General features: G+C 40.0%; 120 protein-coding genes and 1 riboswitch (2 of these 121 running past the window's edge). Of the genes, 85 read left to right on the top strand and 35 right to left on the bottom strand.

Annotation, left to right across the window (positions count from 1 at the left end):
* Positions 1–586 carry the 3' portion of a SapC family protein gene (locus SULBA_RS08105; RefSeq protein ID WP_014769806.1) on the top strand. 104 nt of this gene lie to the left of the window's left edge, so 586 of the gene's 690 nt are visible here — the last part of the coding sequence; its start codon lies beyond the left edge, outside the window; the stop codon is at positions 584–586.
* A 35-nt stretch (positions 587–621) separates the two neighbouring features.
* On the opposite strand, the gene SULBA_RS08100 is transcribed toward SULBA_RS08105, so the two are convergent.
* Positions 622–1605, bottom strand: a complete 984-nt coding sequence (locus SULBA_RS08100; protein ID WP_014769805.1) for a helix-turn-helix transcriptional regulator — start codon at positions 1603–1605, stop codon at positions 622–624.
* 58 nt (positions 1606–1663) lie between these two features.
* Positions 1664–2626 carry a helix-turn-helix domain-containing protein gene (locus tag SULBA_RS08095; RefSeq protein WP_014769804.1) on the bottom strand — a complete coding sequence of 321 codons (963 nt, stop codon included), beginning with the start codon at positions 2624–2626 and terminating at the stop codon, positions 1664–1666.
* Positions 2627–2736: 110 nt separating this feature from the next.
* Between SULBA_RS08095 and SULBA_RS08090 the strand changes: the two genes are divergently transcribed.
* From SULBA_RS08090 to SULBA_RS07975, 25 genes are all read left to right on the top strand, one after another.
* Entirely contained in the window at positions 2737–4779 is a 2043-nt protein-coding gene (locus tag SULBA_RS08090) for a TonB-dependent receptor (protein ID WP_014769803.1), read from the top strand.
* A gap of 125 nt (positions 4780–4904) precedes the next feature.
* The gene (locus SULBA_RS08085; protein WP_014769802.1) at positions 4905–6992 is read left to right on the top strand and encodes a TonB-dependent receptor; all 2088 of its coding nucleotides are present in this window, start codon (positions 4905–4907) and stop codon (positions 6990–6992) included.
* Positions 6993–7003: 11 nt separating this feature from the next.
* Entirely contained in the window at positions 7004–8779 is a 1776-nt protein-coding gene (locus SULBA_RS08080; protein ID WP_014769801.1) for an ABC transporter ATP-binding protein, read from the top strand.
* A complete protein-coding gene (locus tag SULBA_RS08075; protein WP_014769800.1) occupies positions 8776–10551 on the top strand; it encodes an ABC transporter ATP-binding protein in 1776 nt (591 codons plus the stop codon). The genes SULBA_RS08080 and SULBA_RS08075 overlap by 4 nt, the downstream gene beginning before the upstream one ends.
* Positions 10548–11786: an MFS transporter gene (locus SULBA_RS08070; protein WP_014769799.1), complete on the top strand. Its 1239-nt coding sequence runs from the start codon at positions 10548–10550 to the stop codon at positions 11784–11786. The genes SULBA_RS08075 and SULBA_RS08070 overlap by 4 nt, the downstream gene beginning before the upstream one ends.
* A gap of 22 nt (positions 11787–11808) precedes the next feature.
* A complete protein-coding gene (locus SULBA_RS08065; protein WP_014769798.1) occupies positions 11809–12993 on the top strand; it encodes an MFS transporter in 1185 nt (394 codons plus the stop codon).
* 154 nt (positions 12994–13147) lie between these two features.
* On the top strand, positions 13148–13582 hold the full coding sequence (exbB, locus tag SULBA_RS08060; protein WP_014769797.1) for a TonB-system energizer ExbB: 435 nt from the start codon (positions 13148–13150) through the stop codon (positions 13580–13582).
* Complete coding sequence (locus SULBA_RS08055; RefSeq protein WP_014769796.1) at positions 13560–13943, top strand: biopolymer transporter ExbD; 384 nt, start codon at positions 13560–13562, stop codon at positions 13941–13943. Before exbB ends, SULBA_RS08055 begins: the two co-directional genes overlap by 23 nt.
* Positions 13936–14064, top strand: a complete 129-nt coding sequence (hemP, locus tag SULBA_RS08050) for a hemin uptake protein HemP (RefSeq protein WP_014769795.1) — start codon at positions 13936–13938, stop codon at positions 14062–14064. Before SULBA_RS08055 ends, hemP begins: the two co-directional genes overlap by 8 nt.
* A gap of 13 nt (positions 14065–14077) precedes the next feature.
* The gene (locus SULBA_RS08045; RefSeq protein ID WP_014769794.1) at positions 14078–14809 is read left to right on the top strand and encodes an energy transducer TonB; all 732 of its coding nucleotides are present in this window, start codon (positions 14078–14080) and stop codon (positions 14807–14809) included.
* Positions 14810–14924: 115 nt separating this feature from the next.
* Positions 14925–16085: a PepSY-associated TM helix domain-containing protein gene (locus tag SULBA_RS08040; protein WP_014769793.1), complete on the top strand. Its 1161-nt coding sequence runs from the start codon at positions 14925–14927 to the stop codon at positions 16083–16085.
* Between the two features lie 238 nt (positions 16086–16323).
* Entirely contained in the window at positions 16324–18288 is a 1965-nt protein-coding gene (locus tag SULBA_RS08035; protein ID WP_014769792.1) for a TonB-dependent receptor domain-containing protein, read from the top strand.
* 18 nt (positions 18289–18306) lie between these two features.
* Positions 18307–18942 (top strand): hypothetical protein, encoded by a 636-nt coding sequence (locus SULBA_RS08030; RefSeq protein WP_014769791.1) that lies wholly within the window; start codon positions 18307–18309, stop codon positions 18940–18942.
* Positions 18943–19009: 67 nt separating this feature from the next.
* Positions 19010–19318 carry a hypothetical protein gene (locus SULBA_RS08025; protein WP_014769790.1) on the top strand — a complete coding sequence of 103 codons (309 nt, stop codon included), beginning with the start codon at positions 19010–19012 and terminating at the stop codon, positions 19316–19318.
* Between the two features lie 31 nt (positions 19319–19349).
* Positions 19350–21410, top strand: coding sequence for a TonB-dependent receptor plug domain-containing protein (locus SULBA_RS08020; protein ID WP_014769789.1), 2061 nt, complete (start codon positions 19350–19352; stop codon positions 21408–21410).
* A gap of 8 nt (positions 21411–21418) precedes the next feature.
* Positions 21419–21829: a hypothetical protein gene (locus SULBA_RS08015; protein ID WP_014769788.1), complete on the top strand. Its 411-nt coding sequence runs from the start codon at positions 21419–21421 to the stop codon at positions 21827–21829.
* Between the two features lie 121 nt (positions 21830–21950).
* Positions 21951–22175, top strand: coding sequence for a FeoA family protein (locus SULBA_RS08010; protein ID WP_014769787.1), 225 nt, complete (start codon positions 21951–21953; stop codon positions 22173–22175).
* Positions 22172–24631 carry a ferrous iron transport protein B gene (feoB, locus tag SULBA_RS08005; RefSeq protein WP_014769786.1) on the top strand — a complete coding sequence of 820 codons (2460 nt, stop codon included), beginning with the start codon at positions 22172–22174 and terminating at the stop codon, positions 24629–24631. Before SULBA_RS08010 ends, feoB begins: the two co-directional genes overlap by 4 nt.
* 19 nt (positions 24632–24650) lie before the next feature.
* Positions 24651–24953 (top strand): hypothetical protein, encoded by a 303-nt coding sequence (locus SULBA_RS08000; protein ID WP_014769785.1) that lies wholly within the window; start codon positions 24651–24653, stop codon positions 24951–24953.
* Between the two features lie 78 nt (positions 24954–25031).
* Positions 25032–25853: a DUF4198 domain-containing protein gene (locus SULBA_RS07995; protein WP_014769784.1), complete on the top strand. Its 822-nt coding sequence runs from the start codon at positions 25032–25034 to the stop codon at positions 25851–25853.
* 40 nt (positions 25854–25893) lie between these two features.
* Entirely contained in the window at positions 25894–27045 is a 1152-nt protein-coding gene (locus tag SULBA_RS12775; protein ID WP_014769783.1) for a GGDEF domain-containing protein, read from the top strand.
* The gene (locus SULBA_RS12880; protein WP_014769782.1) at positions 27024–27143 is read left to right on the top strand and encodes a FeoB-associated Cys-rich membrane protein; all 120 of its coding nucleotides are present in this window, start codon (positions 27024–27026) and stop codon (positions 27141–27143) included. Before SULBA_RS12775 ends, SULBA_RS12880 begins: the two co-directional genes overlap by 22 nt.
* Positions 27130–27969 (top strand): ABC transporter ATP-binding protein, encoded by an 840-nt coding sequence (locus SULBA_RS07985; protein ID WP_014769781.1) that lies wholly within the window; start codon positions 27130–27132, stop codon positions 27967–27969. The genes SULBA_RS12880 and SULBA_RS07985 overlap by 14 nt, the downstream gene beginning before the upstream one ends.
* A 1-nt stretch (position 27970) precedes the next feature.
* Entirely contained in the window at positions 27971–29581 is a 1611-nt protein-coding gene (locus tag SULBA_RS07980; RefSeq protein ID WP_014769780.1) for a DUF4857 domain-containing protein, read from the top strand.
* A 69-nt stretch (positions 29582–29650) separates the two neighbouring features.
* Positions 29651–30088, top strand: coding sequence for a Dps family protein (locus tag SULBA_RS07975; RefSeq protein ID WP_014769779.1), 438 nt, complete (start codon positions 29651–29653; stop codon positions 30086–30088).
* A gap of 23 nt (positions 30089–30111) precedes the next feature.
* Here SULBA_RS07975 and SULBA_RS12770 read toward each other — a convergent pair whose 3' ends face one another.
* Positions 30112–32043 carry a histidine kinase dimerization/phosphoacceptor domain -containing protein gene (locus tag SULBA_RS12770; RefSeq protein ID WP_014769778.1) on the bottom strand — a complete coding sequence of 644 codons (1932 nt, stop codon included), beginning with the start codon at positions 32041–32043 and terminating at the stop codon, positions 30112–30114.
* Positions 32036–32743 (bottom strand): response regulator, encoded by a 708-nt coding sequence (locus SULBA_RS07965; protein WP_014769777.1) that lies wholly within the window; start codon positions 32741–32743, stop codon positions 32036–32038. Before SULBA_RS07965 ends, SULBA_RS12770 begins: the two co-directional genes overlap by 8 nt.
* A 92-nt stretch (positions 32744–32835) precedes the next feature.
* On the opposite strand from SULBA_RS07965, the gene SULBA_RS07960 reads away from it, so the two are divergent.
* From SULBA_RS07960 to SULBA_RS12875, 15 genes are all read left to right on the top strand, one after another.
* A complete protein-coding gene (locus tag SULBA_RS07960) occupies positions 32836–34839 on the top strand; it encodes a TonB-dependent receptor domain-containing protein (protein WP_014769776.1) in 2004 nt (667 codons plus the stop codon).
* 8 nt (positions 34840–34847) lie between these two features.
* Complete coding sequence (locus SULBA_RS07955) at positions 34848–35138, top strand: hypothetical protein (RefSeq protein ID WP_014769775.1); 291 nt, start codon at positions 34848–34850, stop codon at positions 35136–35138.
* Positions 35139–35146: 8 nt separating this feature from the next.
* Positions 35147–36706 carry a PepSY-associated TM helix domain-containing protein gene (locus SULBA_RS07950; protein ID WP_014769774.1) on the top strand — a complete coding sequence of 520 codons (1560 nt, stop codon included), beginning with the start codon at positions 35147–35149 and terminating at the stop codon, positions 36704–36706.
* Entirely contained in the window at positions 36696–37139 is a 444-nt protein-coding gene (locus tag SULBA_RS07945) for a hypothetical protein (protein ID WP_014769773.1), read from the top strand. Before SULBA_RS07950 ends, SULBA_RS07945 begins: the two co-directional genes overlap by 11 nt.
* Positions 37140–37221: 82 nt before the next feature.
* On the top strand, positions 37222–38388 hold the full coding sequence (locus SULBA_RS07940) for an Opr family porin (RefSeq protein WP_014769772.1): 1167 nt from the start codon (positions 37222–37224) through the stop codon (positions 38386–38388).
* Positions 38389–38397: 9 nt separating this feature from the next.
* Positions 38398–38886 (top strand): Fur family transcriptional regulator, encoded by a 489-nt coding sequence (locus tag SULBA_RS07935; RefSeq protein WP_156790528.1) that lies wholly within the window; start codon positions 38398–38400, stop codon positions 38884–38886.
* A complete protein-coding gene (locus SULBA_RS07930) occupies positions 38879–41053 on the top strand; it encodes a heavy metal translocating P-type ATPase (RefSeq protein ID WP_014769770.1) in 2175 nt (724 codons plus the stop codon). The genes SULBA_RS07935 and SULBA_RS07930 overlap by 8 nt, the downstream gene beginning before the upstream one ends.
* Positions 41054–41116: 63 nt before the next feature.
* Positions 41117–41434 carry an HMA2 domain-containing protein gene (locus SULBA_RS07925; protein ID WP_014769769.1) on the top strand — a complete coding sequence of 106 codons (318 nt, stop codon included), beginning with the start codon at positions 41117–41119 and terminating at the stop codon, positions 41432–41434.
* Between the two features lies 1 nt (position 41435).
* The gene (locus tag SULBA_RS13085) at positions 41436–42155 is read left to right on the top strand and encodes a ferritin-like domain-containing protein (protein WP_014769768.1); all 720 of its coding nucleotides are present in this window, start codon (positions 41436–41438) and stop codon (positions 42153–42155) included.
* A 3-nt stretch (positions 42156–42158) separates the two neighbouring features.
* Positions 42159–42362, top strand: a complete 204-nt coding sequence (locus tag SULBA_RS07915) for a hypothetical protein (protein WP_014769767.1) — start codon at positions 42159–42161, stop codon at positions 42360–42362.
* Entirely contained in the window at positions 42362–42709 is a 348-nt protein-coding gene (locus SULBA_RS07910) for a magnetosome protein MamC family protein (RefSeq protein ID WP_014769766.1), read from the top strand. Before SULBA_RS07915 ends, SULBA_RS07910 begins: the two co-directional genes overlap by 1 nt.
* 5 nt (positions 42710–42714) lie before the next feature.
* Positions 42715–42993, top strand: a complete 279-nt coding sequence (locus tag SULBA_RS07905; RefSeq protein WP_014769765.1) for a hypothetical protein — start codon at positions 42715–42717, stop codon at positions 42991–42993.
* Positions 42994–42998: 5 nt separating this feature from the next.
* Complete coding sequence (locus tag SULBA_RS07900; protein WP_014769764.1) at positions 42999–45089, top strand: heavy metal translocating P-type ATPase; 2091 nt, start codon at positions 42999–43001, stop codon at positions 45087–45089.
* 67 nt (positions 45090–45156) lie between these two features.
* Positions 45157–45285, top strand: a complete 129-nt coding sequence (locus SULBA_RS13255) for a hypothetical protein (protein WP_014769763.1) — start codon at positions 45157–45159, stop codon at positions 45283–45285.
* A gap of 28 nt (positions 45286–45313) precedes the next feature.
* Entirely contained in the window at positions 45314–45859 is a 546-nt protein-coding gene (locus tag SULBA_RS12875) for a SpoIIAA family protein (protein WP_216593421.1), read from the top strand.
* A gap of 48 nt (positions 45860–45907) precedes the next feature.
* Here the strand turns inward: SULBA_RS12875 and SULBA_RS07890 are convergent, their stop codons facing one another.
* Positions 45908–46591, bottom strand: coding sequence for a hypothetical protein (locus SULBA_RS07890; protein WP_014769761.1), 684 nt, complete (start codon positions 46589–46591; stop codon positions 45908–45910).
* Positions 46592–46594: 3 nt separating this feature from the next.
* Positions 46595–48445 carry an RNA polymerase sigma factor RpoD gene (rpoD, locus tag SULBA_RS07885; RefSeq protein WP_014769760.1) on the bottom strand — a complete coding sequence of 617 codons (1851 nt, stop codon included), beginning with the start codon at positions 48443–48445 and terminating at the stop codon, positions 46595–46597.
* Positions 48446–48621: 176 nt separating this feature from the next.
* On the opposite strand from rpoD, the gene SULBA_RS07880 reads away from it, so the two are divergent.
* Genes SULBA_RS07880 through SULBA_RS07865 form a run of 5 tightly spaced genes read left to right on the top strand, consistent with a single transcriptional unit; the run spans position 48622 to position 51423 of the window.
* Complete coding sequence (locus tag SULBA_RS07880; protein ID WP_014769759.1) at positions 48622–49425, top strand: flagellar hook-basal body protein; 804 nt, start codon at positions 48622–48624, stop codon at positions 49423–49425.
* Between the two features lie 19 nt (positions 49426–49444).
* Positions 49445–50233, top strand: a complete 789-nt coding sequence (gene flgG, locus SULBA_RS07875) for a flagellar basal-body rod protein FlgG (RefSeq protein WP_014769758.1) — start codon at positions 49445–49447, stop codon at positions 50231–50233.
* Positions 50234–50240: 7 nt separating this feature from the next.
* A complete protein-coding gene (locus tag SULBA_RS13045; protein ID WP_014769757.1) occupies positions 50241–50411 on the top strand; it encodes a hypothetical protein in 171 nt (56 codons plus the stop codon).
* 21 nt (positions 50412–50432) lie between these two features.
* Positions 50433–51107 carry an AzlC family ABC transporter permease gene (locus SULBA_RS07870; protein WP_014769756.1) on the top strand — a complete coding sequence of 225 codons (675 nt, stop codon included), beginning with the start codon at positions 50433–50435 and terminating at the stop codon, positions 51105–51107.
* Entirely contained in the window at positions 51097–51423 is a 327-nt protein-coding gene (locus SULBA_RS07865; RefSeq protein ID WP_014769755.1) for a branched-chain amino acid transporter permease, read from the top strand. The genes SULBA_RS07870 and SULBA_RS07865 overlap by 11 nt, the downstream gene beginning before the upstream one ends.
* Here SULBA_RS07865 and SULBA_RS07860 read toward each other — a convergent pair.
* On the bottom strand, positions 51420–51761 hold the full coding sequence (locus SULBA_RS07860) for a zinc ribbon domain-containing protein YjdM (protein WP_014769754.1): 342 nt from the start codon (positions 51759–51761) through the stop codon (positions 51420–51422). The genes SULBA_RS07865 and SULBA_RS07860 overlap by 4 nt on opposite strands.
* 63 nt (positions 51762–51824) lie before the next feature.
* Positions 51825–52298, bottom strand: a complete 474-nt coding sequence (locus SULBA_RS07855; RefSeq protein ID WP_014769753.1) for a hypothetical protein — start codon at positions 52296–52298, stop codon at positions 51825–51827.
* 96 nt (positions 52299–52394) lie between these two features.
* Between SULBA_RS07855 and SULBA_RS07850 the strand changes: the two genes are divergently transcribed.
* From SULBA_RS07850 to SULBA_RS07825, 6 genes are read left to right on the top strand one after another with little or no spacing between them, the layout of a single operon-like run.
* Complete coding sequence (locus SULBA_RS07850; RefSeq protein ID WP_014769752.1) at positions 52395–53687, top strand: DEAD/DEAH box helicase; 1293 nt, start codon at positions 52395–52397, stop codon at positions 53685–53687.
* On the top strand, positions 53684–54157 hold the full coding sequence (locus SULBA_RS07845) for a hypothetical protein (RefSeq protein WP_014769751.1): 474 nt from the start codon (positions 53684–53686) through the stop codon (positions 54155–54157). The genes SULBA_RS07850 and SULBA_RS07845 overlap by 4 nt, the downstream gene beginning before the upstream one ends.
* Complete coding sequence (locus SULBA_RS07840; protein ID WP_014769750.1) at positions 54154–54657, top strand: PaaI family thioesterase; 504 nt, start codon at positions 54154–54156, stop codon at positions 54655–54657. The genes SULBA_RS07845 and SULBA_RS07840 overlap by 4 nt, the downstream gene beginning before the upstream one ends.
* Positions 54658–56448, top strand: coding sequence for a DNA helicase RecQ (recQ, locus tag SULBA_RS07835; protein WP_014769749.1), 1791 nt, complete (start codon positions 54658–54660; stop codon positions 56446–56448).
* 56 nt (positions 56449–56504) lie between these two features.
* Positions 56505–56702 (top strand): YwbE family protein, encoded by a 198-nt coding sequence (locus tag SULBA_RS07830; protein ID WP_014769748.1) that lies wholly within the window; start codon positions 56505–56507, stop codon positions 56700–56702.
* Positions 56703–56714: 12 nt separating this feature from the next.
* Positions 56715–57302: a DUF2179 domain-containing protein gene (locus SULBA_RS07825; protein WP_014769747.1), complete on the top strand. Its 588-nt coding sequence runs from the start codon at positions 56715–56717 to the stop codon at positions 57300–57302.
* A gap of 19 nt (positions 57303–57321) precedes the next feature.
* Here the strand turns inward: SULBA_RS07825 and SULBA_RS07820 are convergent, their stop codons facing one another.
* The 12 genes from SULBA_RS07820 to SULBA_RS07765 all read right to left on the bottom strand — a co-directional run bounded on the left by SULBA_RS07820 (position 57322) and on the right by SULBA_RS07765 (position 69061).
* The gene (locus SULBA_RS07820; RefSeq protein WP_014769746.1) at positions 57322–58143 is read right to left on the bottom strand and encodes a phosphate/phosphite/phosphonate ABC transporter substrate-binding protein; all 822 of its coding nucleotides are present in this window, start codon (positions 58141–58143) and stop codon (positions 57322–57324) included.
* A complete protein-coding gene (locus SULBA_RS12765; RefSeq protein WP_014769745.1) occupies positions 58133–59611 on the bottom strand; it encodes a sensor domain-containing diguanylate cyclase in 1479 nt (492 codons plus the stop codon). Before SULBA_RS12765 ends, SULBA_RS07820 begins: the two co-directional genes overlap by 11 nt.
* Positions 59595–60455: a phosphate/phosphite/phosphonate ABC transporter substrate-binding protein gene (locus SULBA_RS07810; protein WP_014769744.1), complete on the bottom strand. Its 861-nt coding sequence runs from the start codon at positions 60453–60455 to the stop codon at positions 59595–59597. Before SULBA_RS07810 ends, SULBA_RS12765 begins: the two co-directional genes overlap by 17 nt.
* Positions 60456–60580: 125 nt before the next feature.
* On the bottom strand, positions 60581–61180 hold the full coding sequence (locus tag SULBA_RS07805; RefSeq protein WP_014769743.1) for a LysE/ArgO family amino acid transporter: 600 nt from the start codon (positions 61178–61180) through the stop codon (positions 60581–60583).
* A complete protein-coding gene (locus SULBA_RS07800) occupies positions 61177–61368 on the bottom strand; it encodes a YwbE family protein (protein WP_014769742.1) in 192 nt (63 codons plus the stop codon). The genes SULBA_RS07805 and SULBA_RS07800 overlap by 4 nt, the downstream gene beginning before the upstream one ends.
* Complete coding sequence (locus SULBA_RS07795) at positions 61365–62762, bottom strand: Sau3AI family type II restriction endonuclease (protein ID WP_014769741.1); 1398 nt, start codon at positions 62760–62762, stop codon at positions 61365–61367. Before SULBA_RS07795 ends, SULBA_RS07800 begins: the two co-directional genes overlap by 4 nt.
* Positions 62746–64071, bottom strand: a complete 1326-nt coding sequence (gene dcm, locus SULBA_RS07790) for a DNA (cytosine-5-)-methyltransferase (protein WP_014769740.1) — start codon at positions 64069–64071, stop codon at positions 62746–62748. The genes SULBA_RS07795 and dcm overlap by 17 nt, the downstream gene beginning before the upstream one ends.
* A gap of 103 nt (positions 64072–64174) precedes the next feature.
* On the bottom strand, positions 64175–64732 hold the full coding sequence (locus SULBA_RS07785) for a ferric reductase-like transmembrane domain-containing protein (protein ID WP_014769739.1): 558 nt from the start codon (positions 64730–64732) through the stop codon (positions 64175–64177).
* Positions 64729–65646: a protein-methionine-sulfoxide reductase catalytic subunit MsrP gene (msrP, locus tag SULBA_RS07780; RefSeq protein ID WP_014769738.1), complete on the bottom strand. Its 918-nt coding sequence runs from the start codon at positions 65644–65646 to the stop codon at positions 64729–64731. Before msrP ends, SULBA_RS07785 begins: the two co-directional genes overlap by 4 nt.
* 118 nt (positions 65647–65764) lie before the next feature.
* The gene (locus SULBA_RS07775) at positions 65765–67378 is read right to left on the bottom strand and encodes a methyl-accepting chemotaxis protein (RefSeq protein ID WP_014769737.1); all 1614 of its coding nucleotides are present in this window, start codon (positions 67376–67378) and stop codon (positions 65765–65767) included.
* Positions 67379–67496: 118 nt separating this feature from the next.
* Positions 67497–68750, bottom strand: a complete 1254-nt coding sequence (locus SULBA_RS07770; protein WP_014769736.1) for an arsenic transporter — start codon at positions 68748–68750, stop codon at positions 67497–67499.
* Positions 68747–69061 carry an ArsR/SmtB family transcription factor gene (locus SULBA_RS07765; RefSeq protein ID WP_014769735.1) on the bottom strand — a complete coding sequence of 105 codons (315 nt, stop codon included), beginning with the start codon at positions 69059–69061 and terminating at the stop codon, positions 68747–68749. The genes SULBA_RS07770 and SULBA_RS07765 overlap by 4 nt, the downstream gene beginning before the upstream one ends.
* A gap of 125 nt (positions 69062–69186) precedes the next feature.
* Here SULBA_RS07765 and SULBA_RS07760 point away from each other — a divergent pair, with 125 nt between their 5' ends.
* The 3 genes from SULBA_RS07760 to SULBA_RS07750 are packed head-to-tail and all read left to right on the top strand — an operon-like array spanning position 69187 to position 70569.
* Positions 69187–69984, top strand: coding sequence for an ABC transporter ATP-binding protein (locus SULBA_RS07760; protein WP_014769734.1), 798 nt, complete (start codon positions 69187–69189; stop codon positions 69982–69984).
* Positions 69985–70039: 55 nt separating this feature from the next.
* On the top strand, positions 70040–70303 hold the full coding sequence (locus SULBA_RS07755; protein ID WP_014769733.1) for a type II toxin-antitoxin system RelB/DinJ family antitoxin: 264 nt from the start codon (positions 70040–70042) through the stop codon (positions 70301–70303).
* The gene (locus tag SULBA_RS07750) at positions 70300–70569 is read left to right on the top strand and encodes a Txe/YoeB family addiction module toxin (RefSeq protein ID WP_014769732.1); all 270 of its coding nucleotides are present in this window, start codon (positions 70300–70302) and stop codon (positions 70567–70569) included. Before SULBA_RS07755 ends, SULBA_RS07750 begins: the two co-directional genes overlap by 4 nt.
* A gap of 37 nt (positions 70570–70606) precedes the next feature.
* On the opposite strand, the gene SULBA_RS07745 is transcribed toward SULBA_RS07750, so the two are convergent.
* Positions 70607–71365, bottom strand: coding sequence for a hypothetical protein (locus tag SULBA_RS07745; protein WP_014769731.1), 759 nt, complete (start codon positions 71363–71365; stop codon positions 70607–70609).
* 228 nt (positions 71366–71593) lie between these two features.
* Here SULBA_RS07745 and SULBA_RS07740 point away from each other — a divergent pair, with 228 nt between their 5' ends.
* From SULBA_RS07740 to SULBA_RS07700, 9 genes are all read left to right on the top strand, one after another.
* Entirely contained in the window at positions 71594–72082 is a 489-nt protein-coding gene (locus SULBA_RS07740; RefSeq protein ID WP_014769730.1) for a 3-isopropylmalate dehydratase small subunit, read from the top strand.
* Positions 72079–73152 (top strand): 3-isopropylmalate dehydrogenase, encoded by a 1074-nt coding sequence (leuB, locus tag SULBA_RS07735; RefSeq protein WP_014769729.1) that lies wholly within the window; start codon positions 72079–72081, stop codon positions 73150–73152. The genes SULBA_RS07740 and leuB overlap by 4 nt, the downstream gene beginning before the upstream one ends.
* Complete coding sequence (locus SULBA_RS07730) at positions 73149–73397, top strand: hypothetical protein (protein WP_014769728.1); 249 nt, start codon at positions 73149–73151, stop codon at positions 73395–73397. The genes leuB and SULBA_RS07730 overlap by 4 nt, the downstream gene beginning before the upstream one ends.
* On the top strand, positions 73388–73771 hold the full coding sequence (locus SULBA_RS07725; RefSeq protein WP_041671830.1) for a CiaD-like domain-containing protein: 384 nt from the start codon (positions 73388–73390) through the stop codon (positions 73769–73771). Before SULBA_RS07730 ends, SULBA_RS07725 begins: the two co-directional genes overlap by 10 nt.
* A complete protein-coding gene (locus SULBA_RS07720) occupies positions 73768–74895 on the top strand; it encodes a tRNA nucleotidyltransferase/poly(A) polymerase family protein (RefSeq protein WP_014769726.1) in 1128 nt (375 codons plus the stop codon). The genes SULBA_RS07725 and SULBA_RS07720 overlap by 4 nt, the downstream gene beginning before the upstream one ends.
* Positions 74896–75738, top strand: coding sequence for a formyltetrahydrofolate deformylase (purU, locus tag SULBA_RS07715; protein ID WP_014769725.1), 843 nt, complete (start codon positions 74896–74898; stop codon positions 75736–75738). It begins immediately after the preceding gene.
* Between the two features lie 120 nt (positions 75739–75858).
* Positions 75859–76329: a tRNA (cytidine(34)-2'-O)-methyltransferase gene (locus tag SULBA_RS07710; RefSeq protein ID WP_014769724.1), complete on the top strand. Its 471-nt coding sequence runs from the start codon at positions 75859–75861 to the stop codon at positions 76327–76329.
* 12 nt (positions 76330–76341) lie between these two features.
* Positions 76342–77040 carry an SIMPL domain-containing protein gene (locus tag SULBA_RS07705; RefSeq protein WP_014769723.1) on the top strand — a complete coding sequence of 233 codons (699 nt, stop codon included), beginning with the start codon at positions 76342–76344 and terminating at the stop codon, positions 77038–77040.
* A gap of 22 nt (positions 77041–77062) precedes the next feature.
* Positions 77063–78202: a BaiN/RdsA family NAD(P)/FAD-dependent oxidoreductase gene (locus tag SULBA_RS07700; protein WP_014769722.1), complete on the top strand. Its 1140-nt coding sequence runs from the start codon at positions 77063–77065 to the stop codon at positions 78200–78202.
* A gap of 3 nt (positions 78203–78205) precedes the next feature.
* Here SULBA_RS07700 and ppnP read toward each other — a convergent pair whose 3' ends face one another.
* Entirely contained in the window at positions 78206–78517 is a 312-nt protein-coding gene (gene ppnP / locus SULBA_RS07695) for a pyrimidine/purine nucleoside phosphorylase (protein ID WP_014769721.1), read from the bottom strand.
* Positions 78518–78627: 110 nt separating this feature from the next.
* Here ppnP and SULBA_RS07690 point away from each other — a divergent pair, with 110 nt between their 5' ends.
* The 11 genes from SULBA_RS07690 (at position 78628) to thiH (ending at position 89856) form a co-directional block, all read left to right on the top strand.
* On the top strand, positions 78628–79278 hold the full coding sequence (locus SULBA_RS07690; protein WP_014769720.1) for a carbonic anhydrase: 651 nt from the start codon (positions 78628–78630) through the stop codon (positions 79276–79278).
* Positions 79278–80210, top strand: a complete 933-nt coding sequence (locus tag SULBA_RS07685) for an endonuclease/exonuclease/phosphatase family protein (protein WP_014769719.1) — start codon at positions 79278–79280, stop codon at positions 80208–80210. Before SULBA_RS07690 ends, SULBA_RS07685 begins: the two co-directional genes overlap by 1 nt.
* A gap of 75 nt (positions 80211–80285) precedes the next feature.
* On the top strand, positions 80286–80489 hold the full coding sequence (locus tag SULBA_RS07680) for a DUF2892 domain-containing protein (RefSeq protein WP_014769718.1): 204 nt from the start codon (positions 80286–80288) through the stop codon (positions 80487–80489).
* 86 nt (positions 80490–80575) lie between these two features.
* Positions 80576–82627 carry a glycine--tRNA ligase subunit beta gene (gene glyS / locus SULBA_RS07675; RefSeq protein ID WP_014769717.1) on the top strand — a complete coding sequence of 684 codons (2052 nt, stop codon included), beginning with the start codon at positions 80576–80578 and terminating at the stop codon, positions 82625–82627.
* A 55-nt stretch (positions 82628–82682) separates the two neighbouring features.
* On the top strand, positions 82683–84428 hold the full coding sequence (locus SULBA_RS07670; RefSeq protein ID WP_014769716.1) for a molybdopterin-dependent oxidoreductase: 1746 nt from the start codon (positions 82683–82685) through the stop codon (positions 84426–84428).
* Complete coding sequence (locus SULBA_RS07665; RefSeq protein ID WP_014769715.1) at positions 84425–85129, top strand: hypothetical protein; 705 nt, start codon at positions 84425–84427, stop codon at positions 85127–85129. The genes SULBA_RS07670 and SULBA_RS07665 overlap by 4 nt, the downstream gene beginning before the upstream one ends.
* Positions 85130–85280: 151 nt before the next feature.
* The gene (locus tag SULBA_RS07660) at positions 85281–86834 is read left to right on the top strand and encodes an LA2681 family HEPN domain-containing protein (RefSeq protein ID WP_014769714.1); all 1554 of its coding nucleotides are present in this window, start codon (positions 85281–85283) and stop codon (positions 86832–86834) included.
* Between the two features lie 171 nt (positions 86835–87005).
* Positions 87006–87106, top strand: a riboswitch (TPP riboswitch).
* A gap of 58 nt (positions 87107–87164) precedes the next feature.
* On the top strand, positions 87165–87362 hold the full coding sequence (gene thiS / locus SULBA_RS07655) for a sulfur carrier protein ThiS (RefSeq protein ID WP_014769712.1): 198 nt from the start codon (positions 87165–87167) through the stop codon (positions 87360–87362).
* A complete protein-coding gene (gene thiF, locus SULBA_RS07650) occupies positions 87362–87976 on the top strand; it encodes a sulfur carrier protein ThiS adenylyltransferase ThiF (protein WP_014769711.1) in 615 nt (204 codons plus the stop codon). The genes thiS and thiF overlap by 1 nt, the downstream gene beginning before the upstream one ends.
* Positions 87973–88734 carry a thiazole synthase gene (locus tag SULBA_RS07645; RefSeq protein WP_014769710.1) on the top strand — a complete coding sequence of 254 codons (762 nt, stop codon included), beginning with the start codon at positions 87973–87975 and terminating at the stop codon, positions 88732–88734. Before thiF ends, SULBA_RS07645 begins: the two co-directional genes overlap by 4 nt.
* A gap of 3 nt (positions 88735–88737) precedes the next feature.
* Positions 88738–89856, top strand: coding sequence for a 2-iminoacetate synthase ThiH (gene thiH, locus SULBA_RS07640; protein WP_014769709.1), 1119 nt, complete (start codon positions 88738–88740; stop codon positions 89854–89856).
* Positions 89857–89906: 50 nt separating this feature from the next.
* On the opposite strand, the gene SULBA_RS07635 is transcribed toward thiH, so the two are convergent.
* A complete protein-coding gene (locus SULBA_RS07635) occupies positions 89907–90245 on the bottom strand; it encodes a P-II family nitrogen regulator (RefSeq protein WP_014769708.1) in 339 nt (112 codons plus the stop codon).
* 9 nt (positions 90246–90254) lie between these two features.
* Positions 90255–91571, bottom strand: coding sequence for an ammonium transporter (locus SULBA_RS07630; RefSeq protein ID WP_014769707.1), 1317 nt, complete (start codon positions 91569–91571; stop codon positions 90255–90257).
* Positions 91572–91741: 170 nt separating this feature from the next.
* Here SULBA_RS07630 and SULBA_RS07625 point away from each other — a divergent pair, with 170 nt between their 5' ends.
* From SULBA_RS07625 to SULBA_RS07610, 4 genes are all read left to right on the top strand, one after another.
* Positions 91742–93676 carry a sulfatase-like hydrolase/transferase gene (locus SULBA_RS07625; RefSeq protein WP_014769706.1) on the top strand — a complete coding sequence of 645 codons (1935 nt, stop codon included), beginning with the start codon at positions 91742–91744 and terminating at the stop codon, positions 93674–93676.
* A gap of 170 nt (positions 93677–93846) precedes the next feature.
* Entirely contained in the window at positions 93847–95028 is a 1182-nt protein-coding gene (locus SULBA_RS07620) for a methyl-accepting chemotaxis protein (RefSeq protein WP_014769705.1), read from the top strand.
* A 111-nt stretch (positions 95029–95139) separates the two neighbouring features.
* Positions 95140–98610 (top strand): methionine synthase, encoded by a 3471-nt coding sequence (gene metH / locus SULBA_RS07615; protein ID WP_014769704.1) that lies wholly within the window; start codon positions 95140–95142, stop codon positions 98608–98610.
* A 12-nt stretch (positions 98611–98622) separates the two neighbouring features.
* Positions 98623–99318, top strand: a complete 696-nt coding sequence (locus SULBA_RS07610; RefSeq protein WP_014769703.1) for an SIR2 family NAD-dependent protein deacylase — start codon at positions 98623–98625, stop codon at positions 99316–99318.
* A gap of 59 nt (positions 99319–99377) precedes the next feature.
* On the opposite strand, the gene SULBA_RS07605 is transcribed toward SULBA_RS07610, so the two are convergent.
* From SULBA_RS07605 to SULBA_RS07595, 3 genes are all read right to left on the bottom strand, one after another.
* Positions 99378–99731: a hypothetical protein gene (locus SULBA_RS07605; RefSeq protein WP_014769702.1), complete on the bottom strand. Its 354-nt coding sequence runs from the start codon at positions 99729–99731 to the stop codon at positions 99378–99380.
* A gap of 122 nt (positions 99732–99853) precedes the next feature.
* A complete protein-coding gene (locus tag SULBA_RS07600) occupies positions 99854–100213 on the bottom strand; it encodes a HepT-like ribonuclease domain-containing protein (RefSeq protein ID WP_014769701.1) in 360 nt (119 codons plus the stop codon).
* Entirely contained in the window at positions 100206–100514 is a 309-nt protein-coding gene (locus SULBA_RS07595; RefSeq protein WP_014769700.1) for a nucleotidyltransferase family protein, read from the bottom strand. The genes SULBA_RS07600 and SULBA_RS07595 overlap by 8 nt, the downstream gene beginning before the upstream one ends.
* Positions 100515–100687: 173 nt before the next feature.
* Here SULBA_RS07595 and SULBA_RS07590 point away from each other — a divergent pair, with 173 nt between their 5' ends.
* The 6 genes from SULBA_RS07590 (at position 100688) to SULBA_RS07565 (ending at position 106709) form a co-directional block, all read left to right on the top strand.
* The gene (locus SULBA_RS07590) at positions 100688–101086 is read left to right on the top strand and encodes a nuclear transport factor 2 family protein (RefSeq protein WP_014769699.1); all 399 of its coding nucleotides are present in this window, start codon (positions 100688–100690) and stop codon (positions 101084–101086) included.
* A 111-nt stretch (positions 101087–101197) separates the two neighbouring features.
* On the top strand, positions 101198–102184 hold the full coding sequence (locus tag SULBA_RS07585) for a helix-turn-helix domain-containing protein (RefSeq protein ID WP_041671828.1): 987 nt from the start codon (positions 101198–101200) through the stop codon (positions 102182–102184).
* A 121-nt stretch (positions 102185–102305) separates the two neighbouring features.
* On the top strand, positions 102306–104318 hold the full coding sequence (locus SULBA_RS07580) for a TonB-dependent receptor (protein WP_014769697.1): 2013 nt from the start codon (positions 102306–102308) through the stop codon (positions 104316–104318).
* A gap of 15 nt (positions 104319–104333) precedes the next feature.
* Positions 104334–104633, top strand: a complete 300-nt coding sequence (locus SULBA_RS07575) for a hypothetical protein (protein ID WP_014769696.1) — start codon at positions 104334–104336, stop codon at positions 104631–104633.
* Entirely contained in the window at positions 104626–106215 is a 1590-nt protein-coding gene (locus SULBA_RS07570; RefSeq protein ID WP_014769695.1) for a PepSY-associated TM helix domain-containing protein, read from the top strand. The genes SULBA_RS07575 and SULBA_RS07570 overlap by 8 nt, the downstream gene beginning before the upstream one ends.
* Complete coding sequence (locus SULBA_RS07565; RefSeq protein WP_014769694.1) at positions 106212–106709, top strand: hypothetical protein; 498 nt, start codon at positions 106212–106214, stop codon at positions 106707–106709. The genes SULBA_RS07570 and SULBA_RS07565 overlap by 4 nt, the downstream gene beginning before the upstream one ends.
* A gap of 101 nt (positions 106710–106810) precedes the next feature.
* Here the strand turns inward: SULBA_RS07565 and SULBA_RS07560 are convergent, their stop codons facing one another.
* The 8 genes from SULBA_RS07560 to SULBA_RS07525 form a co-directional block, all read right to left on the bottom strand.
* Complete coding sequence (locus SULBA_RS07560; RefSeq protein ID WP_014769693.1) at positions 106811–107479, bottom strand: response regulator transcription factor; 669 nt, start codon at positions 107477–107479, stop codon at positions 106811–106813.
* Positions 107476–109365, bottom strand: coding sequence for an FIST N-terminal domain-containing protein (locus SULBA_RS07555; protein ID WP_041671827.1), 1890 nt, complete (start codon positions 109363–109365; stop codon positions 107476–107478). Before SULBA_RS07555 ends, SULBA_RS07560 begins: the two co-directional genes overlap by 4 nt.
* Positions 109366–109535: 170 nt before the next feature.
* Positions 109536–110612, bottom strand: coding sequence for a CNNM domain-containing protein (locus SULBA_RS07550; RefSeq protein WP_014769691.1), 1077 nt, complete (start codon positions 110610–110612; stop codon positions 109536–109538).
* Between the two features lie 111 nt (positions 110613–110723).
* Complete coding sequence (locus tag SULBA_RS07545) at positions 110724–111089, bottom strand: methionine-R-sulfoxide reductase (protein ID WP_014769690.1); 366 nt, start codon at positions 111087–111089, stop codon at positions 110724–110726.
* A gap of 66 nt (positions 111090–111155) precedes the next feature.
* Complete coding sequence (locus tag SULBA_RS07540) at positions 111156–111818, bottom strand: potassium channel family protein (RefSeq protein WP_014769689.1); 663 nt, start codon at positions 111816–111818, stop codon at positions 111156–111158.
* Positions 111815–113146 carry a TrkH family potassium uptake protein gene (locus tag SULBA_RS07535; protein ID WP_014769688.1) on the bottom strand — a complete coding sequence of 444 codons (1332 nt, stop codon included), beginning with the start codon at positions 113144–113146 and terminating at the stop codon, positions 111815–111817. Before SULBA_RS07535 ends, SULBA_RS07540 begins: the two co-directional genes overlap by 4 nt.
* Positions 113143–113844 carry a response regulator gene (locus SULBA_RS07530; protein WP_014769687.1) on the bottom strand — a complete coding sequence of 234 codons (702 nt, stop codon included), beginning with the start codon at positions 113842–113844 and terminating at the stop codon, positions 113143–113145. The genes SULBA_RS07535 and SULBA_RS07530 overlap by 4 nt, the downstream gene beginning before the upstream one ends.
* Positions 113845–114188, bottom strand: the 3' end of a protein-coding gene (locus SULBA_RS07525) for a sensor histidine kinase (RefSeq protein WP_014769686.1). 673 nt of this gene lie beyond the right edge of the window; the window shows 344 of its 1017 coding nt (coding positions 674–1017); its start codon lies beyond the right edge, outside the window — the gene reads right to left on this strand; it ends in the stop codon at positions 113845–113847. It lies immediately after the preceding gene.

Raw genomic sequence — 114188 nt, 5'->3', positions numbered from 1 at the left:
TGGCGAGTTTTACGAGGCGTGCAAGGACTATCCGATTTTATTTACCAAAAATCAAGAGGGGGATTGGCTTGCCATCGCTTTACTGGGATTTAACGATAAAAACGTCTATTTGGATGAAAATCGTCGCTTTAAAAAAGGAAAATACTTGCCTGCTTTTTTAAGACGTTATCCGTTTAGTTTGGTTAAAAATGAAGCTAAAGAGGGCTTTTCTTTAGGCATTGAAGAGGAGGCTTTGGAAGAATTGAGCGCATCCAATCAGGCACGAGCTTTGTTTAAAGAGGATAAAACACCCAGTGAGTTGAGCAAAAACACGTTGGATTTTCTGATACAGGTTCAAAGCGAATTGCACGCATGCAGTGCGTTCATTAAAGATTTATATACATGGGGACTTTTGGTGGAAAAGAGTGCTACTGTTTTGGATGAAGAGGGTAAATCCCATACGATTAACGGCTTTTTCACGCTCAATGAAGAAAAACTGAACCACCTAAGCGAGAAGAAAAAACTTGACATCTGCAAAAAAGGAGCGATGCCTTTTATCACAGCGCATCTCATTTCACTGAGCAATATCAGGCGATTTGGATTATAGGCTTATTAGCGTTTACATGTCAATGTAGACGCTTTTTATAAAGACGTATTGTAAAAATATTTGCGCTCTTTTTTAAGTTGAATCGGGAAAATCCCATAGCACTCTTTAAAGGCTTTGCTAAAGTGACTGAGGCTTTTGTAGCCTACATGTAAAGCTGCTTCTTGTACACTCATGTCATTATGCTCGAGAAGATTCTTTGCTTCTGCTAGGCGGTGGGCATGAAGCATTCCATATACGGTTGTTCCAAAGAGTACTTTAAATCCTTTCTTGAGTTTAAATTCATTGAGTGCGCAAAGGTGAGATAACTCTTTGAGTGAGGGAGGTGTTATAAGATTATTGAGTACTATTTCTTTGGCTTTATGTAATGCTTTATAATCATCCAAAGAGAAGTTTTCTTTTACATGTAAATAGGGTTTTTGAAACGTACAATAGACCAATTCGAGCAGTTTAGACTCTACAAAAAGCTCTTGCAGTTTTCCTTGAAAGATATGTTTGTTTTGTATTTGATTTAAAAGGATTTTTTGTGCGTGCATCATCTGTGCGTAATCATCTATTTGAAACATGTGTTGAGCTGAGGAAAGCGGATGGGCGAGCATTGTTTCTTTTGAAAAGGATTCAACAAGCTCACGGGAAATGACAATGGAGTGGCTTGAATAGTGTTTGTTTTTCTCATAAAATCCTAATGAACGCAGACCCTTTTGAATGAACCCTTGCATCATACTTTTAGGTTGAATATCAAAGGTACGATTATCACTGATGGATTTAAAATGAAGCGTTTCTCCTGCGTTAAAATAGAGGAAGGATTGCTCTTCCATCTCCCACGAATGTAGATGAACCTCGTCGTTAAAATAGCCATCAAATGAGCCATAAGCGATGCCATTGCCTGTATTGAAATAGCTAAAATGAATATTTCCAAACTCCTCTAACACCTTAGCATTGCCTATTTTTCTAGGTGAATGGGTGGAAAAGAGTTCGGGGGCTATTTCTAAAAAATCATGGTTTGTAAGGGTGATAGACATCGTAAATCCTTAGAGTATTGTTGTAGGTAAAAAGGATGAATAGCCACAGGATTTCTTTTTACATGTAAAATGTTTTCTGTTTTAAAACGCTTTTGGGTGTATATCCAAAATACTTTGCAAATGCGCTTGTAAAGTTGCTTTGATGGGCATAACCGATAGTTTTTGCAACATCGTTTATATCCATTTCTCCTTGTTCAAGTAAATTTTTGGCATGCTCTAAACGGTGAGTACTGATGTAGTTAAAAAGGCTTTGATGAAAAAGGTGCTTGAAATTGCGTTGGAGTTTTGTTGCATTGGTTTTAGCGATACGGCACAGTTCTTCAAGGCTTAGAGGCTCTAAGAGGTTTTCGTGAATATAACCAGCAACTTTATGTGTATAAAAGCATTCAATTTCAGGAATCGTATAGGGTGTTTTATCGTGTTTGCAAAGAGGGCTAAGCCATTCATAGAGCAGTTCATAGACGTTAGATTTGAGCAGAAAAAGGTTTAGAGGATCTTTAGCATTAAGATGGCTTAGCATTTTGATGTGTGTAAGCATTTTTTGGCTCATGGGTATTTCACTTAAAATCTCAAAGAACGGTTTTTGTTCTAATTTTTCAAGTAAATGGGACAAAGGATGCCTTTCTTCTTCCAACATGTTAGATAAAAATGAAGGGGAGAGCATAAGGTTAAACGAACAACTTAGACGTTCTTTTTCATAATAACTTTGTCCATTTTCTTTGTTTAAGAGCACAGAGTAGAGACGGTTTGTATCAAAGGTTTGTTGAAGATGAAAATCATGGTGTTGGTAATGAATACCACCTTGCGTAAATGCTGCAAACATCAACAAGGGTTGTTCAAATTCATTGTGTAAGCAGAGTCTCTCTTTTGGCAGAAGATCAAAATGGCAAAGCATTAATCCTTCTTCTAAAACAAGAGGGCGAATTGAACCTGTTGCGTAGGGTTCTAATAAGGAGGCTGAATGAGGCGATGGTGTTTGATGAAAGAGATTGAAAGATGGTAAGTCCAAAGTATTACACATTGTTGCTTCCTCATAAAAAAGCGTTGTTTTAGCATAAAAAATATATTGATATTCTCTATCAAAAAAAATAGAATAACGCAAATTTTATTTAGGAAAGCTTAGGAGAGAAAATGCGTAAAACCATAGCGTTAAGTATGGCCGTTACTTTAGGGCTTAATACAGGTGTGTTGGCAGAAGAGAGACGGTTGGATGAAATTGTCTTAAGTGCTGATAAGATGGGTTCAAGCACGCTTTTGGAATTGCCCTCAAGTGTGAGTGTGGTGAGTTCCGATCAGGTGAATGATTTTTTAATTAAAGATTCGATTGGCTTGCAAAGCATGACGTCCAATTTTTTGATCGTTGAGACAGGTCCTGCTACGGCATCGACATTTGCGTCTATGCGAGGAGTCACTTCTGGAATGATTGGAACGCCTGCGGTGGGATTTTACGTGGATGATGTTTATTACAGTGCTTTGGATATGAACTTTTTAGACATCGATCATATTGAAGTGCTTAAAGGTCCGCAAGGGACACTGTATGGACGCAATTCTGAAGCTGGCATCGTGAATGTCGTGACCAAAGCACCTTCATTTGTGCCAAGTGCTGAAGTAGGGATGGAGTATGGCAGTTTTAATACGATCAGTTCGCATGCGATCGTAAACCAACCGCTAAGCGATACGACGGTGCTACGTGCGGCGTTACGGTACGAACATAGTAATGGTTATTTTAAAGATACGCTCAAAGGTAATGACGTTGGTGAAGAAAAAAACATCGACGCACGCTTGAAACTTTATACTAACGTCAATGACGCATTAAATGTGACCATCGCTTATAACTACCAAAAAAGTGATTCGCCTTACTATGCGCAATTTGCTCCTTGGACAAGCAATACCATACGCAAAAACATTGAGGTGGACTATCTAGGCGATACCAATAAAGAGCTTCATGATTTACATGTAAAGAGTGATTACACCTACAGCGATACGCTCAAAATCATCTCCATTACGTCAGCTAAAAAAGAGCAGTATATTGCCAATAACGATCTTGATTTTACGACGGTGGATTTAACAAGGCTTTATACCGATAAAGAGGTCAAGTCACTCTCTGAGGAGCTTCGTTTTATTGCAAAACCTAATGAGCGTTTGCAATGGATTAACGGCGTTTTTCTTCTTAGAGAACAAGAAAATCATGACTACCGTATACCGATGAATTTTATGAACATGGGTATGGGTATGCCTTTAGAAACGCTAGTGCAAAAAAGCAAAATTGACACACTAGGTACAGCACTTTTTAGTGAAGCAACCTACCGTTTTGAAAACAGTTTGCACGCTACACTAGGGCTTCGTTACGATAGAGAAAAGAAAGAAGATGACTACACACAAAGAGGTGGAACCATGCTCTCTATGTTTGGCTATACGGATAAAAGCGGTTCAGCCAGCGAAACCTTTGACGCATGGCTTCCAAAATTTTCTTTAGCCTATAAAAAATACGAAGCGTTTAGCCCTTATCTTAGTGTATCCAAAGGCTTTCGAAGCGGTGGCTTTAACACCACCGATACCGTGGGTCAAAGTTATGAGCCTGAATTTACATGGAATTATGAACTCGGTATCAAATCCAAACTCAGCGATACACTTTCATTAAGTACCGCACTCTTTTATATTGACTGGAAAGATATGCAAGTCGAACTTGCTCAAAGTAATGGGGTAGCGTATATTGACAATGCCTCTTCCGCAACAAGTAGGGGAGCTGAAATAGAACTTCATATGAATCCGATGGAAGGATTGAATCTGTTCAGTGGTTTTGGATACACCAAGGCGACGTATGAGGAGTACACCAAAGGGGCGAGTGATTACAGTGATAATTATGTCATTAATGTACCACGCTATACCTTTAATGTAGGAGCAAATTACCGTTTTGAGGGAGGCTATTACGTGGGTGGAAATTATGCTTATTTTGGGAAAGTTTATATGGACAATGACAATACCCGCTCCCAAAGTTATGGGGTCACAAACGTTAAAATCGGTTATGAACAAGAGAAATTTGATGTGTATCTCTACGCGAAAAACCTTTTTGATGAGGGATATATTACTCGTGCGTTTGTGGTTAATTCCAATTGGTATGCTAGAGCTGGTGAGCCTCGTAGTGTAGGTGTAGCCTTTGCGTATCGGTTTTAAAAAATGGTAAAAAATCCGTTTCGGGCGCAAAAAAATCCCTTTAGCGTTAAAAACGTATTGATAATGGTTTTTAATATGGAGTACTATTGCCTTTTTAAAATGCGTATTATTTTAAGGAGGAGTGTGTGAATAAAAAGGTTTTGGCCTTTGCCATGGTTTCCATCGTAACAAGCGGTTTTCTGTATGGGGCAAATGAAGCGTACAGCTTAGAGAGTGTTACGGTTAGTGCTAATAAAATAGAAGAAAATATTCAAGACGTTCCCCAAAGCATTACCGTCATTGATGAAGAGACCCTTCAGGAAAAGGGCATTAAAAATGTTGCCGATGCGATGAGAGAAGTGCCTAATATGTATATCAATAATGCTGCCAATGGTTCTACGATTTCCTTTAGAGGACTGAACACCTCGATGTTTACCAATAATAATCCTGTGGTGATTTATGTGGATGGTGTGCCCTATTATGACCGTTATGATTTTGATCCTTCTCTAGCCGATGTAGCGCAAATTGAGGTGTTACGAGGGCCTCAAGGAACCCTTTATGGTAAAGATGCCGTAGGGGCAGTTGTGAATATCATCACTAAAAAACCAAGCAATGAATGGCATGGGAATGTGGGGGCTGAGTATGGCAATTACAACACGGTGCAGAGTAGTTTTAATACAAGCGGTGCATTAATAGCAGACAAACTCTATGCAGGGATAAATGGTACTTTTAAAGTCGATGATGGATGGATTGAGAATGAATATCCTGGCATGGATTCTGATGCCAATCAAAAGCGTGATCGTAAAATGAGTGGTTTTGTGCTTTTGAAACCCACGGAGCGTTTTTCTGGAAAAGTAAGCCTAAGTGATACCTACACCAAACATTATTTTATGAATGGTTTTGCAACCGATTCCACGGGAAACCTCTCTGGAGTCGATAGAGACGATGGTAAACACATTAGCTCTGATGTTCCAACGGTTGAGAGAACAGCAGTTAAAGCGCAAAGCCTTAATCTTGCTTATGATTTTGATGCTTTCAAAGTTGAATCTACTACCACCCATAAAAAACTTGATTTAGAGAGTGATTTTGATGCGGACTTTCAAGCCAACAACACCTCAGATGGTTTAAAGCAGTTTAATTACTCAGAGATTGAAACATGGACAGAAGAGCTTAAATTTTCAGGTCAAACGGATGCTTTTAAATGGGTGAGTGGGCTCTATGTTGACAAAGAAAAACGAGAACAAGGACCGTATGGCGCACAAGCCATGTCAGGAGGCGCAGTGTACGATGCCAATGCGGATTCTACCACCGATAGCCAAACGCAAGCGCTCTTTGGGCAAGTGATGATTCCTTTTTGGGAAAAGTTTGAATTAACCCTAGGCGGACGCTATCAGCGCATTAAAAAAGAGATTGATTTAGTGACCACCCAAACATGGGGTGGTATGGCATTTCCTGATTATGCCTTTGAAGGTGAAAAAACATGGAATGCTTTTATCCCTAAAGTGGCACTCTCTTATAAAATCAATGATGCCTTAACAACATACGCTTCCATTTCTAAAGGGTATATGCCTGGAGGCTTTAACTATTTTGCAACCAGTGGTGGCATGGAAGAAAACAGCTTTGATCCGCAAACTTCCATTAATTACGAAGTGGGGGCAAAATACGTTGGCGATGATTATATGCTCAACGCATCTGTCTTTCGAATGAACATAGAAGATATTCATATTTATAAAATTTCTGGTGGTGGTGCTGTATGGCTTACGGATAATGCCAAAAAAGCGCATTCGCAAGGTGTTGAGCTAGAGGGTAAATATTTTCTAAGCCAACATATTGAGCTCTCAGGTGCGCTAGGTTTGATTGAGGCTAAATACGATGATTACGATGCGGGAACGAGAACTTATGATGGAGAACGCATCGAAAATACACCTCGCTACACGGCAAATATGGGCATTGCGTATGTTGCGACTGCTGGATGGTATGGAAGAGTGGATTTTAATGCGATTGGCTCTACGAGCTATTACGATGGTGCCAATAGCCAGATGATTCGCTCCGATGGCGCCATTATCTCCAATGCAAAGCTGGGGTATAAATTTAAAGCGTGGGATGTTTATAGCTTTATTAATAATATCACCGATGAGTCATACATCAGTAGTTACCAATCCAAAACAGGCTTAGCGATGGTTGGATTTAATGATCCTAGACGTTTTGGTGTTGGCTTTCGTTATAGCTTTTAAAGGATAAATGAATGCAAGAAGAAAAAAGGGGGCTATGGGCGATCATGGCTCCCGTTCAAAAAGAGATACAAACAGCCATTCTCCTCTCTGTTTTAGGAGGAGCGTTGTTGGTGGTGGATATGGCACTTTTGGCGTATGTGATGAATATACCTTTGCATGAAAGCGTGCTGTTTTTAGGTTTACATGTAAGTTTTTGGGGAGCATTTAGTCTTTTAGGCATGATTGCCATAGGTTCGTTTTGGTTTTCTAAATACGCCTTTTTAGTTTCCCATCACGGAGCCTTTAAGCTCGAAGAGATTTTGCGCAAGAGGCTGATTGAGCATTTGGCACAAATTCCTTTGGGGCATATTGTTAGTACGGGCTCAGGAGCACTGAAAAAAGTGCTCTTAGATGATGTTAAAAACCTGCACGCCTTTGTGGCAGATAGCACTCCGATGATTGGTAAAAGTATTGCTACGCCGATTGTTTCCTTGATAGCTCTTGTGTTCATTGATTGGCGTTTGGCATTGGCAAGCATTGCTGTTTTGGTCATTGGCGGTGCGATTATGGGCATTGTGATGCAAGATTCCGTCGAACATCGCAAAAACTATGATGCTTCGCAAGAGCAGATTAATCGCTCTGTGATTGAGTTTGTCCAAGCGATGGGTGTGGTAAGAACGTTTGATGATGGAAGCAGTTCGTTTAAGCGCTATAGCAATGCCCTATTACGTTACAAAGAGTGCCTCAAAGCGTGGATTGATGAGACGGCGATGTCTGCTAAATTTGGGATGATGATTTTAAGTCCGATGCCAACGCTATTGGTCGTTGGGGGTGTGGGAAGTTATTTTATTGCAAACCACTCTCTTAACTTTGCGCCGTTTATTGCTGCTTTGCTCATCAGTACAGGAATGGCAGATGCCATGATGCCCCTCATGTGGATGAGCAATTTCATCAAAAAATCGCAAGCTTCCGCCAACCGCATTCAAGAGATACTTTCCATTGCGCCATTATCTTATCCTGCTCAAACTTTGATTCCAAACGATGCGAGTGTTGTGTTTGAGAATGTCAGTTTTGGCTATGAAAAGAATGGTCATTATGCCTTACAATCCATTAGTTTTGAAGTGCCAGCAGGTGGTGTAACCGCACTTATTGGCCCATCAGGTGCTGGTAAAAGTACGGTTGCAAAGTTGATTCCTCGTTTTTGGGATGTCAATGAGGGGCGCATTTTAGTGGGAGGTGTTGATGTGCGAAGCATGGATGCTGAGGTATTGATGGAGCACGTCTCCTTTGTTTTTCAAGATACTTTTTTGTTTTACAATACCTTAAAAGCAAATATCAAAATGGCAAATCCACAGGCGAGTGATGATGCGGTCATAGAAGCAGCCAAAGCAGCGCAAATCCATGATTTTATTATGAGTTTGCCTCAAGGCTACGATACGTTGGCAGGCGATAGAGGTACAAGGCTCTCAGGCGGTCAAAAGCAACGTCTCACCATTGCACGTGCCATTTTACGTAATGCGCCCATTGTTGTTTTAGATGAGGCGACAGCGTTTGCTGATCCTGAGAATGAAGAAGAAATTGTTAAAGCGCTTGCCAATTTAACAAGAAATAAGACGGTTATTATTATTGCGCATCGACTCTCTACGATTAAAGATGTGGATCATATTATTGTGTTTGATGAGGGGCGTATTAAGGAGAGTGGAAAGCATGAAGCGCTTTTAGCTGAACAAGGGCTTTATGCTTCGCTTTGGGCAAATTACGAAAAAGCGCAACATTGGGATTTACGTGCCGCAAAGGAGATTGCATGAGTCAAAAGGAACAGCATTACGCACCGCTTCAAAAAGTCTTTGCTCTTTCTGTTGAGTTAGCAGGGGATTATGCCAGTGGGTATAAACGCAGTTTAGCTCTTTTTACAGGAGCATTCATTGCACAAGGCATTGCCTTTTGCCTTTTTTATCCTCTGCTGAAAGCACTCTTTGCTCCGACATTTGTGCTGGGTGATGTACTTTTTTGGTTTGCTTGGATGGGACTTTTTAGCCTTCTTTTTTGCGTTTTGAAGTGGATGGGGCATGATTTTGACTACTCAGGTTACATCGCTGAAGTCACGCACGATTTGCGTACAAAGCTAGGAAGTGCGCTTCGAAACATGCCTCAAGAAGAGCTTAGTCGGTATAAAACAGGTGAACTCAACGCTATTTTTTCGAGCAATGTTGATGAATCGGTGATTCATATGGGTGTGGTTGCTTCTTTATTTTTGCAAATTACCGTTGTGCCATTGGTGGTGTTAGTGGTGAGTTTTTTTATCGAATGGCGACTCTCTTTGGTGATGCTTTGTTTTATTCCAATGGTGATTCCACTTTATGTGTGGAAACGCCGTGCGAGCATTGTTGAAAAGAGTGAGTTTAATGAAGCAAATGCAAGTTTAGAAGCAGGATTTATCGAGTATGTGCAAGGACTTCCTGTGCTTCGTGCGCTTAATCAAACAGGCAAAAATGCTCAAAATCTGAGTGAAGCAATTTTACATGTAAAGTGTGTTCAAGGCAGGGGGATTGATGTTTCGACGTTGCCGATGCTTCTTATGGGGATTTTGATTGAAGTGACGCTCTTGGTGCTTTTAGGTGCAGGGAGTTACTTGGTTGATGAGAGTCTTTTAGCGCTTCCGAGTTTAGCAGCAATGTTGGTTATCGTCTCTCGTTTGAGTGAACCCTTGTCCCTCTTTTTGGGTGTAATCCCAATGTTTGACTTGATGGACAGTGCATTTTTGCATATCAAATCTATTTTAAACACCAAACCTTTAGAATGCAAAGAACCGCATGAGGTACCTCGAACCTTTGATATTGACGTTGAAAATGTAGATTTTAGTTATCAAGGCGAGCGTGAAAAAGCGCTGAAGAATGTCAGTTTGTGTTTTAAAGAGCGTACACTAAACGCCATTGTTGGAACCTCAGGCTCTGGTAAAACCACACTGATAAAGCTTTTGATGCGTTATGCTGATCCTCAAGCTGGTGTGATTCGCATTGGGGGAGCGGACATTCGTACGATGGAAAATGATGCGTTAATGAAGTATTTTTCTGTGGTCTTTCAGGATGTGTATCTTTTTGACGACACAATTTTAAACAACATTCGAATGGGTAGAGCTGATGCCACGGATGCGGAGGTGGAAGAGGCGGCAAAAGCGGCGTTTTGCCATGAGTTTATTGCTCGTTTACCGTTGGGGTATCATACGCCTATTGGCGACATTGGGGGAAGTTTAAGTGGGGGAGAGAGGCAACGCATTAGCATCGCACGAGCGATTTTGAAAAATGCGCCGATTGTCATTTTAGATGAACCAACAGCAGCCCTTGATACCCAAAGTGAAGTGGCAGTACAAAAGGCGATTGATGCGTTGATGCATGATAAAACCATTATCGTTATTGCGCATCGTCTCTCTACCATTAGCGGTGCCGATACGATTTTTGTTTTCCACGAAGGGTATTTGGTGGAAGAGGGTACGCATGAAAGTTTGGTTGGACAAAAAGGAAAATACCATGCGATGTGGAGTGCCCAACAACGCATTAAAGCGTGGAATATTGCTTCATGAAAAGCTCACACATCCCACTGCGACACAAATCTTTGTTACTCAATCTCTATGTTTCTCAGTATTTAGGACTGGGTTTTTTTATGGAGGCTTTGGTGGCTATTTTGCGTAAAAGTGGGATTCCCTTAGAGCAGTTGGGTCTTATTTATTTTTTAGGGCTTTTTATGATATTTCGTTTTTTATGGGCACCTTTAATCGATAAAGTACGCTTTAAACGCTTTGGGCATTATCGAACGTGGCTTTTTATTTGGCAGAGTTTGATGGTGCTTAGCCTTTTACATGTAAGCCGTTTTGATGTACTCACACAGCTTCAGCCACTTTTAATTGGATGTGCCTTTTTTGCCTTTTTTGCGGCATCACAAGACATTGCTGTGGATGCGTTGGCCTATAAAATTGTTTTGGCAAAAGATCGAGGCATGGTCAATGCCCTCAAAATTGGGGGCGGACTTATTGGCATGTTTATTGGTGGGGGATTGGTGTTGATTGTCTATGAGCATTTTGGTTGGTTTTACGCCATGCTCATTTTATGTGCAGGTACGGCAACTTCGCTTGTACAACTGCTTTTTTTTAAAGAGCCACATGCCATTTATACTGTTAAATCGCATGAACCTTCATGGCGGGATTTTTATCGTTTTTGGAGAGGTCAGCAGAAACGTCGTTGGTTTATGCTTTTGTTGGCGTATCCTGTGTGTATCAGTGGTGCGTATGGATTAATGACGCCAATTTTAGTGGATGCAGGATGGCGGTTGGATCATATTGGGCTTAATATTAGTATGTTTGGTTCTTTATTGGGCATTGTGGGTGCCTTTGGTGCGGGATGGCTGATTGAGCGGTTTGGTCGAAGGGTGATTTTGATTTGGACACCGTTTGCGCAGAGTATTGGTGTTTTGTTTTTGCTTTTGCCCGCTTTGGGGTATGCGCATTTTGGTTTTAGTATGTTAGCCATTGGTTCGGTGATGTTTCTTTACAGCCCCTCAGCGACGGTACTTTCAACACTGATGATGGATCATGTGGAGCATTCACCTGCTTTAGAGTATGCGATGCAACACTGTGTGTTTAGTTTTTCAGGGATTCTCTCCGCAGGTGTTGCCATGAGTTTAGCGGGAAAATTTGGTTATATCAATGTTATTGTGGCGACTTCACTGATAGCTGTAGCAACAAGCCTTTTCGCATGGTATGTCAGCGGTGAAGTGGTCGTAAAAGATGAACAGACAACGCATGTAGAATGCATAGGATAAGAGGGTAAGGAAGGAGTAAACGATGAAAGAGATGAAAACGTTAATGATTGTAAATGTGTTATGTGTAGCGGCAATGATGGCATTTTTAGCGGTTGTTGGACCGATTATTCGAGCACTTAAAATGGAAGAGTGGCATGCGGGTCTCACGGTGGCTCTTGCAGGGGTTATTTGGGTGGTGATGGCACGGTATTGGGGAAAAAAGAGTGATAGAATAGGGCGAAAGCCTGTTTTATTGTTAGGGGTTTTAGGGGTAGGGTTTTCCTATTTGCTCTTAGCTGTTTTTATTGATTATGCGCTTGTAAATGTGCCAACCCTGCTTCTCTCTTTGGTAATGCTGGTGTGTGTCAGAGGCTTAATCGGTCTTTTTTATGCCGCAATTCCTGCGGTTTCAAGTGCCTTAATTGCCGATAAAGTCGATGCGAAAAACCGTACAGGGTATATGGCAAAATTAGGTGCGTCTAATGGCATTGGTATGATTTTAGGACCAGCTCTTGGAGGATTTTTAGCGGTGTACGGCTTACACGTGCCTCTTTATACCTTTGCTATTTTGCCTATCATTGCGGCATTTTTAGTCTATAAGACGATTCCTAAAACACCTAAACATCATGTTGAGGAGATTCCCCATCCAAAATGGAGTGATGTGAGGCTGCGTTTGCCGATGATTGCGGCATTTTTAACGATGTACAGTGTGATTACCTCTCAGGTCTGCTTAGGATTTTTTATTTTAGATACTCTAGCGTTAGAGGCAAATGAAACGGCAAAGGTGACAGGTATTATTTTATCACTGCTGGGGATTTGCTTTATTGTGGCGCAAGTACTTGTCTCCAAAATCAAAGGATGTAGCCCTCACACGTGGTTGCGTCTGGGTGGAAGTATCGCAGCGCTTGGTTATGTCTTGATTTCATTAAGCCATACGGTGATTCCTTTAGGACTTGGATTTTGTATCGCTACATTTGGAATGGGATTTATTTTCCCTGCCTTTCAAGCACTTGCTGCCAATAATGTTAGTGAGCTAGAACAAGGTGCTGCTGCTGGAACGGTCTCTTCAGCGCAAGGGATGGGAATGATTGTAGGACCGATGGTTAGCACTTTATTATATAAAATTGACCCCATTGTTCCTTTTGTTTTTGCTGCCATTGCCTTTGCGCTTTTAGTTTTGTTTGCGTCGAGAAAAGTGCAGGTTGAATCAGAGCCCTCTTTGGTCTAGAGAAGGGTTTACTTAATGTGAACAATACATTTAGTAGAGTTTGTTTGACTTAATTAAAATTTCTTTATTTTTGATAAAAGCTATTGATTTCATAGTGGCTTAAGGACAAAAACTCTAAAATACTGATAATGGTTATTACAACAATAGAGGGCAAATGGAAAATATTAAATTAGCGGTAGATTATGGGGCGTTAGGAATTTTATTTCTAATGAGCATTTTGGTTGTGGGGTATAGTATTGAGCGATACTTCTTTTTTAAGTCTTTACATGTAAACACATACAGAACAAAAAGTAGCCTTGAGCGGGATGTTTCAAAAAACCTTACCATCATTTCATTGATGGGCTCAAACGCCCCTTATGTTGGGCTTTTAGGAACGGTTGGTGGCATTATGGTTGTTTTTTATGACATTGGAATGAGTGGTGGAGCGCTTGACACCTCTAAAGTTATTGTAGGACTTGCTCTTGCTTTGAAGGTCACTGCGGCGGGTTTGATTGTGGCGATTCCTGCAACCATGATTTACGGCGGATTTATGCGTAAAGTCGATGTGGCGATAAGTGAGTGGGAAGATGAAATCATTAAAGCGGGTTGAGGGAATTAATGTCGTTCCATTAATTGACATTATGCTGGTTTTATTGACCATTGTTTTAACGGTTTCTTCGTTTATTGCTTTAGGTAAAATAGAAATTTCTCTCCCACAAGCAAGCAATTTTAGCAAGGTAGAGCCAAAATTTTATGAAATTGGCATTACCGCAGATCATCAGTTTTTTATTAATGGCGAAGCCGTTGTGCGTGAAGATTTACATGTAAAGTTTGAAACGCTTAGCAAAGAAGATTCTGTAGCGATTAGTGCCGATAAAATGGCAGCGTATGAAGATTTTATTTATATTATTGATTTACTCAAAGCCAAAGAAATTGAAAAAATTGGCATGGTGGTAAATAAAAATGAGTAAGCAAAAAGTTGTGGATTCTAAGTATTTGTTTGGGGAAGATAAGATTATTAAAATTGTCCATAATGGCGTAGAGTATGTGCTTCGTATCACCAAAGATGACAAGCTTATTTTGACAAAATAGAAAAGGAGAGGGTATGTCGCCGTTCATGTATAAGATAGCACAGGGAAATGCTGAGGGAAGAGCACTGTTTCTCTCTTTTGTTTTACATGTAAGTGTGATAGGATTCTACCTTCTTTTTATGGAGCAGACGACAACGCACCTTATGTCAAGTAAGGCGATTGTGATTGAGATTTCAAATATTGAACGTATAGCACCAAAGCCAGAAATACCAACACCTCCGCAACCTGAGCCGATGGTGGAACAGGTCAAACCCATTGAGCCTCCTAAGCCCATTGAACCTGTGGTAAAACCAATAGAAAAACCAAAACCAAAGCCAAAACCTCTAGAAGAGCCCAAAGCGTTTCAAGAAAAGGTGATGGAACAACCCGTGGAGTACTCTATACCCCAAACGACCCCTGTCGCACACCCTGTAAGCAATGCTTCTGCTACAACTCCTATGACACCAAGTTCTACCAGTGCGGAGGCGTATGAGCGTACTGATTTTGAAATTATCCGTGATAAAGTGCTCTCTCGTTTAATTTATCCAAGTGTCGCACGCCGTATGGGATGGAATGGGGTGGTTCATATTGCTTTGCTTATTGATACGGATGGAAGGCTTGTTAGTGCTACGATTCATAAAAGTTCTAATAGAACGAGTTTAGATGAAGCGGCACTTGAAGCTGCTCTAAAACTTCAAGGCGTGCAATTGCCAAAACCAAAAAGCTTGAGTACGGTTATTCTTCCCATCGCCTTTAAACTGCGTTAAAGTGATAAGGGCGCAATCCCTTATCACTCTTTTTTAGAAATTATTATCAAATCGTTAAGGTTCCATTGTTAAAATTAAACTCAGAGAGTTTTTAAGGTATGAGGAGTTGCAAGAGATGCAAAAGAAGGTATGGTTTTATGTGCATTGGTTTTTAGGGCTTTTTGCAGGAACTGTTTTGGTTATTGTGGGGCTTAGTGGGGCAGTGCTCTCTTATGAAAAAGAGATTTTTGAGATGATAAATAAAGAGAGTTTAGTGGTTACGGTACGTGAACAAGAACGCCTTACGCCAGAAGCCCTTTTAGAAGCATTTGCAATGGCTAAACCCAATGCTACGCCCAGCGCAATCACTCTTTTCTCAGACCCAAAAGCGTCTGCTTCCATTAGTGTGCAAGGTCAGGGTGGGGGAAGAAATACGATGGTGTATTACATGAACCCTTACACAGGTGAATTACTCCCTGAGCTCAAAGGGCGTCAATTTTTCAGAGCTACATTGGATTTACACCGTCGCTTAATGCTATCAGAAGTGGGAAAACAATTGGTTGGGGCATCAACCATTGGGCTTATTATTCTTTGTTTCTCTGGGGTATATTTGTATTGGGGAAGTATTCGAAGAAGCCTTAAAAAGAGTCTTAGCATTAATTTTAAAGCCAAAGGCAGAGGCTTTTTGTATCAGTTGCATAGCGCTTCTTCTTTATGGATGTTTCCCTTTTTAGTGTTCATTTCTCTTACGGGGCTTTTTTGGTCGTACGATTGGTATAGAGCCTCTTTGTATACTATGGCAGGCGTTGAAATGCCCAAAAAAGGGATGCATCATGGACAAAAAAAGATGCCCAAACAAGCTGAGTCTCTAACGGAAGTAAAAAGCATTCAAAAGCCAGTTGCTGTGGAGGGTGTAACGCAAGCATGGAGTTTTTTTGAATCGACATTATCCAAGCCTTATGCCTATGCTACACTGCGTCTACCTTCTTCTAAAGGGGTGTATGAGTTTACTTATATGGATGAAAATGCTCCCCATTCACAGGCGATAAATATGCTTAGTGTCCAGATGAAAGATTTAAAAGTACTCTCGCATACACGCTACGAAGATAAAGGAGTGGGAGAACAAATTTTGACGAGTATGTTACCGCTTCACAGTGGAGAATTTTTTGGATGGGGTGGAAGAATCGTGATTTTCTTAGCCAGTTTAGGGATGCTCTTATTTGCTCTAACAGGCGTTATACTTTATATCAATAGACGTAAAAAACTACACAAAAAGTTTTTAAAACCAACACCATAATTATTTTTCCTTATTCTTTTTAGCGTTTTGAGTGCTTTTTTAGGCACTCAAGCGAGTTTTCCTATTTTTATTTTATGATAAAGATTATCATGTTTATAGATAATTAAGCTAATTCTATTTATACTATCACTTTTATTTATGATATAGCCAGCCACAACACTTAGCCAGCCAGTATCGTCTACCTTTTATAAAACAGGATATTTACCGTTTTACATGTAAAGATTCCTAAGGAGATAGTATGCGAAAAAAAGGCGTTTTAGGGCTTAGTTTGGTGGCATCTTTATGTCTGCTTCCTGAGGGTATGTTAGCCGATGCTTTTATTACCTTAGAGAGTGTGACTTTGATGGAAGAGGCTTTGAGTGGTATTGGTGAAGCCAAAGTAATTTCCAAAGAGAGTTTGGAGAAAACACAAGCCAAAGAGATGAAAGAGGTCTTTAAAAATGAGCCTTCCGTCTTGGTGGGCGGTGGGGCGAGAAATGCCCAAAGGGTTTATCTACGAGGTATTGAGGGAAACAATCTTAACATTACCATTGATGGCGCAAAACAAGGTGGAAGTCTGTTTCAGCACATGGGTGATGTGGGGAGTATTGATCCTTCATTGCTTAAAAGTGTTGAGGTTTCAACCATTGCAGGAGCCGATAAAGGCAATGGGGCATTGGGGGGAAGCATTGCCTTTGAAACGGTGGATGCGCAAGATTTACTTAAAGAGGGGCAAGAGCTAGGAGCTACGCTTCGAGGTGGCTATTACAGTGCTTCAGATGGCGTGCGTGGTGGGACTTCCGTGTATGGAAAAAGTGGGCATGTGGGCATTTTACTGGATGTCTCTGGGCTCAATCAGCACGATTATCGAACAGGTAAGGGTGGTGATGCGGATAACACCGCTGTTAAAGATAGAAACTACTTCTTTAAAGCGAGTTTACTCGACTATTATGACCACAGTCTAAAACTTGGAGCGACACATACGACCAATGATGGGCATTATATTGCAGGCAGTTCTGGAAGTGATATGGGTGTACCAGATCCAAATGCGGCGACCAGTCATATCATCACGACACGTGATACCTATACGCTTGATTATCGTTACAATCCCCAAAGCGAGTGGATTGATCTTAAGGCAAACGTGTACTACAACGACCGCAATTACGACAACAAAACCAATCATACGGATGTAAGTAGTCAAAACTACGGTGGAAATATTAAAAATACGCTAGGTTTTGCGACAGGAGATGTCAATCATCTTTTTAGTGTGGGGATGGATTATGATATTGAAGATGGTGTTACTAAAGCCAGCTCAGGCGACATCACCAATACCTCTAAAACCTTAGGCGCTTTTGTTCAAGGCAGTTCCAATTATCAAATTGCCACGTTGCGCTATGGCGTCCGATTGGATGAGTATTCCATCGAATACGGCCCTAGCAATGAAGTGACAGGGCATGAATTTTCCCCCAATGTTGGCTTAGATATTGAACTCATCGAGGGATTGACCGCTTTTACCAATTACCGTGAGGCGATTAAAATCGGCAGTGTCATTCCTGTGCAATGGCTCTCTAACGCCAATGCAGCAACCACCTTTAATGGCACGTTAAATGGCGATTTGGAGCCTGAGAGTTCTAAACAGATTGAGGGGGGACTCCGCTATAAAACTAAAAGCCTTTTGGCAGATACAGACAGTATCGTCTTAGGTGTGAGCCTCTTTAAAACGACTATTTCAGATTTAATTTCCAAAAATCCAGCAGGTGGTCCTACCATTGCAAATATTTATAACAGCGATGTGGATGTCATCTCCAAAGGCTATGAACTTAAAGCCTCGTATGCCCTGGCTCCTTTTAAAACTTCGCTGAGTTTTTTACATGCCAATGTGGAGGATGAAAACGGTGTTGCCATTTTAAGTAGACGTATTGCGGGTTCTGTAGGCGATACCTTGGTTTGGGATACTTCATGGCGCATGAATCCCCAGTTTTCTCTAGGCTATACGCTGACTTCTGTGGGTAAATTGGACGATGAGATTAAGCGGGATAGTTATGTGGTGCATGACCTCTCTTTGGAGTATAAACCTGCATCTTTGAAAAATTTAACGCTTTATTTTGCCATCAACAACCTCTTTGACAAAGAGTACTACGCACAAACGTCATTTGAGAGCGGTGATACTTTGGTTGAAGAAGCGGGGCGTGATTTTAGAGCGTCCTTTAAATACGTATTTTAAATATCTTAAGGAGAAAACATGAAAAAAAGTTTGTTAGCTTTTATGGCTATTATTGGATTAAGTGCGCCTTTGGCAGCACATCAGTTGTGGTTGGAGCGTGAGGGCTCTGTGCTTCATGAGTACTTTGGACATTGGCTATCTTTTAAAGAAAAGGCGGATGGGAAACGTTTGGATGCGATTAAAGGCGTTGAGCTCAGTCCTAAAGATGCGTATCTTAAAACGGTACGAGGTGAGGATGGCATTGCCATTTTTGTCAATAAAGTAGGCGATATGGGTGTCACGGAAGTGATGACGCCTCGCAAGGGAAAATTTGTTGATTTTACCGTGCGTACGATTTTTCTAGCCCGTGAGGGACGCAGTGAGAGTAAAACACTTTTAGCGCTTGATATGGTTCCAGAATCACCAAATAGTAACACGTTTACCCTGATGCTAGATGGCAAAGCGCTTCCTAAAGCTAAAGTGGCACTCATGGCTCCTAATACATGGAGTAAAAATTTTATGAGCGATGAAGCAGGAAAAGTAACCCTTCAAACCCCGTGGTTGGGTAATTATGTGGCACAACTGGACTACACCGATAAAACCAAAGGCGAGGCTGAGGGGATTGCGTATGATCAAACCAATTATGTGATGACCTTGCATTTTAGTGTGAAATAAGGCCGAAAAACGGCACATCAACGTGCCGTTTTTCTTTTTACATGTAAAGATATTTTGGAGAAAAAAAATGAAAAAAAGTGTCGTTGTTATAGGATTAATGAGCCTTTTAGGAAATTCTTTGTTTGCGCACACAGCGCTTATGAGTTGCATGGAAAATGCGGATGCAACGATTACCTGCGAAGCGGGATTTAGTGATGGCTCTAGTGCGGCAGGAGTGATGTTTAAAGTGGTGCAAGAGGGAAAGGTGGTTTTTGAGAAAAAATTTGATGAGAACAGTGAGATTACCTTTAAAAAGCCACAAGGAGAATACACCGCCCTGCTTGATGGTGGCGATGGGCATAGTTTGAGCATTCCTAGTCGCTCCATTTTGAAATAATCGCTTTACATGTAAAAAGGAGGTGTACGTAATGCAAAGATACTTTATAGGAAGTTTGATTGCCAGTGTGGCTTTGTATGCCAATGAGGTACATTTTTTGGATGAAATTGTCACCATTGGTACGAAGAGTGAAAAGAGTGTGAGTGAACAGACGACACACGTTGAGGTTATCAACTCCGAAGAGATTGAAAACTCAGGGGCGAGTAATCTCTCAGAAGTGTTAAATGCAACCCCTTTCGTATACGTTGCGCCCTCAGGTAAAACGATAAGCATTCGAGGTATGGGGCATTCTGATACGCTCTTGCTCATAGATGGCAAACGGGTCAATGGTGAGTTTGCAAAAACCTATGAGCTAGAGCGAATTCCAGCTGGAATGATTGAACGCATTGAGGTTTTAAAGGGAAGTTCTAGTTTGCTTTATGGCAGTGATGCCATGGGTGGGGTGATTAATATCATTACCAAAAAACCCTCCAATGAGGATGTGAGTGGCAATGTGCAAGTAATTGGTGGCAAAGATAAAGAGAGTGTGGACACCTTTGTTTCAGGTAGGATCAATAAACTCTCCTACACGTTTTATGCCAACTATCTTAACCGTGATGCTTACTCTAAGTCAAAAAGCACCGATGTCAAAGTGATGCAAGGAGGCGTCGAAAAGTCTCCTTCCACTCTCACAGGAGTAGGTGCATCCCCTTTTGTTACGTTACGAAATAATCTTTCAAACAGTTACACAATAAGCAACGACTACACCGATAATTTAGAAACGAAAAACGTGGGTGGCTCTTTAGCGTACGATTTTGGTGATTTTTTTAGCGCCTATATTGAAGCGTCCTATCTTAAAGAGAAAAAAGATGGGCTTTATGTGAGTGAAAGCTATGCAACCAACTATAAAAATGCTGGCAATACCATTATGGCAAAGTATATTCCAGCGCACCAATACGATGATAATGAGCGTTTTAATATTGCCACAGGGTTTGATTATCATCCCAGTGAGACGCTTAAACTCACCTACAATCTTGCCTACTCTCGGTATGAAAAAGATAGAAAAGTCTATACCCCTTTGTGGAGTGAATTAGGCTACGCTTCCAAAGAAGCTTCCAAATCCAGTCTGAATGTCTCGACCTTAGAGTACCTCACCAATGATGCCCAACTTACATGGACGCTGGATCAAAATAACCGCATTATTACAGGAGCGGAGCATCGCATCCATGATGCCACATCTACCGCATATAATGTGGATGATAGAACTTATACAGGGGCTTTTGTCCAACACGAATATACGCCTTTTGAAAAGCTCCATTTTGTTTATGGTGTACGATACGATAGAACCTCTACGCATGAAGAAGAGACTTCATTGAGCGTTGGGGCAACGTATGACCTTTTGGAGTGTTTAAAACTGAGAGCCAGTTATGCGCAAGGGTTTCGAAGTCCTGATGATAGAGAACTCTATGTCAATCAAACCAACCCTAATGGCAGAAAAATGTTAGGCGCAACCGTGATTGATACGAGTGCGGGAAAGAGCTCGCAATACGACTTAAAGTCTGAAACAAGTGAAACCTTTGAAATAGGCTTTTTAACACACGGCGATAGCTGGATGTTCGATGTGGCAGCTTTTACTACCACTATTGATGATCGAATCTCCCAAGTCTCATACACAACAGGTGGTTCTAACTATAACACCTTTGAAAACATTAGCGACAGTGAAATTAAAGGGGTCGAGGCTACCTTTGATGTGGGATTGCACGAAAATGTCTGGCTTCAATTAGGCTATACCTACCAAGATGCTCAAAATAAAACAGAACATACCAAACTCTCAGACGTGCCAAAACGTATAGCAAGCCTGAGCCTTCGCTATACACCTATTAAAAACCTTGAGTTTCGCTCAACCACCAAATACATTGGTGAGCAAGAGGGCATTGATGGAGAGGATGTGGGAGGTTTTAGTGTAACCAATGTGAAAGTGATTGCTAGGGAGCTTTTCAAAAACACCGATGTGTTTGCAGGCGTGGATAATGTGTTTGAAAAGAGAACCCCTGATTACTTAGGTTTGTTGCCTGAATTTGCTTATTATGTAGGCTTTAATTATAAATTTTAGGAGAGAAAATGAAAAAAATTGTTTTAGCCATGCTGTGTGTTTGTATCTCTTTGATGGCAGAGGGGAAGAATCAAGCGTTTATTATTCATGATTTAATCACGTTGGAGATGCCTGGTGGTGCGATTAAGAGTGGGGCGTTGGAGCTCAGTGGCGATCAGGTGATTCGTATTTCTAAAGAGGTAAGACCCATTATGCATGAGACCTATCAATCCAAAATCAACGAAGCCTTTGGTCTGGAAAAACGAGTGCAAAAACTCTTAAAACAAGGCAAATCCAAAGAAGAGGTCTCTTCTTATCTCGATAAAATCGCAAGCATTAAACGAGAGGCAATGGATATTAAAATAGACGCATACAAAGCCTTTCAAGCCATTTTAACGCCTGAACAGTGGCAACGTTATTTAGCATTGAGTGAGCGTTAAAAGTAAAATTGTGATGCATTGCACAGAGAATAAGCACTTTCTAATTGAAAACAACTATCAAAGTTATTTTCTTTTAAGTCAAGTTGCTCTATCATTCCTGAATTAAATTTAAGGAAAGAACATGCATTTGGGTGAGCTTAGAAAAGGACAAAAGTGCAAGTTGATTACCATACATAGTATGGGAAAATTGAAGCAAAAATTATTAGATATGGGGTTTATTTTTGGGGCGAGTATTGAAGTAGTAAGAGAAGCACCTTTGTATGATCCTATGGAATTACGCATCCAAAATTATCTTGTGAGTTTAAGACGCAGTGAAGCCAGCCTTTTAGAGGTGGAGGTGTTATGATCAAAGTAGCACTTGCGGGTCAGCCAAACTGTGGAAAATCAACTATTTTTAACCTTGTAAGCGGTATTCATCAGCATGTCGCTAACTATCCAGGGGTTACCGTTGATAAGAAAGTAGGGCGCTTTGACTACCAAAATGAAAAAATTGAAATGGTTGATTTGCCTGGAACCTACTCTTTTAGCTCCTACTCACTAGAAGAGCGTGTCTCTAAAGAGTTTTTGTACGATGAGTCGCCTGATATTATTGTAAACATAGTGGATGCTTCTAACATCAAACGCCATTTGTATTTAACCTTTCAGCTTCTTGAAATTGGTATTCCTGTGGTCATTGTCTTAAACATGATGGATGTGGCAAGCCGTAGGGGAATTTACATAGACCATCAAAAAATAGAAGAGATGCTAGGGGTACCTGTGGTCTGTGCGAGTGGAGCAAAAGGCGAGGGTGGTGAGGCGATTATGCAAGCGATTGTTGCAACGTATCACCAAAAAGAGCAGTATCAAAATTTTAAAATGAATTATGAGGAGTTAGAATCTTCCATTCAAGAAATTGAAACAGAGCTTATCCATGCCGATGTACGTTTAAACAGGCGTTGGATGGCGATTAAAATTTTAGAAGAAGATAAAGCGCTAGTTGAAAAATTAGGGGATGAGTTTACCTATATTCAAGAAAAAGCGCAACGATGCGAGGAGCGTTTTCACCAAACGTATGATAAAGATATTGGTGCATTTTTAGCAGCTATTCGTTACGATTCTGCGGATTTGATTTTTCATAAATGCGTTAAAGTAACCAAACTGCATGAAGAGACCTTAACCGACAAGGTGGATAAAATTGTTTTAAACCGTTGGCTAGCTTTTCCTATTTTATTGTTGGTGATGTTTTTAGTCTATGAGCTTTCCATCGTCTATGGGTATAAATTGACCGATTATACGTGGCCACTTTTGGCTATGTTTAAAAATGTGGTGATTGATATTTTACCTGAGCCTGATTTGATTGACGTTCCTATGATAACGGACTTATCGATTTGGATGGTCAATAGTGCCAATGCTTTGATTAATTATATTCCTATCTTTTTTATCCTCTTTGCACTCATTGCGATTATGGAAGATGTTGGCTATATGCCACGCCTTGCGTTTATTTTAGACAAAGTCTTTAAAAAATTTGGGCTTCATGGACAATCCACCCTTCCTTTGGTATTAGGTGGAGCGATGGTCGGTGGATGTGCCGTTCCAGGCGTGATGTCGACCAAAGGCATTGCTGATGAGCGAGCGAGAATGGCTACGATTTTAGCGGTTCCTTATATGAATTGTTTGGCAAAAGTCCCTTTTTATACTCTCATTTTGGGGGCATTTTTTAAAGAAGAGATGGGTTTGATGATGTTTTATATCTCAACAGTCACTCTTTTTATTGCACTGATTGTCTCCAAACTTTTAACCAGTACGGTTTTAAAAACCAGAGAAACAGCGCCTTTTGTGATGGAGTTACCGCCGTATCATTTGCCTACGTTTAAAGGAGTGATTATTCGTGCAGCGCAAAGGGTTTGGGTTTACATTAAAAAAGTAGTGACCATTGTTTTAGCCGTAGCGATTATTTTATTTGCGATGTTGCAGTTTCCAGGACTAAGCCAAGAGGGGCAAGCTTCATACAATGAAAAAGTTCAAACCGCATTAAGTGATTTTGATCGTAAAGTTGCAAAATCGTCTTACTATACCATGGTTGATAGCAAAGAGAAAGTCTCTGCATTGGTGAATTATTATGATAATTACAAAGCAAAACGTATGGTTGTCTCAGGAAGTGAGGGTGCTAAAAATGTGGATGAAGCCTTTATGCGAAACGATGAAAATCTTTTTCGTTTTGTAAAACCAGAAAATGACAAAGATGCAAAAATTATCAACACTGCATTACGTACGCTTTCAAATGTTCGAAAAGATTTATTGCGTCAAATTAAAAATGAAAAGATTGAAAACAGTTTTCTAGGTATGCTAGGACATTCCATGGAGCCTATTACGCAATTTGCAGGGTTTGATTGGAAGATAAATGTGGCATTTTTAAGCTCCTTTGCAGCACGTGAGAGTGCCGTTGCCACCTTAGGTTCACTCTATGAAAATAACAAAGCAGATTCTAAACGTGCGGAAGAGGCCATGTATGAAAACAGTGGTTACAGTCCACTGCATGCTGTTGCTATTATTATTTTTATGGTTTTAACACCACCGTGTATTGCTACGATGATTGTGGTAAAGATGCAGGCTAATAGTTATAAATGGATGCTTTTTGCCATTTTATTTCCGATTACTTTAGGCATTATTATCTCTTCATTTATCTTCTCTTTTGGCTCTGTAGCGGGTTGGAGTGGCGTTGAGGCGATGAGCTATTTTTATGTAGCGATTGTCTTTTTAGCCTTGTTCTTAGGCTTGATGCCAAACCGTCAAAACGGATGGTTTGGTGGATTTAGAAAGTAAACTTTATAAAGGAGAAAAAATGTTTCGAAAAAGTGTATTTGGTCTTTTAGTTGCGGCAAGTTCTTTGTTGGCGCACTCTGCGATTATGAATTGTTTTGATAATGGCGATGGTACGATTACGTGCGAGGGCGGTTTTAGTGATGGCAGTAGTGCCAGTGGTGTTGAATTTCGTGTGGAGCAAGATGGTAAGGTACTGATTAAAGATAAAATGAGTAAAAACAGTGAATTTACCTTTAAAAAGCCAACAGGTACTTACACCGCTATCTTTAATGCGGGGGAGGGGCATCAAGTTGTTATTAATGGCAAGGATATTGCTCAGTAGTCTTAAAGCTCTTTAATAGGGCTTTTTATTTTTATCTAAAAACATGATAGTAATTATTAACATTATAAAGGAGTTTTTATGACAAAGAGTTTTCTAAAAGTTGCGTTGATCTCTTCTGTGATTGCTTCAAGTGCCCTAGCGCACTTTCAAATGCTTTATACCCCCAATATGGCACTCGAAAAAGGTGGCAAAATAGAATTACGCCATATTTTCACCCATCCTTTTGCGGATGAACATACCATGGATATGGGAAAACAACACGATAGCGAAGCGCTAGCGCCTGTGGTAGATTTTTTTGCTATCAATAAAGAGCAAAAAACAGATTTAAAAGCGAGTCTCAAAGAGATTACGTTTAAGGGTAACCATAACAGTGGCAAGGGCTTTGCCTCTGAGTATAAAGCACAAAAGATGGGTGACCACATTTTGGTGTTAACCCCTGCTCCGTATTATGAAAAAGGTGAAGATGCGTACATCCAGCAAATTACCAAAACGATTGTCAACGTGGCAGGTACGCCAACGGATTGGGATGCAGATTTGGGTCTTAAAGCCGAAATCGTGCCTTTAACCAAACCCTATGCGATTTGGGCAGGTGGCAGTTTTACAGGTGTAGTAAAATCCAATGGACAACCCGTACCCTTTGCCGAAATTGAGGTGGAGTATGTCAATCGAGATGTGGATCTAAAAACCAATAGCATGGGCAAAGATCGCATCAAAGCGCCTCAAGATGCGTTTGTCACCATGGGCATTAAAGCCAATAAAGACGGTGAATTTACTTTTGCAATTCCAAAAGCAGGTTTTTGGGGATTTGCGGCACTAGGTGTTGGTCCTGATAAAGAGTACAAAGGCAAAGAACTCAGCCAAGATGGAGTCATTTGGGTGGAAGCTAAACCTATGAAATAAAGACTAAAGAGAGGGCTTCCCTCTCTTTTATAGGAGATCCGTGATACAAAAATACTTCTTTTCATCCTTTTCCAATCGTTTTTTTAGCTTCCTTGTAATGGTGGGAGTCTTTTTGTATGGTGGATTTACCTTATACCAAACACGCCAGTTACTTCAACGTGGTGCACACGAAGAGATGCTTATGCTTTATGAGCTTTCTAAAAAAATGGATGCGCATGCTCTGCTGAATCCCCTAGTCGTTGAAAATGAAATGTACGAGAACCAAAAAGAGTTTTTTGATGAATATCAAAAAATAACGCCTTATAGTACCAATAAAGCATTAGAGAGAACATTGCCCTTTACGCTTTCTATACGTTTTTTTACGCCTAAGACCTTACCAGAATTTTTACGTACGGAGTATGAGGCGCTAGGGGAAAAGGAGCATGTCTATCGCTTTGATGCATCCTCATTAACTCTTTTTGGCACCTTTGCAGATAAGCAATGGGTCTTTATTCAAAAGGATGCACGGCATGTGCATGTTCTTGATCAAAAGATGGAGCATTTAATACTCTCTTTAGCAATTGTCTTCTTCTTAACCGTGGGGATGATCGTATTTTCTTCCTACGAAGCATGGATGTATCGTAAGAAAAAGGAGACGATTGAGTCAGAGTATGTGCATTTGGAAGAAGATGCTAAAAAACTAGCCTTTGTTGATGCCCTCACAGGGGTGGCAAGTCGTTTAAAATTGGCACAATCTTTGAACGACTTAATTGAAAATGCTAAACGGTTTTATCAACCTTTTTCATTGATTTTATGCGATTTGGACTCGTTTAAACGTATTAATGACACCCATGGGCATGATTATGGGGATGTGGTGTTAAAAAGGGTTGCACACACCTTGCAAGAGAGTTTACGCAGCAGTGATATTACTGCGCGTTGGGGCGGGGAAGAGTTTTTGATGGTCTTACCCATGACACATCTTAAATGTGCTATTCGCACCGCTGAGAAATTACGACGAAATATTGAGGCACTTTCTTTTGAGAAAATTCCCTTTATCACGTGTTCGTTTGGCGTGGTTGAGTATGCTATTGGGGAAGATGAAGCGGCTTTATTTAAAAGAGTTGATACCCTTTTGTATGAAGCAAAGACGGCTGGGCGCAATTGTATTAAATACGAAAAAAAGGATAAATTATGGTCGAAAACATTCTTTTAGGACTCATTACGTTGGGTGCTGTGTATTATCTCTATCGCACACTCTTTAAAAACAAGGGATGTGGTTGTGGTAAGGATAGTTGCAGTGGGAAAAAATAGCATTATTGAGATTTCGAATCTACACTATGCTTATGGGAAAAAGCCCATTTATGAGGGGCTGAATCTTTGCATTGAAAAAGGGAGTGTTTATGGCGTTTTGGGAAAAAATGGTGTAGGCAAATCGACACTGATCAATATTTTAATGGGGTATTTGGTTCCTCAAAAAGGAAAATGCCTGATTTTTGGTGAAGATTCGCATCATTTGAGCAATGAGGCAAAGGCAAAAATCGCACTCTTACATGAGGGGTTTATTAGCTTTGATTATCTCTCAATAGAGTATATTGAACGCTTTTTTGCTCCTTTTTACCCCAATTGGGATAGAGCTGTTTTTTACGATTTGGTTGATTTAATGGGGTTAGATTATGCTCAAAAACTCTCCACACTCTCATTTGGTCAGAAATCACAAGTGGTGTTAGGTACTTTATTTGCTCAAAATGCAGAGCTTCTTATCTTAGATGATTATTCTATGGGGCTGGATGCTGGGTATCGGTGTTTGTTTATTGATTATTTAAAAGCGTATATCGCTAAGAATGAGAAAACGGTTTTGATTACCTCGCATGTCATGAGTGATTTGGTAGGGCTTATTGATAAGATGGCAATTGTTCAAAAAGGTGGAAGCGTGTATCAAGGTACGATTCAAGGTTTTTGTGAACAGTTTAAATGTTATGAAGCACCCCTTGATGGTATTTTTAAACGTGATTGGGTGCATCGAATCGAAAAACATCTTGATAAACAAATCGTGTACAGCTTTCAAGAGCTTGAGGGTCTTAAAGAGCTTAGCTGTGATTTTGAGGCAAAATTTTTAGGTTTTGTGGGGAAATACTAAGATGGTACGCACAATTTTTATCAAAGAGTGGATAAAACTACGTTGGTATATGCTGGTGTTGATACTTTTAGGGTGCGTAAGTGTGGGCTATTTTTGGATGGAGCTTCATTTTGAATTTAGCAATAGTGAGCCTGAGAGTATCCTGTGGTACCGTTTTGCACACTTGGGTGATAAACCCTATCTTTTTTTCTCACCGCTTTTTATGGGTATGGGTGCGGTGATTGCACTGGTGCAGTTTGTATGGGAGCGTTTTCGTAACAGGCTTCGCATTATTGCGCACCTTCCTCTCTCCATGCCTCGTATTTTAATAGGACATTTAGGTGTTGGTATAGGTCTTTTAAGCCTTGTGTGTTTTTCGGTGGGAGGGGTTGTGTTGACCCTCATGTGTGCCTACTATCCTTATGAAATTGCTATGGTTGCGCTTAAAGATATGACGTTTTACTTTTTAGGCGCTCTTTTAAGTTATCTGCTTGGAGCCTCCGTTGTATTGGAGCGACATGCAAAGATAGCACTGTTAAAACTCAGCTTTGGCGTGTTGGTTCTTTTTTTGTTTCAAAAAGAGCGCTATGTACTGATGGATACTCTTTGGTTGGGATTTATCTTCTCTTTCTTTTTGCTTTGTTTGGATAGTTTTTACAGTGTAAAGTGGCAAAGGGTAAGAGCATTTTTTTTGGCAATGGTTGTTTTTGTCTGTATGGTGTGGATTGGGTTTGAAGCGTATGGAACATACACAAAACGCTATGCACGTTCTTTTACGCACTACTATCTTTTTTACTCCCCTATTAAAGAGGATTTTGTCTATCAAAAAAACTTTGGGCATCACCGTTTTGAGTATGGCATTAAAGAGAAGGAGACCTTTAATCAAAAGGAGTATGAAGCGCTTTTACCGTTTGTGTATTGGCGAGATTTGGATATTCAAGGCAGGCTTCCACTTGACATTAATGGAGAAATTTTTAGTAAAGAGAGGATTCAAGATAGCCGTTTGAGCATGACGTACGAGCCTCAGGATAGGGGTGCAAAAGAAGTTGCGTTATACCCGTTACTCAATCCTAAAACCATGCAAGGGTTGATTGCTTTTCCTGAAAATGCCATTGCGATTACTCAAGAAAAGATCGTGGCGTATAACTTTGATGAGGGTTTCAATGCTACCCTAAGTGATGAAATCGCATCGGCGTTAAGCGCTTTACATGTAAGCTTTCCTTTGCAAGGATTTTGGGGAAAAGTGAGCAATTTGAAGCCTTATGATTTGGGGTATCTTTTTGTGGATGCACAAGGGAAACTTTTCAATCTTAAACGTGAAAATAATCGTATTGAACTCAAAGAGATTGCTTATCCAAAAGATATTCGTATCGAGCATCTTTTTATCAGCGAAAATAGTGAAAAAAAAGTGGTCGGTTATGCGATAGATTCACACAATAAGATTTATATTTTAGATACAACCTTCCATTTTACACCGCTTGATGTAGAAGGCTTTGATGCAAAAACGATGAAATTTCAGCTGATTTCAGATCCTTTGCATTATTTACTACGTTTGGACGATGGAAAAACGTACCGTGTTATTTTATTTTCGAAACATTTTGAAAAAGAAAAAGAAGAAATATTTACTAATTAATAATTATTCTTATTTAAGAAAAGTGTGTTATAATTCTTTTGTTATTAAAATAAATTAAGGAGTAAGACCATGTCAAGTGTTATTAAACAATTACAAGAGATTCAAGCTGATAGTCATATTTTATACGTTACATTCCATAATTACCATTGGAATGTTAAAGGAATGCAGTTTTTCCCTGTTCATGAAATGACAGAAAAACTCTACGATGCCATGTCAGAGGTTTTTGATGATACAGCAGAGCGTATTTTACAATTAGGTGGCACACCGCTTGTCACACTTTCTGAGATTATGGCAAAAACAACCCTTAAAGAAGAGAGTAAAAACTCCTTTGATGCGGTAGCAGTCATTGGAAATGTGGTGAAGGCGTTGGAAAAAATGCTTGCTCAGTGGAGCACACTTTCAAAATTAGCCGAAGAAGTTCGTGATACAACAACCATGAATATGGCAGATGACAAAGTGGCTGAAATTGAAAAACAACTTTGGATGTACAAAGCAACGCTTGCGTAAGCACACAGGAAAAGCACACGTTTTTACGTGTGCTTTTCCTCTTTTAAGGGAAGTTCATTGTAAAATGAGATTTCAAAGTGGCTTCCATTGAAGCTTTCATAATGAAAGGTACCTTGAAGTTGCTGGAAGATGATCCCCTCCATCAATCGCATTCCAAGCGTTGAATGCCCTTGTAAACTAAACGCTTCTCCTAGACCTTTACCGTTGTCTCTAATACTTAGAATGCACCTTGTCTCTTTACATGTAAAGGCAATGTCTATGCATCCACCCGTGTGCGTAAAGGCATGTTTAATTGCGTTGGTGACGCATTCATTGATAAGCAGTCCGCACGAGAGGGCATGTTCGATGCTTAAAAAAATAGCTTCGCTTTTTACATGTAAAACAATATTTTTCTCATCGGTGGCATAGGTCTGGCGCATATTTTCAATCAGCCCTTGCACATAGGTATCAAAAGCGATGTGTGTGAGGCTACTGGATTGGTAGAGATGGCGGTGCAGGAGTTCAATGGCGTAAATGCGCTCTTGAAGGTCCATTAAAAGCTGTTTGGATTCATGGTGTTTTGCCTTGTTTTCTTTCAGTTGCATCAGGGCAATAATGATCGAAAGGTTGTTCTTAACACGGTGATGCACCTCTTTTAAGAGCACCTCTTTTTCTTGTAGAAGGTTTTCAAGTTCGTATGTGCGTTGATGCACTTTTGTATCGAGGGTGTGAATATTTTCTTCAAGACCATCAAGCATGGTATCAAAGGTTTGGGCAAGCAGGCTAATATCATCATCGCCTTTTAGGTGGCTTCGCTCTTTAAGGTTACCACTTTTAATGGTTTTTGCTACATTTAGTAGGCGGTCTATTTTACATGTAAAGCCACGAAACAAAAGCCAACCTAGCGCAAATGCAACGCCTAGTGCTAAGAGTATTGCAGGGACAAATTTCACAATAATAGGCTCTAAATCACTGTAAATCTCCTCTTCATAAAGCGTGGCGGCTAAAAGCAGTGGGTACTCACGGCTTCCTTTAAAATAGCGCACCCACGTCAGGGCTTGGTAAAGCTTCCCACTGGGGTCGTCCGCTTTGGGTAAAAGATGATGAATGGGTTTTCCCTCTTTGGCTGCGTGGAGATATTCAGAGGTTTTTAGCTCGCCTGTGAGGGGTTGGTCGGTTGGGGAGGATTCACTGACACAGCAGGTGGTATTAAAATATTTAGCATTTTCATCGAAACTTTTTCGATACGTTGCATTATGGTCACACTTCCTTTCGCTTCCATCAACCCACATCATGTACGCAAACCCTGTGCTGTGATTTTTAATGGTTTGAAAGCTTTGTTTGAGCATGGAGCCTATGGATATTTCAAAATCACTGCGGGAGTGTAAAAACTCTTTGGTTTTGCAAAGAAGTGCAATTTCATAAGGGCTTTGGGGTATTTTTTTTAAAAACAGATACTCTTTGTTGGTGGTGGGGCAGATGTTAAGGCGTTGCGTTTTGTCGTAAATACTCCATTGCTCATACGATGGAAATAGGGTACTAAAAAAAGGGCTATTCTCTTCTAAAAGTCCTTTTGTACCGTACACACTGTGGTGATGCTTCATGAGTAAAGCATTACATGTAAAATCTAAAAGATGTTCATTGATGTGTGTGATAAGCGTTGCTTCATTTTTCTGAGGCTCTTTGTTCCATGCATTAAAGAGTTCATGCAGTCTATTTTTCATCTCTAAGTTCATCTTCTCCCAGTATGAAGCGTTGTACAGAGAGTTGACATGAATGGTTAAAAGCACTTGATTTTCCATATTGGCAAGCAGACGGTTTATCGTATCTGTTTCACTTTTCAAGCGTTCAGCTTGCCATGAGGGAATGATGAGTGAGAGCATAATGATATGAATACACAGCACAATCGCACTAAAACCAAGCGCAAATTTTGCTGAGAGTGAGCGGTTGGTAAAAAGATTTCTAAGCTTAAACATTCAAGCGGTACCCTGCCTCAAAGACATTTTCCAGTAAGCTTCCATCGACTTTTTGGCGCAAACGGTAGATAAGATTTCGAAGTTTCGAGAGGTCATAAACCTCTTCACGCCAAATGTACGCACTGATGTGCTCAAAACTCACCGTATTGCCGACCGATTCGCTTAAAATTTGAAAAAGCTTAATTTCATTGCCTGTAAGTTTGATGCTTTCATCGTTACATGTAAGCACACCATTACTACGGTTAAAGGCGTAGCCTAGAGGAAGTTCAACGTTTGGATTGGATGTTCGTTTGAGCTCTTGTGTCGGGTGAAAATAGCGGTGTTTGTACCATGCCGCTTGCAAGGTTGCTTTAAGATCATTGGGGCGAAAAGGCTTGCTTAAATACCCATAGGGTTCTGATTCCATTGCCATTTTTATGGTTGCATTGTCACAATACGAGGTGAGATACACAATGGGAATGCGATGATTTTGCCAAATGTAACGCCCCACATCTGTTCCACTTTTTTCGCCTTTAAGATGGATGTCTAAAAGCACCATATCGGGCAGATGTGTATCGGCATGGCGCATCGCATCGTGCGCAGTTGCTTCTACACCGCTAATGGCATATCCAAAGTTTTGTAAGTTCATCGTAAGTTGTAAAGCGAGGATCGTTTCATCTTCTACCACTAATATTTTAATTTCTTCGTTTTTTTTACCCATTTTGCTTTAGTTTCCTCACATTGTGATTTTGATATGATTTCTTATGACTATGATAACAAATATCATTTGAAAACATCATAAAGGAATAGAAAATGGCTTTTCACCATAAAATGAAAACAGAATTGAGCTTATCATTAGTCGCAACGCTTTTTTTAAGCAATATGGCAATGGCAAATGAGCAAAAGCTTGAAACCGTTGAAGTGTGGGAGACGCAAGTGAGCAGTTCTTCTCTCAATTTGCGCAGTAGCTCCATTGAAACCAAACAAGCAGACCACTTAAGCGATTTGCTCAGAGACCTCCCTGGTGTGGATGTGGGAGGAACCAGCTCAATTAATAACCGTTTAGCCATTCGTGGATTAGAAGATGAAAACTTAGAAATAACCATTGATGGAGCAAAAGTCTCTAATGTTAATATGTTCCATCACATTGGGAATTTGCTTATTAACCCTGACATCTTAAAAAAGGCAGACGTTCAAGTAGGTACGAATTCAGTGGTACATGGAGGACTTGGTGGTGCGGTGGCGTTTGAAACCAAAGATGGCAAAGATTTGCTTCAAGATGGGCGTGATTATGGTGCACGCATTCAGGGTAACTACAACTCCAACGATAGCCTAGGAGGCTCTGTGGCAGCCTATGGCAAAGTAGTCGATAATGTCGATGTTTTACTCTACCATCACTACGTGGATAAAAAGAATTGGGAAGATGGCAAAGGTGAGAAAACCTTTGGGGCAGAGGGTGATATTGGCAATACCCTTATAAAAGTAGGGTATGACATCAGCGATGTGCAACGCCTAACCCTCTCGTATGATAGGCTTAAAGACAAAGGCGATTATGCGCCACGTCCTGATTTTGGTAAAGCGTACAACCTTTTTGCTACAGGAAAATCACTTTATCCTACCGAGTACACCAGAGAGACGATTAGCCTGAAACATCAAGTAGACCTTGGTGATGCCTTGTTTTTACAAACCACCCTTTACAGCAATGAAAATGAGTTAGAACGGTTTGAAAAACGACTCGATGGCGGTGTGGTACGAGGGGTTCCAGCAGGCTCAGGTATGAGTACGACCGAGGGACTTTTAAATGGCTTAGTCACCACGAAGGGTATCAATACCAAAGCACAGTCAAATGTTGCAATGGGTAGTGTCAATAACACCTTTACCTATGGCGGATTGTACGATATTCAAACCAGTAAAGTGAAGTGGAGCGGTCGTAAATACGGTGAAAATGAGAAGGCTAAATCGGGTGCTTTGTATGTTGAAGATGCGATTTCTTTTGAAAATGGTTTAACCTTAACCCCTGGTATTCGCTACAATCACTACGATTTTGATGGTGTGTATGGAAAAATTAAAGATGAGCATTTTACCTATGGACTTGCGGCATCGTATGAACTGAGTGAGACTTTAACCTTACTTGCCAGTGCTACTACGCTGTATAAAGGCGTTGAAATGGTGGATGTTTTAGCATCGTATCGTTATTTAATACCTGATAATACCAACCTCAAATCTGAAACAGGTCTAAACAAAGAGATAGGTTTTACGTACGAAAATAAAAATGTTTTAGGTGCAGACGCTATAGGTTTCTCTTTTAAATATTTTGAGACACAAATTGATGATTATATTGTCTATACCACAACCTCTATTTACAACAATGGCACGCTTGATATTCATGGGTATGAGGCAAGTTTTATGTATGACATTGGTGCACTTCACTCTTTGATTACCTATGCGCACTCAGATTCGAGATTTCGAAAAACAGGGCTTTCAACTCAAAGAGACCCAGGGGACAGCATCAGTGTGAATTTAGATTATGCAATTATGAAAAATCTCATTCTCTCATGGGATTCACTTTTTGTCAGAGAAGAAAACCGAAAATACATTGCGACGCAACAAACCAAACAATCCTATAAAGTGCATGACATCGCAGTCAAATGGAAACCGCACAGTGTCAAAGGCTTAACGCTGATTGCAGGTATTGATAATATTTTTGATGAGGCATATGTGGCGCATGCTTCTGAAAATCGTATTTTAAGTAATGTTCCTCTCTCAGACTACGAACCAGGGCGCAATGTCAAACTTTCATTCTCGTATGAATTTTAATCACACCCATGTTCTCTCGTATCCTCTTTCATTTTAAAGAGCCCAAAACCACCATTGGTTGGGCTCATGGTATTATGGCGATTTTGGGTGCTTTTGCGCTGGCGTATGGTTCAGGTATGAGCTTAAGCACGCTTTTGCAAGGAGACGCAGCCATGCGTCTTCTGCCTTCCATGCTTCTAACCCCTGTGATGGCCTGTGGTTTTGGTTTTTGGCTTTTATTTTCCAAAACACTTTTACATGTAAGCATAAAAATAGTACTCATGGCACTTTTTAATGCCTGTATTATCGCCTTTTTTTAGGAGTGTGTATGCTTGAGAAATCACTGATTTTTAAATACCTACATCGTTCACACACCATCATTGGCTTGTTGGTTTTATGGGTGTTTTACATGAGTACCTATTTTGGGACACTCACATTTTTGATGCCCTACCTTAAAGTGTGGGAGTCCCCCTCACGTCATTTTGTTCCTGCACAAAACCATGCGTTTAACATTGATACACGTTTGGAGGAACTCTTAAGAGCGCACCAATTTTTAGGCGATAAACCCGTTGAAATTACCTTGCCCAGCTTTCGTGATCCGCTGCTTAAAATTTCTTCACAAGCACAAAACAGCCTTTACCTCAATCCCTTAACCAATGAGGTTCTAAGCGTTCCTAGAGAAGAAAATCTTATCTCATTATTTTTCAATGAACTTCATACTGGTGGAGTAATTCCTCGTATTGGTATGCCTTTAATGGGTATCATGAGTGTGGGCATTTTATTTTTAAGTGTGGGTGGATTTTGGCTCTTTTTAAAAAAGAAAAAAACACAACCCCGTCTTCAAAAAAGTTGGAAACAACGATGGCTTTCGTGGCATAAGATAACAGGGCTTGGGGTGATTCCTTATGCCCTTGTTTTTGCGCTAAGTGGGGCTTTTTTGGGGTTAATGCTCTCTACATCATCCCCGTATGCATGGAGCATGAGTGAGGGAAAAATAAGCAATATGCGCCAATTGGTTGCGCCTATTTTATTTGCACAACCCAAATACCAACGCTTAGAAAACGATGCGAATATGCTTCCTTTTTCTGCTTTACTGCTGCGTGCGAAGGAGCATTACCCAATGCTTAATATCAGTAATGCAACACTGTATCACTATGGAAAAGAGGGTGCAAAGGTATTGTTTCGAGGATTTGATGAAGAAAATAGGGCACGTACTGGGCGTGTGAATCGTTTAAGTATCACCATTGAGGCAAGCACGGGAGCCGTGGTGGAGAAAAAAATGATCGAACAAAGCCATGGAATCAATCAAACCCTCTCTTTGCTCTATTTTCTTCATTTTGTTCCCGATGAAACAGTGGGATTACGCCTTGTGTTGATATTTTTTGGAGGTGTGTTGGCATTTTCTTTGGTAAGTGGGTATTTTCTTTGGGCAGAGAAAACATTGGTGCAAGAGGGTTGGTTTGGTGATATATGCAACCGTGTAAGCCTTGCGGTATTGATTGGTATTGTGCCTTCTAGCGCATTGGTGGTCTGTTTGCATTGGCTTCTTCCCATGGAGCTTTTTGATAAAGAGGTGTGGGTACGAGGAGCGTTTTATGCTTTTTGGTCGTTTTGGCTCTTTTATAGTGTCTTTGAACGCTCTGTGGTACGCAGTATGGCACTCATGCTTCGAAGCAGTGCATGGCTTTTAATAGGCGGGGTGCTCTTTCATGGTTTAAAAAGTGGTTTTTTTATCTGGGAGAGTTTTTCGCAAAAGGCGTGGGTACTTTTTGCTATGGATGTCCTGTTTCTTTTTAGTGCAGGCATTTTAGTGTATGTAGCCAAATGGGTAGAAAAAAAAGAGCTTTTCTACCGTTATGAGCGCAAAGGAGTGTTTAATGGCTATTAAAATGTGGTGTATTCTTGTACTGTGTACACACCTTTTGGCACATAAAATAGAGGGCATTAATCTTCTCATAACACCGCTTGAAAACGACATGATAGCCATTGAGGGAAAGATGAAAGGCTCTCAAAAAAGGTTAGAGGGAAATAAGGTAGCACTGATCTCTATGATCGATAAACGTGTGATTTTCGAAGCTTTTTTAGAAGGGGGGAAACCCTTACATGTCAAGATTCCTGAGGAGTCGTATTGGGTCTATTTGTACATAGGTGATCAAGATGTTGTGGAAGAGGGCATGGCTCCAAAAGAGGGATTTAAAAAAATAGCACACTCTCAAAAAGAGCGTGCTTTTCGTATCATGGGTGGACTTGCTTTGGGGTTTATTGGACTTTTTTTTCTGACGGTATGTTTACGACTGTATTGGCATAAACGAATAACATGATAATTACTATCATGTTATGATAGCTTAAGCTCCTTTGCTCTATTATGCGATAATAATTATCAATAATTAAAAAGGAGTGTAAATGCGAACAGCATTTTCAAGAGTCGTCTTAAGTCTGATAGTGGGTATGAGTGTGTCGTATGCGGATGATGCGAGTAATTTGGAAGAGGCATTTACCAAAGGTGAGTTAACTGCAAGTGTAGGTGCTTATGGACAATACTTCAATAAAAAAGGTGGTACCAAAGATGATGGTTTTGCCAATGGTTTTGGCGAAGTTGGCTTTCAAACGGCACCTCTTTATGGCATTAGCGTAGGCTTAAAAGCTTTTGGCAGTGTCAAATTGGATGATAAAAACGATGCGTACGATGCTGAGGGTGCGATTGAAGACAATGCGGTTCTCTCCGAAGCATTTATAAAGTATGAACATGAGGGCGTTGGGCACATTGTTTTGGGTCGTCAAGAGGTGGACTTCAATTGGTTGACCGATTATATTGAGGGTGTGAGTGCAGAACTTAGTGCTATTGAAAACCTTGTGGTAAACATGGCATGGGCACGTAAACAATCCGTGGTTGGTTTTGATGAAATTTCTGAAAAATTTGCAAAAATGAACGACAATGATGGTATTTATATGCTCGAAGCAGTGTATACACCAATAGAGATGTTGGAGCTTAATCCGTACATTTATTATGGGGATAATGTATTTACAGCGTACGGTGCAAAGGCAACCCTTAATTTTGAGTTAAGCGATGCGCTTAAAACATCCACCATGCTTCATTATGCTAAAGTCAATAGCGATGCCACCACCGAAGAAGATGATGGTTTGGGTGGAACCGTCAATGTTAAGGTAGAAGATGGTTCTTTTATGCAAGTTGAACAAGGATTTGAGTTTTCAGGTGTAAGCCTTGCCCTAGGGTATATGAAAACCGATAAAGATGGCCTTGCAGGTTTGGAGAGTTTTGGCGATCAATCACCATTGGAAGAGGGCAATCATGTCTTTGATGCCAATGCTAAAACACCCTATGCAAGTATTTCGTATGAAATTGAGGGTGTGAAGCTGGGTGCTTTGTATGCGCAAAGTAAATACGACGATGGGATTAGCAGCTCAGTGAAAGAAAAAGAGTTGGATGTGAGTGTTGGGTATGAAATTATTAAAAACCTTGAAGCCTCTTTAATCTATGTTAATGTCGATAATGACACCAAAGCCGATAGCTATAATGCGCTTAAAGCCTTAGTTAAGTACACGTTTTAAGTGTAATACGTGTCAGGTAAAGTGCATTGTTTGGTTGCAGAAGAGCATGACTCTTCTGCAAGCTTTGAAACCTTTTATAGCCATTTTCAAAAAATCACCATGCGTTTAAAACTTCGTTATTCCAATCGTCAAGAGAAGTTACTTAAAGCTCTTTTTTCAAGCACAGCCTACCTCAGTGCTTTTGAAATTCAAAAGGTACTTAAAGAGGTGTATCATACACGTATCTCTTTAACACACCTTTATACGCTTTTAGCTTTTTTAGAAAAGCTTGATTTGTTGCATGTGGTTATCACTCCTTCTCAAAATGTCAAACAGTACCGTTTAAAACGAAGTTTTCATCAGGATCATCTTGTGTGTATAAAATGTGGTAGTATTACACCATTTTACCATCCAAATATCGAAAAAGAACAAGATGAAATTCTCTTACAGCATCGTTTTTTAGGTATCCATCACACTATGATTTTATACGGCGTATGCCAAAGGTGTCATCATGAATGAAATAAGTATTAAAAGCTTTGTATCAGGGCGTGTGCGTTTAAAATGTGAAGCCTTCAAAACGGTTTCAACACACAGTTTAGAGACGCTTTTATCGCCTCTAGTCTTTGAGCAAAGGCTTAACCGTGCGTGTGCTTCGTTGATTCTTAGGTTTGATCCTTTAAAGAGCTCTCTTGAGAGCATTCTTGAGGCGCTTCAAACGTCTTTACATGTAAGGATAAAAACACCAGAACTTTCAGCCAGTGCAGCGCTTTATTGCGATGCGTGTAGCAGCTGTCATGTGAAGTCTTTGGATGCGAAAACACCCGTTTCATGGCGCTCTAAAATGGTTGGCTTTGCACTTCTCTCCGTGTATGCTCTTGGCTTATTTGTTGTAGAGACTTTTTTTGCAACGTCTGTTGCTTTGAGTTTTTTACCTGCAGTAACAGCGATTGTTGCCTTTGTGGCAGCGCTTCCTTTGTTTCAAGAAGCCATAGAAGATGTCAAAGCCAGACGCTTTAGTTTGCACAGTTTTATGGCGGTGGCTCTTTTGGGTGCCATTTTAGGGGGTGAAGTCACAGCCGCATTTGAGATTATTTACATTTTACGAGGCGGTATGTTACTGGAAGAATACACCGCTGAACGCTCCAAAAAGCAGATTCATGAATTGATGGCATTAGGGGTTAAAAAAGCGTATGTTGTCGTGGATGAAGTGGAACTTGAAGTGGATGTTTCTGAGATTAAAGAGGGCGATATTGTTGTAGCACGTAGTGGTGAAAAAATTGCGGTGGATGGGATTATTAGCGAGGGAAGTGCTGAGATTGATGAGGCGGCGATTAACGGTCGAAGTGAGCCTGCATTGCGTGTGCTTGGAGATAGCGTGTATGCCAATACACTGGTACAACGAGGGCGTATTTACATTCGGGTAAGTGCGACAGGTGAGAAGACCTATTTGGCACGGATGATTGCCAGTGTTGAGTCTTCATTGGCGCAAAAATCGCCCAGTGAAGTGAGTGCGGATAAATTGGCTGCTAAACTTTTAAAATTAGGAACGCTTTTAACCGCAGGAACCTTTTTGCTAACAGGTTCATGGCTTCGGGCATTTTCTGTGATGATTGTGATGTCATGTCCGTGTGCGACCATTTTAGCTGCCAGTACTGCCATTAGTGCAGGTATTGCACGAGGGGCAAAAGAGGGCATTTTAATCAAAGGAGGGGCTTACCTAGAAGCCGTCTCTCAAAGCGATGTCTTTTGTTTTGATAAAACAGGAACGCTTACCACAGGAGTGCCACATGTAATTGGTAGTGTGTGTGCCCCTGATGTTTCGTACGAATCATTGCTCTATTATGCTGCCTTAGCAGAGCATCACAACAGCCATCCAATCGGCATTGCGATTACCAAAGCGGCTCATTTAATTGGCTTTACATGTAAAGAAGAAAATCCCAGTGAAATTTACGCAGGTCTGGGCGTTTTACTCCACGATAAAGCAGGTGAAATTTTAGTCGGAAATGCAAAGTGGATGGAGCAAAATGCCATTGATATCGCTTCGTTTAAACGCAAAAGCAAAAAGAGCTTACAAGAGGGAAAAAGTGTTGTGTATGTTGCCCTCAATCAAAAAGCCTTAGGATTTTTGAGTTTAGAGCATGAAGTACGAGAGGGAACCCTTGCAATGCTTCAAGGGCTTCGTAAACGAGGGGTGAAACATTTGGTGCTTTTAAGCGGTGATGAAGAGGTCGTTGCACGCTCTTTTGCTCAGACGTATGGCTTTGATGAAATTCATGCCAATGTCATGCCTGAAGAAAAAGCGTCTGTTATTGAAGCACTGAAAGAGCGCTACAAAAGTGTTGTCATGGTGGGTGATGGCATTAATGATACCTTAGCCATGAGTAAAGCGGATGTTGCCATCTCCTTTGCCAGTGGTGGTTCTGAGGCGGCCATTGAGGTTTCTAATATTGCGATTACGAACAGTCATCCCCATGATATTTTAAAACTCTATGATCTTTCTGCGAAAAGTTTAGGGGTGGTTAATCAAAATTATTGGATAGGAACAGGAACCAATTTGGTAGGTGTAGGATTGGCAGGGGTTGGGTTGCTCTCACCTGTGGCTGCAGGTGCGATTCATATTGGGCATACCGTTGGTATTATGGCAAACTCTTCTCGTATCGCATGGAGTGTTGATAATAATTCTTAAAAAATTTTTAAGTTGTTATTTAGTTGTACCCCTTTAAAATGGTCATATTCAGAAGGAACGTTGATGGATATTACGGCAGAAAAATTAGTAGAATTAGGGCGTTATTTTTCAATCATTCACCACATTAAAGGGCGCATTCGTTTGCGGGTGAATCCCAAAATTAAATGCCATGGCGAGAGTGTTTCATTACAAGACATTGAGGCTTTGCCCCAAAAAATTGAGGGTATTAAAAGTATTAAAATCAATAAAATTGTTGGTTCTTTAACGATTGAGTACGATGCGCATATTTTTCCCGATCACTTATGGAAAGATTTGGTGCATGGTGAAAATTTAGAAGAATTGGTAAGTATGATTACACGGCTTTCAAAGGAGTTTATCTAAGATGGAAGAGATTGAACACAAAGAGACATTAGCGCCATTGGGTGTTGACCCACGTGCACCTGAGCCTATTCTTCATCAAGCGTTAAAAACGGCTTTGGATGATGAATACCGTGCGTATGAAGCGTACATGCGTGTCATTGAGACTTTTGGTGCAAAGCCACCGTTTGCGTCAATTATTGAAGCAGAAAAGAGGCATCAAACTGCACTGCTTGAGCTTTTTGAGTGTCATGGTATTGTGCCGATTGAAAACCGCTGGGTAGGTCAGATGGATGCACCAAAAAGTTTACAAGAGGCTTATGCAATGGGTGTTGAGGCTGAAATTTCCAATATTGCAATGTACGATACCTTACTCTCCTATACGCAAAATTATCCTGATGTCCAAGAGGTTTTCTTTAGGTTGCAAGCAGCATCGTATAATAACCATTTGCCTGTTTTTCAAGCCCATTTAGAGGGTGTCGCTTCTAAAGCAGTTCCTAATGCTTCTACTCCTATGATGGAGAATGCTTTGCCTTCTATGGAAAAAATGAGTGAACAGATGAGTGAATGGAGTGCAATGGCAGGAAAACTTGCCAGTGGACAGATGAGCCAAGAAGAGATGTTAAAGCTTTTAAGCGGGACAAATTTCTCCTTTATTGCAGGAGCACTTCTAGGGGCCATTGGTGCAGGTGTTGTAGGCTCTATGAGTCAGAAAAACGAAGAACAAACCGAAGAAAAGGAGTAAGTCATGTTACCATTTATCGCAGGAATCGCAGCGGGTGCTGCAGTGGTGTATGCTTTAGGCAATCGTAAAGAGATTCAAGCAGGTATTAAAAGTGGTGTCAATAAAGCCAAAGAGTTAGCGTGTGATGTTAAAAAAGGCGTTGATGGCACACTAGAGTCGATTAAATCTAAAAAAAGTTCAGACATTGAAACGAAAGAGGGTGCGTAATGGCGATTATTAATACAGGGGAACCTAGAAACGTGGTAGGAAATGCCATCAGTGGCGCCTTAGCTTCTGGAATGGTTGCAAGTGCTTTAAATTATAATCAGTACAAACAAGAAAAAATTGACAAAGAGACTGCCATTAAAAACAGTCTTAAGCTTACCGTTCAAGGTGGTATTGTGACAGCCAGTGCGATTGCAGCTGCTAATTATGTAGGAAACAATAACATTTTAGGGGTACTCACAGCCGTCTCTTTGGGTGCAATGGGTGTTTATGGTGTGGAAAAAGTGTATGAGAAAACGCTTACATGTAAAACAGAAGATGTACTTGATGTGAAAGAAGAAGGAGAATAATCATTATGGAATTACCATCACTTGCAAATAACCCTTATATCGCCAAAGAGAATACAGCAGTGCCTAGTTCTGTCAATTCTCTGTTGGGTACATTTGATACGAAACATTTTGTAATAGGTGCAGTTGTAGGCGCTTTGGGTGCGTATCTTCTCACCAATGAAAAAGCACAAAAAGCACTTTTTAAAACGGTTGCAAAAGGTACACAAGCTTTTCAAGCGGGTATTGAAGAGATTAAAGAGCGCTACGAAGATGCTCAGGCGGAACTTGCCGCAGGTGAGTCATAATCTCAATGCAATCTTTACGCTTAGTGCATCAAACGCCCAAGCGTTTACGTTTCTATTCTTCCGAATTTAAAGGTGTAGAAGCGTGTGCGCTGGTGCGTGATTTAAAAGCACAGCTTCATGTTGATGAGGTACGGCTCAATGCCAAATCAGGCTCTTTGGTCATTGCCTCCTTTGAAACTTTGGATGTCAATGTGATTGAGCCGATTGTCAAAAGTCTTGAATTATCGATGTATCAGCAGTGTGATGATGGGTTTTTGCGCTGTTACGAAGAGGCGCATGCTCCTAGTATGCAAGGTGTTTTTCGAGCAGGAAGTGCTCTTTTATTTCAGCCTTTTATTCCTCAGCCAGAACTCAAACTTACCCTAAGTACGCTTGCAAGTCTTCCTTTGTTGCAAAAGGGTATTTATGAACTTTTTAGTGAGGGGCTAACCTCTAAAGTGCTTGAAGCAATGGCAGTGGGCGTCTCGTTGGCACGTGCGGATTATACTGCAGCCAATAGCACGAACCTTATGCTTGAAATTGGTGAATACATTGAAGAGACGACGGTTCATCGTAGTGATGATTTGATTAAAGAGTTAGCCAAACCTAATGTTGAAGAAGCGTGGCTTGAAGTAGAAGAAGAGGGTGAAATAACGCAAAAGCGTGTTTTAACCCAAGACATTAAAGTGGGCGATATTATTATTGTGGGTGCTGGTGATACCGTGCCTATTGATGGGCATATTGTCGATGGAACTGCTTCTATTAATCAAATCTCTATGACAGGAGAGGCAGAGCCTGTCAAAAGAGAGCGAGGACAGCGTGTTATCTCTGGTACGGTCGTTGAATCAGGGCGTATTCGTGTTTGGGCAGAACATGTAGGAGACGATACCGCAACCCAGCGCATTAAACAGTACATTAAAAGTTCACTGGATGAAAAATCTTCCATTGGGCTGAAAGCCACACGTTTAGCCGATAAACTTGTTCCTGTGACATTGGGTCTTGCAGGGCTCTCCTACGCCATTCGTCGTGATATGGCAAGTGTAGCAGCTGTTTTACAAGCGGATTATTCGTGTGCTCTTAAACTTGCAACACCTGTAGCGTTTAAAAATTCCCTCTCTATTGCGGGGCGTGATGGCATTTTAATCAAAGGGGCAAAAGCATTAGAAGCGTTGGCGAATGTGGACACCTTTGTCTTTGATAAAACAGGAACACTTACCCATGGTGAACTGGAAGTAGTTGAAATTTGTTCGTTTGATAAAGCATGGGATGAAGATGCTATTTTAAATTTAACAGCCAGTGCGGAAGAGCATTACTTCCATCCTGTAGCAGAAGCGGTGGTAAAAGCTGCTAAGGAGCGTGGATTTGTGCATATGCACCATGAAGAGGTTGAATTTATCGTAGCGCATGGTGTTAAAACACATATTAAAGGCAAAGAAGCCATTATTGGAAGCAGACACTTCTTGGAAGAAGATGAGGGTGTGTCTTTTAAAATACATGAAACAAAGTTAAAAACGTGCATGGAAAATGGAAAAATTTTGCTCTATATTGCGTATGATAAAAAGCTTTTAGGCACCATCGCCATGGTGGATCGTGTGAGAGAAAATGCCAAAAGTGCTCTGGAAAAACTACGTACATTGGGTGTCAAAGAGTTGGTGATGCTTACAGGGGATGTGCAGGAAAAAGCGGATGTTTTAACCAAAGAATTGGGGATTGATACGGTGTACGCAAAACTTTTACCAACCGATAAAGCACGTATTGTTGAGTCACTTAAAAAAGCTGGGAAAAATGTGGCATTTGTGGGTGATGGGATTAACGATGCTCCTGCACTGATGAATGCCAATGTGGGTATTAGTATGTATAAAGGTGCTGATATTGCCAAAGCAACAGCTGATATTAGTCTGCTTAAAGATGATATTGAAGCCGTGGTTGAAGCAAAAATACTTGCCAATAAAACCATGAAGCGAATACACAGTAATTTTAATGCTACCGTTGGCATTAACAGTGTGATTTTAGCAGGGGCGGCAATGGGTCTGTTTAGTCCCATAACAACGGCAGTTTTACACAATGGAACCACCATAGGTTTGCTCTTTAATTCGATGCAAAAAATTAAAACCTAGCGTTCTCAGCTAACTCTTAGTTGATAGGTTTTATAATCATGATAACTTTTATCATAAAGGAGTTATCATGCCTTTGATTCCATTAGGTATTGCCGCCATTTTAACCTTAGCATTAGGCTATGAGACAGGAAAAAATGCAAAACGAAAATTCGATAAAAAACGGGCTAAAGCGGCTCGAAATTCAGTGGGATCTTGACACTAAAAAAGAGGTTGCCAAAATTGGTATGACAACATCCATGGCGGTTGTTGTTGGAACCTCATTTGCAATGGATTCTAAGACCATGCGAAATCTTCATATTGGAGCAGGGGTTGCTTTGGTGGGGTTTTCCTTGTGGCATCATTTGTTGTATCAGCCTTCTAAAAAGCAAACAGCAAAGGTGAATGATACCAAGAGTGAACCTGTAACCTCGCATACAAATGCGCTTAATTTTCAAGAGGTGTATGCTAATTTAAGTATTGAGGGTGTCTTAACCCATGAAGAAGTAGAAGCGTTTGAAGCACGTTTAGAAACACTTTTATCAACGTATGAAAAACCTTCTACGAGTTTATTGGTCGATGTTCGAGGTTTGGAAAAAATTGAAGCAGGGGCAATTTGGCATGATGTGCTCAAGGGCTTTGGCAAACATCCTGAAATCAATAAAGTAGCCATTGTAGGACAGAGTAAACTTGAAAAACTCTCTATTTCACTGACAAGTGCTTTGATATCAAAACCTAAAATGGCCTATTTTGAAACCATGCAAACAGCTAGAGCGTGGCTTCTTGACGCCTAGAGCTGTTTTTACATGTAAAGATACAATGCTTTACATGTAAAAGAGTCTTCAGGAGACAAGCGCTGATTGAATAAGGGTTTCATTCGCTTCAAATTGAATTGTACAGTTACTTTTGTGCGCAATGTCTTCAATATTTTTTTCATAATGCAATGGTGTTGCATCACTTTTAATGGAAATAGAAAAAATAGGGTATTTTTTATTATTAAACCGAATGTATTCCCCTGTAATAAGGGACAAACGTGTTGTGATGGTTGTCGCATTTAGATGTGTTTGATAGACTTTATTGAGTAGCTTAATAAAATTTTCAACATTTAAATGAATATCAGGAAATGTTGGGTCAAACTCTTTTTTAAATTTAATAGCCGAATTGGTTGAAACAGCACTAATGCATAAATCTAAAAGCGCATAAATATTAACACTCTCTCCATACTCTTCAACATTGGCAAATTTTTTCGTCGCATTTTTGTAGAGTTTAATGCCAATCACATCTTCGTCTAAGTATCCAACGGTAATGGCATAAAATTTGTAGGAGTTAAAGGCAATATCAACAATGGTGGTTTTAAATCCATACGTAATACTGGCGTATGTGCCAGCTATATCAAAAATTTTTTTATGATTGACCTCACCAAGAAGGTATTGCGCTTCTTGGTTGAGAGAGACTATTTTGCCACTATTATCAAAGACTATAAAGGGATTATAGTCGTGTTCTATCCACTCTTCAGCAAAATTCATAGCTTAGCTTTCAATATAATTTTTAAGTTTTCTTCCCACTTTTGGATGTTTGAGCTTTTTAATGGCAGAACTTTCGATTTGACGAACACGTTCACGAGTGACATTGAGCTCTTTGCCAATCTCTTCTAGGGTTCTATCGCTTTCATCGTGCATCAAACCAAAACGCATACGAATAACCGCTTTTTCTCTGTCGTTAAGTTGGTCAAGAACATCGTCAATTTGCTCTTTAAGGTCCGATTTTAAAATATGATCCATCGGCGCAATAGAGGTTTTATCTTCCACAAAATCCCCAAACTTGCCATCGTCTTCATTGCCAATAGGTGCTTCTAAAGAAATAGGCTCTTTGGTGATTTTAATGACATTTTTGACCTTATCCGCACTCAAGCCCACTTCTTCAGCAATGGTTTCAATATCGGGCTCTTTGCCTTCTTCTTGTAAGTGTTTACGGATGATTTTATTGATACGGTTGATGGTCTCAATCATATGAATAGGAATACGAATGGTACGTGCTTGATCCGCAATCGCACGTGAGATAGCTTGACGAATCCACCATGTCGCATAGGTTGAAAATTTGTACCCTTTTTTGTATTCAAATTTATCAACGGCTTTCATTAAACCAATATTTCCTTCTTGAATTAAGTCAAGAAATGGTAATCCTCGGTTGGTGTAACGTTTTGCAATAGAAACAACCAGACGAAGGTTACTTTTTGCCATGCGTGTTTTAGACTCATCGGCAATCTTTTTACCTCGTTTGATTTGCTCCAAAATCTCTTTGAGTTTTTCAGGGTCCAAATCAAACCCTTGTTTGCTGGCTTCTTTGGTTTGGAAAAGTTTTTTAATTTCCATGTACGTTGAAACCATGGTGGCTTCTGGAACCATGACAGCAATATCTTCTTTGTTTAAATCGATAATATTTTTAAGTAAATTAAGATGGTTCTCTTTGAGCGTATCGTTAAAAAGTGGTAAACGATACTCTAATCGTTTGAGTTCTTTATCAAACTCAAAATCACTTTTAAGGGCTGTTTCCATTGATTTAACGAGTTCATTAATGAGTTTACTCGTAGGTCCTAAATCCATCAACGCATCTTTAAGCAATTTTTTCTTATACGCAAGATTAAGATCATAGTTCATCATCTCTTCGGCATCAAGATTTTCCTCAGGTGGACGTGCAAAACTTTTCATCCAATCTTTTTTGGCTTTTTCTAATGCTTTAAAGCTTTCAATAACTTTTTCTGTACGTGAGTTGTCCTTTTTTGAAAGGGTACGTTTCTCTTCCCCATCTTCTTCAAACTCGTCATCGCCATCATCGCCATCATCGCTATCATCATCGTCTTCAAATGTTTTGAAAAGCTCTTTAACACGGCGTTCACGATTGATTAAGGCTTCTTTATAATCTAAAATAAAGTCGATAAGATAAGGCACTGAACAAAAGGCATCAATGATAATATCTTCACCAAATTCAATTTTTTTACTAATATCAATCTCTTCATCTTTGGTTAAAAGTGAAATTTGCCCCATTTCACGTAAATACATACGTACAGGACTATCACTGCGTGACCACTCTAAAAGCTCTTTTTCACTGGCAAGATCAAATTCGTCTTCGAGGGCTTCATCTTGAAGTTTTTGACGCTCTTCTTCACGTTTTTTTGCCTCTTCTTTGTTTCGCAGTTTTGCAATTTCAGCTGAGGAGATCAGTGTGACTTTGTATTTGTCAATTAAACTCATCATTTTTTTGACGTTGGCGGAGGTTGGAGGTTTTGTAAAGAGTTCCATCACATTTTCATAGGTGACGTACGCTTTTTCATTTTCTGTAAAAAGTTCTTCTAATTCTGTATAGAGTTCTTTTGAGGCCATAAGTGTAACTCTCCTTAAGAGTAAGGGTGTGGAGGTTCTTTTTTTTAATCTCTTTCGTAATAAAAAGATGTGGATTATACCGAGTTTTTTTTAAATCGTGGTAAAAGCCATTTTTTTTAAAGTTGGAACGGGAGTTGCTTTAATGAAGAAACAATTTTGATTTAGTGGGTAAAACAATGCAAAATGGCTATTATGACGTTACAGGGGCAATGGTAACGCAGTTTAACAGACTCAATGTTATCTCCAATAACCTTGCCAATTTAAATACCACAGCCTTTAAAAGAGATGATGTGGTCGTGAGCGATTTTAAGCGCATTTTTCAAGAATACAAAGAAGAGATGCCCTTAGGGGATAACACCAAAGAGGCCAGTAAATTTCTTAATGCGGCGATGTCTCGTGTGCCACAAATTTCAGAACAGTATATCAAATACGAACAAGGTGGTATCAAAAATACAGGCAATGCGCTTGATTTTGCACTCAAACGAGAAGATGCATTTTTTATGGTGGAAACGCCAAATGGTATCCGTTTAACGCAAAATGGCTCGTTTAGCTTTAATGATGCGGGAGTGCTTACGACAAAAGAGGGCTATCCTGTGCTTCCCTCCACCTATTTTCAAAATCAGCAATACATTACCATTCCAGAAGATGGTGAACTAAGAGTGGATCAAAGTGGCGCTATTTATAATGGGGATGATGAAATTGGTCGAATGTACATTGTGCAAAGCGATGATATAAAATCGCTTACAAAAGAGGGAGAGAGTCTGTATGCGTTTAAAAGTACGGATGAATTAACCACTCTTGAAAATGGCAATTTGGTCGCTCAAGGGTTTTTGGAGACCAGTAATATTAATCCAGTGAGTGAAATGGTAGGGCTTATTGAAACCAATCGTTTGGTGGAAATGTACCAAAAAGTAATGAAATCACACATGAATGATTTAAACTCAGATGCCATTTCTAAATTGGCATCCACCAAAGCATAATAGAAACGAAGGAAGATAAATGATACGTTCACTTTATACAGCAGCAACGGGCATGATTGCACAGCAAACACAAATTGATACCACATCAAACAATATTTCAAACGTCAATACCATTGGTTATAAAAAACAGCGTGCAGAATTTGCGGACTTGATGTATCAAACCATGACCTATGCAGGAACATCAACCAGTGGCACGACAACATCTCCTACGGGCATTGAAGTGGGTCTTGGTGTGCGCCCAACAGCGATTGCAAAGCAGTTTACACAAGGTAACTTTAAAGAGACAGGCAATGCGCTTGATATTGCTATTACAGGGAATGGCTTTTTTCAAATTCAACTTCCAGATGGCACCACAGGGTATACCAGAAATGGCTCCTTTAAACTCGATAGTGAAGGAAATGTGGTAAACAGCGATGGGTACAGACTTTTACCCGAATTGGTGATCCCAGAAGATGCAACGCAAATTACCATTGGTGTGGATGGTATGGTTTCAGTCCTTCAAGCAGGGCAAACGGCGACCAATGAGATTGGGCAGATTGAGCTTGCAAACTTCATTAACCCAGCAGGACTTCACTCCTTGGGGGATAATAACTACATTAACACCTCTGCTTCAGGAGACCCGATTGTAAGCGAACCAGGGCTTAATGGACTAGGGCAAACCAGACAGCAATTTGTTGAGATGAGTAACGTGCAGTTGGTCGAAGAGATGACAGACTTAATTACAGGACAGCGTGCTTATGAAGCCAACTCAAAAGCGATTACGACCAGTGATGAGATGCTTCAAACCGTAAATGCTCTAAAACAATAAGCATAAGATGATTTTTCTTATTCCTATTTTTGTTGTGGTTGCTATTATTTTAGCAATTGATTTTTTCTATTTTCCAGATACAAAGCCTGATGAGAGAGCTCCTAAAAAAGAGCTTTCTCAAAAAAAAGAAGAGCACAATGCCACCCAAAACTATATTAACCGCTATATTAAAAAATAGTTTTACATGTAAAGAGACATAATGCATTTTTTTGCCATTTTCAAACTGACTATTCCTGTTTTAATGGGCTATATTCCTCTGGGGATGGCATTTGGACTTTTGCTTTCCAAACTGCTTATCCCGTGGTATTATGCTTTTTTTATGAGTCTGTTTATTTTTGCGGGTTCAGGGCAGTTTTTGGCTTTAACACTGTTTGCATCACAAGCCACCATTTTAGAGATAGCCATTGCTACCTTTTTGCTTAACCTTCGTCACACCTTTTATGGACTCTCCATGATTTCAGCCTTTAAAAACTTTTCATGGAAAAAGCATTACCTTATTTTTGGGCTTACCGATGAGACCTTTGCGCTTTTAAAAACCAGTGATGTTGAAGAGACACACCGTGAGAGGGCTTATCTTATCATTACCTTTTTAAATCAATGCTATTGGATTATTGGCAGTGTTGTGGGTGCGGTTTTAGGCAACGTGCTTCCTTTTAATTATGAGGGCATTGAGTTCTCACTGACCGCTTTGTTTGTCGTACTTTCCATTGAGTTATATAAAAAAAGTAGACTCCATCAACCCTTTTTTGTGGCACTTATCATTGGACTTTTTGGCATGATGTTTTTTCCACCGCAAAAAATGTTGATTTTATCACTCTGTTTGGCGGCGTTTGTGTTGATTGTTTTTAAGAGGAGTATGGAAAATGGAAAGTAGTTATATCATTGGTAGTATTATTGTTGCAAGCCTTGCGACGTATGCCACACGTATCATTCCCTTTTTGCTCTTTCGTACCCGTGAACCTTCGCCTTTGGTCAAATACATTGAACGAAACATGCCTTTGATGATTATGGTGATTTTAGTCTTTTATGCACTGAAAGATGTGAAGTGGGAAATCTATCCCTATGGTTTGGCGGAGATGATTGGGGTAAGCGTTGCGATAGCTTTACATGTAAGCTTTAAAAATGCGCTTTTAAGCATTTTTACCGCAACGCTGGTTTATATGTTTTTAATTCAAAAAGTTCTTTTTTAAACTTTTTTTACAAATTCAGATTTTAAGCCCATGGCACCAATGCCATCAACTTTACAATCAAGGTTGTGGTCACTCTCAAAATTAAGGCGAATATTTTTCACTTTGGTGCCCCCTTTGATGACCGCTGAAGAGCCCTTGAGTTTAAGGTCTTTAATGACCACAACGCTGTCTCCATCGGCTAAGATAGTTCCGTGTGCATCTTTAATAACAGCACTGCTTTCTTCGCTTGAGCTACTCTCTTTTGACCATTCGTGTGCGCACTCTGGGCAGATAAACATCGCTCCATCTTCGTAGGTGTATTCGCAGTGACATTTAGGACATGCGGGTAAATTTTCCATTAGCTTTCCTCTCTTTTTTGGCGAAAGTATGCCCAAAAGCCTCTCAAAAAGAGATAAACCTTTTTAATGTTTCATAAGAAGCGGAAATCGTTTATCCCTTTCATAGCGCCTCATTTTCTCTTCGTAACGATCAATAGCATCGACCATATCGTGTGCAAACGTCGTCTCAATAATATAATCCTTTTGGTTTACATGTAATGTTTTAAGTCCTTTTTGTTTAGCATTGTATAAAAGTGCAGGTCTTATTTCTTCGGCATTGCCTTGTGTAAGCCTTTGGATGTCATGTCCTAGCCCCGTGATCCACAAATCCATAAATTCGACACGAAAAGGAATGACTTTTCCCGATGTTTTTTGCATTAAAAAAGTCTCTTTTTGAAAAAAATCATAAAATAAAATGGCATCCATGCTCTCATCATACACCGCAATACTTTCTCCTGCGATGGGTTTTATGGAGGGATTGATGGTGCTTAGATCAACCACTTTGGGAGCACAGCCTGTTAGGAAAATAAAGCTAAGAAGCATTAGAAAATATTTCATAAAAATCCTTTGGTATTCAATGCCACAAGTCTAGTAGTCGATGATTTAAATAAACCTTAGATACAATGAAAAAAGATAAAAGAATAAGGAACTACAATGTTATTTGAAAAATTAGGTCTTATGGAACCCGTAAGAGAAGCAGTTAAAGAGCTTGGGTATACGACACCTACGCCTGTTCAAAGCAAAGTCATTCCTTTGGTACTTGAGGGAAAAGATGTCATGGCAACGGCGCAAACGGGAACGGGTAAAACAGCAGCCTATGCGCTTCCTTTGCTGCATATTTTAAGTAAAAAAACACAAAAATCAACCACCTCCAAAGTGGTACGTGCGCTTATTTTGGTACCCACCAGAGAATTGGCTTCACAAGTGGGTGCGAGTGTGCAAGTGTACGGCAAAAATGTGGCGCTTAGCAGTGCGGCGATTTATGGTGGGGTGAAGTTTACCCCACAGGCTAAAAAGTTGGATAAAGGCATTGATATTTTGATTGCAACGCCTGGAAGACTTTTGGAGCATGTAAAGCTGGGCAATGTGGATTTGTCTCGTGTAGAAATTGTCGTTTTTGATGAAGCCGATAGAATCTTAGATATGGGGTTTTGGGATGAGGTACAAACGCTTTTAAATTTGTTTCCTAAAAAGCGTCAAACGCTTCTTTTTTCTGTGGGGCTTTCAAAATCGGTGAAACGCCTTTCTGAAGTGAGTTTGAAAAAACCTGTCACGGTTGCCATTAATAATCAAGGTGATTTTGCAAAAAAAGTGGAGCAAACACTCTATTTGGTGGATAAAGAGCGCAAATGTGAATTGCTTTCTTTTATGATAGGTACCCACAATTGGCATCAGGTTTTAGTTTTTACGAAAACCAAACAGAGTGCGGATGAAGTAGGGGACTATTTAAATGCGAGTGGTTTAAAAACCCTTGTTTTACATGGCGATAAAGCACACTCCAAACGTACACAAGCCATTCATGCGTTTAAAGAAAATACCATTCGTGTGCTTGTCGCAACCGATATTGCTTCTCGTGGGCTTGATATTGAAGATTTACCGCATGTGATTAATTATGAATTACCTGGTGATGCGGAAGATTATTTACACAGAGCAGGACGAACAGGGCGTGCAGGTAAAGAGGGAAGGGCTATCTCTTTGGTATGCAATGAGGAAAAAAATAAATTTAAAGAGATAGAAAAGATTTTAAAATATACCATTAAAACGGAGTTTTACCCTGGTTTTGAGACCAAAGAGTGGGCTGAAAAAGAGGCAAAAAAAGGGACGATTCAAGCAAAAATTGAGTATGAAAAAGCAAACAAAAAAAGTGTTTCAATTAAAAAAAGACGTGAAAATTATAAAGAAGTCAAAGCAAAAAAACACACACGTGTAGGAGGCGGTAAAAAATGATGGTAGAGATGCAAAAACTGCACTATTTTAAAGATTTTATTGAACAAGAAGAGAATCCACGGGGTAAAAACCTTTATATGATGATTTTAGCGGTGGAAGCGTATTATGAATTTGTTGCAGAAGTGTTGATTCCTGGGACTTCTCGTAGTATGACACAGTTTAAATTGCTTGAAGAGTTACGGGCACTTAAAACAATTAGTGAGCAAGAGTTTGTTATCATGAACGAGACACGAAAGCTTAAAAATGATGTGACGCACCGTTTGGATTATGAGATTAATGCGACCTATTTATTTGATTTTTGCAACAACTGTGGCGTAAAAGATAAAATCATTCCTGAAGATAAAAATGACCAAAAAGAGCTAAATACTGCACTTTTAGATGCTCTTTTGAAAAGCTACAAAATTGTTGATTTAAAACTTTACTCAAAAGTGCGCAAAGAACTTGAAAAGGTGCATGGAGAGCAGGAGTGACATTTAAAGTAAAAGGCAAACAGCACATCTCCAAAAACTGTTTGGTGTGTGGCATTGAAAACCCTTTGGGCTTAAAAACGAAATTTTATGAACTCGAAAACAAGGAAGTGGTGGGGTATTTTACAGGGCATACCTATTTGCAAAGTTACCCAAACATTTTACACGGTGGCATTTCAGCGACCATTTTAGATGAAACCATTGGGCGTGCTATTATGGCGCATTACGGGCAAGAGAGTTTTGGTGTGACCCTAGAGTTAAACTTAAAATATAAAAAGCCTGTTCCTTTGGATGTAGAGCTTAAAGTCATTGGGCGCATCGTGAGCGATAAAGGGCGTATTTTTGAAGGTACGGGTGAGCTGATACTCCCTAATGGCGAAGTAGCCGTTATTGCCTCAGGGCGTTATATGAAACGCAATGTCACACAGATTGTGGAGAGTGATTTTATCGAAGATGAGTGGTTTGCAAGCGATGGCAAAGATAGAGATGAGATAGAACTTTAAGTGGATAAAACATACGATATTCTTCAACGTGTCTTTGGGCACCACAGCTTTAGAGCCAATCAAGAAGAGGCTGTCAATGCGATTTTAGCGCATAAAGACCTTATGATGATTTTACCCACAGGAGCAGGGAAGTCTTTGTGTTATCAGCTTCCCTCTCTTGTAATGGAGGGCATGAGCGTGGTGATTTCACCGCTTTTAGCGCTCATGCACGACCAAATCACCGCACTCTCTGCCTTTGGCATTAAAGCGGCGATGATTTCATCCATGCAATCTCCCTCTCAGATACAAGAGAGTATGCAAGCGTGTCGCAACGGTGAGCTTAAACTTTTATACGTTGCACCTGAACGCTTAAAGGGTGAGTCGTTTTTAAACTTCTTACAGAGCCTTTGCATCAACTTTTTTGTCATTGACGAGGCGCATTGTGTGAGCGAGTGGGGGCATGAATTTAGAGAAGATTACCGTCAACTCTTTCGTCTTAAACACTACTTTCCTCGTACTCCCATTGCTGCATTTACGGCGACAGCAACGAAAATTGTCGAACACGATATTTTGCATCAGCTCGGATTGTCACACCCCTTAATCATTCGAGCCAAAGTCGAGCGGGACAATTTAAACATCAAAGCGGACTATCGCAATGCCAACGGGCGTGAGCAACTTTTGAGTTTTTTAAGTGCGTTTCAAAATGAGAGTGGTATTGTGTATACATTGACACGCAAAGAGACGGAGAGTTTGGCGCTGTTTTTAGAAGGGTACAAAGTGCGTGCACGCTCGTATCATGCAGGGCTTTCTACTGAGGAGAAAAACGAAACGTACCGTGCTTTTTTAAACGATGAAATTGACGTGGTGGTTGCAACCATCGCCTTTGGTATGGGGATTGATAAGAGCAATATTCGTTTTGTGGTGCACATGTCACTGCCAAAAACCATTGAAAATTACTACCAAGAAATAGGGCGTGCAGGGCGAGACGGTCTGAGTGCTTCAACCTTGCTTCTTTTTTCAGCCTCCGACATAGTGGAGCACAAACGACGCATCAGCGAACAGCCTGCCTCGGAGTACCAAAAGGTAGCCTATGAAAAGCTAGAAGCTATGGCAAAATTTGCAACATCTCAGCTGTGCCGTCATCAACAAATAGCGACCTATTTTGACGATACCATTCTTACATGTAACACCCGTTGCGATAACTGTGTGGAGGGTGAAAAGCAGAGTGTTGACATCTCAAACGAGGCATTAAAGCTACTCTCTTGTGTGTACCGCACAGGGCAACGCTTTGGACTGCAATACGTCATTGATGTTTTAATGGGTGCAAATAATGAAAAAATAGCGCAAAATGCGCATCAAAACCTCTCCGTTTATGGCATTGGGAAAGAGCGAAGTAAGGCGCAGTGGCTTAGCATTGGCGATAGACTTTTGGAGCTTGAAGCGTTAAAAGTTGGCGAATACCGTGTGGTGAGTCTTAGTGAATATGGAGCTCAAATCATCAAAGAGCGTTTACATGTAAGCATGCATGCGAAGCGTTTGGAAGAGCGTAAAAAAGTCTCTAAAAAAGCGACGAAAGTGGTTACAGGAGCGTTTGAGCTTTCCATTTTTGAGAAATTACGTGCCTTGCGTTTGGAAATTGCTCAAGAAAATGGCATTCCGCCGTATGTGGTTTTTAGCGATAAAACCCTCAAAGAGATGGCTGAAAAACTTCCTCATGACAAAGAGGCAATGTTGGAAGTCAGTGGTGTGGGTGAGGTGAAGTTTGAGCGCTACGGTGAAGCATTTTTAGCCTTGTGTATGAGGCTTCGTTAAGCTTTACATGTAAAGAAAAATGTGTATAATAGAGCCAAGACATATAAAGGATAACAATGAGCGCAGGGCAAAGCAGAAGCAACATTCATAAGGGTGTTAAGGTTTTGATTGTTTTAAAAGAAGACCAACGCAGTGGAAAACTAACGCAAGGTGTGGTCAAAGACATTCTCACCAATTCTGCCAATCATCCCCACGGCATCAAAGTGCGACTCGAAAGCGGTGAAGTCGGACGTGTGAAAGAGATTATTCTTTAGGAGGAGGACGGTATGAGCGAATTTTTTGCAAGCGAAGCATTTAGTTTGTATGGGATTCCTTTGCTCATTTGTCTTGCTCGTATACTGGATGTGAGTATTGGCACACTTCGCATTATTTTTGTCTCGAAGGGACTTCGCCTTTGGGCACCCATACTAGGTTTTTTTGAGGTGAGCATTTGGCTTATGGCTATTTCTAAAGTCATGGCAAACCTGACCAATCCCATTAATTACATCGCCTATGCTCTGGGATTTTCTTTGGGCAATTACATTGGAATGTTTATTGAGAGTCGTTTGGCACTTGGGATGGTGGTGATTCGGATTATTACCAAAAAAGATTCCCATGAGCTTGTCCGTTCTCTTCGCGCTCTTCGTTACAGTGTTACCGTTGCTGATGCAGAGGGCAATAATGGGATTGTCAGTGTTATTTTTACCGTCATCAAACGAGCCGACATTGAGAGAGTGCGCTCTTTAATTGGCAAATACAATCCTCTAGCCGTTTATTCCATTGAAGATGTGCGTCATGCAAGTGATCCTAGTTTTCCCATGGAAGAGCAGAAATACTCAATGTTCTCCTCTTTTTTTCGAGGGCATCGCAAGTAAGCGCTTTGAGAAGAGCGTGCTACTCTAAATAAAGAAGGGTATCATAAAGAATGAGGGATTTTTCTTCAAATCCCATAATGGTATTGGGTGCTGATTGTGTGGAGTGAAACGCTAAGAGCAGTTCACGAATTTTAGTGACAAGAGCCTTATCGACACCTTTAGAGGCAATCATAACATCATAAGGTATCTCATCTGAGCTGGCAAGAATACGAATTTCTTCTTTTTCACTTTTGGGAAGTGTTAGGTAAATGCCATCGTAAATGGCTCCTGCGTCAATGGAATTTTCCAAAAGTGCCTGCATGATTTTTGGGTGTTTTTTGAGAAAATAAACTTTACCAAGCTCTTTTTGAGGGTCTATCCCCTCTTGTTTGAGCATAAACCGTGGGTAGAGATAGCCTGAGGTGGAATCAACATCGGTAAAACCAAAGCGTTTTCCTTTGACATCGTTAAGGGTTTGAAGCGAATTTTTTTGGCGTGTGATGATGAGACTACGATAGCTTGAGCGTGCGTTGCCTTGATGGTCTTGTATTTTAAAGGTTGCAAGGTAGTGTGTTGGAATCTTTTTTTGACGAGATGTTGCAAAGAGTTTGGGCGAAATGGAAGCAATATCGACATTGCCCTGCTCAATGAGTGTGAGTAAATGCGTATAATCTTTTGAGACAATAAAAACAATCTCTCTTTGCAATGCTTTTTCAAGATAGCCAATCAGCTCTGCATGTTGGGTGCGCAACTCTTCAGTATTTTTATACGGATTGACTGCAAACACAAGGCTTTGTTTTGCATGGGCATACAGGGATAAGCAGAGAAAAAATGCAATCTTTAGAAAAAAATTAACTTTCATGTTGTACCTGATTTCTTCCGCCATTTTTGGCTTTATAGAGTGCGTTATCGGCACGTTTTAAGATGGTTTTTGAAGTATCGTTTGGCTGGTGTGTTGCAACACCTAGGCTCATGCTTAAAAACTCAGGGTAGTGCTCAAAGGTGTGTTGGTGTAGGGTGGCACGGATGTGTTCAGCAATGCGTAATGCCCCATCAAGAGGCGTGTTGGGTAAAATCAGTAAAAACTCCTCTCCACCCCAACGCCCCAGCATGTCACTTTCTCGAATGGACGCACTCATTAGACGTGCGGTATGAATAAGAACATGGTCACCTATCGCATGCCCATAGGTGTCGTTAATGTTTTTAAAATGGTCAATATCTATCATAATAATTGAAAAAAAAGCACCCCGTTTGCTCTCTTCTATTTTTTGTTCTAAATATTCTTCAACTTTGCGTCTATTGGCAAGGGCGGTGAGTTGGTCGGTTGTGCTTGAGTGTTCAAGGGCTGTTTGTGTGTGTGCTATTTTCTCGCTCATGTTAAACAAGGCTTCTGCAATTTTTTTGATTTCAGGGGTGGTGTGTTGATGCAAGGTATGTTTGATGGCTCTCATAAGATCGTGTATGCTAAGACGGTCTTCGTAAAAATCAATCAAGACGAGAGAGAGTGCTTTGTGCTCTTTTAAGTGTTTAAGCAGTGTAAAATGCAAGGCTAACATCAGAATCAATAGTGCTAAAGAGATGCCGATTAAAAAGGTGTTACGTGCTTCTTTAAGGGCATAAAGCTCCTCTTCTGAAGAAGGGCTAATACTAAAGTTAGCATCTTTTGCACCACCTGTTTGGAAGGTTACATGTAAAGAAGACGAGAGCGCCTGAGGCAAAAATGGTTCTATTGAAGTCGAAAGAGTTTGGTGGGTGGAGGTGTAGGTCATGGTCATGCTGGTGTCTTGTACTAAAGTGTTCAAAAAGGCATTGTCAATGACAATAGCAAGACTAATAACTCCAATAGGTCTTTGCCCATACTGTTTCACACGTTTTGCATAAATTAAACACTCTTCTCCATCCACGAAGTCAATACCCAAAAAGGTATCGTTTTGAAGGGCTTGACGCACATAAAAGCGTTGTGAGGTATCATCGCCAAAATTAAATTCAGCTTCCCCTCGGCTAATGATCGTACCGTCTAAATCCATAAAATGAATTTTCTCAGACGTAGAAGAGAGAAAAAGTTTGCTCCAATTGTACAGCATATCGGTATCGTGGCTTAGAATTCCTGTGATGACCTCTTGCGAGTTAATAAGAATATGGGCTGTTTTTTGTAAGCTTTGTTGCTTCTCTTCAAAGCGTTTTTGGATGACTTCTGCTTGCATGACATTTTTTTGGTCAAAGGCTCTTTTTTGTGTCAGGTATAAAGATTGTATTTGGTAGATTCCAAATACAAAGATGGTTCCTAGTTGTAGGAATGAGAGAAAAAGGACTTTATTGTAGAGATTCATGTGTAGATGCTTTGAGTGTTTGTTTAAACGTTTCATAAAAGGCACTGTCTTTTCGCATAAACCCTGCGCTATCCCATCCTAAATGTTCTTTGAGTGCTTCAGTGGATGCGGAGTGTGTGCTAAGACGTTCAAGGATATGCGCAATGCGTTCACTCTCGTGTGCCCCAATATGTTCAGATGCAACAATGGCATCCAATGGAATAGGTTTGGAGCGTGCTAGAATGGTAAAGGCATCGCCGTATTTTTCAAAAGCACTGTAATACGTTCCATCCGAAACAGCTCCTGCTTCAATGGAGTGACTCATCAGTGCTTCAATGACTTTATCATGTTTTTTAAGAAAAAATATTTTTTTAAAAAAGGTGTAGGGATTGATGTTATGTTCTTGAAAAATGAGCATAGGATAAGCATAGCCTGAAGTGGAATCTTTGTCGGTAAAGGCAAAATACTTATCTTTGGCTTCATCTAAAGTCTGAATATGGGATGGTTTATGCGCAATAATAAACGCCTGATAATAGGGGGTAATGTCTCCATTTTTAGAGTGTTCCAAATAGGTTACAAGGTAATGTAAGGAGGGAATTTCTTCTTTGAGAAGAACAAAATTTTTCGTATTTACCCAAGCAAAATCAACACTTTTTTCTCTGATACGTTGTGCCAGTTCTTCGTAATCTTTGGTAATGACCAGTTGAAAGGTATCGCCACTTTGTTCACTGAGGTAGTGCATTAAAGGGGTGAGTGCTTGTGTGATTTTTGCAGGTGTATTGGAGGGGAAAATGGCAAAAGTGTACTCTTTTGCTAAAAGCATGGAAGCGCATAATAAGCAAAAAAGAAGGTGTTGTATACGCATGCACATCTCAATTCTTAGGGAATGTATTTTTTTAAGTGCCTCATTCTAGCATAATATATTCAAATAAAAATTACAGAGATAAAGAGTCCAAAACTAGGTATTTTGTAAGATTTTGCACATAAAGCTTAGAATGCTAAGAGCATCCATGCCAAAGAGAGCATCACTATGCCAATAAGCCCATCTAAAATTTTCCACGCAAGAGGCTTTTTAAACAAGGGTGCCAAAAGCCGTGCGCCATAGCCTAAAGAGAAGAAAAAGACAAACGAAGCGCTCATCGCCCCAAAACCAAACAAAGGCGCACTTTCTCCAAATTTAGTCGAAACGGAACCTAGTAAAATGACGGTATCCAGATACACATGAGGGTTTAGCCATGTAAAGGCGAGGGTTAAGAGTATGGTTTTTAAAAGCGTTGGCGGTGTGATACCCTCAGGTTTTAGCTCATGCGACATACGCCACGCCGAGTAAAAACTCTTCAATCCATAAACACATAAAAAAGCAAAACCACCATAACGAGCAAAAGTTTGAAGGGAAGGAAACTGCTCCACCAAATACCCAAAACCCGAAACCCCTGCAAAAATCAAAATGGCATCAGAAAGCGCACAGACAAAGCAAATGACAAACACATGCTCTTTTTTAATGCCTTGTTTGAGCACAAAAGCATTCTGCGCCCCAATGGCTAAGATAAGTGAAATTCCAAGACTAAAACCTGAGATAAATGCGTTCACAATACTTCTTTCACACGCCCCACTTCACCACTCTCCAGCCTCACTTTGATGCCATGCGGATGCGTAGGAGAGTTGGTCAAGATGTCTTTAACAATGCCCTCTATAAGCTTGCCCGTGCGTTGGTCAGCTTTTAAGACGATTTTGATTTTGAGTCCTTTGGTGATGGAAGAGCGGGTGTTACCGTTCATAAGACTTCCTTGGGCAATAGATAGATTTTATCTTTGATGTATTGGTTATTTAACCAAAACGAGTGCTTCATATAGTTATTTTTATCTGTAAGTTGGTCGAGGGTAGGTAATGGATATGTATCGTCTTTATCTTTAGCGTGAGGTCTTACATGGGCGATGGTACTAAATTTTTTACTGGGAAAATGAGTGTAATATCGTTTGTTAGAAATCTTCTTGACGATATTTCCTTCTTGAATAACACGCTTAGCTTCAAGCCAAACCTTTTGCGATGCCTCAATGTCAGCATGGGGCATATTCCAAAATTTAACTTTTCGTAGGAACAATTGATTGTTTTCAAACTGGAAAAAAACAAATAAAAATTTATGTTCTAAGATGGCTTTAAACTCGGACTCTTCCCATGTTTCTTCAAGGAGGCGTGTGTATTCAAATGCAGGGAAAGAGACATCTTCTTTGGGTAAGTTGTTCTCTTTTAGCCTTACGGTTTTCACGATAATATCAGCTTTTTCAAATTCTTCAATGGCGTGTTTAAGGTCGATTTTTAAGATTGCTTTGGTGAGATTGGCATAGAAATTTTTTGATTTTCGATTGAGTTTGAAGTCAAAATGCTCAAGAATTTGCTCTAAAGATTGGTTGTAATAGGGCGTAAATCTTTCGATAACAATCTCCTCAATAGAGGGCTTTTGATGCAATATGCTTTGCGTAATGAGTTTTCCATAGACTTCTGTTTTGTGTTTTGCTAACGAAGCAATGATATGATTCACATAGCCTTGCTTTAAAGAGTAAGCTCTTTGTTTTGCAAGAATGGTGTTATAAGGCTGTTGGCGTGTTGTTTGAGCCGTTGCTCCTTTGGAACATGCACCTAAATAAAATGTATCCCCTTCTGAGAGTTCGTGGGCTTTACCAGCTCGTATTTTTTTTTGAATAAATTCCCAATCTTGCCTGATGATTTCCAAATCAGCATCAGGAAACTTCCATTCATCGACAAGTTTAATGACGTAATCTAACACAGATGTATCTTTCGTGTGTAGGTAAAAAATTAGAAGTAGGTGAGCATTTTTTTTCAAAAATGCACTCTCCTCAAAATGTTGATGAACAACATCCATGTAGTTGATGATGTTAAGGACAAGGCGCTCTTTTGAGCGGTATTGTTTCTTTTTTAATTGTTTTAGAGGTGTTGATTTTAGCTCTAATTTAGCTTCTTTAAAATCAGGTTGTGCATCTGAATTGGGTTCGTAAAGAAAATAAAATTTTTCCAGTATCTTTCCAAAACTTCCTTTATCTAAAGAGGCGTTGGGTGCAACTAAGTCACATATGTCTCGCAATGTCTTACCAAGAAGCTTTTTAGCAAAATTGATGATGGATTGTTTGTCGGTTATATCATAAGGAAGGCTCATGAAAGACCTCATTAATTAGGGTTTTTCCTAGTTTTTCAATAATGCCAACCACCAGCGCATTGCCCATTAAAAAAGCTCTTTTGGTATTGCTCGCCCCAAGTGTATGGTTGTCTGGAAACATGTTGAGTCGTTCAAGTTCAACAGGCGTTAGTCTTCGGTATTTACCATTAACACACACAACATGCTTAAAGCGTGATGCACTCTGACCCCCTTCACCTGTGATAATGGTTCGAGCAGGTTTGTCAAGTGAATCAGGGAAGCTCATGCTGCCCTCGGTGTATTTATAGTTATGACCTGTGATTTTATCTATTCGTTCGTATGATTTTGAACCTTTATGGTACATCCATTTTTCCAACTCATTCTCATGAATATAAAATTCTTTTGGTACGCAAGATTCGTCTTGAAGTATGTGCGACAATAGCTTGTACTCGCCCTCATAGTTTGAATGCACTGCTGTAGAATAATAGGTATTGTCAATCGTATAACCAGCGTCTAAAAAAGGACTTTTTTTTGTGTTTTGGTTAAAGGTGTTTGTAATAGTAACCAAATCGTTTTCCAATGATGCCGATACAATCATCTGAGGTGAGATTTCTTGAATGGGGAATGCTTTTGCAAAAAGACCTTTTTGATTAAAAATGTCAGAGGGCTTTGCATTTCGGAGTGTTTGGTAAAGAGGTGTATCTTTTTTATAACCCATGATAAAAATTCTTTTGCGTCGTTGGGGCATGCCGTATTCGCTTGCGTTCACGACTCTCCACTCAACCGCATAACCCAAAGAATTTAAAGAGGCTAAAATCAAGGCAAAGTCTCGACCTCTTTGAGTGGCTGGGGATTTTAAGAGTCTATCAACATTTTCTAACATCAAATAGCGTGGGGCGTTCTCTTTTTTTTCTTCAAGGATTCTAAAAATTTGCCACCATAAAACGCCTTTTTTACCCACAATTCCGTGAGCATTTTTGAGGCTACTAGCAACGGAATAATCTTGACAAGGAAACCCTCCCACCAACAGGTCATGGTTTGGGATATCGGCTGAATTAACGTTGGAAATATCTTCATTGGCGTGGTTTTCATAGCCAAATCGTGCGCAGTAAATATCTGAAGCATGTTGAATTTTGGTTGAAGGCTCCCACTGGTTGCTCCATACAATTTTAAATTGTGCATTATCTTGATTGGCTCTTTCTAATCCAAGTCTAAAGCCACCAACACCTGCAAACAATTCGATGGTTTTTAAAATATTTGAATCGTTTTCGTTTGTACTCAACTGCTTTTCAACCTTTTGAAGAAGTGTAAATAAATTAGGTGCTTTCATGTTTGAATCCTTGTCGATTGATAATAAATCATAACAGTGATTCAAAAAAAAATTAAAAAATATTTCATATTGAAATATTTTAGGTTAAGGAAGGGATATTCTACTAAATATGAGCATTAGATGAGATTAAAGCTCTCCACGCCCAAACTCTCTCGCCTAAAAGTACCACACCAATGGCGACGATGCCATATTCAAACACCCCAGCCACTTTTTGTGCCCAGAAACTGTGAAGCAGTGCAAGTGCTAAAGCGAGATAGACCGCTTTGTGGTATTTTGAAAAGCGAGCGAAGCGTTTTTTTGTGGAGGTGAGAGCCATAAAAAGCACGATAGCAAAGGCGATAACGCCTACATAAATGAACGGTTTTTTGAGGCTTTTTTCAACGATGGCAACGAAGTCAAATTCGCTATCAAGTACGATAAAAACGCTTACATGTAAAAGGGCATAGAAAAAACTAAGCAAGCCGATGGTTTTGCGGTAACGGAGGAAGTTTTGCCCGCAGACTCGTTTACATGTAGAAGGCACTAAGGAGAGTAAAAGGAGGCAAATCGCTCCAACCCCTGTGATGGTGTAGAGCATCTTGATGGGGTCAATGGCATGCTCAAGAGCGTAGTAAGCATAGCCCAAAGGAAGCAGGGCGATGAGGGAAATGAGCGTTTTCAAAAAAACTTCCTCAAATCCATTCCCGCATACAAATGCCCCACCTCTTTTTCGTAGCCATTAAACATCAAGGTCTCTTGTTTGGAAAGCTTACCCAAGACTCGCTCTTTAGCTTGCGTCCATCTGGGGTGGTCTACTTTGGGATTGACATTGGCATAAAAGCCATACTCTTTAGCATCCATCACTTGCCAAGTGTTTTTAGGCTCTTCTTCCACGCATTCGATAAGGTCAATGGACTTGATGGATTTAAATCCGTATTTCCATGGGACAACGAGTCGAATGGGTGCGCCGTTTTGTTTAGGAAGAGGTTTGCCGTACATGCCCACGGCTAAAAAGGTTAAAGGATGGCGTGCCTCGTCCATGCGTAAACCCTCGACATAAGGATGTTTGATGGAAGCAAAAAGCCCTCTTTGTTGGTCGGGAAACATCTCAGGCTCATGACGAGTCGTAAACTTCACATATTTTGCTTTGGTGTTTGGCTCTAAATAATCCAGCAGTTTATACAGTGGAAACCCAATCCATGGAACCACCATAGACCAGCCCTCGACACAACGAAAACGATAAATCCGCTCTTCAAGCCCAAACTTGGCGATGAGCTCATCCACTTCAAGCATCTGCTCGGTTTTGATTTCACCAAAAAAGCCGACATTCCACGGTTTTGTTTTCATACTCTGTGCCATTTTGACAGGGGCGGTTTTATCGGTGGAAAATTCGTAAAAATTGACATAATTACTTGCTTGCTCAAAGGTGTTTGGGGTGAGTTTGAGTGGGTTGGCATCTTTGGTAAAGGAGAGTTGAACTTCCTCAGGCATGGAGGCTAAAAGCTTTGAGAGTGCGCTAGTGCTTACCAACGCACCCGCTCCTAGTTTTAAAAAGTGACGGCGTGCTTCAAAGAGCACTTCTGGGGTAATGTGCATGGGTGACTCCTTTGCAAAGTTGGTTTATTGTAACACAAAAGTCACAACAGAATAACCTTTTTACATGTAAGGCGTTTAAGAGAGGAGAAAAGCCCTTAAAAAGGGCTTTGTAAAATAATTAGGCGGTTTTAAAAACTGAGAGCGTTGTGCTTAAATTGGAAGCGAGTTTTGAGAGGTGTTCTGCTGCTCCTGCGATCTCTTCAACGCTTCTGGCATTGGAGCTTGAGAGGGTGTTGATTTTGGTTATATTTTCAATGACAGCGGTTTGAATGAGCGTAACATTGTGTTTTGCATTTTCTACTACGTCATCTGTTCCAATGACACTCTTATCGAGCAAATTTACTGCATCGTTGGTTTGGGTGGTTACTTGCTCAGAGAATTGACAGAGGTCTTGAATACGTTTGGCGTTGAGGTTCATCTCTTGGCTAATGTCGGTGATGGATTGGACGATGACATTGACCGTTGCATTGGTTTCAATGAGGCTTTTTTGAGTACGTTCTGCGAGTTTTCGCACTTCGTCCGCCACCACGGCAAAACCTCTGCCATGTTCTCCCGCACGGGCAGCTTCGATGGCGGCGTTGAGGGCTAAAAGATTGGTTTGGTCGGCAATATCACCAATGACATCTAAGACATTTTTGACTTGTTTCGCATCTTCTGAAAGGTGGTTAAGGCGCTCATTCATTGCTGCTTCATTGTGTGCCGTTTGTGTCAGGTTTTGCATGGTTTCAGCAAGGAGATGTTGCGCACTTTGAAGGCTTTTTTGCGCTTGCTCGGTAAGGGTTTTGACCTCTTGAGATTGTGTGTTGGCATTTTGGATGGCATGCGCAACCTCTTGGGCTTCTTGGGTGGTCATCTGTACCACATTGGCTTCTTCTTCGGCTCTTTTTCCTATTTGAAGGCTGGTACTGGAGAGTTCTTCTGCCACGGAGGCATTTTCGAGGGCATTGTTTTTAGCACTATTGAGTGCGGAAGAGACATCGCTGATGAGTGCATTGAGGGCATGCATAATGTCACCGATTTCATCTTTGGAAAGAATGGCGATTTTTTCACTTAAATTTTTGCTCATACGCATTCTTTCACACTGTTCTTTGGCGTAGGTGACAGATTTTTTAATGGATTGGGTGACGTAAAAGAAGATGGCAAAGACAAGGAGCATTACGAGGGTTATGATGATTTCTGAGAGAAGTTTATTGGTATCAAGACGGTTAAAGTTAGATTTTTTCACTTCATTTGCTAATTCTTGAAATTTTTCAAGAATCACGGCAAAGGATTGGGCACTTTGCTGGTAGAGTGTTTCAAGTTTTTGGGCATCCTCAGGATAGGTTTTTGAAAAATTTTCATCGTGAAGGGTTTTACCGTATTTTGCGTAAAGTATCAGCCGAGGTGCGTTGATGGCATGCCACTCTTGAAGGATTTTTTTAAGCGCATCAATACGTTCATGGTTGACTTTGCTGAGCAATATACTTTTGAGCTCATCCAAATCCGTAAGCAAGGTTTGGTAGATTTTTTCATAATTTTCTAAATTTTTAGCTTGAAAATGGATTTGGTAGTTGCGTTGTTCAATACGAAGCTCTAGGGTGAGTTTTTCAATAGTGGCTATGGTGACAAGACGTGTTGCTGCCATTTTGGCATCATTGCCTTCTTTTACAATAGCATAGCCTAAAATACCAAATCCAAGGATGAGGACAAGCAGAAGAAGCGTGAGTTTACTTTTTATGGTCGAAAATGACATAGATTCCCTTTGTGTATCAATATTAGGAATGTATGTTAGATTAATTAGGTAAATTATATGTAAATTTTAAAATAAAAAAAAGCAAAAGACATCTGCCTTTTGCTTTTACATGTAAAGACTAAACGAGGCTTAGAAGGACGATAAGTAAAATGGGTGGGGTGACAATGAGCCCAAATTTTGAGTATTCCCAAAAGCTGATTTTTACCCCTTTGTTCGCCATAACATGCAACCAAAGAAGCGTGGCAAGTGAGCCAAATGGGGTCATTTTTGGCCCTAAATTGCACCCAATGATATTGGCGTACGCTAAGGCATTATTGGGGATGTCATGCAAGGCTATATCCATAATCATGACGGTGGGCATATTGTTCATAATAGCACTTAAAAAAGCTGCTATAAAGCCCGTACCTAGAATGGCAATGGTATCACCTTGTGCGTTGAGCTGTGTTAAGATGGTACTCAAATAATCCGTCAGTCCAGCGTTTTTAAGCCCATACACCACAATGTACAGTCCAATGCTAAACCATACCACTTGCCACGGAGCGGTTTTAATGATATGCCATGGTTTGGTAGCTTTAAAAGAGGTCGCAATGGCTAAAAACACAAGCGCACCGCCTAGGGCAATAAAACTAATGGGTAAGTGGTACATTTCTCCGACAAAATAGCTTGCCATAAGTCCTGCGATAAACACCCAACTGAGGTAAAAAAGAGGTTTACTTTTTAAGACATCATCGGGATTTTTTAAGAGTTCAGTGTTTACATGTAAGGGAATATCTTTGCGTAAAAAGAGCCATAAAATGCCGATAGATACGATGGTACTGACGATATAAGGGATGAACATAACACTCAAATACGTCGCAAAACCAATGTTAAAATAGTTGGCGGTGACGATGTTGGTGAGGTTGGAAAAGACAAAAGGAAGCGACGCACTATCGGAGATAAAGCCTCCTGCAAGCAAAAAGGCGACAATGGTTTTAGCATTCAGCTTTAAAATGCGCATTTTAGCCAGTAAAATGGGGGTTAAAATGAGCACCGCACCATCATTGGCAAACAAAGCGGAGATGAGCGCACCCAAAAGCAGCGAATAGACAAACATCAAATGCCCATTGCCATACGAGAGCTTTGCCATTTTAATGGCGCACCACTCAAAAAAGCCTATTTCATCAAGGACAAGGGAGAGAATAATAATGCCAATAAACGCTAACGTCGCATCCCAAACAATGTTTGTAACGACCAATACATCTGCAAAACTGACCACGCCTAAAAGCAGTGCACACACCGCACCTATGATGGCAGAAGTGCCAATTTTAATCCCACGAGGTTGAATAATCACCAGCAAAAGCGTGGCTAAAAAGAGAGAAAACGCAAGAATCATTCTGCATCCTTACAGTGAGTTTTGATGTGGGGTAAAGCAATATCAAGGTAACTTAGCTCTTCTAAACACTCTAATCGAAATCTATCCAATGGCATACGGATGGTGTAATACGCCCATTTTCCACGTCTATCGACCCGTAAAAAACCCGCTTCTTTAAGAATTTTTAGGTGACGGGAGGTGCGTGATTGGATCATGCAAAATGCTTTTTCAATGTCACAGACACACACTTCACCATTTTCGTGAATAAAGCGAAGAATCTGCAAACGGGTTTCATCGTTGAGTGCACTAATGGTTTTTAAAAAGGTTTCCATACTTTCATACTCTTTTGGGTGTGATTTTTGTGTGAGTATAGCAGAATAAAATTTTCATATCAAGATATGTTGATATGAAAAAAAGAGAGGCATGAACGTGTTATAATTTGGAAAAGGAGTGAGCGATGAGTATTGTCAATTTTGAGCATATTTGTGTGGCGTATGAAGATAAAAACGTCTTGCATGACATCAGTTTAAAGATAGAAGAGGGTGAACACACGGCGATTTTAGGGGCTAATGGCTCAGGCAAATCAACGCTTTTAAAACTCTTCTCCAACGATATTTACCCCCGTTACAGCGAGGTAATGAAAAAAGAGGTGTTTGGCAAAAGCGTTTGGGATATTTGGGAATTGAAGAAAAATTTGGGGATTATTACCAACGATTTGCACTACCAATTTAGCGAGCGCTCCCCCGATTTAAGTGGGTTTGAAGTAGCCCTTTCAGGCTTTTTTAGCAGTTTTCATCTCTACGAACATCAAGGTTTTTCTCCTTTACATGTAAAGAAAGTGGAGGAGGTTTTAGCCTCTTTGGAGATTTCGCATTTAAGAGATAAACGCATCTCCAGCATGAGTACAGGAGAGCTTAGGCGCTGCATCATCGCACGCTCTTTGGTGCATGAACCCAAAGCTATGATACTCGATGAGCCCACCGTTGGGCTGGACATCAAAGCGCAAATGGAATTTTTAGCCTTGCTTCAAAACCTTGCCAAAGAGCGCACCATCATCTTAGTCACGCACCATTTAGAAGAGATATTTGCATCCATTTCGCAAGTGGTGCTCATTAAAGAGGGGCTCATTGTCGCACACGGCAAAAAAGAGGAGGTCTTAAACGATGAAAACCTCTCAAAAACCTTTGGTGTCTCTTTACATGTAAAATGCGAAAATGAGCGGTATGTGATTGAAAAAATTGATTTTATGAAATAAATTTACATAATTTTATTTACAATTTGCTATAATTTAAAAAAATGAAGGAAATATTATGGCGCAAGTAAACATCAATATCCGCATGGATGAAACAGTCAAAAAACAAGCCGAAGAGCTTTTTAATGAGTTAGGGCTTAACATGACCACAGCGTTTAACATGTTTGTTCGTCAAGCGCTCAACCGTGGTGGCATCCCTTTTGAAGTGGTGCGTAAAGATGCGTTTTATAGCCCGTACAATCAAGAAAAATTACGAGAATCCATCGCCAGTACCGACAAAACAGTAAAAAGCCTTGATGCGTTAGAAAAGCTAGCGCAATGAGCTACTCAATCGTTTTTACGCAGATAGCGTGGGACGAATATTTATCGTGGCAGAGTGAGGATAAAAAGACGCTAAAACGCATCAATCAACTCTTATCAGACATCATGCGAAATGGTAACTCAGGCATCGGTAAACCTGAACGGCTAAGAGGCGATTTGTCGGAGTATTGGAGTCGTAGGATTGATGAGAAAAACCGCATCGTTTACCGCATTGTAGAAGAGTCCATCGAAGTGGTACAATGCAAAACGCATTATGCGGATAAGTAGGAAGTTAAAAGGTGAATGGTTATATTTGAGTAGAATTTTATTCTAATTCTTTATTAAATTCTTTGTGCATTTGGTTAATAACAAAACTTGATAGAATAGGCTCCTCTTTGTTTAAAAAATCAAGATTTACAGTTACAATTTCAGTATCTTTTAATTGAGTATAATTTGGTGTTTTTCCATTTCTTGGATTAGCGTAAGTAGCTTTAATGAGTATCCAATCTTTATTAGTGTGTATCCATAAGTCTTCTAAAGTTCTCACTCTTGAATCAAACCAGAATCTCAACCAATCTTTACGAATAAGTTTATTTTTATTACCAACAGGTGGGTATTCTTTTAAAACCAAAAAAATATATGGAATCTGTTTTTCCTCAATATGACGATAACTCCATATTTTATTTTTATCAGCATATTTTATCAGTTTGATAAAATCAAAAATATCTAGAACTTTTAAATAGCTTTTCATAAGGTTGTAGTGAAACTTCCAGTGTTTAAAAAAAGAACTCCTTAAAGCTTTGGTTTTATAGGGGTCTTCATCAATAGGGAGTAAAATTTCGTAGCATTTTCCTGCTGATTCTTTTAAAGGGCAAAAGCCATTACAATTAGGTTGATGACTAAAAACACCATCTACTTCAGGATTTGTTTCACCCTTTGTATACATATTATTTCCACATGCTGGACATCTAGGAAAAAGTCTTAAATTTTTATTTCCGTATGCATCTAGTTTTGCCCCGAATTCAGCTATGTATTGGGTTACGGTAATACTTTCATTTTTAAAAGGGTGTAGAGCAGTTCTCATTTACAAACCTTTATTCTATAAACTTATACCATTTAGTAAAAATTATATATAAAATAGCCTAATATTCTCAAATAAATGAACAAAGACTTATCACTTTATCTTTTTTTAGCGTAAACTCTTCTATCTTTAAAGCGTTAATTTATGCGCTTCCTTGGCAATTAAACTTTTTCACAACCCCATTTCGATAAAATCATCCCCATAAATCTAAGAACGGCACGAAGGATAATCATGAGTACGATTAGTGGAAAAGTGTGGTGTTTTGGCGACAACATCGACACAGACTTAATCATTGCGGCACGTTATTTAAACACGTCTGACCCCAAAGAGTTGGCAAAGCATGTTATGGAAGATGCAGACCCTGAATTTGTGAGCAAGGTTAAGGCGGGTGACATCATTGTCGCAGGGGAGAATTTTGGCTGTGGTAGTAGCCGTGAGCACGCTCCCATTGCGCTTAAAGCAGCAGGGGTTAGTGCAGTGGTGGCAAAAAGTTTTGCGCGTATTTTTTACCGCAATGCCTTTAACACAGGACTTCCCATTTTTGAGCTTTCCAACACTGAGGCGATTCAAGAGGGTGAGAGCATTGTGATTTCTATGGAGAGTGGCGAGATAACGCATGGCTCAAAAACCTACACATTTACCCCCATTCCTCCCTTTATGCAAGAGCTTTTAGATGCGGGCGGATTGATGAATTATGCACAAAAAGAGATGAAAAAATGAAAAAAATCTATAACATAGCGGTGATTCGTGGTGATGGCATTGGCCCTGAAATTGTGGATGAAGCGATTAAAGTATTGGACAGTGTGTGCGCAAAAGAGAATTTTGAACTACGGTATGAAGACTATCTTATGGGTGGCGTGGCGTATGATTTTAAAGGCACACCGCTTCCTGATGAGACCATTGAGGGGTGTTTAAAAAGCGATGCGGTTTTATTTGGTGCGATTGGTGGGCAAAAATGGGATACCTTGCCTCGAGAATTTCGCCCAGAAACGGGTCTTTTAAAACTTAGAAAATCCTTAGGTCTTTTTGCAAATCTTCGCCCTACATCGGTGTTTGATGAGCTTTTAGATGCCAGTACGCTTAAGCCTGAAGTGTTAAAAGGGGTTGATTTGTTCGTGGTGCGAGAACTTACAGGGGGCATTTATTTTGGTGAGCCTCGTGCCAATGATGGTTTTACGGGCTATAACACGATGATTTATACCAAACCTGAGATTGAGCGCATCGCACATGTGGCGTTTGAATCGGCAATGAAGCGTCGCAAAGAAGTCTGCTCTGTCGATAAAGCCAATGTCTTAGAAGTAAGCCAACTTTGGAGAGACACCGTTAATGAAGTGGCTAAAGAGTACCCAGAAGTGACGTTAACACACATGTACGTAGACAATGCGGCAATGCAACTCGTACGCAATCCTCGCCAGTTTGACGTGATTTTAACGGGCAACATTTTTGGGGATATTTTAAGCGATGAAGCGAGTATGATCAGCGGTTCTATCGGATTGTTGCCTTCAGCGTCCATTGGTGGTAAAGTAGGTTTGTTTGAGCCAATTCACGGCTCAGCGCCTGATATTGCAGGTCAAGGCATTGCCAATCCTTTGGCTACTATTTTGAGTGCTTCGATGATGCTCCGTTTTGCCTTAGGTGAAATTAAAGCAGCCGATAGAATAGAAAGTGCCATTAAAAAAGTCCTTCAAGATGGGTATCGCACAAAAGATTTGGCAAATTATGGTGCTAAAGAGGTGTGTTCAACCACGCAAATGGGTTCCATTATTGCAGATTACGTATCAAAACTATGAAAACACTCACCCTTGCATCAATCTATGAACTTCAAGGTCTCAAAAATGAGGCTTTGGAGATTTATAAAGAGCTATTAATGGCAAATCCTGATAATAAAGAGGCGAAAATTGCGATTAAGCGTCTCTCAGGGATTCGTAAAAAATACCTCGGTGTTGATGAAGAGATGAAGAAGTTTTTTTTAAATATGAATTCCGAAGTGGAGTTCTTAGAATTTGAAAGGTGGTTGGTAAAGCTATGGAATTAAAAGAGATGATTTTATCGACCCTCAAAGAGCTTGAAGAGGTCACACCCAAAGAAGAGTCCAAGCCACAAACCTTGCAGCCTCCACGACAGTTGGAGTCTGAATCGTGTGTTTCTGAGATGACTCTTGAAATCAATGAAGAGATTTCAAGTACGACAACACTTAGTGCATTAAGCATAGAAGAGAATAGTGCTGAAGAGAGAGAACGACAGTTTTATATTAATTTAAGAGAACGTATTTTAGTCCTTTTTGAGGGTTTTCAATCGCCCAATAATAAAAACATTGAAGCTAAAATAGATTTGACCTTGAACTTTTTAGAGTACCTTTTAGCCACGATTGATGAGCAGTTGGAGAAAATGGAAACACCTCAAAAATGAAACTACCCATAGACCTCACGGGGTCGTTTCTTACACAATTTGAAACTGCCAAAACAGTGTTAGCGCCTTATACAAAACGGGTCTATTTGGTTGGGGGCAGTGTAAGAGATCTTTATTTGAATGCGCCTTTACATGATTTGGATATTGAAGTGTACGATATGGCGCCTGACGTGTTTGATGATGTGATGAAGCGTATGGGTGCTGTGGGCGTGGGGAAAAGTTTTTACGTGTATAAATGGGGGGTTATTGATTTTTCTCTGCCTCGTGTTGAGCGTAAAAGTGGTGTTGGACACAGTGCGTTTGAGGTTGACGTGTGTCAAGATGAGAAAGAGGCTTCCAAACGGCGTGATTTTAGTATGAACGCTATGATGGTCAATATTTTTACACAAGAATTATTTGATTTTTGGGGTGGTGTACAAGCCATTGAGAAGAAGAGGCTTGCGATTATTGATGAGCAAAGCTTTCAAGAAGATAGTTTACGAGTACTTCGTGCCATGCAATTTAGTGCACGTCTAGGGTTTAAAATAGAGAGCAAAAGTCTCAAAATCATGCAAGAAATTAGCCTTGCAGATTTAAGTAAACCACGCATTTTATGGGAGTTTGAAAAGCTTTTTAGTGCGCCCTTTTTGCATATTGGGCTTTTTTACATGTATCAACTTTGTTTATTTGAAAAATGTTTTACATGTAAGGTTGAAAATCGTTTTTTTGAAATTGCTCGTGAATTGATACGATGTAAGCACAATTTTCAAGAAGAGTTGCTCTCTTATTATTTTGTTTACATCGTCGCCAATCGTTTAGGACAAGACCCATTGGTATGGTTAAATATGCTCGATGCGCCCAACCATTACCGTCGCCTTTTTCGCAATCAGCCTTTTGTTGAGGGAGAAATAAGCGATGAAATGCTTTTACATGTAAGTCTTGATATGCCTTTGTGCGAATGGTTAGGGCATTATCAAGTCGGTGTGAAAGAACGAGCTCTTGATTTTGGTATTTGGGAAAAGCCTTTTGATGGAGGTATTAGCGTTTATGAGGTGATGGGTGATGGGTTTGAGGGACGGGGCATTGGTGAAGAGTTGAGAAAAAGACGTATGAAAAAAATTCAAGAATTATGTGAGGCAGAGTAGATGGATAAAAATAAAAATTATATTTTAAAAATTGATTGTTCAGACGAAAAAGGGTTGATTTACCGCATTGCCGATGTGGTATTTAAATATCAGCTTAATATTATCAAAAATGATGAGTATGTTGATAGGGAAAATGGCAAGTTTTTTATGCGTGCAGAACTCAATGGTGAGGCGGATTTGAGTGCGTTTAAAGGCACGCTTCAAGCCTATCTTCCTGCACGTTCAAACATTTATGTCTTTGAGGCACGCAAAAAAGATATTATTTTAATGGGTACCAAAGAGATACACTGTTTGGGTGATATTTTACTCAAACACGACAGCGGTGATTTGAATGCCAATATTTTAGCCATTGTTTCAAATTACGAGAATTTAAAAGGACTCAGTGAAAAATTCAATGTGCCTTTTCATTGTGTGAGTCATGAAGGACTCAACCGAGTAGAACACGAAACAAAAGTGTTGGAAGTCTTAGCTGGATACAGCGTGGATTATATTGTTCTTGCCAAATACATGCGTATTTTATCGAGCGAGTTTGTGGGGCATTATGAAGAGAAGATGATTAACATTCACCACTCCTTTTTGCCTGCGTTTATTGGCGCAAATCCTTACAAGCAGGCGTATGAGCGAGGGGTGAAGATTATTGGAGCAACCGCACACTTTGTCAATAACCATTTGGATGAAGGACCTATCATTGCGCAAGATGTCATTCATGTGAACCATGAGATGAGCTGGAGAGACATGCAAAAAGCAGGGCGCAATGTTGAAAAAGTCGTTCTTTCCAATGCGCTTGATTTAGTCTTTGAAGAGCGTATTTTTGTGCATGATAATAAAACGATTATCTTTTGAAACCATTTTTATACGCTTCTTAGGCAAAGCCCAAGAAGCTACGTTACACTGGGTACTAAAGCTTGCCTCTTTGAGGCAGAAAAAGGGCATGGTGCGTTTTGATATTTAGGAGATTAGTTTATGTTTAATATTGTTTTAGTTCATCCTCAAATTCCTCAAAATACAGGAAGCATTGGTCGTATGTGTGTCAATGCCAACTGTGCTTTGCACATTGTCAAACCGACCATGTTTGAGATTAGCGATAAGACCGTGAAGCGTGCGGGGCTTGATTATTGGCATTTGTTGGATGTGCATGTGTATGAAAATTTAGAGGAGTTTTTAAAGATACATGCCAATAAAGTGGAGCGTTTTTTCTTTGCTACGACCAAAACGAAAAAGCCCTATTTTAAAGCCTCGTTTCAAGCAGGTGATTTTCTCTTTTTTGGAGGCGAGTCCACAGGACTTCCCATGGAATTGATGCAGCTGAAGTGGGACAATGCCATTACCATTCCGATGGGAAAAAACGGCAGAAGTCTTAATCAAGCCACCAGTGCAGGCATCATTCTCTACGATGCGATTCGTCAAAATTTTAGTACGTTTGAAATGGTTTAAAGGAGTTTTGCAATGAAACGATTTTTCTTTTTTTGTTTATTGGCCGTTTTTCCGTTTTTTTTGTGTGCGGATATGGAGATTACTACGCAAGAGAGTGTTTCCAACACGCTTATTCCTGAACGTCTACGAGGCGAATTTTCGTTTGAAGAAGAACATAAAAACAGTAACGTCATTAAAGAGCATCTCAACGCTTTAGTCGCTGAAGTGAAGCAATTTGATGCTAAAAATGAGCTCTGTCAAGGAGGAGGGTATCGACTCTCTCCCTCGTATCAGTATAAAGAGAATAAACCCGTTTTTGTGGGGTACAAAGGAAATCTTTTCTTTTCGTGTGAACTCAACTCCGTTGAGCAGTACAACATGCTGGTTGAAAGAGTAGAAAAGATAAAAGCTCCTAGTGTCATCACCCATCAAGGGGCTTTGGCATGGGTGGTGAGTGATGCGACACACAATGCAAACCGTTTGGCATTGCGCTCATCGCTTCTAAAAGTCGCACATGAACAAGCCGCTTCTTTTTCCAAAGAGACCCATCAAATCTGTGTTGTGAAAGAGGTTGTTTTTGACAATGCCTCACCAACGCATCCTGTGTTGATGCGAGCAGCTGCTCCAATGGCAAAGTCTTTCTCCTCCGTTTCCACAGAAGCGCCTTTGGTACATCCTGAAACCTTTGTCTTAGGTGCAACCGTACGTTACGCATGTACAACAGACAAATAAGCATTTCTTCAAAGAGCATGGCTTGAAAATTCACGAGATTTGTTTTATTGGAGCAGGAGCAGGGGCTTTAATGGCAGCTTCAAATCTTCAAGGAAGAGATGTCGCTCTCATTGATACCAATGCTAAAATTGGCGCAAAACTTTTAATCTCTGGTGGAGGAAAGTGCAACCTTACCAATCGTTATGCGAGTGAAGCGAATTATTTGGGGGATAAGGCGTTTATAAAGCCCATTTTAGAGGCGTTTGATGCTTCTGAAACGCTAAAATTCGTTAAGGCACATCGCTTAAGTCTTGAAGAACGCTCTCACGGGCAAATCTTTTGTGCCAACAGTGCCAAAGAGTTGGTTTCTATTTTTGGGCGTTTGAGTGCTTTTTGCACCTTTTATCTCTCCACTACTGTTTTACATGTAACGAAAAAAGAGCATTTTATTATTCTCACGAATAAGGGTGAGATACATACCCAAAAGCTAGTGGTTGCGAGTGGGGGGCTTAGTTATGCAAGCATAGGGGCGAGTGATATTGGCTTTAAAATTGCAGAACAGTTTGGGCACACCCTCATCACTCCTGCGCCTGCATTGGTGGGTTTAACCCTTCAAAAAGAGCAGTTTTGGATGAAAGAACTTAGCGGTATTGCTTTGCCTGTTGCTTTACATGTAGAGGGAAAAACCTTTTGCGAAAACCTTCTCTTTGCGCACAAGGGCATCAGTGGTCCTTGCGTGCTAAGTGGCTCTTTGTATTGGAAAAAAGGGAATATCACCATTGATTTTCTTCCTCATATCGCTTCGATGGAAGCCTTGTTTAAAACCCACGCAAAAAAGCAGATAACCACAGCACTTGGTCTTCCGAAGCGTTTTAGCAAAGCTTTTTTAGATGCCAATGGTTTGGAAGACAAAGTGCTCTCAAAACTAAGTAGCACTGAAAAAACGCTTTTAGCTTCTCTTAAAGCCTACACCTTTGCACCTGCTGGAAACTTTGGATACACCAAAGCGGAAGTTACAAGAGGTGGTGTAAGTACGGATGAAATCGATGGTGCTTCGATGCAGAGTTTAAAATGCGAGGGGCTTTATTTTATCGGGGAAGTTTTAGATGTGACAGGCGAGCTTGGTGGCTTTAATTTTCAATGGGCGTTTGCCTCAGCCATGCGATGTGCTAAGGCAGTGTAAGGTTTAGTTAGCGTAAGCGCAACAATAGGTCGCAACTGTTTTTACATGTAAGGTAAAACTTGAATTTGCAGGTACCTCAAACATGGCTTCACCCTGAATCACTAAAGGTTCTTTTTGGTTGGGTAACTCAACGCTGAGTTCACCGCTTAAAAACTCCATCACTTCTGCCGCACCCGTGTTAAACGTATAATCGCCCGCTTGCATCACGCCTAGCGTTTTGGTCGTACCATCTTCACATTTTACGGTGTAACTGACCACTTTGCCATCAAAATAGACATTGGCTTTTTTCAAAATAGTTGCGTTTTTAAATTCCATGATTTTCCTTTTTGCTTTAAAAAATTGGAGCTATTATAATCACTTTGTGCTTGTAATTTCTTTGTTTGGACTCTTTTTGTATACTTTCAAAAATCGTCAAAGGAATGTGGATGAAAATTTCGGATTTGATTAGTGGTTATGAAAAATTTAAAGATACAAAATTTAAAAAGTATGAAAATAAGTTTTTAGATTTGGTCAAAAACGGTCAAAATCCAAAAGTGCTCTTCATTGCGTGTAGCGATTCAAGGGTTGATCCTTCTTTAATTACGCTCTCCGCCCCTGGGGATTTGTTTGTTTTACGTAATGTGGGAAATTTTGTGCCTCCTTTTGCTCCTGATAATGACTACCACGCCACAGCAGCAGGCATTGAGTATGCCGTTTCTGTGTTGGAAGTAACCGATATTATCGTGTGTGGGCATTCGCATTGTGGGGCGATTGAGACGATGTATACGAAGATTACAGATATTAATTTAGTGCATGTTAAAAAATGGTTAGAGCTAGGGCTTGAAGCGAAAAATTATGTGACACAAAAATTAATTTCACAGAGTGTTTCGCATGAAGAACGTTTGGAATTAACTGAGAAAATTTCCTTGCTTTTTCAGTCAAAAAATCTTCTCAGTTATCCCGATGTACAGCGTCGTGTCAATGAGGGTGAGCTTTTTATTCGTTCGTGGTATTACCGTTTGGATACGGGTGAATTGGAATATTTTAATACCGAATCAGGCGAATTTGAGCCGATGTCTTCAAGCAGTGAGTTTTAATGCGTTTTTTACTTCTTTTTGTTCCTTTTTTTCTCTTTGGCTTAGAGTTTAAGGTTGCTAGTTACAATGTCGAAAATCTTTTTGACGCCACCAAAAATGGGAATGAATATAAAGAATACACACCCAACACCAAACACGGTTGGAATGAAGCGATGGTGGAGCGTAAAATTGCGCATATTGCACAGGTGATTGGTGATATGAATGCGGATGTGATTGCCCTAGCAGAAGTAGAAAACAAGGAAGTCTTAGAGCGTTTAAATAAGGCCTTAGGCGCTAAAGCCTATCCTTATCTTTTTTTTCCGAAGAAAAAAGAGCGTGTCTCCATAGAATCGGCGCTGCTTTCACGTTTTCCTATTGTGAGAACCGAGTCTTTTTTTATGAAAGACCAACCACGAGGTATTCACCGCATTACCCTCAATATTGAGCACCATCTCTTGGATGTTTACATTAACCATTGGCCAGCACATAAAGAAAAAGAGGCAGAGCGTCTTGTTTATGCAACCACGCTTAAAAATGTTTTGCTGAAAGAAAAAGGCAAAGCCTTTATTTTACTGGGTGATTTTAACTCGCCCTATCGGGTGCAAAAAGAGGATTGGGGTTTAGGATTTGCCACGGTTTTGGGTGTGGGCGATAAAACTGCACCTTTGTACAACACGTGGTATGACCTGCCTCAAAATGAGCGCTACTCGCACAGTTACGGCAAGCAAAAAACAGCACTTGATCACATCGTCATTGCGCCAACGCTTTACGATAACAAAGGCATCGAGTATAAGCCCAATTCATTGAAGCGTTTTGAAGCGCCTTATATGCTCGATGAAAATGGCAACCCCAAACGATGGCAAATCAGCCAAAAAGGAAAAGGTGAACATCTAGGAGAGGGGTATTCGGATCACTTTCCTGTGACTGCGATTTTCCATACGTTAAAAGATTAAGTCACAAAAATAACACTTTTTTAAGTCCTTTATTTTTATAGTTCTCTCTTATAACTAACATAAAAGGATAAAATGATGTTATGTGCTGAGAAACTTCAACGTCTTGTTATGGCAGGGGTTCTTTTGGTGGCGACGTATCTTATGAGTATTGGCTCGATTTATGGAACCATTTTACTTGGTTTTGTGATTGCCATGATTGTGGTGTGGGCGATTACCGATTTTTGTCCTTCCATCTGGTTATTTGCCAAACTTTTTGGAGCGTGCAAATCGAACCGCTAGAGGCGTTTTACCTTTACATGTAAAAGGACGATTTAACCAACTTTGCGTTACAATCGGCTTAAATTATTTACATGTAAAGGTTGATCATGGTCAAACCCCTTTTGATAGAAATTGGTGTTGAAGAACTTCCTGCAATTCCCTTTTTGAAAGAACTCCCTACAATTGAAAAACAATGGCTTGATATTTTAGAAAACAATGCCTTAGCGTGTGCGTTTGAGTTTTATTACACACCGCGTCGTTTGGTGCTGTGGCATGAGGCATTTCCTACTGAGCAAGGAGCACGTGAAGAAGAGTTTTTTGGAGCTCCGCTGAGTGTTGCACTTAAAGATGGCGCACCAACACCTGCGGCTTTAGGCTTTGCGAAAAAATGCGGTGTAGCGTTTAGTGAAATTGCTACTGCCATGAAAGATGGCAAAGAGGTTTTGTACTACAAACGAACCATTGCGGCGCAAAGTTCTAAACCACTGCTTAAAGAGATGATTGAGCAGTTTATTAAGGGACTAAATTTTGGAAAGTCTATGCGTTGGGGCTTTTTGGAAGAGAGTTTTATTCGCCCGATTCGCTGGTTTGGGTGTATGTTAGGGGATGAACATGTTTCATTTTCTCTTTTTGGTGTTGAATCCACACCCTTTTCTTACCCGCACCGTACCATTTCGTATGAGCCTTTTGCGTATATGTTTGCAGGGGATTATTTTGAGCGTTTGGCGCAGCGTGGCGTGGTGCTTTACCCTTGCAGACGTGAAGAGATTATTTTAAATGCGTTTAAAGCGATTGAGGCAAAAGAGGGTGTGAGCATTGAGATTGATACCGACCTTTTAGCTGAAGTTGTGGCGATTACCGAGTATCCAACGGCGTTAATTGGAAGTTTTGAAGAACGATTTTTACGTTTGCCTCCTGAGGTGATTATTACCTCCATGAAAGAGAATCAACGCTATTTCCCTGTGTTTAAAGAGGGTAAACTCACCAATCGTTTTATTGTGGTTTCCAATGCCATTAGCGATGATTATGACCTTATTGTCAGAGGGAATGAGAAAGTGCTTCGTGCCCGTTTATCAGACGCACTGTTCTTCTTAGATAATGACCTTAAAAAAGGGCTTTGCTATGAGGGGCTAAAAGATATTACCTATTTGGATGGGCTAGGCTCTTTGATGGATAAGACAGAGCGGGAAAAAACCATAGCGCTTTACTTAAGCAAGCAGTATGAAGAGCAACTTTTAGCGCAGCACAGTCGTTTAAATGCGCAAAGTTTGCATGCACTTATGGAAAAATCTGTCCTCTATGCCAAAAGCGATTTACTCAGTGAAATGGTTTATGAATTTACCGAGCTTCAAGGTCTTATGGGCTACTACTACGCTAAAGAAGCGGGCGAGGATGAACTTTTTGCCCTAGCGCTTAAAGAGCAGTACCTTCCAAATTCTGAGGAGAGTGCGCTTCCTAGTACGCTTTTTAGTGCCATTGTTGCTTTGGCGTACAAATTAGATTCTTTGATTGCGCTTTTTAGCATCAACAAAATCCCCACAGGCAACAAAGACCCGTATGCGCTTCGCCGTGCGGTCAATGGCATTGTGAAAATTGTCTTAGAACAAGGGATTGCTTTTGATATTTCTAAAGATTTAAAAGCGCTTTCACAGGGTTATAAAGCGTTTGATTTTGCGCTTTTAGAGAGCTTCTTCTTAGAGCGAATGTATCAGTTTTTCGATGTGAACCCTTCCATTATTGCAGCGGTGATTAGCAGTGGGGAGCGAGACATTGTGCGCTTGTCTTTGAAAATCAAAGCACTGGCACATATCGTTCAAGACGATGGTTTTAAAGAGATGTTTTCAACCTTTAAACGGGTGGCAAATATCATTAAAAATATGAAAACGGATGAAGCATTGAGTGTCAATAAAGCCCTCTTTGAAAATGCGTATGAACATGCGCTTTTTGATGCATTTGATGCGGTTAATGCGCAAAGCTATGAGACGTTTGAAGCGCATTTAGACGCACTTTTTGCACTCAAGCCACATATTGATGCTTTTTTCGATAATGTCATGGTCAATGCTGAAAATCTTGAGCTAAGAGCCAATCGTCAAAACCTCATCGCCTCTATTTACACGGCATTTAAGTCGATTGCAGATATTAAAGAGATTACACTCTAAACCCTTACAAGGAGACTTAGGTCTCCTTCTCTAAACACACCAAAGGGGCGTTAAAATGCGTTTAACAACCTGTCCGCTTGATTGTTTTGATGGATGCAGCATTGTTGTTGGGGATGATTTAAAACTCAAAGGAAACAAAGCCCATCCCATCACGCAGGGCTATTTGTGTCACCACCTCAACCATTATCACCATTTTGAACGTATTGAAGAGCCTCGTTATTTGGGGCAGAGTATCTCACTGCAAGAGGCTTTGGATATTTTGGTGGAGAAGCTTAAAACACATGCGCCTTCCCAAACACTCTATTTTAAAGGGAGTGGCAATTTAGGGGTGATGCAAGGGGTGAGCAAACGTTTTTTTGCAGAACATAAAGCGGTATTAGCTTCGGGTTCTTTATGCGATGAGGCAGGCGATGTGGGTATTTGTGAGGGAAGAGGGGCAAATTTAGCGCTTTCACCTTTACATGTAAAAGAGGCGGAAGTGGTGATTATTTGGGGGCGAAATCCCTCTGTCACCAATTCGCATATGCTTCCTTCTCTTAAGGGTAAAACGCTTATTGTCATCAACCCCGTGGCAATAGACCTTGCAAAAAATGCAGCGTTGTTTCTTCAAATCAAACCCAAAGGTGACCTTTTTTTAGCGTTAGCTTTGTGTAAAGCCCTTTTACATGTAAAGGGAGAAGATAAGGCTTTTTTAGCAGAGCGCACGCTTAATTTTGAAGCCTTTCGAGACTTTCTTGAGGGCTTTACACAAGAGGAATTACTCTCTAAAGCCGATGTTTCTGAGGCACACATAGAAGCGTTTTTGGAGCTGATTCAAGGACAAAAAGTCTCCATTTTAGTGGGCGTTGGGGTTCAAAAGTACCGTTTTGGACACAGTGTTTTACGCTCTATTGATGCATTGGGCGCTCTTTTAGGACTTTTTGGAAAAGAAGGATGTGGCATTGGCTATTTGAGCAATAGCGGTTTTGGATTTGATGCACCTTTTAAAGTTAAAGCCCAAACAGAGCCTTTGCCCATTGTTGATTTTGGTAACTATGCGATGGTTTTTATTCAAGGGGGCAATCCCTTAAATCAAATGCCAGCTTCGCTTAGCGTAAGAGAGGGAATTAAAAAAGCTTCGTGCGTGGTTTACTTTGGTTTGCACGAAAATGAGACCTCACAAAAGGCGCATTTGGTCATTCCTGCGTGTTCGTTTTTGGAAAAAGAGGATGTAAAACTCAGCTACGGGCATCCGTTTGTGGGGAGAATGCCAAAAATCGTGGAGAGTGAGATAGGCATCAGTGAGTATGCGCTTACGCAAAAACTCTTAGAGGCTTTTGGATACACGCCTTTAGAAAGTGAAGAGGCAATTCTTCAAAAAGTGATAGACTCGAACAGTATGCAAAAAGAGGGTTTTTTGGTTTCAAAAAGTTATGAGGATATGCCTTATGCTCAAGGGTTTTATACGCCCAGTGGAATGTTTGAATTTTTAGAAGATTTTGAGGAAGAGCCTTTGGAAGAGGAGGGCTTTTTTCTTTTAAGTGCCAAACAAAACAGGTCGCTTAATTCTCAATTTATTACCGATGATTATCTGTATGTTCCACGAAGTTTAGGCTTAGAACAAGAAGATAAAGTGGTGCTTCAGAGTCCTTCTGGGCGTTGTGAATATACGGTGATGCCTTGTGATTTTTTACGGGATGATTGTGTTTTGCTTTACAGTGGCGCTAAAAATGGCAATGTTTTAACCCCACATCTCATGAGCCAAAAAGGAGTATGTGCGGTGTATCAAGAGACCAAAGTGCGATTGGATAAGGTGCGATGACTTCAAATGATGTTTTACTCGATGATGCGCTGCTTTTGGTAGAGCAGAACTTTTACTTTTTACATATGGGTGAGTTTTTAGGCAAACTCTCTAAAACAGAAGATTTACTCGATAGAAGTCTTTTTGTGGTAAAAAAGTATGAAGAGGGACAAGCCTACTACTTCAATGCGCAAATTATTCAAGAGCTCCTCATCAATGCTCGTCAGACGGACAAAGATACCATTTCGCTGTTTGAGTATTTTGTTGAGTTTAACGCATTTAGAGGCATGTGTATGGCGATGGTGGAGAGTTTGCGTTTTGAGAGTTCTTTTAAAACCTTTATGCAAGAGCTTTTCAAAGAGCAGTATGAGAACTTTTTTGACATCCTCTCTTTTGTACGCAATGTCCTCTCACACAACATTCACTCTGAAATTTGTTTGAGCGAAAAAGACTACGATGGCACGCTCAAACGCATTCGCCGAATGAGTCGAAACCCCAACATCGCTTTTTCGTTTCAATACGCTCTCAACCTGCCTGAATTAGGCGCTCCCAATGATGCGTATGTCTTTACATGTAAGATTGATTTTGAAGCTTTGTGTGAAGGAATGCCCTTTTTAGAGATTTTGTCGATGTTTGATTTATTGATGCTCAGTGAGCTGTGTTTTAATTTGGTGATGACGTATCGGATGCAAGAAGAGAAAGAGTTTAGGGAAGACGTTTAATAATTAGAACTCTAAATTGTAAGTTGTAACAAATGATTTTACAGGGAACAGGGGTTGGAACTTTTAGCTTTTGTTTTGATTGAACATCTTTTTTTTTACATGTAAAGATTTATTTGAGTAATGATGAGATAAAAATAGTGGAGAATCAATAATGACCTTTCAGCAATTAAATCAATTAGGTCAAATAATTGATAATGCTTGTGATGTTAATAATATTGATGAATTAAATACTATTATTGCAATTCATTCTGAGTTTACTGAAACTATGGAAGATTCTATAGAAAAAACGTATAGTTACTATTTACTTGGCAACGCTTGGCATGGTGTTAGAGAAATAGAACACGAAAAAAATGTAACGAAAGTTTGGAGCTTAGCGCAAGAAGAAGTATTTAAGGAGATTTATTATTTCAGAAAGGCGATTCAGCAAAGAGAGTTTGAAAATTTAGATGTATCTTTACAGTTAGCAGTTTATATAAATCTTGGAAATGCTTTTAGCCATTACGGAAGAACAATAAATGCAATAAAATATTTTGACAAAGCGATAGCATTAAAATTTTGGCATAAAAGTGTCGTCAATCATCCTAATTATTTTATGGCATTGATAAATAAAGGATTGACTTTAGAGTATTACTCTGAATTAGACTATGATGGTGGACATAAAGAGTTTTTTATAAAATTTGCCTATAAGAACTTTCAAGAAGCCATATCAATAATAAATGAATATTTGAAAAAGAACTATCCAGATAAAGAGTATTATCAAGAAAAAAAGGACAATATTCTAACAAAACTAAAATGGTACGAAGAGCAGTTTTCTTCTACTGAATTAGAAAATAGTGATTATTTTTTAAATTATAAAACACAATTTTCAAAAAATGAAGCTAACTATAGAAAATGGTGTCTATCACATAAACTTTTTTTAAACCCATTAAATGATTTGGGAAGCTATGATATTTCAACTCATGACCCTTTGAATTTACCTAATTTAACGACAGACATTGAAGAAGGGTTTCCAAAAATCATTACAAATTTTAATCAACTTAAACAAGAGTATATATCGTATAGGCATTTATTATTTGAAGGAGTACATGAAAAAACTCCAAAATACTATGACAAAGAAACTTCTATAATTGATGACTATAACTATAATTTATATAATATCAATATTGAAAAAATAAAAATAGCTTTTCGAGGGTTTTACTCTATTTTTGACAAAATTGCTAATTTCTTAAATGAGTATTTTTATTTAAATATGAATAAAAATAATATTTATTTCTCAAATATTTGGTATGAATATGAAAATCGTCAAAAAATAGGAATAAAAGAGATTTTTAACAAAAGTGAGAATTTAGCTTTACGAGGACTTTATTTAATTAGTAAAGATTTATTTGATGATAAACAAAAAGAATTTTTTGAAGTTTTAGAACCCGAAGCACAAAAAATAAATGATATAAGAAATCATTTAGAACATAAGTTTATATCTATCAAACTATTGGATATTGAGAAATTTGAGACTTACAAAGAAAGAAATAGAAATTTTGCTATTACAGAAGATGAACTTCAACAAAAAACACTCCTTTTAGCACAATTAGCGAGGGAAGCTATCATTTATTTATCTTTTACAGTGCATATTGAAGAGAAGAAAAAGGAGATTACAGATAAATATGCAACAATTCAATTAGATTTAAAGAATAGGGGTCGAAATTAAACTTTTAATTTTTCAAAGTGAATTTCAAGGTTTATGGATAATGTACATACAACACAGTGTGAGCTTTGATGACGTGAGAGATATTTTTTATATCTCAAATGTGTATATTAAATCGGTGACTAATAGATTAGGTATGTAACTATAGCCTATAAATTTTGTGTTATAATTCAACCCACTTATCAGGGGAGCGCAAGCTGAGAGTAGGCGAAAGCCTTGACCCTTTTAACCTGTATCTAGATAATACTAGCGTAGGGAGATAAATTCTGCATTTTTATATTCATTCTTGCACATTTATACATACTCCCAAAAACGCTAAACGCAAGGACGTTTATGTTGTTAATCAATTCTGAGCCGATGAATGCGTTTATTGGTAGAAGTGTTTTAGAGTTTTTGAGCTGGCGTGGACTAAGCGATGCTTTTATTGCTGTTGAAATCAATCGCCAAATCATTCCCAAAGAGTCTTTTTCAACCACCCTCTTCAACGATGATGATACCGTTGAAATCATCTGTTTTGTTCGAGGTGGATGATGGAGCATGAGAGAGATTTTCGTTTACGAAACGCCCCTTTTTTACAAACCATTCCAAACATAACGGTTGCCATCGCTGGGGTGGGAGGTATAGGCTCAAATTTAGCTGTTTTATTGACACGACTAGGCTTTGTCAATCTTCTTGTGGTGGATTTTGATGTGGTGGAATATGTCAATCTAAACCGCCAACACTACACCACGCATGATGTTAAAAAGGCAAAAGTAGAAGCGCTAAAATCGCATCTTGAAGCCATCAATCCTTTGTGCAATGTCACCATCATCAACACAAAAATCACCCCTCTTAATCAGCATGAACTTTTCAAAGACTATGAAATCGTCTGCGAAGCGTTTGATGATCCTCGTGAAAAATCAATGCTCTTTCATGAGCGCATCAAAGAGGATAAGTTTGTTATCGGCTGTTCAGGTATGGCAGGCTCAAAGCTCTCTTCCATGCGCATAAAACGCTTGGGAGAAAAAGCCTTTGTGTGCGGAGACTTTGGGGAGCAGAGCATTGAGAGTGATGGCATTATGGCGCATAAGGTGGTGCATTGTGCAACCTTGATGGCAGAGTGCGTTTTGAGTATTTATGAAAGCAGTTTAAAGGAGAAACAATGAACGATACATTACACATAGCAGGGCGTGAGTTTAGCTCACGCTTCATTTTGGGAAGCGGTAAATTTTCACTGGAGTTGATTCAAAGTGCTATTGAAAAAGCGGGAGCGCAAATCATTACCTTGGCACTACGAAGGGTCAATTTTGAAGGGGCTGAGAATATTTTGGATTTTATTCCCAAAGGCATTACGCTTTTACCCAATACCTCTGGTGCTCGCAATGCAGACGAAGTGTTGCGTTTAGCACGGATTGCACGAGAACTTGGGTGTGGAGATTTTATTAAGGTAGAGTGTATTAATGATTCGAAGTATTTACTTCCTGATAATTATGAGACGATTCATGCAACAGAGCTTTTAGCAAAAAATGGGTTTTTGCCCATGGTGTATATGTTCCCCGATTTGAGCATTGCACGAAGATTGGTGGATTCTGGAGCGGTGGCGGTGATGCCTTTGGCTTCTCCGATTGGCTCCAATCGAGGGCTTTTAACCAAAGAATTTATCCAAATTTTAGTCGATGAGATAGACCTTCCTATTATTGTTGATGCAGGTATTGGTACACCTTCGCAAGCGTGTGAACTCATGCAAATGGGCGTGGATGCCTTGATGATTAACACCGCTGTTGCCACCTCTGGCAATGTGGCACTTATGGCGCAGGCATTTGGTGAAGCGATAAAAGCAGGAAGAATGGCGTATTGCGCAGGGCTTGGCAGGGTTTCAAAGGTGGCGGATGCGAGTTCGCCACTCAGCGGATTTTTGGAGTAGAGCATGGCACAGTTAGAACGCATTGATGATACGTTATTGAAAAAAGTGCTTACGTTACGAGAAGATGCCACGTTTGCATTTAGCAAGGAGGATGTTTTAAGGGTTTTAGAGAAACAAAGCATCACGGTTGAGGATATGATGGTGTTGCTGAGTGAAAGTGCGCTTGAGTGCTTAGAGTTGATGTGCCAAAAATCACAAGAGGTGACACGACGCTATTTTGGCAATAGCATAGCGCTTTTTACGCCGCTTTATATCTCCAATTTTTGTGATAATTTATGTGTCTATTGTGGGTTTAATACGAAAAACTCGATTAAACGATTGCGCTTAGATGACAAGTCAATTCATGAAGAGCTGTTAGCTATTTCCAAAACGGGGCTGAGGGAAATTTTGATTTTAACAGGGGAGAGTGAAACGCATTCGGATATTGCGTATATTGCTAATGCGGCTTCTTTGGCTAAAAAGCAATTTTCTACCATTGGGGTTGAGGTCTATCCTACCACGATTGATGGGTATAAGACCTTGCATGAACATGGTGTTGATTTTGTCACCGTTTTTCAAGAGACTTACAATCCTAAAAAATACACACAGGTGCATCTTTTGGGCAATAAATCCGTTTTTGAGTACAGATTTCAAGCACAAGAGCGAGCCTTGATGGGTGGCATGAGAGGAGTTGGTTTTGGTGCTTTGTTTGGGTTAGATGATTATCAAAAAGATGCGCTGTGTTGTGCGTATCATGCCTCTTTGGTGCAAAGAAAGTTCCCCCATGCAGAGATCGCGCTCTCCGTGCCACGGTTACGACCCATTAAAAACAACAAAGGTATCTCGCCCAATGATGTGGACGAAAAACGGCTGTTGCAAATCATGTGTGCGTACAGACTTTTTTTGCCTTTTGCTGCTATTACAATTTCCACAAGGGAGCGCAAGGGTTTTAGAGACGCTGTGTTAAAGATTGCGGCGACTAAGATTTCAGCAGGTGTGAATGTTGGCATTGGCAAACACTCTGGTGAAGAAGGGGGTGATGCGCAGTTTGAGATAAGCGATGAGCGAGAAGTTGCGGATATGCACCGTGATATTTTAGAGATGGGGCTTCAAGCCGTTTTTAAAGACTATGAATATGTTTAAGATAGCTTGATAAAGAAAAGGCTAGTAAAATTTTACTAGCCTTTGATACTTTAAACGGCTTCGTTATCCGTTTCACCCGTTCTAATACGAATGCTTTTTTCCACATCGGTGACGAAGATTTTTCCATCACCAATTTTTCCCGTTCGAGCATTTTTAATAATCACATCCACCACTTTATCTACCAGTTCATCGACGACAACCACCTCAATTTTTACTTTAGGTAAAAAATCAACCACATACTCAGCACCTCTGTAAAGCTCTGAGTGTCCTTGTTGTCTTCCATAGCCTTTGACTTCACTGACCGTCATACCCGTAATGTCAAGTTCAGCTAAGGCATCTTTGACATCTTCTAGTTTAAAAGGTTTAATAATTGATTCAATTTTTTTCATCGTTTATCCTTATCGTAAGTTAAAAGCTTTTTCGCCGTGTTCGATCTCGTCTAAGCCTTGTGATTCATCTTCTGCTGATACACGAGCACCGCCTGTGATAATGGAAGCTACTTTAAAGATAATCGCTGTGGCGATAGCAGTATAAACGGCTGTTACCACAACACCCTCAATTTGAATCAACACTTGAGACGCATTGCCATACAATAAGCCTGTTCCTAATTCATTCACTTCAGGGTTTGCAAAAATACCCGTAGCAATGGCACCCCAAATACCCGCAAGTCCGTGAATTCCAAAGGCATCCAGTGAATCGTCGTATTTAAGAGCTTTTTTAAGACCATTGACACCGTAAAATGCAACAATACCCGCAACCAAACCAATGACCAATGCACCTGCGGTATCAACAAAACCAGCGGCTGGTGTAATGGCTACAAGACCTGCAACAATACCTGAAGCAATGCCTAAAAGCGTGAACTTTTTGTAGGTTAGATACTCAACGATCATCCATGAAAGCGCTGCAATTGCTGCTGCTGTATTGGTGACTAAAAACGCACTTGCGGCGATGCCATCTGCACCTAACTCACTTCCTGCATTAAATCCAAACCATCCAAACCAAAGCATACTTGCACCTAAGACAGTGAGTGTCACAGAAGATGGAAACATTGCTTTGCCATAATCAGCACGTTTGCCTAGCATCAAGGCAATCACCAAACCAGCCACACCTGCGTTGATGTGAACAACCGTACCACCAGCAAAATCTAAAACACCATCTGCTGAGAGAAATCCTCCACCCCACACCCAGTGTGCTACAGGTGCATACACCCCTATAATCCACAGTGCTGCAAAGACAATCCATGTTGAAAATTTAAGTCTTTCAATCAGTGCACCGCTAATGAGTGCTACCGTGATGCCTGCAAAGGTCATTTGAAAGGCGACAAAAAGAAGCACAGGAATGTTCCCCGTTGCCCAAATATCCGTGACCTTGATACCACTTAAAAAGAGAGAATCAAATCCAATAAATCCACCAATATCCGCACCAAATGCTAGTGAATAGCCACATACTATCCAAACAAGTGAAGCAACAATATAGCCCATAACACTCATTGCAATGGTATTAAGCAAGTTTTTAGAGCGAGACATACCGCCATAAAAAAGTGCTAAACCAGCGGGTGTCATTAACATAACCAAAGCAGTTGCCGTTAAAACCCATGCCGTATTTCCAACATCTAATGTTGGAACAGCCTCTGCCACTTCTGCGACACCTTCCTCAGTTGCCCATGCGCTTGAGAGTGCGACCAATGTTGAAAGTAAGAAGCCTTTTGTTCTCATAATCCATCCTCCTGAAATTAAACTAATGAAAGTGTAGCACCTAAAAGAATTGAATATATGCAAATGAATGGTTAATTTTTAATCATCTTGATACAAAGCGTAAATAAGGCTAACAATGCTTATATCAAGCTATAATACGCACCTAAATTATCTAAGGATTGACACTCATTATGTATATATTGTTATGGATTTCAGCAGGATTTTTCATTTTATCGCTTCTTACATGTAAAAATTATACACAGAATAACAGAAGAGCGTTTTTAGGTGCTTTTGTAGTTTTTATCTATCTTGTGTTAAGTATTTTTTACATTATTTCGGACTATTTTACAGGTGAGGGTATTAATGATGCCGTGATATTTCATCTGCTTTATGGATTGGACGGCTCAGGTTATGGTGATTATTATATGATTATTACCTTTGGCGTTGTGCTTTTTATTGCCAGTTTGATTTTTTCGTTGGGCTATTATCGTTTAGCAAAAAAAGCCTTTGGAATCTCTGGAAATAAATTTAAACGGATTTTTTCTCTTATTTTTCTTTTCAGTGCTTTTTTACTGCACCCTAGTGTGCATTTTTTTGGACAAACAACACTTAAAATATTTGGTTTTGAGGATGCGTTGAGCCGAGAACATCATTTTTTAGATTATTATCAAGAACCGACTTTAACGCCTATTCATGAGGAACATCCAAATCTTGTTTATATTTTTGCTGAGAGTTTAGAAGAGACTTATTTTGATGAGAAGCTTTTTCCTTCCTTAATGACAAAACTAAGACCTATTCGAGAACAAAGCACTCTTTTTACTGAGATTAAACAGGCTCAAGGTACTAGTTGGACAATTGCTGGAATGACCTCTGTCTTATGCGGTCTTCCTTTAGTGACGCCTTCTACAGGGAAGCATTCACCTCAGGGAAATTCGATGTCAAAAATGAGTACCTTTTACTCAGGGGCGGTGTGTATGAGCGATATGCTCCATAAAGAGGGGTATAAGATGGTCTATCGCAGTGGTTCATCGCTGGAGTTTGCAGGTGTTGATAAGCTCTATCGCACCCATAAGTTTGAAGATATTAAAGGCATTAATGAGTTGAAATCACGCCTTAAAGATAAGCGGTATCAAACCCCTTGGGGCTTATACGACGATACCCTTTTTGACCTTTCCATGAGTGATTTTCTCAGGCTCTCTAAAAGTAAGCAAAAGTTTGCACTGTTTATTTCCACAATGGATACGCACCATCCTCATGGGCATGTTTCAAAAGGGTGCAAAGCCAATCGTTATAAAGAAGGCGATAATTCTATGCTCAACGCCGTGGCATGTGCTGATGAACTGATTGCGCATTTTATAGAACAGATTCAAAAATCACCGTATGGAAACAATACGATTATCGTCGTGGGCTCAGACCATTTAGCCATGCACAATATGGCGATTGATGATTTGATGAAAGGCAAACGTCGCAATCAATTTATCGTGATTGATCCAAGGCAAAGCCATGGGAAAAAAGTGGAAAAAGTAGGGACAACCTTAGATATTGGAGCGACCATTTTACCTTTTTTAGGCTATGAAGCAGATTTAGGATTGGGTCGCAATCTGTTAAAGGAAGAACCATCATTAGCCGAAAAATTTTCAAATTTTGACGCACTGTTGAGTGCATGGTCAAAAGAGATTAGTCATTTTTGGGAATTTCCAAAAATTGAACAAGATTTAGTGCTCGATAGTGCTAAAAAACAGCTCAAGATTGGCTCAAGCTTTTATAAATTCCCCATTTTACTACGTTTAAATGAAACGTTAGAAGTCAATCCTTTTTTTGAAGTAAAAATTAAATTTTTTGAGACAACCAAATTATTTGGTTACTTACATGATTTTAGCGATGACGACCCTTTTGTTTGGGTGGATGAGTGTTCTCGCATTGGTACATTAGAAAGCATGAAAAATATCCCTTCAAAATCAAGCTATTGCTATGCTTATGGCACGTTGGGTGGGGAGATAAGTACGGGTATTTTAAGCAGTTCAAAATCGTTAAGCCTTGATACATTAAATGAGCTAGTATCCCTTCCTTTTGATACAGAAGAAGCAAAACGCAGACGTGAAAATTTAAGCAAGCTTCACAAATAAGCGTTACATGTAAAGTATGTAGCGTTTAGAAGCTCTAAACATACGGTTAGAAACAAAAATACCTTTTCGTCTCTTTTTTATCCGTATGTTTTGCTTATAATAAATTTATATGAAATGCTATACAATAAATTCATCGTCGTAATTTATCGTCACTGATTTAAAGGAAAACTATGAGCGTTAATCTACTCTTAATTGGAGCAAATGAGGCAACCACGCAAGAAATTGTATCCTTAGTCGATGCTACGCTTGCCACAGCTGCCACCTATCAAAAAGCAACCCTAGCCAATCATCATACATTTGACATCTCACATTTTGATTTGGTCGTTTGTTTTGCCAATCGTTATGATGAAATGGTTCAAAAATATGGCAAAGAGAAAGTGGTTTCGGTTGAATTTATCCCTCCCACAGATTTTTTTATATCCATTAGTCGCATTCCATCAGGTGAAGATGTTATTATTTTTAATAACAGCCAATCAGGTGCCAATGGTGTGCTTAAATTTCTTAAATTTTATAAATTAGAGCATGTGAGTTACACCATCATTCCCTTTGATGAGTGTAGTGAGGGAAAAACCAAAGAAGCACTAAGCAATGCTAAATACATTATAGGAACCGATGGTTATGTTTCAGCAGGAAAAGCACTTTATACCAAATATGGTTCCTTCTTGCGCTCTGATGTCGTGGTTATCGCCAGCCCTCCTCGAAGCGCAACGGCTGAGAGCGTGAGTTCTTTAGCGCAAGTTGTTACAGCCATTAATAGCGACAAAGCCCTTCAAGAAGCACGTGATATATCCAAAACATTGGCCGAACAAACCAAAGAGATTTCACTGATTACGCAAAATGCATCCCAATCCATTGAAGATACCGCCAATACCATTCTTGTTGTGAATGAAAAATTGGCCGCTGAGGTTAAAAATGTTCAAATCACAAACGATATGGCGCAAGAGCTCACCAATGCGGTTGACCAAATTGGCACGATTACCACAGCGATTAAATACATTGCCAGTGAGACCAATCTTTTAGCCCTCAATGCTACCATCGAAGCCGCACGTGCGGGGGATCATGGACGAGGGTTTGCGGTGGTTGCTAGCGAAGTGCGAAAACTCTCCGATCAGAGCAACAAATCAACCGATAGCATTCGTGTTTCCATTATGGAGGTGCAAAAAGTGGTGGATCAAATCGTTCCAGCACTGCAAAAAACGGTGGATGAAATTATTCAAACGCAAGCGGAAGTGGAACGCATTAGTATTGCAGCAAAGCAAGAGAGTGAAGCCATGGAAGATATTATTAAAAAACTAAAAATTATTGTAGATGTCTCACAAGCACTGAATGTCGCTGAAAATAATCATCGTTAATTAATCCTATGAGGCTTTCTTTGCCTCTTTGGGTTACTCCTCTTCTTTTAGTCTCCCCTTACGTAAGTTTTGCTACCATATAGGCATGTTATAACACACTAGGAACTTTACTTGTCAACACTTCACACACTTATTAAAGAGAAAATTTTAGTCATCGACGGTGCGATGGGTACGCAGATTCAAGCCCTTCATATTACCCCTGAACAATGGGCGGGTAAAGAGGGCTGTAACGAGCTTTTGAACCTTACATGTAAGGATGAAATTTCAAAAATTCATCGTGGCTACCTCTTAGCAGGAGCGGACATCATCAAGACCAACACCTTTGGCGCATTGCCGTGGGTTTTGGAGGATTATGGTATTGGGGAGCAAACCTATGAGCTAGCCCGTGCGGGTGTGGCTATCGTCAAAGAGGCGTGTTTGGCGTTTTCAACAGAGCACAAACCGCGCTTTTGTGCCGCCGCTTTTGGACCTGGAACGAAACTTCCATCCTTAGGGCACATCGGTTACGATGAAATGTACGAGGGCTACACGGTAGCCGCTCGTGGTGCGATAGATGGGGGGTGTGACCTTTTTCTCATCGAAACGGCGCAAGACCCGCTTCAAATCAAAGCCGCCCTTCATGCGATTAGCGATGCGCAAAAATATTTACATGTAAAGCTTCCTGTGATGGTTTCAGTCACCATAGAGCTGAGTGGGTCGATGCTTATTGGAACGGACGCAAGCACGATTGCCGCTATCTTAGAACCGTTTGAACTTTTAAGCCTTGGCTTCAACTGCGGTACTGGCCCTGAACAAGTGGAAAAGCATGTCAAAACACTCAGCTCCGTGTGGGATAGACCCATCAGCGTTCACGCCAATGCGGGGCTTCCGCAAAACCGTGGCGGTTACACCTTTTACCCGATGGGACCTAGGGAGTTTGCGGAACTTCAAGAGAAATTTACGGAAATTGCAGGGGTGAGCATTTTAGGTGGATGTTGTGGTACAACGCCTCAGCATATTTTGGAACTAAGCAAAAAAGTGGAGGGCAAAAAACCTTTAGCCCCAGTGGGGAGTATGCCTCGTTCCATCGCTTCACTCTTTGAAACAAGAAGCCTCAAACAAGACCCAGCCCCTTTTCTCATTGGTGAGAGAAGCAATGCTACGGGCTCAAAAGCCTTTCGTGAACTTTTATTGGCGGAAGATTACGATGGCACGCTGAGTGTTGCTCAACAACAAGTCAGAAGTGGGGCGCATGGCATTGATGTGAGTGTGGGATTTGCAGGGCGTGATGAGGAGAAAGACACCAAAGAGGTCATAGGGCGTTATGCGCAAAAGATAGCTTTGCCTCTCATGGTCGATACCACGCAAGTCAAATCCTTAGATGTGGCGCTTAAAATGGTGGGTGGAAGAGCTATCATTAACTCCGTGAACCTTGAAGATGGCATGGAAAAGTTCGATAAAGTCTGCTCTTTAGCCAAGCGTTTTGGGTGTGCGCTCGTGTGTTTGACCATCGATGAGCAAGGTATGGCAAAGAGCAAAGCGGAGAAAGTGGCGATTGCGGAGCGTATTTTTCAGCTTGCGACTAAAAACCATGGTCTTAATCCAGGCGATTTGGTCTTTGACTTACTCACATTTACGGTGGGAAGTGGGGATGCTGAGTACCATACTGCTGCCATTGAAACCATTGAAGCGATTCGTGAATTTCACGCCATGCACCCAGAAGTTGGCTTTGTGTTGGGCATCTCTAACATCTCCTTTGGTTTAGCCAAACACGCCAGAGAATACCTAAACTCTGTCTTTTTGCACCATTGTGTCGAAGCGGGTCTTAGTATGGCAATTGTCAATGTTAAAAACACGCTTCCGATGCACAAAATCAGTGACGTGGATAAAAAAGTCTGTGAAGACTTGCTTTTTAACCGCCGAGAAGAGGGTGATCCACTCTTTAAATTTATCTCTCATTTTGAGGGTGTGGTAGAGAATAAAGACGAAAGTGATGCGGCGTATCTTGCGATGAGTACCAAAGAGAAACTATCGACGCTTCTCATTGATGGCGATAAAGAGCGCATGTTAGCTCTTTTACCCACCGCCAAAGAGGAGATAGCCGCTGAAATTATCGTCAATGAAATCCTCATCGATGCGATGAAAGTGGTCGGAGAGCTTTTTGGCAGTGGAAAGATGCAACTGCCTTTTGTGCTTCAATCGGCTGAGGTGATGAAAGCCTCTGTGGATTATTTGCAACCTTTTTTACCCAAAAGCGAAAAAAGTACAACGACCACGTTGATTATTGGAACCGTGAAGGGTGATGTGCACGATGTGGGGAAAAACCTTGTGGACATCATTTTAAGCAACAACGGTTTTAAAGTTATCAACATTGGCATCAAAGCGGACTTAGAGCAGTTCTTAGAAGCACTCAAAGAGCATAAAGCCGATGCCATCGGTATGAGCGGACTTTTGGTGAAATCGACCAATGTGATGAAAGAGAACCTAGAAGCGATGCAGAAGATGGGGATTAACATTCCTGTTATTCTAGGCGGTGCGGCACTGACCGATAACTTTGTGGAAGATTTTTGCCGTCCGATTTACGAGGGGCCTATTTTTTACTGTAAAGATGCGTTTGAGGGCATAACGGCGATGAGTCGCATCGAGGCGAAAGACTTTAACACCGATTTTGGGCGTAAAGTTTTGGAAAATGCGGTGATGAAAGCCAGTAAGGAAACAAAAGAAATACCGCCATTTCATGAGCTTAAAATGCCAAGCCGTGAGGTTAAAATCCCCACACCGCCGTTTTGGGGCAGACGTGTTTTAAAAACCGACGTGAAAGAGTTGGCGTACTCGTGGATCAACCACAAAATTCTTTTCTCTCAGCGCTGGGGTTACAGTGGAAAAGGACAGAGTAAAGAGGAGAAACAAAAGCAACTTGATGAGGTGCTTTACCCAACGTATGAGCGGGTTCGGGCAGACATTGAGCGACTAGGGTTGTTTGAGCCGACCATCATTTACGGCTATTACCCCGCACGCTCCTTTGAAAACACGCTCTATCTTTTTGATGAGAGCGAGGGGTATTTTAGTGAAGAGCAGGTGTGTCGTGAGAGCATTGATGTGGTAGAAAAGCGTGCGATGAAAACCTTTGATTTCCCTCGCCAAAACAGAGCACCGTACCGAAGTTTGAGTGATTTTATCCATCCAGAGCGCCATGATGTTTTGGCGTTAACGTGTGTCAGCGCAGGGGCAAAATTTTCAGCGTACGAGAAAGAGCTTTACGATGCGGGCAATTTTACCGAGTACTTTTTCGTGCACGGCTTAGGTGTGGAGTTAGCAGAAGCCTTAGCGGAGATTGTGCATAAGCAGATACGCTTAGACTTGGGTATTGCGGAGCAGGAGGGGCATAGCTTGAGAGATGTGCAGATGAAGCGTTATAACGGGTGTCGTTATTCGTTTGGCTACCCAGCGTGTCCTGCTTTGGAAGATACCAAAGTGATTTTTGAGCTTTTAAAGCCTGAAGAGTTTGGCATAGAACTGAGTGAAACATTTCAAATTCACCCAGAACAAAGCACCACGGCAATCGTGATGCACCACAAAGAGGCGCTGTATTTTAACGTGTAAAAGGAGGATGCAATGGCAAAAGTAGTGATCTTTTCAGGAGCAGGCATCAGTGCGGAGAGTGGACTCTCCACCTTTCGTGATGCGGGTGGACTGTGGGAAAAGTACCGCATCGAAGAGATTTGTCAAGCTGGTTGTTTGTCTTGGAACCGTGAAAACACCCTCACATTTTACGACGCAAGGCGTGAACAACTCGCCTCCGTAAAACCCAATGCCGCACATTATGCTCTCTCAAAACTTCACGAAAAATACCCCAACGACATTGCCATTATCACCCAAAATGTAGACGATTTGTTTGAGCGAGCAGGGTGCAAGGACGTTTTGCATTTACACGGTTTTTTGCCTAGACTTCGCTGTGAACAATGTGGCGCAACCCATCTCATCGGCTACACCAAACAAGAGCGAACCTTTACATGTAAAAGCTGTAACGGCTCATTACGCCCCGACATCGTCTTCTTTGGCGAGAGTGCTCCCATGTATGAATACCTTTACGAAGCAATACAAGGGTGTGAGTTTTTGGTCATCATAGGATCTAGCGGAAACGTCATTGCGATGGATCATTTCGCTTTACATGTAAAGATTTCTATCCTTAATAATTTGGAGCGAAGTGATGCCATTAACGAGAGGGTTTATACGAAAGTGTTGCATAAAAAGGCTACTGAGGCGATGGATGAGATCGTGGGAGATGTGGAGAGGTTTTTAGAACAGTAAAAACTAAGAAGACTTAGGGTACCTTAAGTTTAAATGATACCCTACCTTTAAGATTTTAATTAATTTTTTGAATGGTAAAAGTATAAATAACCCAAGCCTAAAGGTGCAATAAAAATAGCAAGAGCCCAACACATTATCATAGAAATAATTTTAACTGCTAATAAAAAAATAATATTGACAAAGAATACGTTATTTCCAAAGATGTAACCGACAACACTTTCATATACAAATCGTGAATACGGATATAACATTGTATTTAATATAGCAGAAAAAATAAACCCAAAGGTAAAATGTTCAAAACCATTAGATAATGCGAATATAAAAACAATTGCTATTGCCACTCCGAATATAAAATGTCTGACATAATAAGCACTATTTAGACCTTTAAATGTCTTATTAATAAAATCTTGCATTATTCTTGTTCCTCCTAAAATTTGTATTAATAATATTGTACAAAAAAATCATTCAATTTTTTGTATATATAAATAAAAAAAAATGCCAGGCTACTTTTTAAATCATTATCTAGCTAAAATTTTTATAGTTTTACCTCAATAATCTTCGAACACTGCTCTTTAAATTTCGGCAAAATATGTCTGATAATCCACTCAATAATAGCAAGGTTAACACCTTCATAATCATGAGCGATGTAATTTCTAACATCGTAAATACCTTTAAGATCGTCAGCTTCAAAATACTCAAGAAACGTGTTGTTGGAAGATTTGCGGAGTTTTTCAAATTGCTCAGCAATGGAAGTAAGATGCATCAAAATAGCAGGGCGATAGGTCGTTAAGTCATGCAAAGCGTTGGTAATAGAACCAGCATTTGAAACAATTACTTCAATGTATTCTATTTTTTCAAGAATGAGATAGATTTTGCTAATGCTCTCTTTAGACATAAATCGTTCTATCGATAATGAATTTTTGAGCGGTTTTCCCCATCCCTGTTTTATCGGCAAGGTCAACAGAAATGCCAAAAACAGCACTCATCTCTTTTTTAATCTCTTCGATTCGCTCAATAGACTTAATGCCGTAGTGTTCAACAAACGAGGGTTTTGCTTCGATGAGAATGTCGATGTCGCTTTTTTCATCTGCTTCATCACGAGCGTATGAGCCAAATAAGCCCTCTATAACGAAGCCCTCAGGTAGATAATGGTTTTTCATGCTTTTAAGCTGTTGAAGAATCGTTTCTTTTTTCATAAAAAAATTATAGCGAAGATTGAGTGTTTTGTGAATTACATGTAAAGGCCTCAATTCTCAATAATTTAGAACGAAGTGAAGCGGTGGATGAAAGCGTAGAAGATGCGAAGCGGGTTTTTCTGAGGTACGTGTTGTGCTACAATAGAGGGGAGAGAAAAGGATAGGAGATAAAAATGTTAAAAAAATCGGGGAAAGGGATTATTCGTAATCTGTTTAGAGATGTTTTAGAATCCTCTGAAGTTGAACTATCTGTGATTGAAAAATACATTGACCCTGGCTATATCCAAAAGGTCGATGGCGTGATTTTGGATTATCATGGATTTATTGAACATATGAAAAAGCAAAAGCAAGTGATTGAGGCGATGTCGGTTACGTTTATCTCTATGGTTGAAGAGTCCGATACCGTTTTTACCAATCACATTGTAGTGGCTAAAAAGAAAAACAAAGAGGAACTGCACGTACATGTTATCGCCCAATTTACGCTTAAAGACGGGCGTTTAATCGCTTGCGATGAGCTAACGAGACTTTTAACGGGAAACGAAGAAGATCGAAACATTGGCTCTTGCCATTAATCATTACATGTAACGATTAAATCTCCCAAAAAACAAAGCCTCTCATTTTTTGCTACAATACAATTCTCTTTATTTGATACTATTTATCAATTTATCTGGAAAGGTTTTATGGTGTCTGAGTCAGCGGTGTTGCATCTTAACAGTTTTGAGCTTTTACAGATTATTAAAACCGTTAAAAACCCTTTTTCTCGTGAAAATTTTATGGCAAAAGTGAAGCCTAATTTTGGTGAGGGGAGTTTTGTGTGGTACAACTTAGGCAATGGCATTGCCAGTTACACCTATGCGTATGAACTCTTACACGATACCGTAGCCACGTTATCTTCGGATGTTTCAGGGGCGGTGTTGGTGTTTAATTTAGGGGATGATTTTACGCATGAGTATAAAAATGGCACGAAGTATGTGATTAAGAAAAATAGCTTTTTTATTGGTTTTTCTTCCCGTGCGTTTGAGATGCATATACGTATGTTAAAAAATAAGTCGTATAAAACGGTCAATATTGGTATTAAAGAGGAGTTGTTGCTTCGACTCATAGCAAATTATGGCGATATTTATACCAAGATGGTAAACGATACGTTGTTAAATGGCTATGCGATTTTGGAGGGTGGCGAGATTGATGGGATGCAGATGGAGATTTTAAAACTTTTCCCTTTACATGAGATGGATGAAGACTTGTTGAACGTTCTAAAATTGGAGGGACACATTATGCATTTGGTGCACGATACCATTGTGCGTATTATGCGAACCATGCATAAAATGGGCGATTTGAATTTGGATATTGCGAAGATTAATTCCCTTGAACGTGCGAGAAACATTATATACAATGAGTATGACAAAGCGCTTTCTATCAAACAAATTGCGTATCGTTCAGCCATCAATGAGTGCTATTTGAAAAAAGATTTTAAAGCCTACTACGGTATGACGGTGTATGAGATGCTTCAAACACAACGCTTAGAAATGGCGAAAAAACTCCTGAAAGATGATGCCAGTGTTAGAGAAGTAAGTTCTAAAGTGGGTTACAAACATGCAGGGCATTTTAGTAAACTCTTTACAGAGCGTTTTGGCATATCTCCTAGTGTGTACCGCAAACGTTTCTCTTAAATCGTCATTTTTCCTCTTTGTATTCTTTTTTTTCCCTTTTGTGACTTTTATTTATTGATAATCGTCATCATAAATGGCACACTTCCACCATTCAAACTGATTGAGACAAAAAAGGATAGGTATGTGGAAGAAAAATATATGGAAAAGAAGTTTGGTGGTATGTGCTCTTTTACCCTCATTTGCATTGGCGGAAAATACAACGGTTGAACTTAGTGAAGTAACGGTTATGGGTGAAAAAATTGAGCGTTCGATGCAAGAGACCACAACGGCTGTTAGTGTGTTTAAGGGGGATTCTGTGGGAAAAGCGGATAACAAATCGATTTATGACGTTGCATCGCAGGTTCCCAATATGATTAATAATCCTTCTGATATTCCCATTATTCGGGGTGTCAATGGCGCTGGACCTGCTATTGGAGGGTTTGCAGTACTTTCAGGAACACGTCCACGCATTAGTACCAGTGTGGATGGCTTAAGTGAGGCATGGAACGGGCAACGCTATATGGATGCAAGCTCGTGGGATGTGGAGCAAATAGAGGTTTTACGAGGGCCTCAATCGACCACGCAAGGACGAAATAGCATCGGTGGGGCAGTAGTTGTTAGCACTAAAGATCCTACGTTTGAGCCTGAGGGTGCAGTGCGCATTGGGTATGAAAATGAGTCAGATAAAGCACTCTTTGCGGCGATGATTTCAGGTCCTGTAGTGGAAAATGAATTGGCAATGCGTTTAAGTATGGAGGGCGTGTACGGGCATAGTTTTATGAATTATGAGGGAAGTAACACACCGTGGGATCCTTCTGATATGAAGCAAGGCAGTGTTCGAGGCAAAGTGTTGTGGATACCCAAAGATATAGAGGGCTTGACGGTTAAAATGACAGCAGCGCATAAGCAGAGTGAGGGTGGGTATATGAATGAAATTAGCCCAAATTCAGATATTTCAGATTATACCTTTTTGGTTTCTGCCCCCTCTAATCTTGTGCGTTATGGTGACAGTAAAAGCCATATGCTTAGCACCGATGTGGAGTATGCTCTCAATGATGAGACGACCTTTTACTTTTTAGCAGGGTATAGCAAGACCAAAACGACGTTTGAACAAGCACCCACAGCGATGGATATGAGCATTGATGAAAAGAGCATAACCTTAGAGCCTCGTTTGGTGCATAACCCAAAAGAGGGACTCATTACCAGTATGGCAGGGCTTTATTTTTACCACCGTGCACAAAAAACGGATATTGCAAAACAGATTACCATGGATAGCGATGATACGATTAATGCTCTTGCGTTTTACTTTGAAGAGTCTTTACATGTAAACACGAAATTGGATGTTATTTTTGGTGGGCGCATTGAGCGGGAGCATCAAGAACGTGATGTAACGTACAATACCAAACCTATGGATGCTAATGTCGCTGAGACCATGTTTTTACCCAAAGTTGGTCTAAATTATAAACTCACACCTGAACACACCATTGGTCTTACGGCACGCAAAGGGTATAACCCAGGAGGTGGCTCTTTAACATGGGATACGTATACCTATTATGAGTATGATAAAGAAGAGGTATGGACGTATGAGGCAACCACACGCTCTTTGATGCTGAATAAAAGACTTTCGCTGAATACCAATCTTTTTTACAATGACTACAGCGATTATCAAGGGATTGCAGGTTCTGGCTTGGGACAGCGTTTTACCAATGTTCCTGAGGGAAAAAGCTATGGCTTTGAAGCCGAATCAAGCTATCGGTTAAGTTCTGATTTAGAGGTGCATGGCGCCCTTGGATTTTTACGAAGCGAAATCACCAAAGCACCAGAGGGAACAACCTTTAAAGGCAATGAATTTAACCATGCGCCCCATTTTACGGGAAGTTTAGGCTTTACACAGCATTTTGGCGGAGGCTTCTTCTTTGGCAGTGATGTAAATTATGTGGGTGAGTATTATACAGGGATCAATAATTTAGATACGTTTAAAGCAGGCAAATATACCTTGGTGAATTTTAATCTAGGCTACGAGACCAAAGATTACACGATTCGCACCTATCTTAAAAATGCCTTTGATGAAGAGGTCTTGTATAACTACCGTGGCACCTTTGCACAAGTGGGTCAACCACGCACCTTTGGTGTGAGCTTTGACTACCGTTTCTAAGAAGAGTCGTCTAAAATGAACCTTTATCGCTCTTTAGCCACGCCTGAGCCAAACGGGAAAACAATAGGGCTCTTTCGCATCCTCACCGCCATTTTTGGCGGTTTGGTGCTTTCGTATGTGATGATGTGCAGTATGGTTTTTTTGTACCCATCGTTCAAATCTGATTTAGCAGTGATTGCACTTTTGTACAACACGCTTGCATGGTCAGTGGTTGCATTGTGGATTGCATTGGCACCTACAAGACTTAGCGCACTGCTTCGTTTTGTGGTTCCAACCATTCTTTTCTCATCTTTTTTAGGATACGTTTATGGATAAAGTTGATACGTCAAAAGCATGGAAACAACGTCTTTTACGGACGCATGTAAGCCTAGGATTGTTGGTCTCTTTTGTGATGTATATCAGTGTTTTTTTTGGGGTATTTGCTATTTTCATACCGTATATTCAGGTGTGGGAAAAGCCATCACGGCATATTGGTTCTCTTTCCCATACACACATTGATTATGAAAAAATGATAGAGCAGGTTTTAGACGACCCCACCTTTCCTAAAAATAATCTGCTAATAACCTTGCCAGGTACCATGAATGAGAGTGCCTTAAAAGTCTCTCATCGTTTTGCAGCACCTCTTTATTTTAATCCTCTTAGCGGAGAAAAAATGAGAGATGAGGGCAAACAATCGTATTTAGCGGAATTTTTAAATGAACTGCATTATGGCAAAATGCTCAATTTTGATAAAGAATGGTTTGGTGTCATAGGGAGCTTTTTTGGGCGTTTTCTCTTTGGTTTTAGCGCTGTTGGGGTGATGAGTGTTGTGCTCTCTGGAGTGATTTTAATTATGATCTTCTCCTATAAAAAGAGTTTTAAAACACCCCGTGCACTTTTTTCGACTTTACATGTAAAGATTTTTACGTGGACATTTCTTCCCTTTTTGATGATTGTGCTAAGCGGTGCGTTTATGAATCTCTCTTTGATCAGTGCCTTGCCAATGGCAAAGCTGATAAGCGGAGGAAAAGAGAGTCGTATTGATGCGATTATTGGACCTGTTTTGTTTCCAAAAGATGAGGTACATGAGCCCTTTAATGAATCCGCACCCATGCTTCCTATCGCCCATTTAATGGAATTGGCGCAAAAGGTGGATGCGAGGATTGCGTTTCAAACCATACGATTGATCAACTGGAGCGATAAAACTGCACAGGTAGAGTTTAAAGGCTATGATCCCTACAAACCCTTTTTAAACGGAGGCGTTTTTAACAAACCAAGTGTGATACTTAGCGCTGTTGATGGCACATTGATAACGCATCAAAACGTTTTAGAGCGCTCCTGGAGTGTTTTCTTTGCTGAAGCAACATTTTTTCTCCATTTTTTATTTGGCGTTGATGTCATCAGTCGTATCTGTGTGGCGTTGTTGATGATGGCAAGTGCTTTGGCACTTGCGTGCGGGGTTTTGTTGTGGCTTGAAAAAGAGGCAAAAAAGTTTCATGAAGCTTTGCCTTTTTACCATTGGATGAGCAAAATTGCCTTAAGCATTATGGTCGGCGTGCTTCCTGCTACAGCGCTTTTGTTTGTTTTACAATGGCTTTTACCTTTTGAGATACACGATAGGCTGTTGTGGCAAAAAGGTTTGTTTTACAATGCATGGCTAGCAACACTTTTTTGGGCATTTTACCGACTTGATTCTTACCGAGCTTCTAAAGAATTCCTCATTTTAGGTGGGGCATTGTTTATAGGGGCGAGTTTGCTTCATCTGTTTCATCAAGGCATCGTGTTAGCCCATGGCATTTTTGGTTGGGACCTTGCGTTAATGGGCTTTGGAAGTTTACTGGTGTATGTGGGTCTAAAATTGCCTAAAAAGGCAGAAAATATACCTTTATTGTGGAGAAAAAAAGAGGAGAGTGTATGAAAAAAATTGCATGTTTGTTTGCCTTGCCACTGTGGCTTTATGCACATACGTTGTTGATGCATGTTGGGGATAACGATGATGGTACACTAAGTATTAAGGGTGAATTTAGTACAGGAGAGAGTGCAGCAGGGGCGTTGGTGAAGTTAAAAATGCTAGGCAGCGAAGAGATTTTAGTGCAACAAAGATTGCCTAATAGCAGTGAATTGGTTTTAGAAATTCCAAAAATACCGTATGAAGTTATTTTAGATGGCGGACCTGGGCATCAGGTACGTCGTGAGGGCATTGCACCAAAAGGTGGTTTTGAAAAGAGTGAGCCAAAACAGAAGGAGACATCTTCTGATACTATGCCTCTAAAAGCAGAGGAAAAAAAGATTCCTTTAGCACTTAGCTTCTCTTTGGCGTTGGCGTTTATTTTACTTCTTGCAACGATAGGTATTAGCATTTACAATACTCAAAAATTATTTAAAAAAATTGAGGCGATGACAAAGGCTTAAGGGGATTTCCTAAGCCTTTGTCTTACAAAACCCTGCTTCAAATTCCTGAACACACGTATGTTGTGGTATTGCAATAGCCTTACATGTAAAACTAAAATACTTTAGGGTGTAGGGACTTTGATGGTGTAGCCAATGCCTCTTATGTTGAGAATAAAATCTTCTTTTAAATGTGTTTTTAAGCGATTGACTTCGGTGCGAATGGTGGCGTCATCAACGTAGGTGTCAACATCATCCCAAACACTTTCTCGAAACATATCGTAGCTACAAACGAAGCCTCGATTGAGGGTGAGAAATTCTATGATTTTGAGTTGGCGTTTGGATAAGACTTGCGGTTCGTCGTGAAAATACAAGGTCATATTTTCGCAATTAAAATTGTACGAGCTAGAGAGTCGTTTATGGCACATTACTTTTTTGGCGGTTTTTGAAATTCTATCAATGCGAAGTGTTAGCTCTTTTAAATGAAAGGGTTTTTTCAAATAATCAAAACACCCTAACTCAAACGCTCTGGATATATCTTCAATATCAATCAATGCCGAGATAAAAATAACAGGAATGATTTTTTTGTGTGCGTGTAGTGTCTCTAAAATACTCAATCCGTTGACGTTAGGAACATTTATATCAAAAACGAGAAGGTCAAATCTTTCTTTCTCTAAAATCTCTAAACAAAGGCTACCATCTCTTACAGAAGTGATGCAATGCCCCGTTTTGCTAAGGTACGTGGCAATGGACTCATTGAGTAAAATATCATCTTCTAGGAGTAAGATTTTCATGTTGCATTGACCTTAAATTCGTAGCAAAAAGATGTTTGATTTTCATCCGATTGCAGTGAGATGGTTACATTTTCTTCCTTACAAATTCTTTTAACAAGATTGAGTCCCAAGCCAAAACCATCTTGAGCTTTTTCTTCACGGTAATATTCTTCAAAGATTTTTTCAGGTTTTTGAATTTTTCGTGAATGCGAGGTAATGCAAAAAAGGTAACGTCCGTCTTCTTGTTTTAAGGAGACAAGAATATCTTTATTTTCAAAGGTATATTTAATCGCATTGGTGAGGTTATTGTCAATAATACGTTGCAATTTTGTTTCGTTAAAAAAGATAATGGCTTTTTCGCAATTTGACGTAAAAATAAACAGTGATTTGGCAATATTGGCAACTTGTGCAAAAAAATCAATACGACTACGAATATAATCTACTAAATCAATTTTATATTTGGGATAGTGTACGTGGTCTTTACGGACTAAATAGCTTAAATCATCGTACATCGAAAAAATACTTTTAACAGCCACTTCAATATTTTCCAAATAAACACTTCTTCCGCATTCCATTTCATAAAGCTCAATATTGCTCATAATAACACTTAAAGGCGTGTTCATTTCATGAACCGTGTAGCGTAAAAATTGTTTATGTGAGGCAAGAAGATTTTTGGAATAATTCATTTGCTCTTCTAGGCGTTTGGACTGTTCGTCATAATCTCTGGCACTTTGTTCAATGAGATGGGTGAGAGATTGAATGGTTTTGGAATACGAGGTGTTTTTTTTAGAATCTTCATGGGCGGTAGGTTTTGATAGACTAAGAGGCTTGGTAGATTCACTTAGTGCTACAACGGTTAAGGTTTGATTGAGCAGTTTATTGCTTCCGTTATGATGGTAAAATTCAGAATAGGTAAAAAACCCAGATGCTGGAGCAATTTTTGAGAACGAACCTATGCCTAATTTAATGAGAAAGGGCATAAACCTTCGACGTGCCATACAGGAAAAAATATAGAAGGATTCTACATTGATGGTATGCAAATTGTCTAAAACCTCAATGGGGTCTTTCATGAGTGACTCAGCGTCTCCAAAGCCAATTCTTACCTGATCGCCTTCTTCTAAATTGCCACTGTAGCTTAAACTTCCATCTTCATGTTTTGCAATGACCGCACGTGCCATCGTAACGCCATTTTTTTCTAAAATAAGAGGAAATTCGGTTTGGGAAAAATCGCTGCCTAAGTATTTATCGTAAAAATGTGAAGCTAATGTATCATCGATGAGGTAAACCCTGTTCTCTTTTACTTTCGTAATTGTGTGCGTTAAGCCAATAGGTTTCCAATCAAATTTAAAATCTGTGGCGACATGTAGCACGTCAGAATTTAAAGAGACACCTACCACGCCTGCACTAAGAAGTGTGTTTTGAGAAACAATATAGGTTTGTTCAAATTTCCCATTATCACCTGCCATTCCACCACAAATGGGTATGCTGGCATCAAAAGATTCTACACCTTTTAAAAACTCTTCAGCATTCATATGCGTACCATCGGAGAAGAGAATGAGCAGTTTGGTTTGCGGGGTAACCAAGTTCGATGCGATATTGATTCCGCATTGAAAGGAATCTTCATCGTTGGCAAAGGCCGTTTTAAGAAAGGTTTTCTCAAAAATACTTACAGAGATAATGGTCTTTAGCGTAGTAATTGACGCTCCATAGACTTCCCCATCGGTTGTTGTCCCAATACAAATAGCATTTGGAAGATGCTTAAGAATGGTTTTACTCACATAATCAAGAGTCTGTTTTTCTTGACCACAAAAAATTTGCACCAAAATATTTTTTTCATTTTTCATGATTGAAAAATCAATCAAATCTTCTAGCAAACCCTCTTCATAACAATAGTTGTAGGTTTTCATCTGCATCCCCTTTTTAAGGCTAAGCATAAGCATAGCGAATAAAACCTTGCAAAAATGAGAGGAAGAGGGGCGTATAAAGGATGAGATTTTTCGTGTCACCAAATCACACACCCATGTGTTTGTGGGGCAGATTAAGGATGAGGAGGCTTTACATGTAAGCCTCCTTAATATCAGATTACTTTTGCTTTTTCGAGTTTTTTACGTTCAACTTTAATGCGGTCTTGAAATTTTTTACTTCTGTCTTTGGCAAAGAGTTGCATGTCTTCGACTTCGTCCATCTCATCTACGATTTCAACGCCAAGCAGGGTTTCAATAGCATCTTCAAGTGTAACAACGCCTGCGGTTTGTCCGTAGCTATCAAAAACCACGAAGAGGTGTGTTTTACGCTTGATGAATTGGTCAATTAAATGAGGTACAGGCAAGTTTTCAGAGACCATATGCACTTCGTGCGATATTTGCTCTAACGTGGTGGTATCGTGATCTTCAACACTCTCTTCAAGAATACGTTGGTTAAAAACAATGCCAATAACATCATCAAGGGTTTCGCCAAAAATAGGGATACGTGAATGAATGTACATTCTATCGTCCTCAATGGCATCTTCAATGGTGGTTGTAGCAGGAAGGGCAAAGACAACACTGCGTGGTGTCATAATGTCTTTGGCTTTAATATTTTTAAGTTTTAAGAGATTTTCAATCAAATCACTCTCTTTACTCAAAATCGAACCTTCTCTCTCGCCCATAGCAATGACCGCCATAATCTCATCACGAGAATAGTTATGGTGTTGTTTTTTATTTTTTGAGATAAATCGTGTTAAGAGGGATGAAATCCATGTAAAGGGCGTGGTAATCAGAACTAAAAAATCAATGATGCGTGCGGATGAGATTAAAAGTTTTTTCCAATAAAGCGCTCCTATGGTTTTAGGAATAATTTCCGAAAAATAGAGAATTAAGAGTGTGACTACAAAGGCAACTACACTTTGCCACTCCTCACCAAAAAGAAGTTGGGTTTGCGCTCCTACTCCTGCGGCACCCATGGTGTGAGCAAATGTATTGACGGTTAAAATAGATGAAATGGGTTTATCAATGTCAGATTTTAATTTTTTAAGTCTCTCAATGGCTTCTTCATTTCCCTCTTTTGGTAAGCTTTCAATGTACGAATTGGTACTTGAGAGCAGTACGGCTTCAAGAATGGAGCATAAAAATGAGACAGAGATTGCAAGACAAAGATAGGTGAGCAGTAGAGTCATAGGATTGCTCCTAGAACAAGAAGAGTTAAGCTACACGAGTCTGGTTCGCTTTGGGTCATACAGAATTCCTTTTAAAATAATTTAAGTGGGCATTATAGCATAAAGAAAAAACTACTTGATTACAGGCTCAAATGTGAGTGAGATGGAGTTGACACAATGGCGTGTGTTTTTAGGTGTCAAAGCTTCTCCCTCAAAGACATGCCCTAAGTGCGCACCACAGGTGTTACACAGAATTTCAGTGCGTCTGCCATCACGATCGGTGATGCGTTTGATAGCGCCTTGTATCTCATCATCAAAACTAGGCCATCCACACCCTGAGTGAAATTTGTCGCTGGATCGATACAACGCTGTTTTACAGCGTTTACACAGGTAAGTCCCCTCTTCATAAAAACTATTATACTTACCAGAAAAAGGCATTTCTGTACCTTTATGAAGAATGATATGCTCTTCTTCGGGTGTTAGTTTGGCGTAGGTCATGGTTGCTCCTTTTACATGTAAAGCGTTATAACGCATTTTGCGTAAAAGAAGCTTTACATGTAAAGATTAGCTTTCGCTTTTTGTCATGGTTCTTAGTTTCTCAATAAATGTTTTTTTACCAATAAAAGCGAGCATATCATTTTCCCTAATTTTATAGGTTTTATCCACGTCAAATTTCCAATTGTCACGTGTTTTGCAGGCGATAAGGTGAATCTCATTTTCAAACATGGCTTCAATATCTTGAATCATTTTGCCAAGAAGAGACTTTGTCACTAGAAATTTAGCAATTTTGATGGTGCTGCTAAAATCCACCTGGTCAATAACGACATTTCCCACCAGATTTTCAACCAATTTACGGGCAGATTCTCGCTCAGGATAGATGATTTTAAACGCACCTAGCCTTGCTAAAATTTCGCCATGCGTTAGGGTGATGGCTTTAGCGATGATATTTTTATTGTCCAACTCTTTAAGTGCCATGAGTGTTAAAATACTCGCTTCAATATTTTCACCAATACTGATGATGACGGTATCAAGCCCTACAACACCTGCTTCTTGTAATGCTTTGATGTCAGTACTGTCTAGGATGAGTGCATCTTCAACGTATTCGCTAATGACTTGAATTTTATGTGGGTCATTGTCGATAGCAATGATATCCGCACCTTGTTCTGCCAAACTTTTAGCAATGTTAAATCCAAATTTTCCAAGACCGATAACGGCGTATGTTTTCATAATAAAATCCTTCCCTCAGGGTATTGTATGTGTTTTGTTTTTTCCTTACCAATGAGTAAAAATCCAAACGCAAAAATACCCACACGACCGATTAGCATCAAAAGAATGATGGTGGATTTTCCAAAGGTATTAAATTGTTCCGAAAAGCTTAAGATGTCACCATTGCCCACCGAAACGCCTACGGTACAAAACGCAGACACCACTTCAAAAAGTGTTTTCATAAACGGAGTGTGTTGGGTTTCGACCAAAAGAAGAGTCGCCAAGATAGTGATAAATGAAGCCACGATAATAATCGCAGAAGCACGATTGATGATTTCAGGGGTAATGGTTCTTTTAAAAGCATAGGGTGCTTGGTTGCTCAGTTTCATCGTGTGCAGTGTTGCGATGATAAGGACTGCTACGGTCGTGATTTTAATGCCCCCTGCGGTACTTCCCGCACCTCCTCCACTCATCATATAAAGCGTTGAGCAAAACAAGGATGCGTCGCTGAGTTGCGAGAGGTCTAGGCTATTAAAGCCAGATGTTCTAAAGTTAACCGATAAAAAGAAACTATTGAGCAGTTTTTGATACAGGGTGAGTGATGCAAAAATGCCTTGATTAGTCCACTCAATAGCAAGGAAGAGTATCATGCCTGAAAAGAGCAAAATCAATGTTCCTAGCAAGGTAATTTTCGTGTGAGCTGAGAGCATAAATTTTTTTTTGGAGACTTTGAAATACAGTTCGACCAAAACAAGATAACCAATACCACCGATAATAATCAATAAACCAACCGTGCCAATCGTTGTAAAATCACTGTTGTATCCTATCAAGCTATCGGTAAATAAAGAAAACCCCGCATTGTTAAAAGCAGAGATAGCATGAAAAATGCCTTGCCACAAGGCTTGCGGAAAGGGTATGTCCATCCAAAAACGAACGGTTAAGATGAGTGCGCCAAGCGTTTCAATCAAAAAGATGAAAAGAAACACTTTTTTCAAAAAATCTTGAATATCTGAATTGCTTGAATAATTGAGCGACTCTTTTGCCATTGTTTTTTCATGGATGTTGAGATTTTTTTTCATAAATAAAAAAAAGAGGGTGACGATACTCATATATCCCACACCACCGATTTGGATGAGGAGTAAGATGATGGATTGACCAAAGAGGGTAAAATCTCCTGAGGTGCTTTTCACAATGAGCCCTGTAACACACGTCGCAGACGTGGAGGTAAAGAGTGCGTCGATGAAGCTTAGTTTACCGATGTGTGCAAAAGGGAGCATCAGCATCAAAGCGCCAGCGAAAACAACCAGAAGATAGCTTATAAAGATGATTTTGAGTGTTTTTTGATTCATGTGTCTCTTTCGTGTGTGCATGAAAAACGATAGCCAATGCTCGCTTCTGTGGTGATGTAAAGCGGTCGCGAAGGATTTTTTTCGATTTTTTTACGTAAGGTATTGATGTAGGTTCGTAAATATTGCATTTGATTTTGGTACCCGACACCCCAGATGGTTTTTAAAATATGCTGATGCGGAAGCACTTTGTTGGCATTTTGCATCAAAAAGGAGAGCAGATGGTACTCTGTGGGGGTCAGTTTTAAAAGCGTACCGTTTAGTAAAACTTCTTTACATGTAAAGTCAATGGTGAGCTCTTTACATGTAAGCGTATTGGGTACATTTTCTTGGGTTGTACGTCTTAGCGTTGAGCGCACGCGCGCTAGCAATTCGTGGGTTGAAAACGGTTTTGTGACATAGTCATCTGCGCCCATATCGAGTGCTGCAATAATCTCTTTTTCGTCACTGCGTGCGGAAAGAACGATGATAGGTGTTTGGCTCTTTTGACGTATGAAGGAGATGAGACTCTTCCCATCACCATCAGGAAGCCCTATATCTAAAATGAGCAATGAGGGATTTTGTGTTATCCATTCACGTTTAGCATGAATTATATCTTTGGCAAGGCGTGTTTTATAGCCAAACTCTTCTAAAGAGATTTGAAGAATTTTGCCTATCGCATCGTCATCTTCAACGAGTAAAATGAGTTCATTGGATTTCATTCAAAGCTCATTTTGCAGGTTTTTAGGGCGTTTGGCAATGGGCAGAGTGATTTCAAAGCAGATACCATTGTACTGATTGTAAGCACTGATTTTTCCACCATGTGCGGTGACAATGCTATGGCAAATAAAAAGCCCAATGCCACTGCCTGAAATATCACCCGTATTTTCAAGACGATAAAATCTGTCAAACATCGATTTAAGGGCATGTTCTTTAAAGGGATTGCTCTCGTTAAAAAAAGTGATTTTCACCTTTTTAGGTTCTTGAAAGAGGCGAATCACAATCTGTTTATTTTGATTGGAGTATTTAAACGCATTGTCCAATAAATTGGCAAAAAGACGATTCA

The sequence above is a fragment of the Sulfurospirillum barnesii SES-3 genome (assembly GCF_000265295.1).
Classification (GTDB): domain Bacteria; phylum Campylobacterota; class Campylobacteria; order Campylobacterales; family Sulfurospirillaceae; genus Sulfurospirillum; species Sulfurospirillum barnesii.
The sequence above is the reverse complement of the archived record's forward strand: the minus strand, read 5'-3'. Positions and strand labels throughout refer to the sequence as shown.

Coding starts and splice junctions, on each gene's coding strand:
- purU (WP_014769725.1), top strand. CDS start 74,896: ATGGATAAAAATAAAAATTATATTTTAAAAATTGATTGTTCAGACGAA.
- SULBA_RS07570 (WP_014769695.1), top strand. CDS start 104,626: ATGGATAAAGTTGATACGTCAAAAGCATGGAAACAACGTCTTTTACGG.
- SULBA_RS08090 (WP_014769803.1), top strand. CDS start 2,737: ATGCGTAAAACCATAGCGTTAAGTATGGCCGTTACTTTAGGGCTTAAT.
- SULBA_RS08010 (WP_014769787.1), top strand. CDS start 21,951: ATGCATTTGGGTGAGCTTAGAAAAGGACAAAAGTGCAAGTTGATTACC.
- SULBA_RS12875 (WP_216593421.1), top strand. CDS start 45,314: ATGACAACATCCATGGCGGTTGTTGTTGGAACCTCATTTGCAATGGAT.
- SULBA_RS08040 (WP_014769793.1), top strand. CDS start 14,925: ATGCAAAAGAAGGTATGGTTTTATGTGCATTGGTTTTTAGGGCTTTTT.
- SULBA_RS07870 (WP_014769756.1), top strand. CDS start 50,433: ATGCATTTTTTTGCCATTTTCAAACTGACTATTCCTGTTTTAATGGGC.
- SULBA_RS07620 (WP_014769705.1), top strand. CDS start 93,847: ATGAGCGTTAATCTACTCTTAATTGGAGCAAATGAGGCAACCACGCAA.
- SULBA_RS07610 (WP_014769703.1), top strand. CDS start 98,623: ATGGCAAAAGTAGTGATCTTTTCAGGAGCAGGCATCAGTGCGGAGAGT.
- SULBA_RS07860 (WP_014769754.1), bottom strand. CDS start 51,761: ATGGAAAATTTACCCGCATGTCCTAAATGTCACTGCGAATACACCTAC.
- SULBA_RS07770 (WP_014769736.1), bottom strand. CDS start 68,750: ATGATTCTTGCGTTTTCTCTCTTTTTAGCCACGCTTTTGCTGGTGATT.
- SULBA_RS07710 (WP_014769724.1), top strand. CDS start 75,859: ATGTTTAATATTGTTTTAGTTCATCCTCAAATTCCTCAAAATACAGGA.
- SULBA_RS07540 (WP_014769689.1), bottom strand. CDS start 111,818: ATGAAAACATACGCCGTTATCGGTCTTGGAAAATTTGGATTTAACATT.
- SULBA_RS08100 (WP_014769805.1), bottom strand. CDS start 1,605: ATGTCTATCACCCTTACAAACCATGATTTTTTAGAAATAGCCCCCGAA.
- SULBA_RS07595 (WP_014769700.1), bottom strand. CDS start 100,514: ATGAAAAAAGAAACGATTCTTCAACAGCTTAAAAGCATGAAAAACCAT.
- SULBA_RS08095 (WP_014769804.1), bottom strand. CDS start 2,626: ATGTGTAATACTTTGGACTTACCATCTTTCAATCTCTTTCATCAAACA.
- SULBA_RS07925 (WP_014769769.1), top strand. CDS start 41,117: ATGGATATTACGGCAGAAAAATTAGTAGAATTAGGGCGTTATTTTTCA.
- SULBA_RS08000 (WP_014769785.1), top strand. CDS start 24,651: ATGTTTCGAAAAAGTGTATTTGGTCTTTTAGTTGCGGCAAGTTCTTTG.
- SULBA_RS08070 (WP_014769799.1), top strand. CDS start 10,548: ATGAAAAGCTCACACATCCCACTGCGACACAAATCTTTGTTACTCAAT.
- SULBA_RS07720 (WP_014769726.1), top strand. CDS start 73,768: ATGAAACTACCCATAGACCTCACGGGGTCGTTTCTTACACAATTTGAA.
- SULBA_RS07950 (WP_014769774.1), top strand. CDS start 35,147: ATGCTTGAGAAATCACTGATTTTTAAATACCTACATCGTTCACACACC.
- SULBA_RS07660 (WP_014769714.1), top strand. CDS start 85,281: ATGACCTTTCAGCAATTAAATCAATTAGGTCAAATAATTGATAATGCT.
- SULBA_RS12765 (WP_014769745.1), bottom strand. CDS start 59,611: ATGAATCTCTACAATAAAGTCCTTTTTCTCTCATTCCTACAACTAGGA.
- SULBA_RS07800 (WP_014769742.1), bottom strand. CDS start 61,368: ATGAACGGTAACACCCGCTCTTCCATCACCAAAGGACTCAAAATCAAA.
- SULBA_RS08045 (WP_014769794.1), top strand. CDS start 14,078: ATGTCGCCGTTCATGTATAAGATAGCACAGGGAAATGCTGAGGGAAGA.
- SULBA_RS07535 (WP_014769688.1), bottom strand. CDS start 113,146: ATGAATCAAAAAACACTCAAAATCATCTTTATAAGCTATCTTCTGGTT.
- hemP (WP_014769795.1), top strand. CDS start 13,936: ATGAGTAAGCAAAAAGTTGTGGATTCTAAGTATTTGTTTGGGGAAGAT.
- SULBA_RS07960 (WP_014769776.1), top strand. CDS start 32,836: ATGGCTTTTCACCATAAAATGAAAACAGAATTGAGCTTATCATTAGTC.
- SULBA_RS07890 (WP_014769761.1), bottom strand. CDS start 46,591: ATGAATTTTGCTGAAGAGTGGATAGAACACGACTATAATCCCTTTATA.
- SULBA_RS07955 (WP_014769775.1), top strand. CDS start 34,848: ATGTTCTCTCGTATCCTCTTTCATTTTAAAGAGCCCAAAACCACCATT.
- thiS (WP_014769712.1), top strand. CDS start 87,165: ATGTTGTTAATCAATTCTGAGCCGATGAATGCGTTTATTGGTAGAAGT.
- SULBA_RS07995 (WP_014769784.1), top strand. CDS start 25,032: ATGACAAAGAGTTTTCTAAAAGTTGCGTTGATCTCTTCTGTGATTGCT.
- SULBA_RS07830 (WP_014769748.1), top strand. CDS start 56,505: ATGAGCGCAGGGCAAAGCAGAAGCAACATTCATAAGGGTGTTAAGGTT.
- SULBA_RS07965 (WP_014769777.1), bottom strand. CDS start 32,743: ATGGGTAAAAAAAACGAAGAAATTAAAATATTAGTGGTAGAAGATGAA.
- SULBA_RS07545 (WP_014769690.1), bottom strand. CDS start 111,089: ATGACCTACGCCAAACTAACACCCGAAGAAGAGCATATCATTCTTCAT.
- thiF (WP_014769711.1), top strand. CDS start 87,362: ATGGAGCATGAGAGAGATTTTCGTTTACGAAACGCCCCTTTTTTACAA.
- SULBA_RS08035 (WP_014769792.1), top strand. CDS start 16,324: ATGCGAAAAAAAGGCGTTTTAGGGCTTAGTTTGGTGGCATCTTTATGT.
- SULBA_RS07795 (WP_014769741.1), bottom strand. CDS start 62,762: ATGAGCCTTCCTTATGATATAACCGACAAACAATCCATCATCAATTTT.
- SULBA_RS07590 (WP_014769699.1), top strand. CDS start 100,688: ATGTTAAAAAAATCGGGGAAAGGGATTATTCGTAATCTGTTTAGAGAT.
- SULBA_RS07775 (WP_014769737.1), bottom strand. CDS start 67,378: ATGTCATTTTCGACCATAAAAAGTAAACTCACGCTTCTTCTGCTTGTC.
- SULBA_RS07690 (WP_014769720.1), top strand. CDS start 78,628: ATGAAAATTTCGGATTTGATTAGTGGTTATGAAAAATTTAAAGATACA.
- SULBA_RS07605 (WP_014769702.1), bottom strand. CDS start 99,731: ATGCAAGATTTTATTAATAAGACATTTAAAGGTCTAAATAGTGCTTAT.
- SULBA_RS08080 (WP_014769801.1), top strand. CDS start 7,004: ATGCAAGAAGAAAAAAGGGGGCTATGGGCGATCATGGCTCCCGTTCAA.
- SULBA_RS07580 (WP_014769697.1), top strand. CDS start 102,306: ATGTGGAAGAAAAATATATGGAAAAGAAGTTTGGTGGTATGTGCTCTT.
- SULBA_RS08055 (WP_014769796.1), top strand. CDS start 13,560: ATGAAATCATTAAAGCGGGTTGAGGGAATTAATGTCGTTCCATTAATT.
- SULBA_RS07740 (WP_014769730.1), top strand. CDS start 71,594: ATGAGTACGATTAGTGGAAAAGTGTGGTGTTTTGGCGACAACATCGAC.
- SULBA_RS07575 (WP_014769696.1), top strand. CDS start 104,334: ATGAACCTTTATCGCTCTTTAGCCACGCCTGAGCCAAACGGGAAAACA.
- SULBA_RS07705 (WP_014769723.1), top strand. CDS start 76,342: ATGAAACGATTTTTCTTTTTTTGTTTATTGGCCGTTTTTCCGTTTTTT.
- SULBA_RS07550 (WP_014769691.1), bottom strand. CDS start 110,612: ATGACTCTACTGCTCACCTATCTTTGTCTTGCAATCTCTGTCTCATTT.
- SULBA_RS07755 (WP_014769733.1), top strand. CDS start 70,040: ATGGCGCAAGTAAACATCAATATCCGCATGGATGAAACAGTCAAAAAA.
- SULBA_RS07855 (WP_014769753.1), bottom strand. CDS start 52,298: ATGAAATATTTTCTAATGCTTCTTAGCTTTATTTTCCTAACAGGCTGT.
- SULBA_RS07975 (WP_014769779.1), top strand. CDS start 29,651: ATGTCAAGTGTTATTAAACAATTACAAGAGATTCAAGCTGATAGTCAT.
- SULBA_RS07730 (WP_014769728.1), top strand. CDS start 73,149: ATGAAAACACTCACCCTTGCATCAATCTATGAACTTCAAGGTCTCAAA.
- SULBA_RS13045 (WP_014769757.1), top strand. CDS start 50,241: ATGATTTTTCTTATTCCTATTTTTGTTGTGGTTGCTATTATTTTAGCA.
- rpoD (WP_014769760.1), bottom strand. CDS start 48,445: ATGGCCTCAAAAGAACTCTATACAGAATTAGAAGAACTTTTTACAGAA.
- SULBA_RS07625 (WP_014769706.1), top strand. CDS start 91,742: ATGTATATATTGTTATGGATTTCAGCAGGATTTTTCATTTTATCGCTT.
- SULBA_RS07910 (WP_014769766.1), top strand. CDS start 42,362: ATGGCGATTATTAATACAGGGGAACCTAGAAACGTGGTAGGAAATGCC.
- SULBA_RS07850 (WP_014769752.1), top strand. CDS start 52,395: ATGTTATTTGAAAAATTAGGTCTTATGGAACCCGTAAGAGAAGCAGTT.
- dcm (WP_014769740.1), bottom strand. CDS start 64,071: ATGAAAGCACCTAATTTATTTACACTTCTTCAAAAGGTTGAAAAGCAG.
- SULBA_RS07865 (WP_014769755.1), top strand. CDS start 51,097: ATGGAAAGTAGTTATATCATTGGTAGTATTATTGTTGCAAGCCTTGCG.
- SULBA_RS07670 (WP_014769716.1), top strand. CDS start 82,683: ATGCGTTTAACAACCTGTCCGCTTGATTGTTTTGATGGATGCAGCATT.
- SULBA_RS07680 (WP_014769718.1), top strand. CDS start 80,286: ATGTTATGTGCTGAGAAACTTCAACGTCTTGTTATGGCAGGGGTTCTT.
- glyS (WP_014769717.1), top strand. CDS start 80,576: ATGGTCAAACCCCTTTTGATAGAAATTGGTGTTGAAGAACTTCCTGCA.
- SULBA_RS07635 (WP_014769708.1), bottom strand. CDS start 90,245: ATGAAAAAAATTGAATCAATTATTAAACCTTTTAAACTAGAAGATGTC.
- SULBA_RS08075 (WP_014769800.1), top strand. CDS start 8,776: ATGAGTCAAAAGGAACAGCATTACGCACCGCTTCAAAAAGTCTTTGCT.
- feoB (WP_014769786.1), top strand. CDS start 22,172: ATGATCAAAGTAGCACTTGCGGGTCAGCCAAACTGTGGAAAATCAACT.
- SULBA_RS07915 (WP_014769767.1), top strand. CDS start 42,159: ATGTTACCATTTATCGCAGGAATCGCAGCGGGTGCTGCAGTGGTGTAT.
- SULBA_RS07905 (WP_014769765.1), top strand. CDS start 42,715: ATGGAATTACCATCACTTGCAAATAACCCTTATATCGCCAAAGAGAAT.
- flgG (WP_014769758.1), top strand. CDS start 49,445: ATGATACGTTCACTTTATACAGCAGCAACGGGCATGATTGCACAGCAA.
- SULBA_RS07760 (WP_014769734.1), top strand. CDS start 69,187: ATGAGTATTGTCAATTTTGAGCATATTTGTGTGGCGTATGAAGATAAA.
- SULBA_RS07930 (WP_014769770.1), top strand. CDS start 38,879: ATGAATGAAATAAGTATTAAAAGCTTTGTATCAGGGCGTGTGCGTTTA.
- SULBA_RS12880 (WP_014769782.1), top strand. CDS start 27,024: ATGGTCGAAAACATTCTTTTAGGACTCATTACGTTGGGTGCTGTGTAT.
- SULBA_RS07825 (WP_014769747.1), top strand. CDS start 56,715: ATGAGCGAATTTTTTGCAAGCGAAGCATTTAGTTTGTATGGGATTCCT.
- SULBA_RS08020 (WP_014769789.1), top strand. CDS start 19,350: ATGCAAAGATACTTTATAGGAAGTTTGATTGCCAGTGTGGCTTTGTAT.
- SULBA_RS08030 (WP_014769791.1), top strand. CDS start 18,307: ATGAAAAAAAGTTTGTTAGCTTTTATGGCTATTATTGGATTAAGTGCG.
- SULBA_RS13085 (WP_014769768.1), top strand. CDS start 41,436: ATGGAAGAGATTGAACACAAAGAGACATTAGCGCCATTGGGTGTTGAC.
- thiH (WP_014769709.1), top strand. CDS start 88,738: ATGGCACAGTTAGAACGCATTGATGATACGTTATTGAAAAAAGTGCTT.
- msrP (WP_014769738.1), bottom strand. CDS start 65,646: ATGCACATTACCCCAGAAGTGCTCTTTGAAGCACGCCGTCACTTTTTA.
- SULBA_RS07685 (WP_014769719.1), top strand. CDS start 79,278: ATGCGTTTTTTACTTCTTTTTGTTCCTTTTTTTCTCTTTGGCTTAGAG.
- SULBA_RS07530 (WP_014769687.1), bottom strand. CDS start 113,844: ATGAAATCCAATGAACTCATTTTACTCGTTGAAGATGACGATGCGATA.
- ppnP (WP_014769721.1), bottom strand. CDS start 78,517: ATGGAATTTAAAAACGCAACTATTTTGAAAAAAGCCAATGTCTATTTT.
- SULBA_RS07845 (WP_014769751.1), top strand. CDS start 53,684: ATGATGGTAGAGATGCAAAAACTGCACTATTTTAAAGATTTTATTGAA.
- SULBA_RS08025 (WP_014769790.1), top strand. CDS start 19,010: ATGAAAAAAAGTGTCGTTGTTATAGGATTAATGAGCCTTTTAGGAAAT.
- SULBA_RS12770 (WP_014769778.1), bottom strand. CDS start 32,043: ATGTTTAAGCTTAGAAATCTTTTTACCAACCGCTCACTCTCAGCAAAA.
- SULBA_RS07900 (WP_014769764.1), top strand. CDS start 42,999: ATGCAATCTTTACGCTTAGTGCATCAAACGCCCAAGCGTTTACGTTTC.
- SULBA_RS07880 (WP_014769759.1), top strand. CDS start 48,622: ATGCAAAATGGCTATTATGACGTTACAGGGGCAATGGTAACGCAGTTT.
- SULBA_RS08065 (WP_014769798.1), top strand. CDS start 11,809: ATGAAAGAGATGAAAACGTTAATGATTGTAAATGTGTTATGTGTAGCG.
- SULBA_RS07555 (WP_041671827.1), bottom strand. CDS start 109,365: ATGAAAACCTACAACTATTGTTATGAAGAGGGTTTGCTAGAAGATTTG.
- SULBA_RS07600 (WP_014769701.1), bottom strand. CDS start 100,213: ATGTCTAAAGAGAGCATTAGCAAAATCTATCTCATTCTTGAAAAAATA.
- SULBA_RS07765 (WP_014769735.1), bottom strand. CDS start 69,061: ATGGAAACCTTTTTAAAAACCATTAGTGCACTCAACGATGAAACCCGT.
- SULBA_RS13255 (WP_014769763.1), top strand. CDS start 45,157: ATGCCTTTGATTCCATTAGGTATTGCCGCCATTTTAACCTTAGCATTA.
- SULBA_RS07725 (WP_041671830.1), top strand. CDS start 73,388: ATGGAATTAAAAGAGATGATTTTATCGACCCTCAAAGAGCTTGAAGAG.
- SULBA_RS07980 (WP_014769780.1), top strand. CDS start 27,971: ATGGTACGCACAATTTTTATCAAAGAGTGGATAAAACTACGTTGGTAT.
- SULBA_RS07945 (WP_014769773.1), top strand. CDS start 36,696: ATGGCTATTAAAATGTGGTGTATTCTTGTACTGTGTACACACCTTTTG.
- leuB (WP_014769729.1), top strand. CDS start 72,079: ATGAAAAAAATCTATAACATAGCGGTGATTCGTGGTGATGGCATTGGC.
- SULBA_RS07940 (WP_014769772.1), top strand. CDS start 37,222: ATGCGAACAGCATTTTCAAGAGTCGTCTTAAGTCTGATAGTGGGTATG.
- SULBA_RS07645 (WP_014769710.1), top strand. CDS start 87,973: ATGAACGATACATTACACATAGCAGGGCGTGAGTTTAGCTCACGCTTC.
- SULBA_RS07665 (WP_014769715.1), top strand. CDS start 84,425: ATGACTTCAAATGATGTTTTACTCGATGATGCGCTGCTTTTGGTAGAG.
- SULBA_RS07565 (WP_014769694.1), top strand. CDS start 106,212: ATGAAAAAAATTGCATGTTTGTTTGCCTTGCCACTGTGGCTTTATGCA.
- SULBA_RS07820 (WP_014769746.1), bottom strand. CDS start 58,143: ATGAAAGTTAATTTTTTTCTAAAGATTGCATTTTTTCTCTGCTTATCC.
- exbB (WP_014769797.1), top strand. CDS start 13,148: ATGGAAAATATTAAATTAGCGGTAGATTATGGGGCGTTAGGAATTTTA.
- SULBA_RS07750 (WP_014769732.1), top strand. CDS start 70,300: ATGAGCTACTCAATCGTTTTTACGCAGATAGCGTGGGACGAATATTTA.
- SULBA_RS07630 (WP_014769707.1), bottom strand. CDS start 91,571: ATGAGAACAAAAGGCTTCTTACTTTCAACATTGGTCGCACTCTCAAGC.
- SULBA_RS07560 (WP_014769693.1), bottom strand. CDS start 107,479: ATGAAAATCTTACTCCTAGAAGATGATATTTTACTCAATGAGTCCATT.
- SULBA_RS07745 (WP_014769731.1), bottom strand. CDS start 71,365: ATGAGAACTGCTCTACACCCTTTTAAAAATGAAAGTATTACCGTAACC.
- SULBA_RS07810 (WP_014769744.1), bottom strand. CDS start 60,455: ATGCGTATACAACACCTTCTTTTTTGCTTATTATGCGCTTCCATGCTT.
- SULBA_RS08015 (WP_014769788.1), top strand. CDS start 21,419: ATGAAAAAAATTGTTTTAGCCATGCTGTGTGTTTGTATCTCTTTGATG.